Annotated in this window: 109 protein-coding genes, 1 tRNA gene and 1 pseudogene; 55 read left to right on the top strand and 56 right to left on the bottom strand. The window is 67.3% G+C overall.

Translation table 11 applies throughout. The annotated features are described in order from the left end of the window. Window positions 1-153 precede the first annotated feature (153 nt). Window positions 154-573: a GNAT family N-acetyltransferase gene (locus FFS15_RS08990; RefSeq protein WP_137844681.1), complete on the bottom strand. Its 420-nt coding sequence runs from the start codon at window positions 571-573 to the stop codon at window positions 154-156. Window positions 574-604: 31 nt separating this feature from the next. Further along, window positions 605-1096 carry a hypothetical protein gene (locus FFS15_RS08985; RefSeq protein ID WP_137844680.1) on the bottom strand — a complete coding sequence of 164 codons (492 nt, stop codon included), beginning with the start codon at window positions 1094-1096 and terminating at the stop codon, window positions 605-607. A gap of 154 nt (window positions 1097-1250) precedes the next feature. Here FFS15_RS08985 and FFS15_RS08980 point away from each other — a divergent pair, with 154 nt between their 5' ends. After that, complete coding sequence (locus tag FFS15_RS08980) at window positions 1251-3731, top strand: FAD-dependent oxidoreductase (RefSeq protein WP_137844703.1); 2481 nt, start codon at window positions 1251-1253, stop codon at window positions 3729-3731. A 35-nt stretch (window positions 3732-3766) separates the two neighbouring features. After that, window positions 3767-4675: an NUDIX hydrolase gene (locus FFS15_RS08975; RefSeq protein ID WP_137844679.1), complete on the top strand. Its 909-nt coding sequence runs from the start codon at window positions 3767-3769 to the stop codon at window positions 4673-4675. Between the two features lie 8 nt (window positions 4676-4683). On the opposite strand, the gene FFS15_RS08970 is transcribed toward FFS15_RS08975, so the two are convergent. From FFS15_RS08970 to FFS15_RS08960, 3 genes are all read right to left on the bottom strand, one after another. Then, window positions 4684-5076, bottom strand: a complete 393-nt coding sequence (locus FFS15_RS08970; RefSeq protein WP_137844678.1) for an RNA-binding S4 domain-containing protein — start codon at window positions 5074-5076, stop codon at window positions 4684-4686. Further along, window positions 5073-5765 carry a lysoplasmalogenase family protein gene (locus tag FFS15_RS08965; protein ID WP_137844677.1) on the bottom strand — a complete coding sequence of 231 codons (693 nt, stop codon included), beginning with the start codon at window positions 5763-5765 and terminating at the stop codon, window positions 5073-5075. Before FFS15_RS08965 ends, FFS15_RS08970 begins: the two co-directional genes overlap by 4 nt. A 66-nt stretch (window positions 5766-5831) precedes the next feature. Further along, a complete protein-coding gene (locus FFS15_RS08960) occupies window positions 5832-6419 on the bottom strand; it encodes a GNAT family N-acetyltransferase (RefSeq protein WP_137844676.1) in 588 nt (195 codons plus the stop codon). A 110-nt stretch (window positions 6420-6529) separates the two neighbouring features. Here FFS15_RS08960 and FFS15_RS08955 point away from each other — a divergent pair. The 3 genes from FFS15_RS08955 (at window position 6530) to FFS15_RS08945 (ending at window position 8217) form a co-directional block, all read left to right on the top strand. Then, a tRNA-Pro gene (locus FFS15_RS08955) sits at window positions 6530-6603 on the top strand. A 182-nt stretch (window positions 6604-6785) separates the two neighbouring features. Then, window positions 6786-7025, top strand: a complete 240-nt coding sequence (locus tag FFS15_RS08950; RefSeq protein WP_137844675.1) for a helix-turn-helix domain-containing protein — start codon at window positions 6786-6788, stop codon at window positions 7023-7025. A gap of 4 nt (window positions 7026-7029) precedes the next feature. Beyond that, window positions 7030-8217, top strand: coding sequence for a site-specific integrase (locus FFS15_RS08945; RefSeq protein ID WP_137844674.1), 1188 nt, complete (start codon window positions 7030-7032; stop codon window positions 8215-8217). Window positions 8218-8232: 15 nt separating this feature from the next. On the opposite strand, the gene FFS15_RS08940 is transcribed toward FFS15_RS08945, so the two are convergent. Beyond that, entirely contained in the window at window positions 8233-8514 is a 282-nt protein-coding gene (locus FFS15_RS08940; protein WP_137844673.1) for a hypothetical protein, read from the bottom strand. A 95-nt stretch (window positions 8515-8609) separates the two neighbouring features. Here FFS15_RS08940 and FFS15_RS08935 point away from each other — a divergent pair, with 95 nt between their 5' ends. Continuing rightward, window positions 8610-8885 (top strand): hypothetical protein, encoded by a 276-nt coding sequence (locus FFS15_RS08935; RefSeq protein ID WP_137844672.1) that lies wholly within the window; start codon window positions 8610-8612, stop codon window positions 8883-8885. Continuing rightward, window positions 8878-9846: a hypothetical protein gene (locus FFS15_RS08930; protein WP_137844671.1), complete on the top strand. Its 969-nt coding sequence runs from the start codon at window positions 8878-8880 to the stop codon at window positions 9844-9846. The genes FFS15_RS08935 and FFS15_RS08930 overlap by 8 nt, the downstream gene beginning before the upstream one ends. 198 nt (window positions 9847-10044) lie before the next feature. Here the strand turns inward: FFS15_RS08930 and FFS15_RS08925 are convergent, their stop codons facing one another. Further along, window positions 10045-10356, bottom strand: coding sequence for a thioredoxin family protein (locus FFS15_RS08925; protein ID WP_137844670.1), 312 nt, complete (start codon window positions 10354-10356; stop codon window positions 10045-10047). Between the two features lie 62 nt (window positions 10357-10418). Further along, window positions 10419-11402, bottom strand: a complete 984-nt coding sequence (locus FFS15_RS08920; protein WP_137844669.1) for a bile acid:sodium symporter — start codon at window positions 11400-11402, stop codon at window positions 10419-10421. Window positions 11403-11461: 59 nt separating this feature from the next. On the opposite strand from FFS15_RS08920, the gene FFS15_RS08915 reads away from it, so the two are divergent. Both FFS15_RS08915 and FFS15_RS08910 read left to right on the top strand, forming a co-directional pair. Further along, complete coding sequence (locus FFS15_RS08915; protein ID WP_137844668.1) at window positions 11462-11809, top strand: hypothetical protein; 348 nt, start codon at window positions 11462-11464, stop codon at window positions 11807-11809. Further along, window positions 11806-12126, top strand: a complete 321-nt coding sequence (locus FFS15_RS08910) for a hypothetical protein (protein ID WP_137844667.1) — start codon at window positions 11806-11808, stop codon at window positions 12124-12126. The genes FFS15_RS08915 and FFS15_RS08910 overlap by 4 nt, the downstream gene beginning before the upstream one ends. On the opposite strand, the gene FFS15_RS08905 is transcribed toward FFS15_RS08910, so the two are convergent. The 21 genes from FFS15_RS08905 to FFS15_RS08805 all read right to left on the bottom strand — a co-directional run bounded on the left by FFS15_RS08905 (window position 12115) and on the right by FFS15_RS08805 (window position 37599). Continuing rightward, complete coding sequence (locus FFS15_RS08905; RefSeq protein WP_171013137.1) at window positions 12115-12540, bottom strand: MerR family transcriptional regulator; 426 nt, start codon at window positions 12538-12540, stop codon at window positions 12115-12117. The genes FFS15_RS08910 and FFS15_RS08905 overlap by 12 nt on opposite strands. Window positions 12541-13235: 695 nt before the next feature. After that, window positions 13236-14147: an ArsR family transcriptional regulator gene (locus FFS15_RS08900; protein WP_137844665.1), complete on the bottom strand. Its 912-nt coding sequence runs from the start codon at window positions 14145-14147 to the stop codon at window positions 13236-13238. A gap of 340 nt (window positions 14148-14487) precedes the next feature. Further along, the gene (locus FFS15_RS08895) at window positions 14488-19641 is read right to left on the bottom strand and encodes a hypothetical protein (protein ID WP_137844664.1); all 5154 of its coding nucleotides are present in this window, start codon (window positions 19639-19641) and stop codon (window positions 14488-14490) included. A 107-nt stretch (window positions 19642-19748) separates the two neighbouring features. Then, entirely contained in the window at window positions 19749-21527 is a 1779-nt protein-coding gene (locus tag FFS15_RS08890; protein ID WP_137844663.1) for a DUF4209 domain-containing protein, read from the bottom strand. A gap of 298 nt (window positions 21528-21825) precedes the next feature. Beyond that, window positions 21826-22401 (bottom strand): hypothetical protein, encoded by a 576-nt coding sequence (locus tag FFS15_RS08885; RefSeq protein WP_212743131.1) that lies wholly within the window; start codon window positions 22399-22401, stop codon window positions 21826-21828. Between the two features lie 7 nt (window positions 22402-22408). Further along, window positions 22409-22837, bottom strand: coding sequence for a single-stranded DNA-binding protein (locus FFS15_RS08880; RefSeq protein WP_137844662.1), 429 nt, complete (start codon window positions 22835-22837; stop codon window positions 22409-22411). A gap of 54 nt (window positions 22838-22891) precedes the next feature. Further along, window positions 22892-24664 (bottom strand): type IV secretory system conjugative DNA transfer family protein, encoded by a 1773-nt coding sequence (locus tag FFS15_RS08875; protein ID WP_137844661.1) that lies wholly within the window; start codon window positions 24662-24664, stop codon window positions 22892-22894. Next, a complete protein-coding gene (locus FFS15_RS08870; protein ID WP_137844660.1) occupies window positions 24661-25179 on the bottom strand; it encodes a hypothetical protein in 519 nt (172 codons plus the stop codon). The genes FFS15_RS08875 and FFS15_RS08870 overlap by 4 nt, the downstream gene beginning before the upstream one ends. A 68-nt stretch (window positions 25180-25247) precedes the next feature. Continuing rightward, window positions 25248-26741, bottom strand: coding sequence for an ATP-binding protein (locus tag FFS15_RS08865; RefSeq protein ID WP_137844659.1), 1494 nt, complete (start codon window positions 26739-26741; stop codon window positions 25248-25250). Continuing rightward, window positions 26738-27112, bottom strand: coding sequence for a hypothetical protein (locus FFS15_RS08860; protein ID WP_137844658.1), 375 nt, complete (start codon window positions 27110-27112; stop codon window positions 26738-26740). Before FFS15_RS08860 ends, FFS15_RS08865 begins: the two co-directional genes overlap by 4 nt. 164 nt (window positions 27113-27276) lie before the next feature. Next, window positions 27277-28740 (bottom strand): SCO6880 family protein, encoded by a 1464-nt coding sequence (locus FFS15_RS08855; RefSeq protein WP_137844657.1) that lies wholly within the window; start codon window positions 28738-28740, stop codon window positions 27277-27279. Continuing rightward, window positions 28737-30086, bottom strand: a complete 1350-nt coding sequence (locus FFS15_RS08850) for a conjugal transfer protein TrbL (RefSeq protein ID WP_137844656.1) — start codon at window positions 30084-30086, stop codon at window positions 28737-28739. Before FFS15_RS08850 ends, FFS15_RS08855 begins: the two co-directional genes overlap by 4 nt. Before the next feature lie 33 nt (window positions 30087-30119). Next, window positions 30120-30389 carry a DUF6112 family protein gene (locus FFS15_RS08845; protein ID WP_028495551.1) on the bottom strand — a complete coding sequence of 90 codons (270 nt, stop codon included), beginning with the start codon at window positions 30387-30389 and terminating at the stop codon, window positions 30120-30122. Window positions 30390-30487: 98 nt separating this feature from the next. Beyond that, window positions 30488-30754, bottom strand: coding sequence for a DUF6112 family protein (locus FFS15_RS08840; protein WP_137844702.1), 267 nt, complete (start codon window positions 30752-30754; stop codon window positions 30488-30490). Between the two features lie 10 nt (window positions 30755-30764). Continuing rightward, window positions 30765-31949, bottom strand: a complete 1185-nt coding sequence (locus tag FFS15_RS08835; protein WP_249353887.1) for a M23 family metallopeptidase — start codon at window positions 31947-31949, stop codon at window positions 30765-30767. Next, a complete protein-coding gene (locus tag FFS15_RS08830; protein WP_171013136.1) occupies window positions 31946-32626 on the bottom strand; it encodes a hypothetical protein in 681 nt (226 codons plus the stop codon). Before FFS15_RS08830 ends, FFS15_RS08835 begins: the two co-directional genes overlap by 4 nt. Next, the gene (locus tag FFS15_RS08825) at window positions 32626-33630 is read right to left on the bottom strand and encodes a ParB N-terminal domain-containing protein (RefSeq protein ID WP_137844655.1); all 1005 of its coding nucleotides are present in this window, start codon (window positions 33628-33630) and stop codon (window positions 32626-32628) included. The genes FFS15_RS08830 and FFS15_RS08825 overlap by 1 nt, the downstream gene beginning before the upstream one ends. Window positions 33631-33632: 2 nt before the next feature. Then, window positions 33633-34532: a hypothetical protein gene (locus FFS15_RS08820; RefSeq protein ID WP_137844654.1), complete on the bottom strand. Its 900-nt coding sequence runs from the start codon at window positions 34530-34532 to the stop codon at window positions 33633-33635. Window positions 34533-34955: 423 nt separating this feature from the next. Continuing rightward, entirely contained in the window at window positions 34956-35570 is a 615-nt protein-coding gene (locus FFS15_RS08815; protein ID WP_249353886.1) for a DUF2637 domain-containing protein, read from the bottom strand. Between the two features lie 38 nt (window positions 35571-35608). Continuing rightward, window positions 35609-36499: a bifunctional DNA primase/polymerase gene (locus FFS15_RS18865; protein WP_137844652.1), complete on the bottom strand. Its 891-nt coding sequence runs from the start codon at window positions 36497-36499 to the stop codon at window positions 35609-35611. Then, window positions 36499-37599: an ArdC-like ssDNA-binding domain-containing protein gene (locus FFS15_RS08805; protein WP_137844651.1), complete on the bottom strand. Its 1101-nt coding sequence runs from the start codon at window positions 37597-37599 to the stop codon at window positions 36499-36501. Before FFS15_RS08805 ends, FFS15_RS18865 begins: the two co-directional genes overlap by 1 nt. Before the next feature lie 296 nt (window positions 37600-37895). On the opposite strand from FFS15_RS08805, the gene FFS15_RS08800 reads away from it, so the two are divergent. From FFS15_RS08800 to FFS15_RS08785, 4 genes are all read left to right on the top strand, one after another. Then, on the top strand, window positions 37896-38414 hold the full coding sequence (locus FFS15_RS08800) for a hypothetical protein (RefSeq protein WP_349290458.1): 519 nt from the start codon (window positions 37896-37898) through the stop codon (window positions 38412-38414). 64 nt (window positions 38415-38478) lie between these two features. After that, window positions 38479-38943 carry an ImmA/IrrE family metallo-endopeptidase gene (locus FFS15_RS08795; protein WP_137844650.1) on the top strand — a complete coding sequence of 155 codons (465 nt, stop codon included), beginning with the start codon at window positions 38479-38481 and terminating at the stop codon, window positions 38941-38943. Next, entirely contained in the window at window positions 38943-39953 is a 1011-nt protein-coding gene (locus FFS15_RS08790) for a hypothetical protein (RefSeq protein WP_249353885.1), read from the top strand. Before FFS15_RS08795 ends, FFS15_RS08790 begins: the two co-directional genes overlap by 1 nt. Further along, on the top strand, window positions 39950-41110 hold the full coding sequence (locus FFS15_RS08785; protein WP_137844648.1) for an alpha/beta fold hydrolase: 1161 nt from the start codon (window positions 39950-39952) through the stop codon (window positions 41108-41110). Before FFS15_RS08790 ends, FFS15_RS08785 begins: the two co-directional genes overlap by 4 nt. A gap of 501 nt (window positions 41111-41611) precedes the next feature. Here FFS15_RS08785 and FFS15_RS08780 read toward each other — a convergent pair. From FFS15_RS08780 to FFS15_RS08770, 3 genes are read right to left on the bottom strand one after another with little or no spacing between them, the layout of a single operon-like run. After that, window positions 41612-43528, bottom strand: a complete 1917-nt coding sequence (locus tag FFS15_RS08780; RefSeq protein WP_137844647.1) for a cation-translocating P-type ATPase — start codon at window positions 43526-43528, stop codon at window positions 41612-41614. Then, window positions 43525-43884: a metalloregulator ArsR/SmtB family transcription factor gene (locus tag FFS15_RS08775; protein WP_137844646.1), complete on the bottom strand. Its 360-nt coding sequence runs from the start codon at window positions 43882-43884 to the stop codon at window positions 43525-43527. Before FFS15_RS08775 ends, FFS15_RS08780 begins: the two co-directional genes overlap by 4 nt. 53 nt (window positions 43885-43937) lie before the next feature. After that, complete coding sequence (locus tag FFS15_RS08770; RefSeq protein ID WP_137844645.1) at window positions 43938-44270, bottom strand: metalloregulator ArsR/SmtB family transcription factor; 333 nt, start codon at window positions 44268-44270, stop codon at window positions 43938-43940. 78 nt (window positions 44271-44348) lie between these two features. Between FFS15_RS08770 and FFS15_RS08765 the strand changes: the two genes are divergently transcribed. The 5 genes from FFS15_RS08765 (at window position 44349) to FFS15_RS08745 (ending at window position 49796) form a co-directional block, all read left to right on the top strand. Continuing rightward, a complete protein-coding gene (locus FFS15_RS08765) occupies window positions 44349-46382 on the top strand; it encodes a heavy metal translocating P-type ATPase (RefSeq protein ID WP_171013135.1) in 2034 nt (677 codons plus the stop codon). A gap of 330 nt (window positions 46383-46712) precedes the next feature. Continuing rightward, the gene (locus tag FFS15_RS08760; RefSeq protein ID WP_137844644.1) at window positions 46713-47279 is read left to right on the top strand and encodes a hypothetical protein; all 567 of its coding nucleotides are present in this window, start codon (window positions 46713-46715) and stop codon (window positions 47277-47279) included. Window positions 47280-47407: 128 nt separating this feature from the next. Next, window positions 47408-47962 (top strand): copper resistance CopC family protein, encoded by a 555-nt coding sequence (locus FFS15_RS08755; protein WP_137844643.1) that lies wholly within the window; start codon window positions 47408-47410, stop codon window positions 47960-47962. A gap of 83 nt (window positions 47963-48045) precedes the next feature. After that, on the top strand, window positions 48046-48576 hold the full coding sequence (locus tag FFS15_RS08750) for a copper chaperone PCu(A)C (RefSeq protein WP_137844642.1): 531 nt from the start codon (window positions 48046-48048) through the stop codon (window positions 48574-48576). Beyond that, the gene (locus FFS15_RS08745) at window positions 48576-49796 is read left to right on the top strand and encodes a Dyp-type peroxidase (RefSeq protein WP_137844641.1); all 1221 of its coding nucleotides are present in this window, start codon (window positions 48576-48578) and stop codon (window positions 49794-49796) included. The genes FFS15_RS08750 and FFS15_RS08745 overlap by 1 nt, the downstream gene beginning before the upstream one ends. Here FFS15_RS08745 and lnt read toward each other — a convergent pair. The 10 genes from lnt to FFS15_RS08695 form a co-directional block, all read right to left on the bottom strand. Further along, on the bottom strand, window positions 49702-51474 hold the full coding sequence (lnt, locus tag FFS15_RS08740; protein ID WP_137844640.1) for an apolipoprotein N-acyltransferase: 1773 nt from the start codon (window positions 51472-51474) through the stop codon (window positions 49702-49704). The two genes, FFS15_RS08745 and lnt, sit on opposite strands and share 95 nt — an antisense overlap. An 87-nt stretch (window positions 51475-51561) precedes the next feature. After that, window positions 51562-52500: a cytochrome c oxidase assembly protein gene (locus tag FFS15_RS08735; RefSeq protein WP_137844639.1), complete on the bottom strand. Its 939-nt coding sequence runs from the start codon at window positions 52498-52500 to the stop codon at window positions 51562-51564. After that, complete coding sequence (locus tag FFS15_RS08730; RefSeq protein WP_137844638.1) at window positions 52497-54194, bottom strand: cytochrome c biogenesis protein ResB; 1698 nt, start codon at window positions 54192-54194, stop codon at window positions 52497-52499. The genes FFS15_RS08735 and FFS15_RS08730 overlap by 4 nt, the downstream gene beginning before the upstream one ends. After that, complete coding sequence (locus tag FFS15_RS08725; RefSeq protein WP_137844637.1) at window positions 54175-54927, bottom strand: cytochrome c biogenesis CcdA family protein; 753 nt, start codon at window positions 54925-54927, stop codon at window positions 54175-54177. The genes FFS15_RS08730 and FFS15_RS08725 overlap by 20 nt, the downstream gene beginning before the upstream one ends. Beyond that, window positions 54924-55535 (bottom strand): TlpA disulfide reductase family protein, encoded by a 612-nt coding sequence (locus FFS15_RS08720; RefSeq protein ID WP_137844636.1) that lies wholly within the window; start codon window positions 55533-55535, stop codon window positions 54924-54926. Before FFS15_RS08720 ends, FFS15_RS08725 begins: the two co-directional genes overlap by 4 nt. Continuing rightward, complete coding sequence (locus FFS15_RS08715; RefSeq protein ID WP_137844635.1) at window positions 55532-55867, bottom strand: DUF6804 family protein; 336 nt, start codon at window positions 55865-55867, stop codon at window positions 55532-55534. The genes FFS15_RS08720 and FFS15_RS08715 overlap by 4 nt, the downstream gene beginning before the upstream one ends. Next, the gene (locus tag FFS15_RS08710; protein WP_249353879.1) at window positions 55864-56346 is read right to left on the bottom strand and encodes a signal peptidase II; all 483 of its coding nucleotides are present in this window, start codon (window positions 56344-56346) and stop codon (window positions 55864-55866) included. Before FFS15_RS08710 ends, FFS15_RS08715 begins: the two co-directional genes overlap by 4 nt. Window positions 56347-56392: 46 nt before the next feature. Further along, window positions 56393-57070, bottom strand: a complete 678-nt coding sequence (locus FFS15_RS08705) for a copper resistance CopC family protein (RefSeq protein WP_171013134.1) — start codon at window positions 57068-57070, stop codon at window positions 56393-56395. 49 nt (window positions 57071-57119) lie between these two features. Continuing rightward, on the bottom strand, window positions 57120-58112 hold the full coding sequence (locus FFS15_RS08700; RefSeq protein WP_249353877.1) for an NAD(P)-binding domain-containing protein: 993 nt from the start codon (window positions 58110-58112) through the stop codon (window positions 57120-57122). 26 nt (window positions 58113-58138) lie between these two features. Next, window positions 58139-58798: a thioredoxin domain-containing protein gene (locus FFS15_RS08695; protein WP_137844632.1), complete on the bottom strand. Its 660-nt coding sequence runs from the start codon at window positions 58796-58798 to the stop codon at window positions 58139-58141. 325 nt (window positions 58799-59123) lie between these two features. Between FFS15_RS08695 and FFS15_RS08690 the strand changes: the two genes are divergently transcribed. From FFS15_RS08690 to FFS15_RS08650, 9 genes are all read left to right on the top strand, one after another. Next, window positions 59124-59345 carry a hypothetical protein gene (locus FFS15_RS08690; RefSeq protein WP_137844631.1) on the top strand — a complete coding sequence of 74 codons (222 nt, stop codon included), beginning with the start codon at window positions 59124-59126 and terminating at the stop codon, window positions 59343-59345. A 196-nt stretch (window positions 59346-59541) separates the two neighbouring features. Beyond that, window positions 59542-63027 (top strand): MobF family relaxase, encoded by a 3486-nt coding sequence (gene mobF / locus FFS15_RS08685; protein WP_249353875.1) that lies wholly within the window; start codon window positions 59542-59544, stop codon window positions 63025-63027. 81 nt (window positions 63028-63108) lie between these two features. Next, window positions 63109-63483 carry a sulfate permease gene (locus FFS15_RS08680; protein WP_212743130.1) on the top strand — a complete coding sequence of 125 codons (375 nt, stop codon included), beginning with the start codon at window positions 63109-63111 and terminating at the stop codon, window positions 63481-63483. Between the two features lie 105 nt (window positions 63484-63588). Continuing rightward, window positions 63589-64335: a hypothetical protein gene (locus FFS15_RS08675; protein ID WP_137844630.1), complete on the top strand. Its 747-nt coding sequence runs from the start codon at window positions 63589-63591 to the stop codon at window positions 64333-64335. Window positions 64336-64359: 24 nt separating this feature from the next. Beyond that, the gene (locus FFS15_RS08670) at window positions 64360-65250 is read left to right on the top strand and encodes an HIRAN domain-containing protein (protein WP_137844629.1); all 891 of its coding nucleotides are present in this window, start codon (window positions 64360-64362) and stop codon (window positions 65248-65250) included. Between the two features lie 371 nt (window positions 65251-65621). Then, the gene (locus tag FFS15_RS08665) at window positions 65622-66269 is read left to right on the top strand and encodes a DNA methyltransferase (protein WP_137844628.1); all 648 of its coding nucleotides are present in this window, start codon (window positions 65622-65624) and stop codon (window positions 66267-66269) included. Next, window positions 66262-69594, top strand: a complete 3333-nt coding sequence (locus FFS15_RS08660) for a DEAD/DEAH box helicase family protein (protein WP_137844627.1) — start codon at window positions 66262-66264, stop codon at window positions 69592-69594. The genes FFS15_RS08665 and FFS15_RS08660 overlap by 8 nt, the downstream gene beginning before the upstream one ends. A 1-nt stretch (window position 69595) precedes the next feature. Then, on the top strand, window positions 69596-70630 hold the full coding sequence (locus FFS15_RS08655) for an Eco57I restriction-modification methylase domain-containing protein (RefSeq protein WP_137844626.1): 1035 nt from the start codon (window positions 69596-69598) through the stop codon (window positions 70628-70630). 321 nt (window positions 70631-70951) lie between these two features. Then, window positions 70952-71695: a site-specific integrase gene (locus FFS15_RS08650; RefSeq protein ID WP_171013133.1), complete on the top strand. Its 744-nt coding sequence runs from the start codon at window positions 70952-70954 to the stop codon at window positions 71693-71695. A 424-nt stretch (window positions 71696-72119) separates the two neighbouring features. Here FFS15_RS08650 and FFS15_RS08645 read toward each other — a convergent pair whose 3' ends face one another. Continuing rightward, on the bottom strand, window positions 72120-74663 hold the full coding sequence (locus tag FFS15_RS08645; protein WP_137844624.1) for an MMPL family transporter: 2544 nt from the start codon (window positions 74661-74663) through the stop codon (window positions 72120-72122). A gap of 73 nt (window positions 74664-74736) precedes the next feature. Between FFS15_RS08645 and FFS15_RS08640 the strand changes: the two genes are divergently transcribed. Then, window positions 74737-75309: a TetR/AcrR family transcriptional regulator gene (locus FFS15_RS08640; protein WP_137844623.1), complete on the top strand. Its 573-nt coding sequence runs from the start codon at window positions 74737-74739 to the stop codon at window positions 75307-75309. 22 nt (window positions 75310-75331) lie between these two features. Here the strand turns inward: FFS15_RS08640 and FFS15_RS08635 are convergent, their stop codons facing one another. Beyond that, window positions 75332-75766 carry an Lrp/AsnC family transcriptional regulator gene (locus FFS15_RS08635; RefSeq protein WP_137844622.1) on the bottom strand — a complete coding sequence of 145 codons (435 nt, stop codon included), beginning with the start codon at window positions 75764-75766 and terminating at the stop codon, window positions 75332-75334. Between the two features lie 152 nt (window positions 75767-75918). On the opposite strand from FFS15_RS08635, the gene FFS15_RS08630 reads away from it, so the two are divergent. Then, window positions 75919-77094, top strand: a complete 1176-nt coding sequence (locus FFS15_RS08630; RefSeq protein WP_137844621.1) for an aminotransferase class I/II-fold pyridoxal phosphate-dependent enzyme — start codon at window positions 75919-75921, stop codon at window positions 77092-77094. Beyond that, window positions 77091-77801: a transporter substrate-binding domain-containing protein gene (locus FFS15_RS08625; RefSeq protein WP_137844620.1), complete on the top strand. Its 711-nt coding sequence runs from the start codon at window positions 77091-77093 to the stop codon at window positions 77799-77801. Before FFS15_RS08630 ends, FFS15_RS08625 begins: the two co-directional genes overlap by 4 nt. On the opposite strand, the gene FFS15_RS08620 is transcribed toward FFS15_RS08625, so the two are convergent. Then, complete coding sequence (locus tag FFS15_RS08620; protein ID WP_137844619.1) at window positions 77798-78481, bottom strand: hypothetical protein; 684 nt, start codon at window positions 78479-78481, stop codon at window positions 77798-77800. The two genes, FFS15_RS08625 and FFS15_RS08620, sit on opposite strands and share 4 nt — an antisense overlap. A 217-nt stretch (window positions 78482-78698) precedes the next feature. Here FFS15_RS08620 and FFS15_RS08615 point away from each other — a divergent pair, with 217 nt between their 5' ends. The 10 genes from FFS15_RS08615 to FFS15_RS08570 all read left to right on the top strand — a co-directional run bounded on the left by FFS15_RS08615 (window position 78699) and on the right by FFS15_RS08570 (window position 88134). Continuing rightward, window positions 78699-79715, top strand: a complete 1017-nt coding sequence (locus tag FFS15_RS08615; RefSeq protein WP_212743129.1) for an oxygenase MpaB family protein — start codon at window positions 78699-78701, stop codon at window positions 79713-79715. Then, window positions 79715-80011, top strand: coding sequence for a hypothetical protein (locus FFS15_RS08610; RefSeq protein WP_137844617.1), 297 nt, complete (start codon window positions 79715-79717; stop codon window positions 80009-80011). Before FFS15_RS08615 ends, FFS15_RS08610 begins: the two co-directional genes overlap by 1 nt. A 24-nt stretch (window positions 80012-80035) precedes the next feature. After that, window positions 80036-81442: an aldehyde dehydrogenase family protein gene (locus FFS15_RS08605; RefSeq protein ID WP_137844616.1), complete on the top strand. Its 1407-nt coding sequence runs from the start codon at window positions 80036-80038 to the stop codon at window positions 81440-81442. Continuing rightward, window positions 81439-82527 carry an NAD(P)-dependent alcohol dehydrogenase gene (locus tag FFS15_RS08600; protein WP_137844615.1) on the top strand — a complete coding sequence of 363 codons (1089 nt, stop codon included), beginning with the start codon at window positions 81439-81441 and terminating at the stop codon, window positions 82525-82527. The genes FFS15_RS08605 and FFS15_RS08600 overlap by 4 nt, the downstream gene beginning before the upstream one ends. A gap of 44 nt (window positions 82528-82571) precedes the next feature. After that, window positions 82572-83354, top strand: coding sequence for an SDR family oxidoreductase (locus tag FFS15_RS08595; RefSeq protein WP_137844614.1), 783 nt, complete (start codon window positions 82572-82574; stop codon window positions 83352-83354). Window positions 83355-83860: 506 nt separating this feature from the next. Then, on the top strand, window positions 83861-84772 hold the full coding sequence (locus tag FFS15_RS08590) for an ATP-binding cassette domain-containing protein (protein ID WP_137844613.1): 912 nt from the start codon (window positions 83861-83863) through the stop codon (window positions 84770-84772). Then, window positions 84769-85575: an ABC transporter permease subunit gene (locus FFS15_RS08585; protein WP_137844612.1), complete on the top strand. Its 807-nt coding sequence runs from the start codon at window positions 84769-84771 to the stop codon at window positions 85573-85575. Before FFS15_RS08590 ends, FFS15_RS08585 begins: the two co-directional genes overlap by 4 nt. Before the next feature lie 17 nt (window positions 85576-85592). Continuing rightward, entirely contained in the window at window positions 85593-86879 is a 1287-nt protein-coding gene (locus FFS15_RS08580; protein WP_137844611.1) for a histidine kinase, read from the top strand. Next, a complete protein-coding gene (locus FFS15_RS08575) occupies window positions 86876-87565 on the top strand; it encodes a response regulator transcription factor (protein WP_212743128.1) in 690 nt (229 codons plus the stop codon). The genes FFS15_RS08580 and FFS15_RS08575 overlap by 4 nt, the downstream gene beginning before the upstream one ends. Window positions 87566-87684: 119 nt before the next feature. Beyond that, window positions 87685-88134 carry a DUF805 domain-containing protein gene (locus FFS15_RS08570; protein WP_137844609.1) on the top strand — a complete coding sequence of 150 codons (450 nt, stop codon included), beginning with the start codon at window positions 87685-87687 and terminating at the stop codon, window positions 88132-88134. Between the two features lie 37 nt (window positions 88135-88171). On the opposite strand, the gene FFS15_RS08565 is transcribed toward FFS15_RS08570, so the two are convergent. Further along, entirely contained in the window at window positions 88172-88918 is a 747-nt protein-coding gene (locus FFS15_RS08565; RefSeq protein WP_137844608.1) for a hypothetical protein, read from the bottom strand. A gap of 216 nt (window positions 88919-89134) precedes the next feature. Between FFS15_RS08565 and FFS15_RS08560 the strand changes: the two genes are divergently transcribed. Further along, window positions 89135-90004 (top strand): hypothetical protein, encoded by an 870-nt coding sequence (locus tag FFS15_RS08560; protein WP_137844607.1) that lies wholly within the window; start codon window positions 89135-89137, stop codon window positions 90002-90004. 19 nt (window positions 90005-90023) lie between these two features. Here the strand turns inward: FFS15_RS08560 and FFS15_RS08555 are convergent, their stop codons facing one another. Then, a complete protein-coding gene (locus FFS15_RS08555; RefSeq protein ID WP_137844606.1) occupies window positions 90024-90512 on the bottom strand; it encodes a MarR family transcriptional regulator in 489 nt (162 codons plus the stop codon). 98 nt (window positions 90513-90610) lie between these two features. Between FFS15_RS08555 and FFS15_RS08550 the strand changes: the two genes are divergently transcribed. Then, entirely contained in the window at window positions 90611-91600 is a 990-nt protein-coding gene (locus FFS15_RS08550) for an NADP-dependent oxidoreductase (RefSeq protein WP_137844605.1), read from the top strand. A 16-nt stretch (window positions 91601-91616) separates the two neighbouring features. Here the strand turns inward: FFS15_RS08550 and FFS15_RS08545 are convergent, their stop codons facing one another. Next, window positions 91617-92507: an Lrp/AsnC family transcriptional regulator gene (locus tag FFS15_RS08545; protein WP_137844695.1), complete on the bottom strand. Its 891-nt coding sequence runs from the start codon at window positions 92505-92507 to the stop codon at window positions 91617-91619. 215 nt (window positions 92508-92722) lie between these two features. Between FFS15_RS08545 and FFS15_RS08540 the strand changes: the two genes are divergently transcribed. From FFS15_RS08540 to FFS15_RS08510, 7 genes are all read left to right on the top strand, one after another. Next, window positions 92723-94045 (top strand): MFS transporter, encoded by a 1323-nt coding sequence (locus tag FFS15_RS08540; RefSeq protein WP_137844604.1) that lies wholly within the window; start codon window positions 92723-92725, stop codon window positions 94043-94045. Continuing rightward, window positions 94042-95712: an amidohydrolase gene (locus tag FFS15_RS08535; RefSeq protein ID WP_137844603.1), complete on the top strand. Its 1671-nt coding sequence runs from the start codon at window positions 94042-94044 to the stop codon at window positions 95710-95712. The genes FFS15_RS08540 and FFS15_RS08535 overlap by 4 nt, the downstream gene beginning before the upstream one ends. 26 nt (window positions 95713-95738) lie before the next feature. Continuing rightward, window positions 95739-97427 (top strand): thiamine pyrophosphate-dependent enzyme, encoded by a 1689-nt coding sequence (locus tag FFS15_RS08530; protein ID WP_137844602.1) that lies wholly within the window; start codon window positions 95739-95741, stop codon window positions 97425-97427. Beyond that, entirely contained in the window at window positions 97424-98383 is a 960-nt protein-coding gene (gene speB / locus FFS15_RS08525; RefSeq protein WP_137844601.1) for an agmatinase, read from the top strand. The genes FFS15_RS08530 and speB overlap by 4 nt, the downstream gene beginning before the upstream one ends. 45 nt (window positions 98384-98428) lie before the next feature. Further along, window positions 98429-99388, top strand: coding sequence for a L,D-transpeptidase (locus FFS15_RS08520; RefSeq protein ID WP_137844600.1), 960 nt, complete (start codon window positions 98429-98431; stop codon window positions 99386-99388). Further along, the gene (locus FFS15_RS08515; RefSeq protein ID WP_249353871.1) at window positions 99385-99831 is read left to right on the top strand and encodes a DUF2809 domain-containing protein; all 447 of its coding nucleotides are present in this window, start codon (window positions 99385-99387) and stop codon (window positions 99829-99831) included. The genes FFS15_RS08520 and FFS15_RS08515 overlap by 4 nt, the downstream gene beginning before the upstream one ends. A 129-nt stretch (window positions 99832-99960) precedes the next feature. Further along, on the top strand, window positions 99961-100953 hold the full coding sequence (locus FFS15_RS08510) for an aldo/keto reductase (protein ID WP_137844599.1): 993 nt from the start codon (window positions 99961-99963) through the stop codon (window positions 100951-100953). A 133-nt stretch (window positions 100954-101086) separates the two neighbouring features. Here FFS15_RS08510 and FFS15_RS08505 read toward each other — a convergent pair whose 3' ends face one another. From FFS15_RS08505 to FFS15_RS08485, 5 genes are all read right to left on the bottom strand, one after another. Further along, window positions 101087-101536 (bottom strand): DUF1294 domain-containing protein, encoded by a 450-nt coding sequence (locus FFS15_RS08505; RefSeq protein ID WP_137844598.1) that lies wholly within the window; start codon window positions 101534-101536, stop codon window positions 101087-101089. Between the two features lie 250 nt (window positions 101537-101786). Further along, entirely contained in the window at window positions 101787-103670 is a 1884-nt protein-coding gene (locus FFS15_RS08500) for an adenylyl cyclase (protein WP_137844597.1), read from the bottom strand. A gap of 214 nt (window positions 103671-103884) precedes the next feature. Next, window positions 103885-104289 (bottom strand): hypothetical protein, encoded by a 405-nt coding sequence (locus FFS15_RS08495; protein WP_137844596.1) that lies wholly within the window; start codon window positions 104287-104289, stop codon window positions 103885-103887. A 113-nt stretch (window positions 104290-104402) separates the two neighbouring features. Then, the gene (locus tag FFS15_RS08490; RefSeq protein WP_137844595.1) at window positions 104403-104999 is read right to left on the bottom strand and encodes a GNAT family N-acetyltransferase; all 597 of its coding nucleotides are present in this window, start codon (window positions 104997-104999) and stop codon (window positions 104403-104405) included. Between the two features lie 286 nt (window positions 105000-105285). Beyond that, window positions 105286-106218, bottom strand: a complete 933-nt coding sequence (locus FFS15_RS08485) for an NADP-dependent oxidoreductase (protein WP_137844594.1) — start codon at window positions 106216-106218, stop codon at window positions 105286-105288. A gap of 333 nt (window positions 106219-106551) precedes the next feature. Between FFS15_RS08485 and FFS15_RS08480 the strand changes: the two genes are divergently transcribed. Together FFS15_RS08480 and FFS15_RS08475 are read left to right on the top strand one after the other, a co-directional pair. Beyond that, the gene (locus tag FFS15_RS08480) at window positions 106552-108225 is read left to right on the top strand and encodes a PxKF domain-containing protein (protein WP_137844593.1); all 1674 of its coding nucleotides are present in this window, start codon (window positions 106552-106554) and stop codon (window positions 108223-108225) included. A 24-nt stretch (window positions 108226-108249) separates the two neighbouring features. Further along, window positions 108250-108807, top strand: coding sequence for a dihydrofolate reductase family protein (locus tag FFS15_RS08475; RefSeq protein WP_137844592.1), 558 nt, complete (start codon window positions 108250-108252; stop codon window positions 108805-108807). A 129-nt stretch (window positions 108808-108936) separates the two neighbouring features. Here FFS15_RS08475 and FFS15_RS08470 read toward each other — a convergent pair whose 3' ends face one another. Next, entirely contained in the window at window positions 108937-110460 is a 1524-nt protein-coding gene (locus tag FFS15_RS08470) for an HNH endonuclease signature motif containing protein (RefSeq protein WP_137844591.1), read from the bottom strand. Between the two features lie 87 nt (window positions 110461-110547). On the opposite strand from FFS15_RS08470, the gene FFS15_RS08465 reads away from it, so the two are divergent. From FFS15_RS08465 to FFS15_RS08455, 3 genes are read left to right on the top strand one after another with little or no spacing between them, the layout of a single operon-like run. Continuing rightward, entirely contained in the window at window positions 110548-110955 is a 408-nt protein-coding gene (locus FFS15_RS08465) for an SRPBCC domain-containing protein (protein WP_137844590.1), read from the top strand. Next, window positions 110952-111377, top strand: coding sequence for a hypothetical protein (locus tag FFS15_RS08460; protein ID WP_137844589.1), 426 nt, complete (start codon window positions 110952-110954; stop codon window positions 111375-111377). Before FFS15_RS08465 ends, FFS15_RS08460 begins: the two co-directional genes overlap by 4 nt. Beyond that, a complete protein-coding gene (locus tag FFS15_RS08455; protein WP_137844588.1) occupies window positions 111374-111673 on the top strand; it encodes a DUF1905 domain-containing protein in 300 nt (99 codons plus the stop codon). Before FFS15_RS08460 ends, FFS15_RS08455 begins: the two co-directional genes overlap by 4 nt. A 91-nt stretch (window positions 111674-111764) precedes the next feature. On the opposite strand, the gene FFS15_RS08450 is transcribed toward FFS15_RS08455, so the two are convergent. Both FFS15_RS08450 and FFS15_RS18615 read right to left on the bottom strand, forming a co-directional pair. Then, a complete protein-coding gene (locus FFS15_RS08450; protein WP_137844587.1) occupies window positions 111765-112640 on the bottom strand; it encodes an LLM class flavin-dependent oxidoreductase in 876 nt (291 codons plus the stop codon). 134 nt (window positions 112641-112774) lie between these two features. Further along, a complete protein-coding gene (locus FFS15_RS18615) occupies window positions 112775-114091 on the bottom strand; it encodes a hypothetical protein (protein ID WP_171013132.1) in 1317 nt (438 codons plus the stop codon). Between the two features lie 311 nt (window positions 114092-114402). Between FFS15_RS18615 and FFS15_RS08440 the strand changes: the two are divergent. Continuing rightward, window positions 114403-114635, top strand: a pseudogene (locus FFS15_RS08440) (DUF2510 domain-containing protein); the annotation flags it as partial.

Here is a 114635-nt window from a genome sequence, read left to right as displayed (position 1 = left end):
ACGACGTAGATTGCTGCCCGATGGCGTTCGGAGTGCCGTCTGCGTCATCTCGGGGGTGGGATGCCGGGCGACGACGGGCCGAGACGACGCAGAGTGTCGGCTAAGCGGCGGCCACGCCGCAATCTGCGTCGTCTCGGCCGCTGACCGAGCCCCTCACCGCTTCGCGGGTGCGGCGCGCCGCACCATCGCCGTCTGGTCGGGCTCTTCGAACCCGAACTCGGCGTACAGGGTGTGCGCGTCGCGCGTGAAGAGCGTCCAGCGGAAGTCGTGCCCCGGACCCTCGTCGATCATGCGCGCGAGCAGGCGCCGCCCGAGGCCCGCGCCCTGGTGCGGCTCGGCGATGTAGACGTCGGCGAGGTAGGCGAAGCCGATCCCGTCGCTGACGGCGCGGGCGAAGCCGATCTGCGCGCCGGTGTCGGCGCGGTACACGCCCACCACGCGCCAGGCGCCCGCGATCTGCGCCTCGATCTCGTCGCGGCCGCGCCAGCGGCCCCAGTAGGCGTTGGCCGAAAGCCACTCCCACACCACGTCGCGCTGGATCCGCGCGGGGTCGTCGTCGATGTCGTAGTCCATCGACCCATTGTGGCGTCACGGTGACGCGTGGTCAGGGAGCCGCTTCCGGGTCGGTGGCCCGCCCGCGCTCGCCCCACAGGTCGAGCATGATGCGCTCGTTGAGCGGGCTGGCGGAGACGCCGCCGGGGTCATCGAGTGCGTCCCACAGTTCCTGCGCGGGGATTCCCTCAGGCAGGCCGCCGTAGTAGTCGCGGAAGGCGTATGCGCTGCGGGTGAGATCCGGGTCGTCGAGCTTTCGCAGCCAGCGTTGCTCGGCCCGGTCTCCGATCAGCCACCACGTCGCGACGCCGCCGATCAGCCCGAGGGTGATCGGCGCGATCCAGGCGAGCGGATACCGCAGCGGGTCGAGCCCGAGCGAGTTCACCCACGGCGCACCGATGAGGTAAGTCAGCGTCGTCAGAAGAGTGCCGACCACGATCCCGGCGGTGACCGCCAATATCTCGGTGCGGCGCTTCGCGGCACGCGCACGCTCGACGTCGGCCTCGCGCCCGGGCCGCACCAGCCGGAATCCTTCGACGAACATCGCGCCTCCGTTCTGGTTCGACGATAGTCAAGCCGCGTGCATGAGCTCGACCGGCGACCCGTTCGCGGGACCTTCGGCCCTGTCGTCGACGGCCGCCAGTCGTAGCCTCGTGTGGTCAGACCACATCGCGCTGGTCTGCGGAGGAGGAAACCTCATGAAGATCGTGATCGTCGGCGGAGTCGCCGGAGGCGCATCGGTCGCGGCGCGGGCCCGTCGGCTCGACGAGTCCGCAGACATCGTCGTGCTCGAGCGGGGGGATTACGTGTCGTTCGCGAACTGCGGACTCCCGTACCACATCGGCGGCGTGATCTCCGATCGCAGCCGTCTACTGCTGCAGACGCCCGAGAGCCTGCGCGATGCGCTCGACCTCGACGTGCGAACCGGCAGCGACGTGATCGGGCTGGATCCCGCCGCGCAGACCGTCACCGTGCGCGAAGGGGCGACGGGGCGCGAGTACACCGAGTCGTACGACGCGCTGGCGCTGTGCACGGGCGCGGAGCCCGTGCACCTCTCGCTTCCCGGCGCAGACCTGCCGGGCATCCACGTGCTCCGCAACATCGAAGACATGGATGCGATCAAGCAGCGCCTCGACAGTGCCTTCGCGGCGGCGGGGGCCGCCGGTCGCGCGCCCCGGGCGGTCGTGATCGGCGCCGGGTACATCGGCCTCGAGATGGCAGAGAACTTCCGTCACCGCGGTGCGGAGGTCGCCGTCGTCGAGATCGCCGATCAGATCCTGCCGCCGCTCGACAAGGAGGTGTCGATTCCGGTCGAGCAGCACGTGCGTGGCCGGGGCGTGGAGCTGCACCTGGGAACGGCGGCGGCAGCCTTCGCCGCGGTGCCGGCAGGCGGCATCCGCGTGGAACTCAACAACGGGACGGTGCTGGATGCCGACCTTGTGATCATGTCGGCCGGCGTGCGGCCGAACGCCGCGCTCGCGACCGGGGCGGGACTGGCGATCGGCCCTCGCGGCGGCGTGGTCGTCGACACGCATATGCGCACGTCCGACGCGCACATCTGGGCCGCCGGCGATGCCGTCGAGACAGCGCACACGGTGCTTCCCGGCACCTGGGTCACACCGCTCGCCGGACCCGCGAACAGGCAGGCGCGCGTCGCCGCCGAGAACATGTGCGGCAGAGACACGGAGTACCGCTCGACCCAGGGAACGTCGGTCGTGAAGGTGTTCGAGATGACCGCCGGCGCGACCGGCGCCACCGAGCGGCAACTCGAACGCGCCGGCCTCGACTTCCGGACGGTGCACGTCCATCCGTCGGGCCACGCCGGGTACTACCCCGGAACGGCGATGATGCACATCAAGCTGCTCTTCACACCCGACGACGGCCGAATTCTCGGCGCGCAGATCGCGGGCTTCGACGGCGTCGACAAGCGGCTGGATGTCTTCGCCACCGCGATCCGTCTCGGCGCCACCGTGCGTGATCTTGAGGAACTCGAACTCGCCTACGCGCCGCCGTTCGGCTCGGCGAAGGACCCGGTCAACATGGCGGGGTTCGTCGCCTCGAACGTGCTGCAGGGCGACCTCGTGCTCTGGTACGCGAAAGACTTCCCCGAGGCGGTCGCCGGAGCCCGCATCATCGACGTGCGCACGCCGGAGGAGTATGCGATCTGGCACCTTCCCGGCGCCGAGAACGTCCCGCTCGCGACGATGCGCGTGGCGCAGGTGTCGTGGGATCGTGCGGTCCCGATCCGCCTGTACTGCGCGGTCGGGTTCCGCAGCTACCTGGCGTACCGGCTGCTGATCCAGAACGGCTTCGAGGATGTCGCGACGCTCTCGGGCGGATCCACGACGTTCCGCTTCTGGCACGATCTCGAGCCGGTGTCGACGGCATCGAAGCCGGCCGAGATCGCCTACGCCGAGTCGGTCGACCTCGTGAAGGACGTGCATGGCACGGGAACGGTCGTCGATCTCGACTGCACCGGCCTCGCGTGCCCCGGTCCGATCATGAGGCTCGCGCAGACGATGGACGAGGTCGCGGTCGGCGACGACGTCGTGGTGCACGTCTCGGACCCCGGGTTCGCCTCCGACGGTCCGGCGTGGGCTGCCACGAAAGGCCACGAACTGCTGTCGATGCAGCCCGAGGGTCCGGGCTACGTCGCCGCCTTCCGCAAGCGCGATGCGGCAGCATCCGCCTCGAAAGCCGTCGCGACGCTCGACCAGGTGTCGTTCGTGGTGTTCTCCGGTGACATGGACAAAGTGCTGGCCGCGTTCATCATCGCCAACGGCGCCCTCGCGATGGGCCAGAAGGTCGCGATGTTCTTCACGTTCTGGGGCCTGAACGCACTGCGACGCGAGGATCCGCCTCGGCGTGAGCGCAAGGCTCTCGAGCGCATGTTCGGCCTGATGATGCCGTCCGGCCCCGACCATCTGCCGCTGTCGCAGATGAACATGGCAGGCATGGGGCCGGCCATGATCAAGCATGTGATGCACCAGCACTCGGTGCACACGGTTCCTGAGCTCATCGACGCCGCATTGCAGGGCGGCGCGCGGATCATCGGCTGCACGATGACGATGGATCTGCTCGGCATCGCCGAGAGCGACCTGCGCGACGGCATCGAGCTGGGTGGGGTCGCCACCTTCCTCGGCGAGGCGCACAAGTCCGGAACGACCCTGTTCATCTGAGCGAGCGGGCACCCGCCGTGTGTCAGGCTGGCGGGGTGAGCATCGAGCCTCCGACACCCGGCGAGCCGCGGCGTCCGCACGGACCCCGCGACCCGGGCGACGCGTGGGTGATCGCGCCGACGGGGGAGCGGTACTGGGGGCGATTCGGGGCGGCGGGGCTGCTCGCGCTCGATCCCGAGCGCGGTGTGCTGCTGCAGCATCGCGTGTCGTGGAGCCACTTCGGCGACACCTGGGCGCTCCCGGGCGGCGCGCGGAACGAGGGCGAGTCGGCGTGCGACGGCGCCCTGCGCGAGGCTGCGGAAGAGGCGGGCGTGCCGGTCGCTGCGATCCGGCCGCGGGTGATGAGCGTCCTCGACCTCGGCTACTGGTCGTATGCGACGCTCGTCGGAGACGTCGTCGTGCCGTTCGAACCGACGATCAGCGACCCCGAGAGCCGCGAACTCGCGTGGGTGCCGGTCGACCAGGTGGCGCAGCATCCGCTCCATCCGGGGTTCGCGTCCTCGTGGGATGGCCTGCGTGATCTGCTGGCGGTGCGGCCGGCGATCGTCGTCGATGTCGCGAACGTCGTCGGGTCGGTGCCCGACGGGTGGTGGCGCGACCGGGCGGGCGCTGCCGATCGGCTGATCGCGCGGCTGGACCGGCTTGTCGGTGCGGGCGTGGCGGCCGAGGCGCTCGACCTGCCCGCGCAAACGTGGTTCCCCGAGATCGTGGCCGTCGTCGAGGGTCAGGCACGCGCTGCGGGCGACGGCGCGACCGTCGAGGTTGTTCGCGCCGAGGCATCGGGCGACGACGAGATCGTGGCGGTGACGGCACGGCTGGTCGCCGCCGGCCGCACGACCACCGTTGTGACGAGCGATCGCGCGCTGGGGGATCGGGTGACGGATGCCGGTGCCGGCGTGCGCGGCACGCGCTGGCTGCTGGACCTGCTCGACCTTCTGCCCTGAAGCCCCGGCTACTCGTCGTCGTCGGAGTTCGCCGAGCGGCCGCGCAGCTTGTCGATGTCGCGGCGCTCGCGTTTTGTCGGGCGCCCCGCGCCGCGGTCGCGCATCGGGACGAAGGCGGTGAGCTCGCGGGGCGGGGGCGGCGGCGTCTGATCGTCGACGGCTGCGGCGGCGAGGGTCGCCCCCACGCGCTTGGTGATCGTCTGCTTGACGACGAGGATGCGGTCGAATCCGGCGATCCGTACGCGCAGCTCGTCGCCCGGTCGCACGGGCTGCGCGGCCTTCGCCTTCTCGCCGTTGACCCGCACATGCCCCGCGCGGCATGCGGTCGTCGCAGCCGACCGAGTCTTGTAGACGCGGACCGCCCACAGCCACGCATCGACGCGCGCTGCGCCCTCGCTCACGGCTGGGCTCCCGCCTCCGCGGTGCTCTCCGTCGTGGGGAGCCGGTGCGCTGCGACGATGACGCCGTAGGCGATGAGGCCCTGCCCGAGGCAGTACGTGAGCATGACGAGCGGACTCGTCCAGTCGGGCATCGCGTCGGGCATGAAGAGCCGGAAGGCCAGGATCGTGTCGGAGGCGAGGAAGAATGCGCCGCCCCACGCGATGAGGGGATGACAGCGGGATGCCGCCACCGCGGTGCCGCCGAGCACGAGGCCGTACAACGCCACGGCGATGAGCAGCCCGCCCAGGTGCGGTGCGAGCACGGCCAGCAGCACGACGTACCACAGGGCGTAGACGATCGCCCATGGGGGCACGCGGCGCACCGGCAGGATCCGCCAGAACAGCCAGATGTACAGAAGGTGCGCGAGGCCGAAGAAGAGCAGCATCATCGGCACGGTGGGAAGGTTCGCGAAGAACGACCCGGCGGCATCCCCGAGCCACGACAGCGCGATCGCGCCGAGCAGCAGCGCCCAGATCGGCCATGTCGTCACCCAGCGCAGGTCGCGCCGGCCCCACAGCACGGCGACGGCGAGGAGTGGCATCAGCAGCAGCTTGGTGAGGCCTGCGCGTTCGGGAGCGAGCGCCAGCGCGCCGACGTGGACGAGCGAGACGATGACGTAGGGGACGAATCCGAGCCAGAGCCGGTGCATGGTCCTCCTCGTCGAGCGCGCGGTAGACAACATCGTCGCACGTCCGGGTGTGCCGCCCGTACCGTGTCAGGGCGCGAGGTCGAGCGCGACGATCGCGAGGTCGGGGCGCGGGCGCGCCACCTCGCGGAATCCCGCCGCCTCGAAGGTCGACACCACGCCGTGGAACAGCTCGCTCGACGACTTCGTGCGGCCGCTCGCCGGGTCCTTCGGATACCCCTCGACGACACGCGCGCCGTTCATGCGGGCGTAGTCCACGGCCGCGTCGAGCAGAAGGGCGTTGAGGCCGGCGCCCCGGTGTTCGTTGCGAACGACGAAGCAGCTGACCGCCCACACCGCCTCGTCGTCCCACGGCTCTTCCGAATGCGCGACGAAGCTCTTCGTGCGGCCGAGGCGGACCTGCCGCGTGCGCGGGCCGACCCGCACCCACCCGGCCGGCTCACCGTCGACATACGCGATGAGCGCGGGCGGGGGGCCGGTCTCGATCTCGGTGCGGAGCAGCTCCGCTCTGTCGTCGCTCGTGGTGCGCTGCCACTCGGCGTTCGTGATGGTCCACCACTGGCACTGGCAGCTGCGGCCGTCCCCGCCGCCGGTGAGTGCGTGCTCGGCATCCGCAAGCCGGTCGCCCGTCGCGGGCTCGATCGTGATCTCAGCCATGCGGGCACGCTACGCCGTGTCGCCGACACGCGCGACGGTGCGACACGCGTTCGCGCGGGCTCCGGTGACCGGGTAGGATGGGGGAGTTGTCCGCGCGAAAACACGGGCATCGGGATGTGGCGCAGCTTGGTAGCGCACTTGACTGGGGGTCAAGGGGTCGCAGGTTCAAATCCTGTCATCCCGACTGGAAAGTCCCGGGAACCTGAGGGTTCCCGGGACTTCTTAGTTGGTGAGATGTGACCACGTCACCGAAAACCTACCGAATTGACCTCGCCGCGAACGTCGTGCGCCGATTGTCCTCGATCGTTGCGGCTCCGCTGCGGTTGCCCCCGGATGGCCGGGCGGCGCGCTGCGTACCTCTTGGATATGGATACCGAGAACAGCCTGTCGCTCGAGCAGTTTGGGCTCGAGAAGCTCTTCAACATCAACGAGCTCGCGGACTATCTCCGTGTTCCGGTGTCGACCATCTACGAGTGGCGGACGAAGGGGCGTGCGCCTCGTGCGCACCACTACGGCAAGCACCTTACCTTTGCCGCTTCCGATGTGAAGGCTTGGGTCGACGCGCAGAAGGAACCCGAGCCGCTGCCACCGACGCAACGGCGGTGATCCGATGAGCCGGGAGCGTCTCGCGGTCGGCACTTTCGGCGAGATTGGATTTCTGCCTGCGCCAGGCGGTCGGGTCATCGCTCGTGCGCGCTTTCGGGATTGGGATGGAAGGACGCGTCAGGTTCAGGCCACGGCGGCTTCCGAGGCTCTGGCCGAGCGCGCTCTGAAAGTGAAGTTCTCGACTCGCAGCCTCTTCCAGCCCGCGACATCGTCACTCACTCCCGACAGCCTGTTCTCACATCTCGTGGACTACTGGCTTGAAGACCTGGATCAGGAGGGCCGTCTCTCCACGACGACACGGCAGCTGTACGAGCGCAACATGCGAACCCTCGTCATGCCGGCTATCGGCAATCTGACGCTACGGGAGATCGGCGTTGCGCGCTGCGATCAACTCCTCAAGCAGTTGAACAAGCGGAGCTACAGCCGAGCAAAGCATGCTCGCGTCGTGCTTCGCTTGGCGTTCGGCCTCGCCGTCCGTCACGAGGTCCTGCCGCGCAATCCGGTGGACCATGTCGCTCGACTGAATCGGCAGACCACTACGCCCGACGCACTGACCCCGGTCGAAGTAATGGCGATCCGCACGGCGATCGCCGTGTGGGAGAGCGGTCGCGCGATCTCAGGACCGAAGCCGGATGGACAGCTCAGTGGAATCATCGAGGTCATGCTCGGCACCTCCGCCAGAATCGGCGAGGTGCTCGCAATTCGACGTCGCGACGTTGACATCACGAGCGCGGTGCCGTCCATTCGCATCACGGGCACGATCGTCAGCAATAGAGGGGAGCCGACCCAGCGGCAGGATCACCCGAAGACCGCGAAGTCGCGTCGCACCATCGCGATTCCGACGTTCACGGCCGAGGCCGTCCGCCTGCGTCTGGCTAGTCTCAACGATGCGTCGCTGGACGCGCTGCTCTTCTGCAGCCGGGAGAGCAACCCGTTGACCACGAACAATGTGAGGCGCCAGCTTCGACGAGTCATGGAGATCGCCGGGATCACGGGAGTCACGCCGCACGCATTCCGCCGCACGGTCGCGACAGCGATCAACGAACAGGCGGGCGTAGAGCTTGCTGCAGAGCTGTTGGGCCACACGGATCCCAAGATCACCGTCCAGCACTACATTCGGCGAAACGAGATGGTGAACCCCTCCACGGCCGAGATGCTCGACCGCGCGTTCGCCAAGGATCAGCCGACGTGAGAAGGCGGCCTGTGGTCACTGCGCTTGCTCCGCGGCGCCCCAACTCGCGATCGGCCCGCCGCTCGGGCCGTGGTTCCGCAGAAACTCGTTGTGGACCCGCTCGCACGCGAGGCGCAGGGTCGATGACCAGCCGATGACCTCGTCCCGGAAGCTGGCTCGGTAGCGCACGTCAGTGGCGCTCACTCGAAGGAGCTCGATGACACCGTACACGCGGTCGAACCCGTCGACCATGTTCCACGTGCCAGTGGGACCTTCCTGCGCTGCGAGCAGCGGGTGCCATCGACGCGGTTCGGCCATTGGGCATCCTCCTCCGGCCGCACACGCATGAGAGTAGTCCGACCAACAGACATCGCCGCGCGAGCTGTTGGGCGCGTGACGCGCACCTTCCTGCCATGAGCGATCGTGAGCGCGCTGACGCCGTCCTGGAGCACGTGGCTGTGCTCGCGTTCCTGTATTACCCCGGCATCGAGGCGGACGATCCGAGCTACAGCCTCGCCGACGACATCGACTGGTGTCTCGCGCGGCTCGGTGACGTGTCCGACACCGAGCGGGAACGGATCGGTGCGCTCTTCGCGCGAGCGATCACCGACCCGACCGCGACGCGCGAGGAGCTGTTCACAGCTCTGGTTGAGCTCGACGGCCTTCTCGCAGTAGACCACCATGAGTGACGCGCAGCCGAGCGATGAGGAGCGGGCAGCGCGCCTGGCCGCACAGCGGAAGGCTTGGAACGACGCGCACCCAACGTACTACGCGGAATACCGTGAGAGGAATCGCGAGGACATCCGCCGGAAGAACCGCGAGCGGGAGCGGGTTCGTGCTCAACGCGAGCGGGAGGAGAAGGCGCGCCGCAAGAAGGGGATCGATCGCGCAAGAGCGTGGGCAGCGGAGCACCCGGAGGAGCGTCACCAAGCCCGCGAGCGCTACAAGCAGAAGCACCCGGAGACTTACAAGCAGGCGCAGCGCGACTACTACCACCGCAATCGCGACGCGATCGCTGAGCGCCGGCGTGCCCGTGAGGCTGCTGACCCCGAGAAGGCGAACGAGGCGCGACGTCGCGCGGTCGACCGTGCCCGGGCTGCCGGCCGCGACCCGGCGTGGTCGCCCACTCCTGACCAACGCGCGACGTATCGTGAGCGGGAGAACGAAGCAAGGCGCATGCAGCGTCGCCGTGCTCGTGCCGGGTTACCCGAGCGACGGCGTCACCGGGTTCACGCGCCGGAACGACGTCACAACGATGCCGCGGCGGACGCCTTCTTCGCGCAGAAGCGGACCGGTGCGGACATCGCCCGAATCAGAGATCAGGACGATCCGACCCCTCCGGATCTGGTGCACGCGTGGCAGGAGCGTTCGGAGAACCGACGTGTCGCGCGCGAGATCCTAGCGATCGCCGATGAGTACTTCGCCGATCATGAGGTTGAGCTGCGGGCGAGGGTCGCCGAGGTATCCCGCGCGCGGTTCCGGGGCGGGATGCTGCCCCTCGACGTCTACACGGAGCCACGCCGTCACGCTCTCGAGTTCGCAAGTCGGGGCTATCTCCGCGCCAACGCGGCCTCCCCGACATCCTCGCTGCCGATCTTTCGCTGGCTCACGACCGATTACGCCGAACGGCGACCCGACATCACGCTTTGATCGATCCCTCAGTGGTCGAGGCCCTCGGGAGTGTTGACGGCGCTCCCGACTTCTGCGCTTTGTTCGGGCTTGTCTCGGCGAGGGCGGAAGGCAATCCATAGACCGCAGCGGCGACAGACGTGTGCGGCTCCGCCGTTGAGAGCGTGTACTTTTCGTCGCGGCAGAACTCTGCCGCAACACCCGCAGGACACAGCGAGGTCAGTGTCCATGGCTGGCCAGCGCATCAATAAGCTGTTCCGTCGTCGGCATCCCGGCCAGCCCGTTGGGAGTTGCGTAGACGCGGCACGCTAGGTCGGACGTTCGTTGGTTCGACGGGTAGAGGTCCTCGCCGTCGACAAGTATCGTCGGTGACCCCCCGAAGTTGACGCCTTGGGCATCCTCCGTGGTTCGTACGACCGTATACGTGACCTCGACGTCTCCGAGTCCCACGGTCGCCAACGCGTGCGCGAGGCGGATGCCCGCTTCGCGCCAACTGGGGCAGTCGTCGATGTGGAGAAGCTCGATCTTCATGCTTCCATCATCCTCCTCGCCTCGCGGACGCCCTCCGTGCGGCTGCGTCAGGCGGAACTTCCTCATCGGGTTGCGCGTTCTCGTGGCCGGTTTGGGGCGAGCTTCGGTACGAGCCGAACGAAGATGATCATGCCGACGAGTTCGATGAGGGTCTGTGTCACGACGGCGAGCGGCGCGATCGCGAGTTCGGCCGGCAGGGCGAGGGCGAGGGGAAGAACGACGAGCGAGTTGCGGGTGGCGCCGCTGAACATGACGGCGCGGGTTTCGGGCACGTCGAGCCGCGCCACGCGGCCGGCGGCGAGCCCGAGGAGAGGCATGATGACGAGGAATGCGACGTAGAGCGGAACGACGCGGAGCAGGGTGAGTGCTTGTTCGCCGACGGCTGCGATCTGTGATCCGATCACGACGGCGAGGGTGAGCATCATCAGCGGCACCATCGCGCCCGCCATCACCTGTTCGATGGTGCGGCCGGCGCGGTGGCGGCGGGCGACGGTTTGGACGAGGGTGGCCGCGATGAGGGGGATGACGATGATGATGACGAACGCTTCGACGAACGGTTCGATCTCGATGTGCGCGACGGTGTCGCCGTCGGCGAACAGCCACAGGTAGGCCGGGAGGAGGACGATCTGCAGCAGCATCAGCAGCGGGGTCGCCGCGAGCAGGCGGGCTTTCGCGCCTCCGGCGAGGCCGGTGAAGACGATCACGTAGTCCACGCACGGGGTCAGCAGAACAAGAATCACACCGATGAGCAGTCCGCGATCATCAGCCACGAATCGCGAGAGCCCCCAGACCACAAGCGGGACGAGGACGAAGTTCACCGCCAGCACGGTTCCGAGGAAGCGCAGGTCGCGGAAGGATCGACCCACCTCGATCAGCGGCACGCCGAGGAACGTCGCGAACAGCAGCACCGCGAGCACCGGGTTCGTCGCGGCGCTCAGCACGGGGGCTGCGGAGGGAGCTAGGACGCCGAACACGCCGCCGATGACGATCGCCGCTACGTAGAGCGCTACCTGGTGCCGGTCCCACGAGACCACGACCCGCTGCATCTCATCAGCCTAGAAGAGGGCTTGACCTTCAAGTCGCTCGAAGCCATAACGTCGGTGCCATGACCGAACCTGAATGGGCCCCCACGGCCTGCACCCTCCCTACCGTCGAGCGTCCCCTCCGCGAGCAGGAGTTCAACACCCTGTTCGCGAGGAGTCTCCGCCGGGTGCACCAGGTGAACCCCACCTGCGCCGACCTGATCCTCGACCCGGCGAGCGAGACCGATGCCCGCGACCTCGCCGCGCGTGAGACATCATGCTGCTCGTACTTCGGGTTTAAGTTCGAGTCCGCCTCCGACTCCCTCACGATGCGCATCACCGTGCCCGAGCAACACGCCACCGTGCTGGAGGCTCTCGTCGCCACCGCGACCCGCGATGCCGGGTTGAGTGCAACCGTGGGCGCCGCATGACCCGCCACACGAAGCCACGCACCTCAACCTTCGCCGTCGTTGGCGCAGGGGTACTGGCCTGCGCGGCATGCTGTGCCGGGCCGCTACTGGCGATCGCCGGCAGCGTCGGCGCGGCATCCCTTCTCGGTGCGTACTGGATACCCGGCCTCCTGGTCGTCGCCGTGCTCGCGGGAATCGTCGTGACGATCCTCCTGGTCCGTCGACACCGCGCGAAAGCGTGCCGCCTTCCGGCGACCCCCGGCGCTGTCGACATCCAGCCAGCACGGACTCGCGATGAGCAGGCCTCGCTCAGCGGCGCTGACGCGTCAGCACGGTAGCGCCCCCGACGGGTGAACTGCCTCGCCGCCGGTGATCGCGGTACACGCGCACGCATCCGAGCAGGCCCCGCCGACCGCTGGTCGGGACAGGCGATCCTGCGCCCGCTGCAACTCGTCCGCGAGCCGCATGAGCTCGGCGATCTGCGCTCGAGTATCAGCCAACCGCGCCGCCACGACCGCCCGCATGTCGCGCTGCACATGCTCGCACAAGTCAGATTCGCGCGCGGCGACCAGCTGACGAACATCTGCGAGACCGAGGTTCAACCGCTTCGCGCCCGCGATGAACGCCAACCGCTCCACCTCGTCCTCGCCGTAGATGCGATACCCGTTCGAACCACGCTCAGCAGGCTCGATCAATCCCGCCGACTCGTAGTACCGGATCGTGCTCGCCGGAAGCCCCGTCCGCTCAGCCACCTCAGAGATCCGCAATCCGCCCATGTGGCAACCGTAAACCTTGAAGCCGCTCGAAGCTCAACGAAGGAGCGCGACCACCACTGCGCAACGCGCGAACCGGATCCCTAATCGGGCACTGCCCGCAGACCGGACCGTCGCGTGCGAATTGATCCCTCAGCGGACATTCTCGGTTCCGAGTGCCCATCGGGTTCCACTTCACGCGCCCGCTGCTGGGTTCGAGTCGGCCGATCAGAGCTAGCCTCGCCGCAACGTGCTCAGGCCGAGCGTTCGGGCGCTCATAGCGCTTGTCCTGACGCTAGTCACGCTCGCCGTCCCCCAGACGTTGCCCGCGGGCACCGACGTTTGTGTTGTCGTCGCGACGATCATCGTTCGGCTCGCCCGCGCCTCGGTGGATGCGTACGCCATGTGGTCGTCGCTACGAAGGCGGCCTACACGAGCTCCGTATCGGCCCGCCAGCACGGATCGCGCGCGCGATCTGATCGGTGTGACTCACGGCGACCATCGGATCTGGCTAACGCCCCTACCTTGTAAGCATTAGGCGACCGAACAGGTCGAAAAGCTCGTCCGCTCCGGTTGCTACGCCGATGCCTCCGAGGAGAATCCCGGCGAGGGCGAAGACGCTCAGGAGTCGCAGTGTCGGGCCCCATCCTGACTGGACCGCGGTGCCCACTGTGGCCCACATGCCTGGGCGTGTCTCATTCTTGCGTTTCGGGCTTTTCATCGCTCCTCACCTCCTTCTTCTTCTTCTTCTTCGGTCTCTTGGGCGCGGAACCCTTCCGGCGCTGCTGGGCCTCGCTCTGTAGCTTCTGGCGGTACTTCATGGAGAACGGGTCGTTGAGTACGTGCAACGACGTTTGGCGGCGACCCTCCGCGGCGTCGTGGTCGGTGACGTATCGCGTGCGACTGTCGAGCAGCCCTTCCTTGCGCAGTTCGGTGAGTCCTTCCTCCGCGGTCGTCCGGGAGATCCCGTAGTACTTCTGCGCGCGGTCCACCGCGAGCTCACCCCATGGGCGTCCGTTGGATTCCTTAAGGAGGATGAGGAGCACCGCCAGTGCGGGCCAGCTCAGTGTGGCGTGCAGTTCTCGTGTCCAGAACTCATGGGGGAGGACGAAGTACAGGTTTTCAGATGACCCTTCGGGGCGCGTGTACGGCTCACCGTCTCCCGTTTCGCGCAGGGGAGTCACCTTGCGCAGACGGTAGTCGGGCGTGCGCGTGACGAGCCTGCAACTCTCCAGCACGCTCCACGCATGCGACAGCGACTGCGGGGTCCATGTCAGCGCGCCCGGCTTGGTTGACGACAGAAAGCGAATCCATGTGTCAGCGGGGAGCGATTCGCCGCTCCGGCTCAGCCAGGTCCAGTTCGTGAGTACAGCGAGATACAGCACTGCAGCTCGGTGATTGCGCGCGAATGCCGGGAGCATCGCGGGGCGGCTCCCCGAACGCGTAGTGGACGGCGGCTCCTGAACGAACGCGTGACGGATCTTCGTGTATCCGCTCCGGCTGCGATGGAGGTACTCTGCGCGAGTAGAAGCTGCGTCAGAGGGTGCGGCATCGTCGGGAAACAAGTCCGTTTCCGTCACGGGGTTCTTCGATTTCGGCTGAGGCATGCTCACAATGTAGCCCCCCTCCTCGACCGAACACCGCTGTGGAATGGCTGCCAGTTCGCTCTACGCGGCACAAACTGAGACGCTGCGACGGTTATGAGACAGCGATGAGATAGAGCTACCGGATTGCTTGGCCCGATTCGCCCTTCCGGGCCTGCCGGCGTTCGCCAGCATCCGGGTTCGCAAACGTTGTCGCAACGAAGCCGCTCACATGCAACCGGCGCTCATGCGCGGGCGCCTCAGGGCCGAGATGAGACCCGCAGTGGTGCTGACTGCCGAAGATAAATCCATACAGGGCGGCCATTAGAGTGCCGAACCAGCTCGGCCGCCAGAACTGAGCCCCTCAGTGCGCGGCAGTCCCGCGAGGTTGCCTCATCAGAATGGCTGCCGCCGCGCGCGCGGAACGTTCGGCTCCCGTGAACGGGTCGTGGACCACCACACCAGAGTTGGTGACGGTCAGCATCTCGCGAGCCATCGCCGTCGTGCTCTCATCGAGTAGTCCGGCCCGGTCGAGCACCGTCGCGAGCAGATAGCACCGCTGTGTATCGATCGCCGGGCTGGGGATTTGCCCGCCGTCGGTCGCCCACCCCCAGATTGAGGTGCTTGTATCTGCGGAGGCAGGGTCCTGGATCGCGGCTCGAAGCGCTGCTACCGCGTCCAGGTCATAGCGCAGACGACGCAGCAGCGGGCCGGTCAACACGGGGAACAGCTCGGCGGCGTCCCGGAGCATGATCTGGTGGTGTGCTCGTTCGACTATCACAGGCAGAGCACCGGCCGGTGAGGATCGGATAGAGATGGCGAGTGAGTCAATCCATTCGCGACGCTCGCGCGGACCTTCCTGGCGAAACCATGCCTCCAGCTCGGCGAACATGGTGGTGCTGCGTTCGTCGGTCGGGAACAGCTCGCAGAACACCGCCCGCAGCCTCGGGTTGGTGTCGAAGCCGGACTGCTGGGCCAGCGCGACCCGCAGTGTGTCCGCGGGTATCTGCCACGACTCCGGATCGACAAGAAGGTCGTAGACCTCGTCCGTCTGTCGTAGACCCGAGGATGAGCTCCTGCTCGTGAGGCAGGCGGTGAAGAGCTCGAGATCGCGGCGTCCGCGACGATGCGACCAGAGCAGATATTCCGGGGTGACGCGGAACTGCTGGTTCGCGTCTGCCTCCGCACGGATGAGGTCACTGACAGCGGGGTGTGGCGAGGTGCTGCTGCTCAGTTCGCCGAGCACGTTGATTCGGGCGTTCTCGCTGACGTTCCTGGCGTTGGATGCGGACAGCAAGGCGAACAGGTCGTCGCCGAAGTGGCCGGCCACTTCGTCCCAGTTGGTGTTGAGCAGGTCAACCAGTTCCCGGTCGACGCCTCCGAACAGGTGTCGCAGGTGCACGCCCGGCCGAGTGGGCTCCCCGATCGTCTCCACAAGCCCGTCGTGAAGCTCAAGGTCGCCGAGCAGAAGCATCCCGACCCACCCGTTCTGGCGGCGGTCTTCCAAGTCCGGACCGTACCCGCAGAGTTCGCGCTGGACCTCGGTGCGCAACCAGCCGATGGCTTCCTCCGCCTGTGCGTGGTCGGCATTCGGTGAGATCCGGTACCGCCCGACCCGTTGGATCAGTCCGGTTAGCGCGGTGCGCTGCACCCACGCGTCCGGGTCGTCACGCCAGTCGCCGAGAAGGTCACGTAGCACGGTGGGAGTCAGATCGGATCGGGTCAGTGCATCTACGAGAGACTCTCGCAACTGGGGTGGCAGGTAGGCGAGCTGATCGAGAACGGCGTCCATCATCATGTTGGCGGTGGCGTCACCACGGGCGCCGTATGCTCGCACGATGGCCGGTGGTGCCGGGTCGGCTACTCCGCTGCTGACGTGGCGGGGGCGTTGCAGCGCCTGCAACGCGAACGCGATCACTGCTTCGTGCGCGGGCCATGCGGCGATGATCGCGTCGACGTGCCAGGTGAGATGTCCCGTCCCGACGGCGGTGCAGCACCGCGCGAGCTCGTCTGGATCGTATTGCTTCACAATCGCGGCGTATTCAGGATTCTCCAGGGTGCTCGCGAATTGCGCCCACGCATTAGCGACCGCCATTGCAATCACGACCCGTGGCTCGCCGTCGCCCTCGTCGGCCGAGGATCGTAGCAGCTCGACGAGGACCCGGAAGCCTTCCGTAGCGCCGAGCGCCTCCAGTGCGAGCGGCGCAAGCGGCGCGGCCGACTCGAGAGTACCGTGCAGGCGCTTGTCAAAGATCGCGTGCACCTCGGGACGCGCACCGAACCGGCCCAGCAGCGCTTCACCCGCTCGGACGGGCCGCCACGAATCCAAAGCCGGCACGAGCAGGTCGAGCGCCTCGTCGTCGGGCAGTGAATCGGCGAGGGCGATCACCCCGCCGTTGAACGGAGGCTTCGGTACTTCCTCCCGGATCGTTGCGATCGCGCTGCGCGCGAAAGCAGGGTCTGCGCGCCACGACTCAGGAATGAGCCCAAGGTTATGCAATACGAGCCCGTGACGATCAGGGTGCTCCAGCTCGTCGGCTACCCAATTCTTGATCGCGTCCTCCGCGCTGAACGTGGTGCACGCGAGCAGCCAAGCCATCGATCTGTCGCCCCCATTGATGCCGTTGCCGGACAGGGTTTCCAGGACGAAATGTGCGACTTGTGGCTGCTCTGACACCGCATGTTGCACGAACGGGATGGCAAGGTCTGTCCAATGCTCCCGCGGCCGCATTCCTTCATGCCTCAGGAATCCGCCGAACCATTGCTTCTCGGCAGCGGAGACGTGGTCGAACTGCCCGCCGGCGGCTTCACGCAGCAGGTGCAACGCGCACACCCGCAGCTCCGGCGTGATTTGTGCTCTCGCCCACTCCAGGAGGGCGGGCAGCTGCGGCCAGTCCGGCCACCCTGTTCCCAGGCACAGTAGTGCGAACGCCTGGTCGATGGCGTTCGCACCGTCACGGACGCGCCCTTCCACGCGGGCGGCGATAGTCGCGTCGCCGGCGTACCGGATGGCGATGGCGTGCGCGGCATTCAGCTGCACCGTCTCGTCCTCGTGCCGGAGCCCCCACAGGAGAACAGACAGGACCCCCATCTCGGCGACCGCGCCGTCGCGAAGCATCCACAATGGTGAGGTTGGCTCAGGGTGCGAAGCGTTGAGCCATCGTTTGAACTCTCTCAGCAGCACGGGCCGCAGCGAGGCGTGTTTCGTCATCGACACCAGCGACGCGATGAGGGTGGTCCGATGGGCGGTGTCGACGTGCTCGTTGACGCGGTCGATGATCTCCGTCACCCACTGCGACTGCGTCTGGGTGGTGATTGCTATGTCGGCGGCGATGGCCTCGGCGATCAGTTCGTACTGGTCGATCGGGTTCACGTCGGGGTGTTCGGTGAGCCGGGTAAGCAGGGAGGCGTTGACGTGCGCGTTGACCTGCGTGGCGAGACTCGCGAGGAGAACATCGCGCCAGGTGGGATCGCCGGCTCGGCTGGTGAGCACGCGCTCCTGTTCCTCGGGCGCGAGGGTGGCCAGGTGTTCACCGGCAAGCTGATCGAGCAGCACCCGATGCAAGAAGCCGACCATGCCGGCGCCCTGTGGGACGAGTAGCCCGTATTCGTCTTCCGCTTGCGAGAGCACTGCGGCCGCGACACGCGCCGCGTCGGCGGCCGGGTATGCCAGACCGTCGTCGCGGCGAAGCTCGTCGCGGAACCGTCGTTCCATTTCCTGCCGGGGCCTGATCGCCGAGCCGCCGTCGATCCGGGCCCGGTAGGCGACGCCCTGGAGCACCGTAAGCATGTCGGCGGTGGAGAACTCGGACCCCGCGGCAGAGGAGGCGCGGCGCCGCATTTGTGGGTGCTTGTCCACGAGAAGTTGGACGAGCGCGGAGAACAGGCGGAAACGTTGCGGGGGCAGCGATTCACCGCGCCACGACTTCGTCAGCAGTCCGAGGAACAACGGGGTTCCTAGAAGCGGACCCAACGCGGGGATCTCGTTCAGTTCGGTCAGGAACGACTCCGCGTGCGGGTTGGGTGGTCCGTCGACGCCGATCGTGTCCGAGTCGGAGAGCACCTGGGCGACGAGGTCGATCTGCTGAGCGCGGGTCAGTGGTGCCAGGATCGCCTTCGCCCACGGTTCGACCCAGTTCAGCCGGTCCATCGCGTATGGGCGTGCCGTGAGGATCGCGCCGATGCGCCGTTGTGTCACGAACGACTCGATCAGCCCGAGCGCATACTCGGCGGACGCGGGATCACTCCATTCGTCGATGCCGTCGACGAGCAGTATCGCCCGTTCGTCGTCGACGGCCGGTTGCATGAGATCCCACGCCGCAGAGCCGCCCTGTTGGGTGACCCAGGCGTGAAGGGCGGAGACGACCGAGTTCGTCGTGGAGCCGTCGAGGTGACGGCACAGAAACCCGAACGGCAGCCACAGGGGCAGGTCACCACCGTGCGCCCGCTGCAGCGCCGCGGACTGCGGCTCGGGGGCGAGGATGTCTGAGGCGGTGAACATCAAGAAACTGGACTTTCCTGACCCGGGCGCGCCGATGAGCAGCCGCAGACGCGCGGACTCCGTCCACTCGTCGACGGGCGTGCGCGTCCGATCGGCTTCGGCCGGTCGGATCGGGTCCCGGCGTGGTGGTCGACGTCGGCGGCGCATCATCCGAGGAGTCCCGACGTACTCCTCGAGGGGCTGGCTCGACACCGGCGACTTCGACTGCGCCGACTGCTCCGACTGCTCCGGCTCCTCTGTCCTTCCTAGTGCGGGGGTGTCCTCGGGTACCGTGTGCGTGTCGAGGATGAGATACGACAGACCCTGGCTGTGGGTGTCGGTGACCGTCGAGGAGGCGCCTTGCGCCCGGAAGGCGGCGTGGTAGAGACCTCCCAGCGCGGACCGGGCAGCGTGTGCCTGTTCGGGCGTGATCCTTCGCGCGGTCAGCTCCGCGGCGCGCTCTTCTCCGCAGAACGCGCTCACCCACGCCCGGCCGAAGAAGTCATCCACAAGTCGCGGGTGATCGCGGAGCATCTCGGAGATCTCCTCCGCTCCCCATGGTTCGAACCGGATGTCCTTTTCGGCGAGGGTGTCGTAGGCGGCGCGGACGGCGGCATCCAGGTTGGTGTCGCGCAGTGATGAGCTCGTGGCGTAGTAGAACCGGGAGCACCTGGTCGCCCACTCTCCGCCGAGGAAATCGTCGACGGCGGAGCTTATCGAGCCGGGCGTGAGGCTCTTCACGCGACGCGATTGCAGGGCGACGAAGCTTCTGTCCGCCGGGGGTGTTGTGGCCAGTGATGGTGTCGTTCGCGCGTACACGTCGATGCCCGCCTGCGCTTGCCCTGGCAGCCCATAAAGGGTGGCGTGTTCGATGTGCGCCTCGGTCTCCAGCAACCGGGTGAACAGCCGCTCTGCGTTCTCTGGAGTCAACTCGCCCACGGGAAGCAGCACGGGCTTCGTCTGCACCGGCGGGTTGGACCACGGACCGTCCGGCACGCACCACAGCGTCGCCAGTAGGTCGGGTTGCATCTTGGTCACGCTGCCATTGTGTCGTTCGCGACGGACACCGTGGCTGCTGGCACGCGGCCTGCCGCCACGTGCTGCGACCGATCGAGTCGCCGCCAAAGCAGCGACGCGCCGGACGCCTACTTCTCGTCGCTGTCCGACTCGTCGAGGTCCGGCCCGTCGGATGCGGGCTGCGCCGCTGAGGTCATCCGGTTCCAGAACGGCACCATCACTAGCCGCAACGTCGACCACCAGGCGTAGACGGCGACGATGGACCGGCGGATGGAGTCGTCGACGAGCCCGTGCGCGATGTTGTGTCGCAGGTTGGAACCGAACCGGCCCGCGTAGAGGCTCTGCAGTTCATACAGGATGTGCCCGCCGAACACGTCGCCCGCCTCGGGCTTATCGAGGAGGGCGGGAAGACTGATCTCGTCTTCCGTGCCGTCGCCGTCCAGGTGAGTCGTCGGCACCCCGGCCGCGTTGAGGTGGTGTCGCATGAGTGCTTCGATGCGGGGTGTCAGCACGTGTACGGAAACCCCGAAGTCGTAGTTCCAGCCCGCCCAGAGACCGGATGCGAACAAGTTCTCGTGGCCGGGCGGGACGACCGCGGAGGCGTGCGTGATCTGGAGGAACATCTCCCGCGAGAGGGTGTGTTCGGCACGCAGGGCCCGCAGGGCGGGAAGGATCAGCCCGATCGTGACGATGTGGCGGTGGAGTTGGGCGTCGTGGCCCATCTGCCGGTCCACGGCGTCGTCGGCGTCAGACTTGTCCGCCACTCGGCCGTCTCCGGTCAGGCTCGTCTCCGGGATGATCGCGGTGATCGTGCCCTCCAGGATCTTCTCCGCCGCGGTCCGGTCCTCAGGCTCGGATGCCCAGGGCACAAGCCTGGTGAACCGGAGCAGACCTTCGAGCACGGAATGACCGCTCACTGCGGTGCGGGCTTGCTCGGACATCCCCTGGACGGTGAAGGAAGGCGAATCGATCGCGACCATCTCTTCGATTGCGGCTTCGTTCAGATCGCGCATTCGCGTGCGCAGCTGACCGATTCGCGTCGCAACATCCAGACGATCACGGTGCTTACGCGGGATCGAGCGGAGTACCTGAATCGCGCTCTCAAGAAACGATGCCGCGACGAAGGCGCTCGCCTGCGGCCCTTGGAGCCGTGAGTCTGCCTCCGCGACCCAGAGCTGCGCGACTTGCGAGGTCAAGTCGTGCCGGTCGCCCTCGTCCTCGGTCCAGGGCAGGAGCTCGCCGATCAGGTTGCGTTCGAGGCCATACTCCTTGGCCACAGCGGCGGCCGCTCTCGCGGCGGCCAGGACCGCGACCACCGGGTCGCGGTCGTCCGGCTCGGCGCCGACCGTCCTGAGTAGCTCGCACAGGGACAACAGTTCACCTGGGTCGACGGCGTCGGCGTCGATGGCATCGCGAATGTATGTGTGGATCCGGGTTTGCCGCTCGCCGGCATCGGAACCCTTGAAGCGGAGCGCGAGGCTGATCGCACGGTGCAGGAGCTCTTCGGACTCGTACCAGTCCGCGCGCGCGGCGATCTCGAGGTACGCATCGATCGCGGCGTGCACCTGCTCGATGCGTTCCCTGCCGGTGACCAGCTCCCAGAGGACGTCCGCCACCCGGGCGCGAAGGGCGGGGTTGCTGGTGCGAACCGCCCGCAGGATTGCGACGTCCTCGTCCGTCAGCAGGTTCGGGGTGAACGAGGTGGAACCGTCGCGGAACTCGATCAGGGGCGCGAAGCGGGCGCCGTCGCCACCGTCGCGCACCAGCATCATGGAGCTCAGACCCGCGAGCAGCGCAAGTTCCCTGTCGTCGACACCGGCCGCGGAGCGGAACTTGCTGAACAAGTCGTCATAGTCGATGACGTCTCCCGCCAGCGCGTCGATTCCGGACGGGGATTCGTCTGCCATGCCTCCAAGATACGGCGATCACCTGGCCTCGCGGCCGGCAGAGACGACTTGCAGACAGGCGGTGACGCTCAGGGACGATGTCGGTCCGGGTGGTTAGTAGGTATCGGCGAACATCTCTCCCACGTGGCGTGCGCACAGGGTCGATCAGAGGGCGAACCCGATGATGAGTTGGACCAGGCGCGCGATGTTTACAAAGCCTCGGTCAGCGATTCCAACTTCGATTGCATGACCAGCACGCCGACATGCGCGGTGATCCTCGGTCGAACGGGCAGCGCTCGCAAACCTCACCTGAGCGGGTTCATGGGTGTACATTCGAGTCGCCGGCTGCCGCCATGAACGCGTCCTCGACGGCCCGCCTGCGCGCGACGTCTTCGACGACGAACCTGCGGAAGTCAGCTGAACGATCCTCGATGGGGATCTCGTCGACCGACGGCGCCGGCTCCTCCCCGGGCCAAGCCGTCTGCCGTGTAGCTCTGTCGCGGTCGAGGCGCGAGCCGCAAGCGGCGACCCAGTCGTGCAGGCGTTCGCGGGCCTCGGCGAAGTCCTGATGCCAGCCGAGGGGAGCGGAGCCATGCTGCTCCTCGTCGTAGGCACAGAGCCAGTGCAGGTGTAGGGCGGAGAGCTCCCAGACCAGTTCGGAGTGTCGGTGCCACAGCGGCGGGATGATCGACGGTCCGAGACCGTAGGTGCGTCGTAGCCAGTTCACCCATCTGTCGAGCTCGACCCACTCGAATGCCGCTCGATCCGAGGTGAGCACGTTCCAGTTCACGGGGTGGGGCACGCTCGGCAGCCCATCGGACTCACCTTCGGGGGCGTCCGGCGCCGGGGGCTCGAACTCGTAGCCGGGGAAGTGCAGGGGCTCGTCGGCAGTCATCGCTCGCTCAGAGGGCCACGGGCCTGGCGGCGGGCTTTGCCGTCGATGGGGCGGATGCCGCGACCGGCGGAAGCGCGTTCCGCCGGCGTTGCAGGGTGTAGTTCGTGCGCGCGGAGTCGTGGCCGAGGCGCTTCGCGACGAACTCCTCGGTCTCGACCTTCTCCCCGTCGCGTTCCCGCGTCGACGTGTGCGTGTATCCTTCGGCGATGAAGACGTCGCCCTTGTTGAACATCGCGTAGGCCCGCTCCGCGTTGCGCCGGAACATCACGAGGTCGTGGTAGGTAGTCTCGGTCTGGCTGAAGGTTCCGTCTTCGTTGCGTTCGAAGTGCTCCTGCCCGATGCGCACCCAGAAGCGTGCCTCGCCTTTCGCGTTGAATGCGAGCTGAGGCTGCGACGCGATGAACCCGGAGAGAGATTGCTGGGTGTGGATAGTCATCGAATGCTCCTACCAAAGGGCCGCAGGTCGGCCATCACCTGGTAGGTGCGTCGCCTATCCCCGCCGCAATTGCTCTTCGACGCGAGCCCGCTCCGCGCGAAGCTCTGAGGCGTCGGGGCGCGCAGTCCACTCGCGCATTCGGGTGACGATTGGTGGCGCCGACCTCAGCAGCAGGAGCGCCGTGCCATAGGGCAACGTGCGAATCACGTCGGGCGGCATGATCGGAACCCGGCGCGTTGATCGCTGGTTGGAGCGCATGCCGCGTTCGCCGATCGTGATCGAGTCGGTAGCCTCGTCGCGGTCGCCGATGAGGGTGGCGATGTCTTGGAGGTCTCGAGATCCCGAGGCACCGCCGAGCACGATCTTGGCGATGCTCGCGTCCCAGATCGCCGTGGCTGCGTTATCGCCCCACCGCTGACGGGCCTGTGCGAGAGACTGAAGAACGGGCATCGTGGTGATGCCAGTGCCCCCGCCTTCCGCCATCAAGACAGGCAGCGACGGCAGAGGGGCAAGATTGCCGATCTCATCCAGCGCCAGGAGCAGCGGCGGATCGAGCCGCGCGCCTGGGGATCGCGCCGCCACCCGCCGCGCTGTCTCCACTAGGTCTTCGACCAGCGCGGCGACGAGCGAGGAGGACGCGCCGGCGCCGGCGCCCGTCGCGAGAAGGTAGAGGGTGCCGTTGCGTCGGAGAAAGGTCTCCGGATCGAACTGCTCGTCCTCGCTCGGGCTGACTGCATCGAGAACACGTGGGTCGGCCAACGCTGCCAACGCTAGGGAGACGCCCTGCCAGATCGAGTCGCGCGTGCGTGGGTCGGCGTCGATCATCGCCTCAAGCGACTCGGCCCATCCCGTCGCGGCGGCAGGGTTGGATGTGAGGATCGCGATTGCATCTTTCGCCGCGGCCGGGTCGAGCGTCCAGCGAAAGAGCTCACCAGGCGAGCGGCCATCGAGCGCTGCGGCGTGCAGCAGCGACTGAAGGGCTGTACGGGTTTTGCCCTCCCAGAATCCGCCGTTCTCCACCCCAACGCTCGACAGGCCTGTACCCGCGGCGAGTCCCGCGGCGCGAATCATCGCCGTGAGCGGGAGTTCGCAACCGCGTACCGGAGACCAACGCAAGCCCGCCGGCACTCCCGGGGCAAGCTGTTGCGGATCGAACACGGCGACCGGCCCGCGTCTCATCCGCGAGCGAATTGTGGTTGTCAGGTTGTCCGGCCTGGTCGAGGTTGTGACGACCGCGCCCGGCGCGTCGAGGATCGCGTTGATGACGATGTGAGCGCCCTTGCCCGACCGGGGAGGACCGATCACGAGGATCGAGTCCTCGACCGAGGTCCACACTTTCGTTCCCCGTGCCACGCCCACGAGATATCCGACGTCTTCGGATCGCGGCTTCGCGACGGACGCGCGAAGGTGGGCAGCGCGCTTCAGCAACGCGTGATCGGAGGCTGCCCGGCGCACGTCGGCCGACGTCGCGATCCCCGCGATCCGATTTGGGTCGGACCCGGCGTAACGCGTGTGATCCCGGATGACGCGCCACACCCACCATCCCGCAACGGCGAGCAAGACCACGAGTACCGTCACGACCGACCAGTACGCCACGGCGTTGAGCCCAGAGGATCCGAGTGCCGCCCCTGGATTCGTGGGGGAGCCGAAGACACCGAACCCGGATGCAACACCACCGGTCGGCTGCTCCGCTCCCGATAGCAAGGCAGCGAGATCGCCGCCCACACGCAGGATGCCGGCGATCGCAATCGCCCCGCCAAGAGCGAGCAACGCGAGGTTGGTCAGCCCGTCGTGACCGGCGACATCGACACCTCGGGTGCCGGTCACGTGACGACTCCGAACACGCACGTGCCAGAGATTCTCCCCACGAGGACAATCTCGCCATCGGCGGTCACGCGGCAGAGCCCCGGTTCCAGCAACGCTCGAGCGGACCCGTCCGGAGAAGCCTTGATGTGCCGCACGATGATCGCTACGGCAACATCTTCGCCCGGGAGGAATCCTTCTTCGCCGCACACAACGTGTGGCGGCGCAACCAGAGGCGTGGCATCGATGGGTGCTGCCGGAGCGAACGGTGACTCCGCCGGGGTCCTCGACTCTCGGCCGGGGCTCTGCGGCGGCGCGCTCGGGCTGAGCGAGCCCTGCAGTGGGCGGGTGATGAGATCGGTGAAGACCGTACCGTCTGCCTCGTGGACGACGACCCGCACCGGCGACCCGTGAGCGAGCAGGACCGTGTCGATGATCTCCGCAAAGGACGCGCGGACCCAGGGTGCCCCGAAACGAGGCGGTTCGAACGGCGTCCCATCGACGGCGACAGTCATGGTGCCGTCCGTCGAGATCGTCATGGTGATCACGGGAAGGACCGCCGGCACACGGATCGCGTCGGTGGATCGTCGTAATGCGTGCGCTGTCGTCATCTCACGCCCTCCGTCATCCGGCTCGTCGTGTCGAAAGCTGCGAGCTCCGCGGGGTGCAGTTGGTGCTGGACCACGAAGCTGCGGTCTTTGATCCTCCAGAGGCCTTGGCCTGTGGCCAAGCCGGGCAACAGACTCTGCTCGGTGCTGGTGAGGCCCAACGCAGTCGCAGTCGCTCCGAGTTGGTCCGCTTCCTGCCGGTAGATGATCCGCGTCTCCGCATTGGCGAGGAGCGATGAGGCGATCGCGCGCATCGCGGATCCCTGGTCGCCGACGTTGTCGAGGTCGGAGAGCTTGTGGAAGACGAGCAGGTTCGCGATTCCGTAGTGGCGGGCGAGCCGCCACTGAGCATCCATCCGTCGCAGGAGGGCGGGATGCGACATGAGCCGCCAGGCTTCGTCGTAGATGACCCAACGCTGCCCACCGTGAGGGTCGAGGAGGGCAGACTCCATCCAGGCGGAGGAGCACGTCATGAGGACAGAGACGAGCGTCGCATTCTCGGCAACGCGCGACAGATCGAGCGAGATCATCGGCAGAGTCGGATCGAAGGTGACGGTGCTGGGACCGTCGAATAGACCAGCGAGATCTCCTGCGACGAGCCGACGGAGTGCGTGCCCGACGACCCTGCCGTCCTCGACGAGGCGTCGGTCGGCTTGCTGAGATGCGTCCGGGGAGAGGATGCGTTCTACGACCATCGGCAGGATCGGGGTCTCGCATGAGCGGACAGTGTCCGCGAGAGCGAGGTCGATCGCGGTGTGCTCCAGCGGGCTGAGTGGTCGTTCGAGCACGGTTTCGGTCAGGGCGCCGATGAGGTCGCGGCGACGAGAGGCGACCTGACCGGCCCAGCTCTCGTCGGAAACGCCGGATGGGCGATGCCCTTCGTCGAGCGGATTGAGCCGGTTCGCCATGCCGTGCCCGAGCACGATTGCCTGCCCACCGACCGCTTCGGCGACGGCGGTGTGTTCGCCCTTCGGGTCGCCGGGTACGTAGACGCGGCGGCCGAAGGGGATCGAGCGTGTGTAGAGGCTCTTCACGAGCGATGACTTACCGGAGCCCACTATGCCTGCCAGGACGATGTTCGGCGCGGTGATCATCCCGCGTGAGTAGAGCACCCACGGGTCGTAAACGAACGACGCGCCGGAGTAGAGGTCCTGGCCAACGAAGACGCCTTGGGACCCGAGTCCGCCTTCGGCCAGGAACGGGTACGCCCCGGCGAGCGTCGCACTGGTGTCCTGGTGGCGCGGTATCCCCAGGCGGCCGGGGGTTCGGAGCGCCGTGGGGCGCGACTCGCCGGAAGCGGGCAGGTAGGCCGTCGCGCGTAGATCCGCGCGCTGTGCTTCGGCCTCGGCACGGCCGGATGCGGTGGTGGCAGCGTGAGTAGCGGCACTGAGACGCTGGGATGCCTTTCGTCGGGCACGACGCTCCTTCCTGGGTTCGCCTGCCGGGTCAACGAGCGTTGTGGTGTGTATGCGCTCACCCCCTTGCGCGTTCACAGCGACATCCCGTTCCGGCGGTGAACTTTCGCACCAGAGCCCTGGAAGGCGAAGTGGCCAGGGCGCTGAAACGAGTCGTTCGGATTGAAGCGGGGCGCGAGCGATTCCGAGACCGGCGGCGCGGCGGCGGAGGGGGAGCCCCATGCGATTCGGCCCGAGTGCTGAGATGCCCGATCCAGGGCCATGCCGGCCCGAGCGACAAGGGTCGACGCACGGCGCAGCGCGAGGGCGGCTGCGTGGGCTTCCTCCACCCCGGCCCAGTGATCGCCGTCATCAGTGCGGGCGATCGCGTCCGAGCTGGTGTGCGCGAACGCGAGCTGATCGAGCACCTGTTCGAGCGATCTCAGCCCGCCCAGCAGATCCCCGACCACCTCGTACGTCTGTGCCGGGTTATCGAACGTGCGCGTAGCGTGCGCGAGAGCGCGCAATGCGTGACACGCTTCCTCGCCATCGACGACAGGATCCTGGAATGTAGGCATTGCGTGTCCCCCTGCAACAGAAGTCGTCAGTCAGGTGCGCGAGGTGTCCCCGCGCGTCATACGGTTCGGCACAGGGGCAGCGCGGCGACGGCGAACGCTTGCGCCTGCTGACCCACGAGCCTCCGTGTTTCGCAGGCAGCTTGCACGGCGGCCTGCTCGATCGCCGCGACTGCGGCATCCAGCTCGTCGACGCTCGGCGCCGACACTGCGACGAGCCCGGTGAAGCGCAGCACGCCGTGACCAGCCGTAAGGTCTGACTCTTGCTGCACGACGTCGTTGTATTCGGCGGTGCGCGCGGCATCCTCGATCTGCCCGACCTTCGCCCGCTGCGCGGCATCCGAGAGAAGCCCCACCTTCTTTCTCCTGATGTCCCGCGCAGCGAGGTCGGCACGGACCGGCGTGCACGTCAGAGTGAATGTGCGTTGGATGCCCGAGGTCAGCAGCAAGGGGGAGAGGAAGCCGGGGTACACCTGTGACCGCGGCCACTCCGAGATCCAGAGAACCGCGTGGTGGGCCGAGTCGGTACGTAGCCGGTCCCAGGTTTCGGAGACTGCGATGGGGCCGGCCGTTGCGAGAGATCGGCCAATGTCCCCGTGTCGCTCGAGCGCGGGAGCGGCTGCGGGATCGTATGCGGAGCGCAGCACGACTGCGACCTCGCCTGGGCTCAGCCAGCCTGTAGGCGTCAGATCGGCTGCCCGCAGCGCTGCCGCGAACGTCGTCATCTCCTGACGCAGGACGCTCGCTGCCCCCTTCATGCCACCCCCGGCGGCGCGGATCTGGCGGGCGGCCGCGCGTAGGTCGAGCGCGAGGGCGATTGTCGTCTCATGCCGTTCGCCGGCAGGGCCGGCGCGCTCAATGAGCTCCTTGTAGGTGACCGCCGGCCAAGAGTCATCATCGACACCATGCCGGGCCCACCATTCGGCGAGCCCGCTTCCGGAGCTGGGCACTGTGCGCTCGGAGATCTGCACGCGCGCGATGCGGCCCGACCGGCAGACCGTCGCGAGCACTCGCCCCCAGCCGGCCACCCGACGCTCCTGTTCGCCGCTGTCGAGAAGAACGAAAGCCGGATGCGTGATGCCGGCGATCGCCGTCAGGGTCTGAGCGTGAGGGTCTTGGATCATGGCGGCGCCTGTCTCGGGGTCGACCCACTCTCGGAGCGCGGCGGCGTCGCCGGGGAGTGCGAGCGTGCCCGCGGGGCGCGGCTTGACCAAGTCCGCACGGAATCGCAGCTGGCCGCCGACGCTTCGCCGCACCCAGCGCGTTGAGATCGGCACCCATTCGATGAGCTTCCGACCACCCACGGGGACGAAGGCAAGAGCGATGCTCGTCACCCAGATCGGTGAGGTGAGGCCGAAGAGGATGCCGCCGCCCAGGTACACGGCGCTGGTGAACGCGATCAGTCCGATGGCGAGCGTCACGAGCTGCGCCAGGGAGAGGCCGAGCATCACGCCTCGCTTGGACAGACGGGAGAACTGAACCGGGCGGAGTTGGTTCGCGCGCGGGGTGTTGCTCGCTGTCATGCCGTCGTCCTTTCGCGCGGAGTGGGGATCGGTCGCGGGGGCGGGTTCGGTGTGCGCGGCTGTGGAATCGGTTGCACGACAGCCGGGGAGGTCGTCGATGACGGTGGTATGTCCGTCGGATTGGCGCCCTCGGAATGTCCCATGGCTGCTGATCCGGTGGAGTTGCCGAGCTTGGGTCCGGCGGAGGCGGCCTTGCCAGCCACCTGACCGCCGACGATGACTGCGGCGGCCGGGCCGGCGGCCGCCGCAGCTCCTGAAGTTCCTGCGCCTGACGCTGCTGCCCCAGACGCTCCCGCGCCGGCACCCGTTCCGGCCGCGCTGCCGGCGGCGCTCGTCGCCACCGGGGCCGCCGACCCGCTCGAGGTGCCACCCCCGTCGAGGATCGACTTCGCAGACTTCGCCGTCGCTGGGCTAACCGGCACCGGGACGGGCCGATTCAGCGCTCCCTTCGCCTCCTGTTCGGTCGACATCGCGTGGTACATATCGACGCCGACGAACGAGATGAACTTGTAGGTCATGTACGGCGCGAAGGCTGCGACGAGCATGAGCACGACTCCCGCCACGGGATCGCTGATCGAGGCGAGATCAAGGTCAATCGGCGCCGCGGTCTGGTTGATCGCGACGAGGAAGAGGACGACAAGCACGAGCTTGGAGAACACGAGGGCCACCACGAACGCCACCCATTTGCCGAACCAGCCGCGGGTCGCATCCCAGGAGAATCCGGCCAGTGCGATCGGCGCGAACACGATCGCCACCAGGAGCAGGGCTTTGCGGATGAGGAGCGAGAACCACACAATTGCGGTGGCTGCGATCGCGAGTCCTGCGAGGAAGATCGTCATGATCGCGCCGACGCCGGGGCTCGCGATGTTGATCGCGACCAGCCCGGCGGCCATCAGGGCGATTCTGTCGCCCATTCCCTCCATCGTGTTTCCTGTTGCCTGGACGATCCCGACGGCCAGCTGATCCGTGATCTCCAGCAGCGTCGCCGTCAGGGCGATTGCGACGAACGAGCCGAGCACCGACTTGCCAAGGCCCACGGCAGCCCGTGAGAGCGCAGTCGGATCGCGATGCGCCAATCCGGTGATCAGTTGCAGGCAGAAGAACACGAGCATCACGAACAGCGCTACGCCGAAAAGCAGGTTGTACACCTGGGTGTACTGGTCACCGGTGACGTCGACGAGTGTGGTCGTGTCGAACACCGCCCAGACGGCTTCGAAGAACCACGCGGCGGCTGCGGCGAGCGTGTGGGCGAGCCAATCGAAGGGCGCGGCAACGAGAGATGTGACACCCGACCCGACGGTCTGGCATACCTCGGCGATCGCCGGAATATCGCAGACCCCGCCCACTCGCGTCGTTCCTCTCAATCGGCCGCGTCTCGCTCAGACGGACTGGCCGACACCCCAGAAGAAGTTCACGAGCGTGACCGACGCTCCGCAGATGAGTGCCGCGCCGCACGCCACCAGAACGCCGAGCTTGCCCCGTGAGGCGAGATGGGGGTTCGATGAGTTGGCTCCATACCCCCACGCGACAGCGGCGATGATGAGGGCGAGCACGGCGAGAATGAGCCCGACTGTCATCACTGCGCCGACGATGACGCGGAGTTGCTCGATGCCGGGAAGTCCCGACCCGTTGGGAACGATGTCGATCACGGTCGTGCTCCTTGTCTGCGCAGAAACGAACCTGCGTACAAGGTGCGTGCCGCGTCCCCGAGATCCGTCGACCCGCGCAGTCTGTGCACGCACTCTGGCTAGAGCTGTTGGCCGACCCCAATGAGGAAGTTCATCCAGGCGACCGCCGCGCCGGCAAGTGCCGCTGCGCCGACGGCAACAACGAGGCCGGTACGGGCTCTCATGGCCGACTGGTAGTTTCCGCTCGTAGACGCGATCGCCCATGTGGCGGCGCAGATGAGGATCGCAAGTACCGCGAAGATCAGGACGTACATGAGGAGGGCGCCGACGATCGCGCGGAGGTCACCCGCTCCTCCAACTGCTCCGAAGTCCGGGAAGATGTCCATTTCGGTCACCTCATGCGCCTGACGCGCACGCTGTCCTGCCAGCGGTAGCGGCGTCTAATCCTTCCGCCCCGTGCTCGGCGAGCCACGGGTCTGCGTCGATAGCCGGTTCGAACGCACCGCCGGGTCGGATCTCGAAGTGCAGGTGCGGTCCCGTGGACTTGCCGGATGACCCGACGTCACCGATGTGTGCGCCGGCGGTGACGCGCTCGCCGACCGTCACGTGGACACCCGTTGGCCACATGTGCGCGTAGGCCGACGCCACCCGCTCTCCGTTGACCGTGTGCTCGATGACGATCAGCTGTCCGTAGCCCCCGTACGGACCTGCCCAGCTGACGATCCCGTCCGCGATCGAGAAGATCGGTGTGACGTCTGCCGCAGAGAAGTCGGTTCCTGCATGGAACGCAGGTCGACCCGTCATGGGGTCGGTTCGCCCGCCATAGCCGCTGGCCCGCACCCACGTGTCGCTCGGGAGGGGAAAGACGATGCGGGCCGTCTCGGGGACTGAATCGAGAGGTGCGCCGCCTCCGTTCGCCGACGCGATCGGCCGGGTCAGCGCGACGAGGATGGCTTCCGCGACGGGCTGATAGTCCTGGTAGCGGTCGGGGTAGGCCGAGCGCTCGACTGCTTGCGCGGCCGAGCCGGGATCGGCTGCCTGCCAGCCAGGGATGTCGAGGAGCCCCGCGGGGGAGGGAAAGTTGGGTCCTTCTGCTCCGCCGAAGAATGCGCGCACCTGGTAGTCCGGATCCATGAGCTCATCCACGGTGCCCCAGCCGGCCGTCGGGCGCATCTGAAACAGGCCGAGTGAGTCGTGATCGCTCCCGATGCCGTCGTTGGGCATGCCCAGCGATGCGGGATAGGCGGCGTTCGCGAGCATGCGCAGGGTCGACTCGGTGAGTGCGGCCATCAGCCCGATCAGCACCCCCTGCCGCCCGACACCCTCAATACCGCTGCCGACCGTGATGATCGTCGCGGCACGGGTGAGTTGTGTGTGCCCGAGGGTTACCGGTACCCCGTCGCTCCGTGTCGCCGTCAGGTTCTCCGGCACCTCGGTGACGACGAGCTGGCCGGATGCCTGGCAGGCAGCGAGCGCGGCGGGGGAGAGGACGAGGGGGAGCGCGATCAAGCCGGCGAACGGCAGGGTGATCAGGGCGACGGCGAGGGCGATGACGAGCTTCTTCATGCGGACGTCCGTCACCGGAGCGGATTGTCGACCTCGGAGAGCCGGAGCAGGCGGCATTCGTCGAAACTCGGCTCGCAGGCGATGAAGAGTGTGAACGCGATCGGTCGAGACGTCTCCTGCGCCTGGGTCCCTACGATGCCCGCGCGGTGGCGTGTACCCGTGATTGTGTACGCGATGGTTCCGGGAAGGATTTGGCCAGGTGTCGCTTGATCGATCGCGTCGTTCCAGGATGCCGGCACGAACGCTTCATCGATGGTGAGCCACTGGCGCGTGCCGTAGGTGCGCAGCGTCATCCAGGCTTCCGCGGTCGGCAGGTAGATGCGCACATCGGAGGCAAGCCCGGCGGTCTCGGCTCCGGAGGGATCCCCGGCGTCGACGATGACCTGTGCGTAGTCGACCGGATCGAAGTCGGTCGCGGTGTCCCAATTGATGAGCGCATGCGCTGCGTCGCGCGCGAAGGACTCGGCATCAGGTGTCGAGCGGATCGGGGGAAGCTCTGCTCTCGAGGCTCTCGGTTCGGGATCAACGGGCGGGGTAGCCGGCGCTGCTGGATCGACAGCAGTCGTCGGCGTGCTTGGCGTCGGCGCTAGGACTAGGCCGTACAGCCCGACGCCGACGAGTGCGGCCAACACAGCGAAACCGATCGTGAGGAAAAGGACGAGGCGCCGCCGGGGTCGCAGCGTGGCGACCATTACGCAATCTCCCGCTTCAGTTGCACCCTCGCACTGCGGAGCGTCGAGAAGAACTCCACGGTCGACGCGAGAGTCGACTCGAACTGCTCGAGTTGCTCATCAGTCAATTCGGAGGCCACAGCTGCGACATCGAAGTGTGTCCACCAGAGGTCGAGGTCCTCCCACACACGCACGAACGCCCGGACGGGAAAGACATGCGTCGCGACGGCGCGCGACCGGGGCGTCCGCCGATTTCGCTTGGCCTCCTTGACTCTCGCAAGGGCCGCGCTCGCCAACTGCTCGAGTTCGTCGGGCGGCTCGAAGTCTTCGGGCGCTTCGAAGTCCTCGAACTGCTGTGCCGGCTCCGGCTCGAGAAGTTGCCGGATTCGCGCGTGCGACGCGGCGACACTTCCGCCCTCGTCGATGAGTCGCAGCTCTTCGCTCGCCTTCTCTTTCAGGGCTGGGTCGGCGCCAGGGTCAGTGACAAAGCGCTGAAGTTCGGCGATGCGCTCCAGCGTCGTGTACGACGCCTTGCCGGTGACCATCTGGGCTGCCTGCGTGCGACTCTTGCCCGACTTGAACTGCGGTGGTGCCACGGTGGCACCACCGTCACTTCCATTCCGCGACTCGGGACGGCCGAAGCGGGTCGCGGCCTGACGGCGAGTCGCGTCGTCGGCGATGTGATCCTTCAGTTCGGTGTAGAGGGCGGCCGCCTCTGTCGGCGTGAGCGGCTTGTGGAGGAGGTTCTCAGCCTGCTCCGCCAACAGCTCGGCGAGCCGATCCGAGATGCCAGACCGCACCCACACTTTGATCGTCTTCTCGCCCAGCCGCTTCAACGCTTCGAGCCGACGAGCGCCACACACCAAGACGCCTTCCGGGGTCACGGTGACCGGCTGCAGCAGGCCGTCACGGGTGATCGAGTCGGCGAGCTCGTCGATGTCCCCGTATTCGGTGCGGTGTCGCTTCCCGACGATGATCGATTCGATCGATCGTTCGAGCTCGATGTGGCCGGTGTTGGTTCCCACGGTCACCGCCTCGACCGCTCGGCGGGTGCGGCGAGACTGACCGCGAGGACGAGGTCGTCATCCGTCAGGAGAGAACGCAGCGGCTCGCCGATCAGCAGGCGAAGCAGGATGCCGCGGCCAGCTGTCGTCCGCGCGACCTCCGGTTCCGGGTTACCAAGGACCGCGCGGAGCAATCCATTCCACGACGCGGACGACAGGTCGAGGAGGGTTCTTCCGTGAACGTCGCGCCGGAGCGATTCCCAGGCCGTCGCACGCGAAGGGACCTCGCTGAGCCGTGCGCAGATGTACTCCATCGCGGTGCGCGCGGGCGTGCGCGGCCAGCCGAGCAGGGTCATGAAGGCGATCGCATTCTCGACTGCATCACCTATCCCGGCGCCGTCAGATGAGTGGCCGTCATCCGGCTCGTCCCCGATCGACTGCACGCGAAGTGCCGGATGATAGTCGCTCAGAGGGTTCTCCCGGTCGCTGAATCGCTCGGGGTCGTGGAACGACGAGAACTCAGGACGGCGCGCCTGGTAGACGGAGCACAGCAGTCCATTCGCGCGTTCCTCAGCGATCAGCGTCACCTGCACCGCCCGCGTGACTACCGCCCAGGGATCGTCGGCATTGCGCACGGACGACGAGCGCATCGCATCGAATGCCGCTGCGGCAGCATCCCATGGATCGAGCCCATGCTTGCGAGCGAGCTTGGCGTATCGCCGAACGACGTGCCCCATGAGCGCTGCCGCTTCGGCGTCGCGGCGCCAGGCACCGTGATCTTGCGCGGCCAGACGTTCGAGCAGCTCGCGCAGACCCTCCGAGCTCTCAAACGCAGCGGACTTGTTCGCCGACTCGGACGAGTCGTGAGTCCGCGTCGAGCGCGCCGACTCTGCACCAGTTGACGGGAGACCCTGGTTCGACATGGCAACCTCGCTAGCGGCCGATTCCACTGCGGCGGACCGATCCGTGAACAGCGCGACCGTTCCCAAACGCCTCGACCGGCGGGAGGCGAAGCGCCCGTTCACGGATAGCTCGGCGAGTTGCTGCGACTCCCTGCGTCGGGATGGCGCGCGCTCGCCGCGCGAGTGAGGACTCGAGGTCGATTCCCTGCCCCGCGACGCGCCCCGTAACGGCGGGAACGAGTTCCGTAGGCCGCATCCAGACGACCTCGCTTCGAACCTGCTCGGCGCCGGAGAGGGAGAGGGGCTGCCTCGCGAGTGAAGGATCGCCGTGCCGCGCCAGTTCGGAGACCTCATCGGGGGACGGGTTGCCAGAAAGTTCCCGTTCCCGCTCCGACGTGCCCGGGCGTAGTGGCAGACGAGACTGATCGACTCGCTCGTAATCGTTCATGACGTAGCTCCCTTCTGTACCTCAGGTGTGCCGATCGCCCCCGCGAGCCATCGGCCGACCGTCGAGGGATGAACTCCCGTGGCGCTTGCGATCTCCTTGTTCGACATCCCGCGCTGACGCATCAGCGCCGCAACGTCTCTACGGGCACCCTTCTCGGGAACATCGGACAGCGGGCGAAGTCGAACGACTTCTGTGGATAGGTCCGGTGTCGCCTCGGTTGTGGAGGAGACGTGAAACCGGAATCGCTGGGTGAGAACGACCGTCAGGTGTGTGATCGCGAGAAGCACCAGCGGAGGTACTGCGGCAACCGACGCTGCAAGCACGGGAAGAACATCCGCATCGGCCGCGACGACGGCATGGATCGAGTTTGCGGCGACCGATACCGCCGCACCGATCACGAGCAGCATCCACGGATACCACGCACCCCGCTGTCCGGCGAGCGCGACGACGGCAACGGTTCCCACGACGATGATTCCGTCCACAATGAGCGGCCACGCCCACGCCTGCGTCGCCGCGATGCCGGACCGGCGGGCGAGATCCGCGAGAGCGGTGAACGACAACCAGAACGCACCGACAGCGATGAACACCGTGCCGACGACCGCGGTCCACACGGCAATCCGTCCGGACCGCGGATCCGTAGCACCGGGGATCACGAGATCACCTGCCCGTTGAGCGAGCGGGATGCTGGGCTGCCGCCACCAATGCGAAAGGGTGGCGTCGGCCCCACCAGCGTTCGGTACGCAGATCGAATGGTCGTCAGGATCTCGGCCCGCTGCAGCCCCGCGTGCTCCGCCGCCGGTCCGAGCACATTGCGCGCACTCTGATCTGTGATCCCGTTCTCCGCGAGCCGGCATGCAGCCCAGTACAAGGCGCGGTTCCGTTCGCCCTCACCCCGTGCGGCCATCCAGGCCGCGATACGCTCCGTATCGACATCGTTGCGGGCCTCCGCGAGCGTCGACGCGGCGGGCGTTGGCCGCGGGTCGATGAACTGTCGAAGCGTAAATGCGTCAATCGACACGGCGTCCCCGCGTCCAGCACCGATCAGCTCGTACGTAGACCGGTTGCCTTCGAACAGCACCAGCGACGGCGGCACGATGACGTAGCCGCCCTCGCCCCGGAAGTCGATGCCGGCGCTGGCGGCCTGCCACGATGCCTGAACGCGATCAGGGTCTGCGGGGTAGTAGGCGTGCATCCCGCCGGATGCCGTCCTCACCAGCGCCTGCCAGCGATCCACGAGACCTTCCCGGCGAGCGAGCTCGAATGCAGCGAATCCGCGCACCCGCCCGTGCACATCGATGTCCACGACCTCGACGGCCGAAGCTCGCCCGGTCGGCATGCCGATGTTCGCTTCCGGCCATCGAGACCACCATCGAGCGATCTGGCTGCCGTCGGAGGTCGCGTCGCGGAACCCGTGCTCTGTGAGCGGCCGCTTCTCTGTCGGCTTGCAGGGGAAGATCGGGACTCCTGCCGCAGCGAATCGAGCGGCGCCTTCCCGCGGCGAGAGGCCGATCACTCCGGCGAACAGGGCGACCGTGTCCATCACAGATCCCGGGCCGAGATCGCGGATTCGGGGGACGAGTGCCGAACCCTCACGCGGCCGACATCATCGAACCGTTCCACCGGACCAGCAAGGCCTGACCGAAGCGCACCGTGACCCGCTTCCCTCGTCAGACCGGGCGGATCGCCCGAGCCGACTTGCACCGTCGGCAGCTCCGTGAGGATCGTGACCGCTGTCGTCCGTACGCGCTCTCCAGTCGCTTGCACCACTTCCACCGGCGTCTTTCCATCGACGGAAGTTGCCCAGGTCGCCACATACGGGATGGTGTAACCCGATGTATCGAGGCCGTGGGCCGCTCCGATCATCAAGGCAACGGACTCCGCCTCGACCTCCCCGATTCCGCGATGGAGTGCGGCATCCGCGTTGTCAGGGCCGTGCAGCATCACGTGCGCCAACTCGTGCGCCAAGGTCTTCGTCCGAGCCGCGGGGTCTATGTCGCCGCGAATGGCAACACTCCGAGTGATGTAGTCAGTGATGCCGTTGGCTCCGCCGAGATCGCGATCGTTCGGAACAATGCGCAGCGTGTACCCGTGTCCGCGTACCAAGGACGCCAGACCCTCCCAGAGGCCCTGTGGCGCCTCGCCCGCGAGCAACTGCGGAGCGGGCACGTGGGGAATCGGTACACCGCTCGTCTGCGACGCATCCCACACGTATGCGGGCCGCACGCCGATCATTCGCGTGCGCACTTCGTCATTGCGTCTCGGGATCTCGCGAGGCGCAAGACGACGCCATGACTCAGCGACCTGCGGGGTGGACGAGGCGAACCTCGCGTGGATAGGCGCAAAGATCTTGTAACCCGTCTGGCCGCGTTCGACCGACCTTCCGAGCGCCTGCCACTGCCGGAACCCCGCGACGTACGTCGGCGTTGGCTCAGCAACCCTGCCCTGCTCAAACGCGGCGACGTGCTGCATCCAGATCAGCAGGGTGTTGTTGAACGAACGAGAGCGGAACCGAGCGGCGAACTCCAGAGCCCGCCCCCAGTCCTCTCCCGTCACGAGCGCTGCCACAGCATCCGCCAGCTGAGCGTGAAGCCGTTCGAGCTTCGCCTCAGTGGAGCCCACGGTGAGGGGTTGGTGAGTCATGGCGTGGCACCTCCTTCTGATTGGCCGCATAGCGGCTTCTTGGGGGAGGTACGCGTCATCTCTCCGGAGCCGACGGGCAAGGGCGCGAACGACCGACCGAGACGGTCCTGCATCGTTCGCTCTCTAGCGGGCGCGCTCATGAAATTCGAGCGCACCAACGCGCCGGCTGAGTGGGTGGGGTGCCGGCAATCCCGGTGATCGGTGCTGGGCGGTAACCTCCTCGTTGAGCATGCTCAAAGCTGGCTTGACATCGGTTCTAGCATCGGCATTGAGCATGCGCAACGGTTGATTTGAGCATGACCAACGGGTACATTGAGGATTCTCAACGCCTGTCGATGGGCGCTCACAAACGACAAGCCTTGCCTCACCCGAGGGGAAGGGTGGTCTACGAAATGACAGAAGACGAGAGCAAAGTGGCCGCGGAAGACCTCGCGAAACGCCTCAGGCTGCTCCTCGACGTCGCGATCACTGAGTCGGGTTCCGAACCGACCTACACCCAGATTGCGGCCTTCCTCGCAGACCGTGGCGTAAACCTGTCGAGATCCCGATGGACCTATATGGTCAACGGCCACCGCTACGTGCAAGATCCCGCGCTGTTTGAAGGGCTGGCTGCGTTCTTCGATGTGGACGCCGCCTTCCTGCTCGGGGAAGACGGGGCGGCAACCCCGGACAAGGTCACCGCGCAGCTGGACCTTGTGCGGGCGATGCGAGCCGCGAAGGTCAAGTCCTACGCCGCGCGCACGCTGGGGGACATCTCCCCAAAGGCTCTTCAGGCGATCAGCAGATTCCTGGATGAGGAAATGACACATACCTGAGCAGTGCCCTTGCCGGTCCCTTGTGGCCCCCACCGGCACATGCTCCCCAGAAGGGAGTGACACCGTGAATATCGAGCAGACCGTGTCGACGGCCGTCGCAGACCTTGCGCTGGGTAGCACCTTCACCTTTGACGACCTCGTCGGGGCCATCCAAAATCGTCGGCAGCGCACGCTCCGAATCGTGGAACTTGCGGATCTCGGCGACCACGACGGCATCTGCGCAGTGTGGCTCATCACCGAGCGCGAAGACCTCGTCCTTCACGCTCACAGCGACTCCGTCCTGCACCGTCAGCAGTTCGTCCTGCACGAGTTCGCCCACATGATCCTCGGGCACGGAGAAGACGACGAATGCTCGACCGAAGACTTCCTGCTTCCCGACATCCCCACCCGGACTCGGCGTCGACTGCTCACTCGACAGAATCTGGACACTCACACCGAGATCGCGGCGGAAGCGTTGGCTGATCATCTCGCTGCAGCGATTCGAGGCTCGGTGTACGGCGAATCGCGCTACCTCGAGATCTTCGGGTGATGCAGACCTTCGTGGCAGTGCTGATGGGGCTGCTCGTCGCCAGCCTGCTCATCTTGCGCCGCGGACGAGCCGAGCGGAGCATCACGTACGCGGCGATCACGATCGCTGTCGCGATGACGATCAATGTTGATGCGGTCTACCGGTCCATCGATGCACTGCTCGGTGGCTCGAATGTCGCCACACTCATCGGGGACTGCGCGCTCATGGTCGGGATCTTCTTTCTCGGCCGAGGGATCATGAAGGCAGGGGAGTATCAGCCCGGACCTGTTCGCGTTGTGCTCGGCCCCACTGCCCTCCTTGTTGCGCTGGGTGGCGTCGTAGTCGCCTTCCTTCTCATCGACCGTGGCGCTACGACGACCAACTTCATGATCGATCTCGGAGCGCAACCTGCGGCAGCGGCGTACTCGATGATCCAGTTCAGCTACTACGGGATCGTGGTTGGCACCATGGCAGTCCTCGCGAGTCGTCAGTATCGGTGGAGCGTTGGTCTACAGCGTTTGCCTGCCGGTTGTCTCGTCGTCGGCTCGATCCTCGGAGTGGCTCTCTGTGTCGTCGTCCTCATCATGGACATCGCACACGTTGCCGGGCGTGTAGACCTGATGGCTGATGTGTCTGTCGCGTATGGACCGCTTTACATACTGACCTTCTTCTTCCTCTGCGTCGGACTCGCTGGGCAGCCGACAGTGCGCTATCTGAGCGCACGCCGGAGGGCGGCGCGAACACACACGCTCATCAAAGACCTGGCGCCCGCATGGCGAGCGGCGACGATCGTTCGCCCGGGATTGAGTCAGACGGATGCCGCGTCCGTGCGAACCGATGGCGTCGAGGCGCAGCTGCACCGACAGGTCGTAGAGATCCGCGATGCGATGATCGACCCGCGCGTGTCGTTTTCTCTCAACGCAGATGACCGTCTCGTCCTTGAACGTGCGGAGCAGCATCTCCTTGGAAGCGACGGAGCTCGACTTCACGCGCCGGCCACACGGCCCAACTCTCAACGAGGGGCGGCATGAGAGCCCCGATCGCGCTGGCAGGTGTGATGGCGGCCGCAGCGTCCCTATCGTTGGGCCTCGGTTTGGTGATCGCGCGGCGCCTGACCGCCCCTCCGAGCCCGCGCCGATTCGACCTGCCCATCCGTGCCGTCGAACAGGATGGCGACCAGCAAGCAATCGTGCTCGATCGAACGCATCAAACTGAGTCCCCAGGTGAGTTCACTCTTCTGTTTCCCGGTGGCCAGTGGGTGCAGCTGTCCGCCGAGGTACTTGATCGCGGGCCTGGGCGCCTCGCACGTTCAGTGACAGCAACCGCACCCGGCTTCACACCGTCGGCCGACGAGCGCGTCTCCTGGAGCGGCATCTACCTCATGACGCCCGCAGATGCGGGGCTCAGCAGCCGGGACGTTGCCATCTCCACTTCGTCGGGGCGGGCGCCGGCATGGCGCATCGATGGCAGCGGCGCGCAGTCGACAAGCTGGGTAATCCACATTCATGGGCTCGGCAGCCCGCGAGCCGGAACGCTGCGAGGTGTGCAAGTCACTACCGAGCTGGGCTACACGTCGCTCGTCGTCAGCTATAGGAATGACGGCGAGGGCCCGCGGCGCGGAAGTGGTCGGTCAACCCTCGGCGCCACTGAAGTCGACGACGTGGATGCTGCGATCCAGTACGCCATCGATCAGGGCGCGCGTCGGGTCGTTCTCTTCGGCTGGTCGATGGGAGCGCAGGTCGCGCTCCAACTCGCGGCACGCCCGCGTTACGCGCGCCTGATCGATGGGCTCGTGCTTGAGTCGCCCGTTCTCGACTGGGTCGCGACGATCAAGGCGAACTGCGCTCGCGTCGGCCTGCCTGCCGCGGCGGGGCTCCTCGCCCTCCCGTGGCTCACATCGCCTTTGCTTGCACGCGCAGTCGGCTTGCCTGGTGTCATCCCTCTCGGAGATCTCGACTGGGTCGCACGCGCGGAGGAGCTGGCAGCCCCTACTCTGATCTTCCACGGAGCGGATGACGACTCCGCGCCGCCCGCCGTCTCTCGCAATTTCGCCGCGCTGCGTCCAGATCTGGTTCAGCTCGAAGTCTTCCAGGCGGGACACACGATGACGTGGAACTCCGACCGAGAGCGCTGGCGATCCACTGTCGCCGCCTGGCTCTCCAAAGGGGATGCGATGCTGGATCGGTAGATGCGGGCACCGGCCGCGGTGCGCATGTCGGGTATCGCGGGGACGGTGACCGCACCTTGAAAGTGATCGGCACTGGGGCCACCGGCTTGGCCGTGCTCGGGGAGGCCGCCGCGAGTGTGGTTTGGATGCTGGCGCGGCGCGTCGTGGGTGTCGAACCGCGACGGAAGACGCTGGTTGGGCCCGTTTGTATCATCGGACGAACACCACTTCAGGCGCCCTGTGCTCTAGTCGACCGCACCGATCGGCGCCGAACCATCAACGCGCAATGGACCGGTTCTGTCCTGGCGGGCCCGGAGATCGACGCAGACTGGGCAGACGTCACTGTTCCACTCCGTGGCGGCGCCTCGGCACACGCCTGGCTCGTCCGAGGCTCTGTGCCCGATGGGCTGTGGGTGCTCCATCTGCAAGGCATACGCACCTCGCGGCTCGTGACGCGACGCTTCGTTCGCAAGTTCGGCGCCGGACGTATGGTCTCGAGGTGGGTACGGGGGCGCGCGGTGGCTAGCGCTTTTGGACTCGGCTGGGATTCCGGGTACGCGCTGCCCTGAGGCCGTTGAGGATCACGATGACCTCCGCGATCTCGTGGACCAGCACGACCGCTGCAAGTCCGAGGATTCCGAGGAGCGCCAGAGGCAGCAGCACGACGATGATCAGCAGGGAAAGGATGATGTTCTGGTTGATGATTCTTCGCCCACGACGGGCGTGGTCGAAAGCGCGGGGGATGAGGCGCAAGTCGTGGCCGGTGAACGCGATGTCGGCAGACTCGATTGCGGCGTCCGAGCCAGTGGCGCCCATCGCGATTCCGATGTCTGCGGCGGCCAGGGCTGGGGCGTCGTTGATGCCGTCTCCGATCATGGCCGTAGGCGCGGTCTGAGAAAGCTTGCCAATCGCGTCGGCCTTTTCCTCAGGTCGTAGCTCAGCTCGGACATCGGTGATCCCGGCTTGCTCGGCAAGAGTATTTGCGGTGCGGGCGTTGTCTCCGGTGAGCATCGTGACGCCGATGCCTTGATCGGTGAGAGTTCGGACTACCTCGGGGACCTCCTGGCGCAATTCGTCGCGGACGCCGATCGCGCCGACCGGCGTGCCCTCACGGTGCACGATCACGACCGTCATGCCCTGCTCTTCCATGCTCGTGACTCGATCCCCGAGAGCGCCGGCCGCGAGCCACCGAGGGCTGCCGACCGTGACCTGGGCGCCGTCGATGACACCTTGGATGCCGTGACCGGCCAGTTCCCTCACGTCAGCCGCGGTGCGGGAGTCGGGTACGGCTGCGAGGATCGCCGCCGCGAGCGGGTGAGTGCTGTGTCTTTCGAGAGCGGCTGCCCATTCGAGCACATCCGTCTCCGAGACTCCATCGATGGTGAGGGCTCCAGCGACGGTGGGCTCGTTGCGTGTCAGGGTGCCCGTCTTGTCGACGGCGATGTGACGGATGCCGCCGAAGCGCTCGAAGATCGCCCCGGACTTGATGACGACGCCGAACTTGCTGGCTGCGCCTATCGCCGCGACGACCGTGATCGGGACCGAGATCGCCAGCGCGCATGGGGACGCGGCAACCAGGACCACAAGGGCCCGAGTGATCCAGAGCTCCGGATCTCCGAACAGCGACCCGACCAGCGCGACGAGCGCGGCGAGAATCAGCACCCCCGGCACGAGCGGCCGCGCTATGCGGTCGGCGAGGCGCGCGCGATCGCCCTTCTCGGCCTGAGCCTGCTCGACCAACTCAACGATCGTGGTGAGCGAGTTGTCGGTTCCCGCCGCGGTGGCCTCGACCTCCAAGGCGCCCGCAGTGTTGATCGCACCCGCGGAGACCGCATCGCCGGGCTCAACCTCGACCGGGATCGACTCCCCGGTGATTGCGGATGTGTTCAGACTGCTTCGTCCGGAGCGTACGACTCCATCGGTCGCGATTCGCTCACCCGGACGGACCAGCATTACCTGACCAGGCTGCAGGTCTTTCGCGGCGATTTGTGTGGACGTGCCCGAGGTGACGACGGTCGCAGTCTCAGGAACCAGCTTCAACAGGGCGCGCAGACCACCGCGCGCGCGGTCCATCGCCTTATCCTCGAGCGCTTCGGCGATGGAGTACAGAAACGCAAGCGCGGCTGCCTCCTCAACGTAGCCAAGGATGACGGCGCCGATCGCACTGATCGTCATCAATAGGCTGATGCCGAGCTTCCCCTTGAACAGCTTCCGGATAGCGCTCGGGGTGAACGTCGATGCGCCGAGCAGCAGACCGATCCAGAACAGCACCAGCGCAGGAAGCTCCGCGCCGGACCACTCGCAGATCAGCCCGGCCAGGAATGCGATTCCGGAAAAGACCGGGACGAGAATTTCGCGATCCCGCCACCACGGCCCGTCGTGTTCGTCAGCATCGACGAGGTCGACCTCCTCAACCTCTGAACCAGTCTCCGCGCTCACGCCGTCTCTCCCGGCTCACAGCACCCGTCGACCGAGCAGGCAGGGTCGATGCACGGCGCGTTCTCGTCGACGGCGAGGGTGACATCGACCAACGTCTTCAGCGCGAGAGCCAGATGCGGGTCCGCGATCTCATATCGCGTCTGCCGGCCCTCGGGCTTTGCTACGACGATCCCGCAGTCCCGCAGGCAGGTCAGATGGTTCGAAACGTTCGACCGGGTCAGCTCCAGCTGTCGAGAGAGCACGGCCGGATAGCTCGGAGCCGCCAGTAGGCTCATCAAAATCCGTGACCGGGTCGGATCAGCCATTGCTCGACCCAGCCGGTTCATTACATCGAGACGAGAAGCGATAGTCAGCATTTGATGACTATACAGCTCACGCTGACTTATGCGCCCGCTGGCGCAACCTCGATTCACCCGCCGCGCGGGACGTGCTCAAGGTGGCCAATCGCCTCGTCCAGCAGATCGGTGACGTGGTCGTCGAACAACGTGTAGTGGACGTGTCGGCCGTCGCGACTGCCGGTCACCAGGCTGAGATGCCGAAGCAGACGCAGATGGTTCGACACGGTGGTCTGACCGAGATGCAGTTGCTCGCTGAGCTCGGTCACCGTGTTCGGTCGAGAGCGAAGAACGCTCAGGATGCGCAGGCGAACCGGCGACGCCAGCGCCTGCATGATCTCTGCAAGCCGTTCGGCATCCGCTATGGAGAGTGGGCCGAGGCTCTGAGGTGGCGTCTGACCGATCATGCTCACCATTGTCTCCGCTGATCACGATTCTCATTCACATCTTCAATATATCATGATGTTGTGATGTATTATCGAGATATGACCGCTTCTTCGACCGTCACTGCTCCCACCACGACTACGCAGGATCACGCGCACGGGTCTGCCCGTTGGGAGCTCTGGTTCGCCATCGCCGCCGGCGTGACCTACGCCGCTGGAATGATCGCGGAGTTCGCGCTCGGGTTGCCGATGGTCGGATGGCCTCTGGTGTTCTTCCTTGCCACCTACTTCTTCGGCGGCTTCTTCACGGTCCGCACGGCGATCTCGTCGACACTGCGTGGGAAGTTCGAGGTCGACTTCCTCATGCTGGTCGCCGCGGCGGGTGCAGCCCTGATCGGCCGATGGGCGGAAGGCGCGGTGCTGCTGTTCTTGTTCAGCCTCGGTCACGCGCTTGAGGAGTATGCGCTCAGCCGGGCCAGCAAGTCCATCGAGTCACTCGCTGAGCTCGCACCGCGCAGCGCCCTCGTTCGCCGCGACGGCGAGGAGCCTATAGAGGTTCCGGTGGAAGAGATCGTCGTGGGCGATGTGGTGGTCGTACGCCCGAACTCCCGCATCCCATCAGACGGCTTCGTCGCGACCGGCGAATCCGCCGTCGACCAGTCCGCCGTGACGGGCGAGTCGATCCCCGTCGAGAAGGAACCCGTCCCGGACCGGGAGCGTGCGCTGCGCACCGCCGACACGCTCCCGGCCGCAAACAGAGTCTTCGCGGGCACCGTGAACGGCTCGGGGGTCTTGGAGATCGTGGTCACCGCGACCGCAGCGGACTCGACCCTGAGCAAAGTGGTCGAGCTCGTCCGCACCGCAGACCAGGCTGCGTCGCCCACTCAGCAGTTCATCGACCGCTTCCAGCGCTGGTATGTCCCCGCCGTGATCCTCGGCGTCGCCGTGACGCTGCTGGTGGCGATGCTCGCCTTCGCGCAAACCTTCGCCGACGCGTTCTACCTCGCGATGACCGTCCTGGTGGCGGCGAGCCCCTGCGCTCTCGCGATCGCGACACCGGCGGCCGTACTGGCGGGAGTGGCACGTGCAGCCAGAGCCGGCGTCCTCGTCAAGGGCGGCGCACCGCTCGAGACGCTGGGGAAGGTCAAGGCGATTGCCTTCGACAAGACAGGCACGCTGACCTGGGGCATGCCACAAGTCACGACGGTGATCCCGGCCGAAGGCACATCCGAGGCTGAGCTGATTGTCACACTCATCGCCGTCGAGGCTCTCAGCGACCACCCCCTCGCCGCCGCAATCGTTCGCGATCTGACACCACGCGTGACGGAGAGTGATCCGGTCGAGGCAACGGACCTCGCGTCTGTGACCGGCCGTGGCATCCGCGCAACGATCGACGGTAACTCCGTCGAAGTCGGCAACCTTCGCATGTTCGACGAGCAGCAACTCACCCTGCCTCCTTCTCTTGCTGACGCGTACACGCGAGTGCGGGACTCGGGCCAGACCCTGGTGATCGTGCGTCGCGGCGACCGGTTCCTCGGCATCGTGGGCGTGATGGATGCCTCCCGTGCGGAATCCGCGCAGGTGTTGAGCGCCCTCCGCGACGCGAACATCGGTCAGCTCGTCATGATCTCCGGGGACAATCAGCGCGTCGCCGACGCCGTCGGCCGAGAGGTCGGCGTCGACACCGCGATCGGCGACCTGCTGCCCGAAGACAAGGTCACCCAGATCACTCGCCTCGCCGAGACGCACCGCCCCATCGCGATGGTCGGCGATGGCGTCAACGACGCCCCGGCGATGGCACGTGCCGACGTCGGCATCGCCATGGGCGCGGCCGGGTCGACGGTTGCCTTGGAGACCTGCGATATCGCTCTGATGAGCGATGACCTCGGGCGGGTGCCCTTCGCGGTGCGGCTCAGCCGCGCCACCAGCCGCATCATCCGGCAGAACCTCATCGCGAGCCTCGCAGTGGTCGCGTTCCTCATCGTCGCGACCTTTGTCGGATTGAACATCGGGGCCGTTGTGCTCATCCACGAAGGCTCCACGCTGATCGTGGTCGGGAACGCTCTCCGTCTGCTCAACTTCGAGAGAGGCAAGGAGCACCACGGAATCGACCACGAGGACAAACCCGCTCATTGACCGTCCCGTGCCACTGGCAGCGCCCGTCGGACCCGCCGGCGCGGACCAAGACAGAGATCGCTGGCGAGTCAAGGCTTCTGAGCAGCGATCGCCAACCGACTGACGCTCAACAGGACGCGCATCGAACCCGGGAATCGATTCCTGACGACTGCCAACGGGACCCGCACGGTGGCTGCTGTGCGAGCACAAAGTGACTGATCGCCCACGCTCGGCGCGGGTCGGAACCGTGGACGGGTCGACGTTGCCGCTTGAGGAGGATGAACGTGTCAGACTGGATTCATGCGTCAGTCCAGGGCACCCCGCGTTGCGCGCGGTACCGTGGCGGCGTCTGTGGCAACTTTTGCGGCATTGATGTCTCATGTCTCCGCCGGCGGGGCGATCCCGGGCTGGTTGGGCGTCGCAGTTCCCTGGATTTTGTCCGTGATGGTCTGTACCGTCTTGGCTGGCCGTAAGCTTTCGGCGTTGAGGCTCACCATTGCGGTCGTAGCGAGCCAATGGCTCTTCCACACGCTGTTCGTGCTGGGCGCGGTCCCGACAGGTGCCCCAGCCTCGATGCCGGGAACGCACTCTCACGCTCTGGTGATGTGGGACCCGGTCTCGGATGCCGCTGCCACGATGGTGAATGCCGATACGACCATGTGGTTCATGCATGGTATCGCTGCGGTGGTCACGGTGGCCGCGCTGTATCGGGGCGAGCGGGCGGCGCTGCGGGTGCGTGCGTTGACAGCCGAGTGGATGGCGTGGGCGCGTCAACAGTTCGTGCGTGCGATACCTGTCCCGTTCCTCTCCCCGTTCACCCGTGTCCTGACTGACACGTCCCCTGGGTGGCATGTTGCTCGTGCGCCGCAGGTGGCGTTGCGTCACCGCCGCGGGCCACCGTTGGCTTTCGTGCTCTGAACTCTGTGCCGTCGCCGCATTCTTGGCGTGATCGACGGGTTCCGTTCGGCACCCCCGCCGTGGGGTGGGAAGCCAATAGCGGGTGGGCAGCGCCGTGATCGATGTTGCCCACCGATGGGTGGTCTTCAATGTTTCGTACCCGCGTCTTTGCTGCTGGGGTTGTTGTCGCGTCCGCGGTGGTCTTGGCGTCCGCGGTTCCCGCGACCGCTCATGACGATTTGAGCAGCAGCAGTCCGGCTGTCGGCGAGGTTATGACGACGGCACCGGAGGCGGTGTCGTTGGTGTTCTCGGAGGAGGTGCTCCCTTTGGGTGCCGCAGTGATCGTGGTCGACCAGACGGGTCGCGACTGGGTGGCCGCGGAGGTGATGCTCGACGCGGCGACCGTGACGGCGGAGCTGGCTTCGGGGATGCCGGACGCGGGATATGAGCTCCGCTGGCGGGTGGTGTCCTCGGACGGGCACCCGATCAGCGGCGTTGTCCCGTTCACGATCGGCGACGGCGAACCCTTGACCCGCACCCCAGCGCCTGGTGCTGGCGAGGCGGACCCGACGAACGCCATGGATTTGCAGTCTCAGAGCACGCAAGAGAACCAGGGGGCACTCCGGGTTCTCATGATCGGCCTGGCGGGCGCGGGCATCGCGGTCGCCGTCTTCCTGCTCATTTTCTTCCTTCGCCGCCCGTAGTCCGTCGCGTCGCGGCCCGGCGACACCGACACCACGGACGTTGAGCCGTGACTGCCCGGAACCACATCTGAAAGGTACCTTCCATGATCACTCGCACCAACGCCACGACCCGATTCAGCGTCCTCCTCACGGCCGCCGCGCTCGCCTTGACCGGCTGCGCATCATCCACCGCGGGGGCTGAGAGCACGGCGCCCACGGCCGGCGACGCGGTGACGATCCCCGATGCATGGGTGAAGTCCGCTGAGTCGGGCATGTCCGCTGCGTTCGGGGAACTGACCAACGACTCGGCTATGGACATCACCGTCGTTGCAGCCACGTCGGAAGCCTCGCCGATGATCGAGTTGCACGAGACCGTGGAAGACGATTCCGGCGAAATGGTGATGCGTCAGAAGGACGGCGGGTTCGTCATCCCCGCCGGTGGCACCTTCGACCTCGAGCCCGGCGGCAACCACATCATGCTGATGGATCTCGCCGACCCGATCCAGGCTGGCGGGGAGGTCACGTTCACGCTGACGTTCTCGGATGACTCCACGTACGAATTCACCGCCCCGGTGAAGGACTACGCCGGCGCGGACGAGAACTACGACGACGGCGACATGGACATGGACGAGTAATGACCGCGCCCGATCAGGGCGCACGTCGATCCGGACCGTCCCGGCGACAGTTCCTCCTTGGAGGAGCGGTCGCCGGCGTCGGCGCCGCCGCCGCAATCGGTGTCGACTTCGCTCTCAACCAACAAGCCACCGCCGCCTCTGCATCCATCCAGCTCAACGGCGCGGAAGCGGTCCCGTTCTACGGCGTCCACCAGGCCGGAATCGACACCGACGCGCAAGCGCACGCCACATTCGTTGCACTCGACCTCCGCGACGCCAGCGACCGGGATGCACTGCGGCGGATGATGAGAGTCCTCACCGACGACGCTGCCCGCCTCACCCAGGGCAACCCTGCCCTGGCCGACTCCGAACCAGAACTGGCGCTCTCTCCAGCCCGCTTGACCGTCACATTCGGCTTCGGTCCGAGGTTCGTTGCGCGCGCGAACGGAGCCGCGCCAGCGTGGTTGGGTCCGTTGCCAGCGTTCTCCATCGACCGTCTCCGACCGGAATTCAGCGATGGGGATCTGCTCATCCAGATCGCCGCGGATGACCCTCTCACTGTCGCGCACACCACGCGGATGCTCCTCAAGGACACCCGCAGCTTCGCGACCGTGCGGTGGACCCAGCACGGGTTCCGCCGCGCCTACGGGTCCGTCGCACCCGGAACGACAATGCGGAACCTGTTCGGCCAAGTCGACGGCACCACAAACCCGAAGCCCGGCAGCAACGACTTCGACACGGTCGTCTGGGCGACCACCGGCTGGCTCGCCGGCGGCACCAGCGCCGTCATCCGGCGAACCCGCATGGATCTCGACGAATGGGACAGGCTGGATCGAAGTGGACGAGAACAATCCGTCGGACGCACCCTCGGAAGTGGGGCACCGCTAACGGGCGCAGATGAGCACGACGAACCCGACTTCACCGCGACCACCGCCATCGGGTTCCCCGTCATACCCGAGTTCTCGCACGTGCGTCGCGCCCGATCAGAGAACACCGCTGAGAGGATCTTCCGCCGCGCCTACAACTACGACAGCATGCCGTCGGGGGAGCACATCTCAGACTCCGGACTGATCTTCGTGTCCTACCAAGCCGACGTCGCCGCCCAGTTCACCCCGATCCAGACGCGCCTGGCCGACCTCGACCTGCTCAACGAGTGGACTGTCCCGATCGGCTCCGCAGTCTTCGCCATCCCACCTGGCTGCGATCCCGGCGGGTTCGTCGGCGACACACTGCTCCGCTGAGGCCCGGGAAGTCGAGATCAGGATCCAGATGATACCCACGGCATATTCGACATCCCGTTGTAGCCTCTCCTGCCCGGACGTGCCGTGCAAGGGTTCCAGCCTCACCCTCGCTCGCCGCTCCGGGACTCCGCGATGTCGCGTTCATTTCGGACCTCCGCCGATGAGCTTGTCCACGGATGCCGCCAGTCCGTCGGCGAAGGAGTCCGAGCGCTGCGAGAGCGACAAGGGCTGAAATCGGCACGAGACCGGCGAGCAACGGCCCGAGAAACGTTGCAGGGGTGAGCCCGGTGCGTAATGGGACGCTGCTGATGGCAGCATCCGCGATGTCCACGCCGACGCTGGCGATGGTCGTACCATCGGGCGAGATCACCTGACTGGTCCCCACGGTGGAGACGTTGACCACGGCGCGGCCAGTCTCAATGGCGCGCATTCGGGCGATCGCGAGTTGCTGCAGATTCTCGTCGGTGCCGCGGAAGTCGGCATTGTTGGTCTGGAACACGTAGAGCTGGGCCCCCTGGCGGGCGCCATCCCAAATCACCGCGTCGTAGATCACGTCAAAGCAGATCGCCAGTCCCACTCTGACCTGGCCGACCGTCACCAGCGGCGGATTCGTGCCGGGCCTGTACTCGCGCTGGATGAGCCCGATGAGGTCCGGTGCAATGAGCTCGTAGAACCACCGGTCCGGCACGTACTCACCGAACGGAACTGGATTGACCTTGTCGTGCCGCTGGCGGTCAGCCGGATCGGCAGTCCAAAGCAGGGAGGTGTTGAAGACGTCATCGCCACGAGCTGTGGCGGCGTTCATCAGAAGCGGCGCGTCTGCTGCCTGCACCAGTCGGTCGAGGGCGGACGCGGTGCTGTCGTCGCTGAGGGGGTCGGAATCGACGCTCCCTTCCGGCCACACGAGCAGATCCATCGGCTCACCCAGCAGTGGTCGCGTGGCGGTGGTTTGGGCGACGAACACGTCTCCCTGCTCACGCTCGTCGAAGTATGCCGCGGGCCCGTTGCCCTGAACCCATCCGACCCGGAGCGTGCCGGCAGCGGAGGTCGGAAACTGCGGCGTGACAAGCAGGATGATCGCGAGGATTGCCGCGGGCAGGATGCCGCGCGGAAGTGAGGGACCTCCCGAGCGGGCCCATTGCAGGAGTGCGGCGCACATCGCGACGATGAGGAACGTCAGCCCCGTCACGCCCGTCCATGACGCGACCTCGCGGAATGGCCCCTCGACCTGCGTCAAGCCGATCCGCGCCCACGGGAACCCGGTGTAGGGCCACGAACCCATTACGACCTCGCGGGTAGACCAGAGTCCGGCCACCAGGATCGGCACCGCGATCAGCTGCGCGCCCCGAGGCGCCTGGTGGTGCGCCGTCCACCTGTATGCCAGAGAGATCAGAACCGCTCCGGCGCCGAAGAGCACTGCCTGCACCCCTGCAAGAGCGACCCATGGCACGGGCCCGAGAAACCGCCCCACCCACACGAGGTGGGCGAAGTAGAACACGGCGCCGAAGACGGTGCCGACCAGCAGCGCACCACCCATGCTTCGACCGATCAGGGTGACTAGTGCCACCGTGACGCTCACCATTGCCAGTGGCCAGAACCCGACCTCCGGAGACGCGAGATCCAGCGCATACCCCGCAGTCGCAGACGCCGGCAACGCCGCCCACAGCGGGAGGCCCATCCCGGGGTTCTGGGTCACGCGCGACGCGTTGCTGGGCAGCACGTCGGTGGGCGGCGCGGGCGAAGTGGACGGGAGGGGGTGCATCCGTCAGTTGTCCTTCCGGCGCAAAGTCTCGAGGTAGGCGTTGTATGCGTCGAGTTCGGGGGTTCCGTGGGTGTCGGCGTAGCGGTCGGCGGCGGTGTCTCGGGCTGTGTCGTCCCGGAACCAGCGGTGCATGACGAACAGCAGCATCAGCAATGTCGGTGCTTCCCCGTAGGACCATGCGAGCCCACCGGCCAGTTGCTGGTCCTCGAGCGGGTCGATTCCGAGCGCCTGTGTCGGCGCGACGAAGTAGTCGACGAGCAGAGTGGCCGCCATCATCAGGAACACACCGAAGAAGGCGTGCAGGGCGGCTTCGGCGAACACGTCGAGAGCGCGGCCGCCGTGACTGAGGCGGACGGGCAGCGGATCCGACGACAGCACGGGAATGGTGAACAGGATCCCCGCGACGAGGAACCAGATCTCGAGCCCGAGATGCCCGGCGGGTACGGCCAGGATGCGATCGGCGAAGCCGGCGAGGTAGAGCCCGTAGAACGCGAACAGGTACAGCGGCAGCGCGACCCACGGGCTCAGCACCCACCTGGCGATGCGGCTACGCAGTCCGGCGTGCGCGGACCGCAGCACGAGCCGGCCGAAGCCCCGGTGAGGGGTCGCGCGCAGTAGCAGGGTGCCTGGGGAGCCGAGCACCAGCAGAGGCGGGATCGCCATCATGAGCGTGAGTTGCTGGAACATGAACACAGAGAGCAGCGCATACCCGTATGCCTCGACGCCGAGGCCGGTGACAGCGGCGAGGACGAGGCATCCCAGCAAGAAGCTGATTGTGCGCCACACCGACCACCGTCTTCCCGACATCCACAATCGCGCTGCACCGGCCAGGTACACGGCGGCCAAGAATGCTGCGACAAGTGGAAGCAGCGGGAAGGGCACCGCCGCAGGCGCGAGGAGCCCGAGCAGGGTTGGTGGTGCGTCCGGAATCCAGTCGTTCATGAAGTCTGGTCCGTGGCCGCGCCCGGGGGGCTGATGGCGCGGATGTGGCGCTCTGTGATGTCGGCGACCGCGCGCGCCAGGGCCGGATCCTCACCGCGGGCCAGGCCCGCATACTCAACGTGCACCCGGTCGGGGGTGATGCTTGCCTTGATCCAGATCCGCCGGCGGGGCACGAGCAGTCCGGCGAACAGTCCGAGGGTGGCGAGGGCCGCGAAGATGAGCACCCAGATGGCGGAGGGGTCGTTCTGAATCTGCAGCGATGCGAACCTCTTCACCGGCTCACCGACGAGCTCGGTGTCGTCCTCCCACGTGATCGTCCCCCATCCGTTGGGCAGGTCTGCGATGCCGCCCGGGGCGAGCTCGATCGACTCCAGGTCGCTGTCGCCTCCGGTGTGCTGGGTGAGCCCGTCGACCTCGAGCGTGTACACCGACCGGGGCGTTCCGTCGTCGATGCCGAGGTCGCCGCTGAACACGTTGAGAGTGAGCACCGGGTTGACGACATCCGGGTAGATCGACGTGAACGCCCCCGACGGGAGAACCCCTTGCGTGGGGTAGAAGAACCCGACCAGGCCGAGCTGCTCGGGAAGCCCATCGGGAATCTTGATGATCCCCAGAGAAGTCATGAAGGAGTCTTGCGGCAGGAACGGCTGCGACTCGCTGTACACGACCTCGCCGTCCGGGTTGCGGATTGTGAGGGTGGGCGCATACCCGTTGCCGAGTAAGTAGATGCGGTCGCCGTCAACGGTGAGCGGGGAGTTAACGATGACGCTTTCATCGCGGTCCTCCTCGCCGGGCCGGCGGATCGTGACGTCGGCGGAGAAGTCTCCGGCCTGACCCGCACCGGGCGCGCCGGGCAGCTGGTAGGTGACGCTGAAGTCCTCGAGTGTCAGCGAGTACGGGGCGAGGCTGGTGCCGTCGACGAACCGGCCGGGATTGAAAGAGGAGTAGTCGCTGAGCGCATTGACGAACGTGGTGCCCTCGACCACGACCCGCTGCCCGGTATAGGCGAACCCGCCACCGACGCCGACCGCGACAAGCACGCCGATGAGCGCGACGTGGAAGACCAGGTTTCCGGTCTCGCGCAGGTAGCCGCGTTCAGCAGACACCGAGTCCCACCCGCGTCCGTCGTACCGGTGCACCCGGTAACCCGCACGGCGCAGTTGGCTCTGTGCGAGCTCGATCGCCGCAGCTGCCGGATCGAAATGCGCCGCGTCTGCCGGCAGCGTGATCTCCCGATACTCAGAGAGCCGCGAGAGCCGTGCCGGGGTTCGAGGTGGCTGCGACCGGAGGGCTTTGAAGTGGTGCCTTGCGCGAGGAATCACGCAGCCGATCAGCGAGGCGAACAGGAGCAGATAGATCGCCGAGAACCAGGGTGACCGATACACGTCGAACAGGCCGATGGCGTCGGCAATCGGGAACACATCGGGGTTGGTCCGCTCCCACTGGATGACACCGTTCGGGTCAGCCCCGCGCTGCGGGAACAACGAGCCGGGCACGGCGGCGATGGCAAGCAAGAGCAGCAGCACCAGGGCGGTACGCATACTGGTCAGTTGCCGCCACGCCCAGCGCAGCCATCCCCTCAGCCCCAGAGTCGGCGATGCGATCTCGCCCGCGGAGGGGCTCTCCGCGTGGTCACCGGGCCGTAGCGGGTCGACCCCCTCGGTCGTCTGGTGCTCAGAGTGGTAGCGGGACATTGATCACCACCTGCTGCAGCGCGGACATCAACACCGTCCACCACCCCGACACCATCAGCAGACCGAGAAGGATGAGCATCGATCCGCCGATGACGTTCAGGGCACGGACGTGGCGGCGCAGGAACGATACAGATCGGGATGCCCACCCCCAACCGGCGGCGAGGATCAGAAACGGGATGCCGAGGCCGAGCGAATAGGCCAGGCCGAGAAGGGCCGCACGGGCAGGATCACCGAGGTTCCACGACATCGAGATGATCGCCGCCAGAGTGGGGCCGATGCAGGGGGTCCAGCCAACGCCGAGGGCGAATCCGAGCAGCGGTGCACCGATCAATCCCGCGCGGCCGCGGGTGCGCGGGCGAAGCGTGCGTTGCGCGATACCGAACATGCCGATGAACACGAGCCCCAGCACGATGATGACGACCCCGAACACGCGGGTGAGCAGGTTCGCGTACTGCAGCAGCAGGAAGCCGAAGGCGCCGCCCAATACGGTGACCGAAACGAAGACGACGGTGAATCCGGCGATGAACAGGCTCACCCCGAGCAACAGTCGGGTGCGCTCGGCCGAGAGGGACTTCCTGTCCGCTTTCGTCGAAGGACTCACCGTGGTGGTGCTGCCGAGGTAGCCGAGATACCCGGGCACCAGCGGGAGCACGCAGGGCGACACGAAGGAAGCCAGGCCCGCCAGCACCGCGATCGGGACTGCCACCCACAGTGCGCCGTCTACGATCGTCACCCCCGAACTCCTCGTTCACCCTCGGACAGCGCGTCGCCGACGAGCGTGGAGAGGATCGACCCCGCCGATAGCTGCCCGATGATGCGGGCTGCGACCCGACCATCCCGGTCGATGACCAGCGTGGTCGGGGTGGCCTGGATCGGGGTGACCTGAGCGAAAGCGAGCTTGACTCTGCCGTCGTTCACATCGATGACGCTGGGGTACGTGACGTTGTTGTCGCGTGCGAACGACAGTGCAGTCGGAGCCTGGTCGTAGGTGTTCACTCCCAGGAAGGCGACGCCGGCGTCCTGGTACTCCTGCCAGACCTGCTCGAGCAGTGGCGCCTCGGCGATACACGGCCCGCACGCGGCATACCAGAAGTTCACCACCAGCACCCCGCCGCGATAGTCGTCGCTAGACACGGGCTCGCCGGTGTCGGTGACACCCTCGAACACGACCGGTTCGCCCCGCTCCGCGGCGGGGATCTCGACGACCCGGAAGTCGCCGGCGATGTAGCCTTTCTCGTTCCCGTCTTGGTACTGCTGCGCGAGCGACTCGTTCGCCGCGCACCCTGAAAGCGTCACGGCCAGCAGCATCACGGCGACGGCGGCCGTTGCCTGGCGGGTCATCGCCGGCGCACCTTGATCATTGCGCCGGCGATCAGGAACACCACGGCCGCGACCGGCTGTGCAGCGGTCCAGACCGGTCCAGTGAACGGGAACGGAAGCACTGGGTTCCACAGCACCGCGATTGCGGCGAAGACCGGCATCCACCACCATTGCCCTGCCTGAACCGCGAACCACCCGACGATCATCGCGAGGATCGATGTGAGAAACAGCACGACCAGAAACCCTTCGCCGCCCATCAGCGCCGGCGCAATGAACAGCGTCGCCGCCGCAATCAGGGCGGGGGCTAGTGCGTTCCGCTGGTAGGTGGAGGGCGCCCGCTCCTTGCCCGTCACGGCTTGGTCACCCCGGTCTCCGTGTTCGGGCGCAGGTCCGCATCGGGCGTTGGCGGAGTGCCTGTGCGTCGACCTGTCGAGAGGGTGATGAGCAGGACAATCACGCCGGCGCCGAGGGCGACGTCGGCCAGATTCCCGATGAACCAGTTCCCGTAGGCGAGGAAGTCGGTAACGTGACCGACGCCGAATCCAGGCGGTGCGAACAGTCGGTCGATCAGATTCCCGATCGCACCGCCGAGAATCAGTCCGATCCCCACCGCCCACCACCCATTGCGAGCACGCGCGGCTGCCATCGCCAACACCACCACGGCAACCACGCCGAACACGGTAAGCAGACCGGTGAACCCGGCGCCGAGAGAGAGAATCGTTCCCGGATTGAAAGCGAGCTGCAGCCCGAGCAGGTCGCCCAGCAGCGGGATGCGCTCGTCCTGGCTCAACCCGCCCAGCGCAACCGCCTTCGTGGCCTGGTCGAGCAGCACGACCACTCCTGCAGCGACGCAGGTGACCGCAAGGCGTCTCACCCGTTCAGGACTCATCTGCGAGCACCTCAGTCTCTGTCGACGGTGGGGACGTCGCTGCTGCTCGGTCGCGGCGTCGCCGCTGCCTGCCGAGAGTCATCACGACGATGAGCGCGCCGCCCACGACGACAACACCGCTGAGGAGTGCGAGCCCGGGCAGTAACGCACCGCCCCCAGATGGTTCGCCGTGTCCGGTGCCGTCAGTGTCAGCCGCGGTCGCCGAGGGTGTCTGCATTGCTGCGGTGTCAACGGGGGTCGGGGTGTTTGTGATGATCGTGAGAGTTTCTACGGTGTACGTGTACTCGTCGCTGATTGGGTGGCCGTCGCTGGACACGACCCGCCACCGTACGGTGAACATTCCCGGTCCCTGATCCGGGGCGAGGGTCTGGCTGACGGTGGTCCCGTCGACCAGCGGCGAACCTGCGGCGACGTTCTCGCCGTGCGGGGCGATTACCTCGATGACCACCGCGCTGCTCTCCGTGATGATTTCGTCGCTGAAGGTCAGCGTGATCGCATCTGGGGCGACGCCGACTGTGGAGCCGGCTTCGGGGTATGAGGCGACGATTTCATCGTGCGCGGCCGCAGAGGTCGATGTGACCAGAGCGCCCGCGCCACTTAGCAGCAGCGCCCCGAGGGTGGCGAGGAGGGAGACGCGGCTGATGGTGCGCAACTGCGCCGTCCGCATGGAGCCTCTTGCCGGGTGAGTGTGAACTCTTCGCATTGGTGCCCTTCCTTTAGGGACGATTGACGATTTGATGGGCAATGGTGGTCGCGTCGCGCCATACCCCGAAAATGGTGTCGGCGCCGCGGACGCTGTACTGGGGCATGCCCGCAACGAACAAGCCGGGGAGGCCGGTTGCAGTGCGGCGCGACTGCGTGGATCGTGCCTCGTCGGGGAGCCAGTTATCGCCAGGTGCGTATCCGGTGGCGAGAATCACCGAGCCCGGCGTCGACGACGTGCTATCGGCGAATGTCACCGCCGCGCCGTGCGCGCCGATCACTGCCGGCCGAATCGTGACGCCGATGCGACGCAACTGCTCATACCCTTCTCCGAATACGGGCTCTGGTAGCCGTCGACGCGATAGTGCGGACACGGTCTCACCGCCAGCAGCCGGGTAGCTCTTGCCGGGTCGGCGCCGACGAGGCGTTCTCGTGGCCAGTGTCACCCTGTGTGACGCGTTCAGCTCGCGCGCCAGCTGGACGCCGCTGTTACCGCCACCGACAATCAGGACATCCCCGGACAGGATCTGCCGAGGATAGAGGTACTCGCTGCTGTGCAGCACGACGCCGGGTACCGTCAGCGCTGGTGCCCACTCCGGTAGGTGGGGAAGCGCGGCGGCGCCGGTGGCGCACACCACGTTGCGGGTCTGTACCTCCCCTGTCGTGGTGGACAGATGCAAGGTGGAGCCGTTCCCGCGGTGCTCGACGCCGGTGGCACGGACCCCCCACATCGTCTCCACTCCGAGTCCGGCCTCGACGTAGGTGAGGTAGTCGACGATTTCGTCGACACGGGGATGCCTGCGCTGATCACCCGGGAGGCGACGGGGGGGCAGCGCGCTGTGCCTGGCATCGCTGAGCAGCTCCATCGAGTGCCACCGCGTCGCCCAGCTGCGCTGCCCTTCGGGGGCGGCGTCGATCACGACGAAGTCCTGCTGCGGCTGCAACCCCCTAGAGCTCAATGCGGCGGCGACAGCCAGTCCGGACTGCCCGGCGCCGACGATGATCACCCGCCGATGCGACAATCCTGTCCGCATCACTGTTCAGCGCCCACCGCTGCCTGAATGGCGTCCTCGAGGTCGGTCCACTGCTGCAGCTCGAGTTTTTCCCCGTCAACGAAGAACGTGGGGGTGCTGGAGACCCCTAGCGCGCGACCCTCGTTGAAGTCGAGCTCCACCCGCTCCAGAGTGGCCGGGTCCGCAACTGCGACGTCGTAGGCGGCCATGTCCAGTCCGAGTTCCTGGGCGAAGCCTCGGAACAGCTCGGCGCGCGATTCCCCTGCCTCACCCCATTGCGGCTGCGACTCGAAGAGTCGGTGATACATCTCCTCGAACCGACCCTGGCCGGCGGCTGCTTCCGCGGCGATCGCCGCGTTCTTCGAGTTGACATGCCCGGGGAGCGGGAAGTACCGCACGACATAGGTGATCTCGCCGCCGAACCGATCGCGCAGATCTTCGACGACCGGGTAGAAGGCGCCACACGCCTCGCACTCGAAGTCGAGGAACTCCACCACGGTGACGGCGCCCTCACCGCCGTCATCGAGGACGTGGGAGCTTGGACGCATCACGGCGGGGGCGTCGCTGCCGTCCGTGGAAGGGGTGGAACTCTTGTCTACGAGGGCATAGACAATCGTGGCCATAATCAGTGCAATGGCGACGGCGACGGCGATCAGAGTCGCCTTCACAGGGGTTTTCATTCGGGTACTCCAAAAGGGTGGCAGACAGCAAAGGGATCGATCCCGGGGGCAACCCGGGGTGAGGCGCCGTCTATAGACGGCGTGCTGAATGTCAGGTTCGGGAGAGACCCAATTGCATCAACGACAGAGAGGTAGCGCGGGGACGCGCGAATGGAAGAACAATGAGTGACAGCGGAGGCGGTCGCAACGTGCTGTCGGGGAGCGTGCGCCGCCCCCAAAGTCTCCTTACGATAACCGCGAAGACAAGCCCGCAGAGGACGCCGAGTATGCATAGCGCGGCCCCAGCCAGGGCGCTGGTTCCCGGCGATCCGGCTACGACCGCCACATGTTCCGCTTTCGCGCTCGGGGCCTGATTGCCTACCGCGTCAACATGCGGGTCCATGAGCACGGTTACAGCCAGCGGGACCGATGCCGACCCGTCCGGCTCCGCGTGGCCAGCGGCCGCGACGCCAAGGAGAAGCAGCACCGCCAGGCCGACACTGGTAATGAGCCTCATTATCAGCAGTCGCTCGCCGAGCATCCTGGATCGCTGGGCGAAGGCGGATGACGACATCGCTTGTAGCTTACCCTTGCGGGCTGAGTTCATCCGCGAGCAGCGGAGGACCGCTCCAGCCTTGAGTGCTCGCCACACTTGAGCGTCCACACGTCTTGCAGATCGAGGGCCGCGCCCGGTGGCGCGGGCACGGCGGCGCACCTCTCTGGCAAGGAGAGGCGGTGCCGGGGTGTCGGTGTCGATGCGAGTGATGAGCGCCGGGGATGGCTACAAGTATCTCCTCCGCACAGTTGCCGCGGCTGATGGCGAACGGTCGCTTTCCACCCCGCTGACCCGCTACTACGCCGAGGCGGGCACGCCACCTGGGCGCTGGCTCGGGAGCGGACTGCCGGCCCTCGCCGACGGTCGGATCGATGCGGAATCGCGGGTCGCCGAAGCCCAACTCGAGCTGCTGCTGGGGATGGGGCGAGACCCCGGAACCGGTGCTCCTCTCGGGCGGGCGTATCCCGAGTATGCGGCCGCCGAATCCGGGCCGGATGGCGTGACCTCACCCGGGTCGACAACCTCGCAGCAGACCCGCCGCCGCGCGGTGGCCGGCTACGACTTCACCTTCTCGCTGCCGAAGTCGGCATCCGTCCTCTGGGCGATCGCTGATGCCGCGACCCAAGCGACGATCGCCGACGCGCATCACAAGGCGATCGACGACGTGCTCGCCTTCATGGAGCGGGAACTCGCCGCGACACGCGCCGGTGAAGCGGGCCGCGACGGCGCCGTCGCCCAGGTGGAAGTCACAGGACTCATAGCCGCAGCCTTCGACCATTTCGACTCGCGCGCGGGCGATCCGCAGTTGCACACGCACGTCGTGGTAAGCAACAAGGTGCGCACGGTGTTCGACGGTAAGTGGCGCTCACTCGACGGACGACCTCTTCACGCGGCAACCGTGGCGGTCTCCGAGTTGCACAACGCCATGTTCGCCGACCACCTGACGCGTGCACTCGGCGTCGGGTGGGAGCGGCGCGAGCGCGAAGCAGATCGCAACCCCGTCTGGGCGATCGCAGCCGTTCCCGAGGAGCTCGTAGACGAGTTCTCGTCGCGCTCGCGTCACATCGACATTGAGAAGGATCGGCTCATCGACGAGTACATCGCCACGCACGGTCGCGCACCGTCGAAGGTCACCGTCATCCGGCTACGCCAGCAGGCGACGCTGTCGACTCGCCCCGAGAAGCAACTCCGATCGCTCGCGGAACTCACGCACGAGTGGCGCTTCCGCGCGAGTCGACTGCTCGGTCGCGACGCGACAACATGGGCTCGAGCCGTGATCCGAGATGCGGATGCCCCGACGCCGTTGCGCGCGGAAGACGTGTCGCACAGCATCCTGAACCAACTCGCGGCGCGCGTGGTCGACGCCGCAAGCGAGCGCCGGAGCACTTGGACCCGCTGGAACCTGTACGCCGAAGCCACGCGGCAGACGATGGGATGGCGCTTCGTCTCAACCGAAGACCGTGAGGCGATCGTGGGCATGATCACGGATGCCGCGGAGCAACGCTCCGTTCGGCTCACGCCGCCCGAGCTTGCACTCTCGCCCGCCGAGTTCCGACGTGCGGATGGCACGAGCGTCTTCCGTCTGAGGAAATCCGAGCGCTACTCGTCGCTCACTCTCCTGGATGCGGAGGAGCGACTGCTCGCCGCGTCGCAATCGACCGACGGCCCGGTGGTCGGCGCTGCAACCCTCGAGCACGCCGAACGAGCGCGCCGCAATCACGGGATCGTCCTCGGAGAGGATCAGCGCAACGCCCTGCATTCGATCGCAACCTCATCGCGCAAGCTCGATGTCTTGATCGGCCCGGCTGGTGCCGGCAAGACGACGGCGATGCATGCTCTTCGACTCGCGTGGGAGCACGAGCACGGGCGAGGCTCGGTCATCGGGCTCGCGCCTTCCGCTGCCGCCGCTCGCGAACTTGCCGACGACCTCGGTATCGCCACTGAGAACACGGCCAAGTGGTTGCACGACAACAGCCAAGGGCACGCGGCGATGCGCGCCGGTCAGCTCGTCATCATCGACGAAGCATCCCTCGCGGGCACGCTGACGCTTGATCGCATCTGCAGTGTCGCGATGCGCGCGGGTGTGAAGGTCCTTCTGGTGGGGGACTGGGCGCAATTGCAGTCGGTCGATGCAGGAGGCGCGTTCCGGATGCTGGTCGAAGCACGTTCCGATGCTCCCGAGCTCGCAGACGTCCATCGCTTCCGGCACGCGTGGGAGAAGGACGCATCCCTCGACCTCCGCAACGGGCGACCGCAGGCCCTGGAGGAGTACGGCGCGCACGACAGGATCATTGGCGGCGATGCCGATGCAATGTTCGATGCTGCCTACATTGCGTGGCTACGGGACATGGGCTCCGGCATGTCGTCAGTGCTCGTCGCCGACACGGGGGAAGCGGTCGGTGCACTCAACCGACGTGCGCGCGCCGAGCTGATCCTTTCAGGCGTCGTGGATGCCAGCGCCGAAGCGCCGCTGCACGATGAGGCGGCAGCATCCGTCGGTGACGTCGTCATCACCCGGAAGAATGACCGCCGACTGCGATCGGGGAGCAACTGGGTGCGCAATGGATCTCGGTGGCAGGTCGTCGCGATTCGTCGCGATGGCTCGATACGGGTGCGAAACATCGACCGCGTCGGGGCTCGACCGCTCTGGCTGCCTGCCCAGTATGTGGCTGAGAATGTCGACCTCGGTTACGCGGTGACCGCCTACCGGGCGCAGGGGATCACGACCGACACCGCGCACGCAGTCATCGAGTCTGGAACGACCCGCGAGAACCTGTACGTCGCGATGACGCGGGGGAGAGGCTCCAACACTGCCTACGTGGTCACCTCTCGTCCCGACGACAATCATTCCGTGCGTCATCCCGGCAATCGTCCGGATGCGTCGGCCCGCGACGTCCTCGTGGGCGTGCTCGGCCATGTGGGAGCCGAACTGTCGGCACATGAGACGCTCGTCGCCGAGCAGGAGAGTTGGGGGTCGATCGCGCAACTCGCTGCCGAGTACGAAACGATCGCCTCGTCGGCGCAGCGGACACGGTGGACGAACCTCATCCACGCATGTGGACTACCAGCCGCATTGGCCGAGGCCGCGATCGCTTCCGACGCGTTCGGTGCACTGACTGCTGGTCTTCGACGCGCCGAAGCGCTCGGGCACAACGTCGACGCGTTGATCCCACGAATCGCTGCCGCGCGGGGATTCGAGGATGCTCAGGATGCCGCGGCCGTGCTCCACGAACGGCTCGAGCGAGTCCTGGCTCAGTCGTCGAGTGGCAGCTCGCAGGGGAGAGGACGCCGGTTGATCGCCGGTCTCATACCTGCGGCGATGGGAGAGATGGATGCCGACATGCGGCGCGCCCTCGACGAACGGGCTCATCTCATCGAGGAGCGCGCCTCGGTGCTGGTCGTGAACGCATTGGCTTCGCGAGCGAACTGGATTGCGTCGCTCGGGCGCATTCCCGTCGACCCGGTGCGGGCGGGTTCCTGGCGTCACCAGGCGAGCATCGTCGCGGCTTACCGTGACCGGCACGGCGTTTTCGATGATGACGCGCTCGGCGCTCCCGCTACATCTCCAAACCAGCGAATGGATGCTGCGGCCGCAGCAGTCGCGCGGGATCGCGCAATCTGGCTCTCGCGGACGGATGTTCCTGCACAGCCTCCGCGGCCACCGGCGCGCACGCTCGCCGTCCACAGCCTGTAGTTGGTGGTCCTGTCCATCCCGAAGTGGCGGGCGTAGCCTATGCGCAACCGAAGCCCCACGCCTGAAGGAGAGGCCTGGTCGATGTTCCAACTTCTGATCGCCTTCGTGAGTCGCATCTACGCGTTCTTCCAGCGGACCATGCCGACGAACATGATCATCCGCGCTACGCACACTCGCCGTGGGCTGAAGTGGGGTTTGCCCGCGATGCTCCTCGCGATTGTCTACGTCGTGATCGCAGCCGCGTTGGCGCAGTGGGTCATCGGCGGCGGCCCGGGATGGATCAACCTGCTCGTGCTGGTGTGCTTGTGGAACGCACTCAAGTTCGTGGTCAACGGGCCGATTACGCTCGTGCGGTTGGCTCGGGTGCGACCAACGGAACGGTCGACCGGGGCGGGCGGGACCGCTGAGCGGCGAGTGGACCCAGGGGTGGACGCCGTGACGACCGGACCGCGCTGAGCCTACATCGCGTCAGGGTGAACGCTACCTCCGCCCCGGCCGCCCACGTGGGTCGTGCGGCGACGGGTTCAGGTCAGTGTCCGGGGTTCGTGGCACGATCCCCTCATGTCAGAACTCGCCTACATGACGCTCAGCGATTGGGGACAGCAAGGTACCGCGATGGAAGCGCAGAGCGCTCGCATTCGGGAGTGGCTCGGCGCGGCGCCTTACCTGTTCGCCGTGGCGAGCATGAAGGATTACCAGGACCGGCACAACAGTCTGGATCGCACCGTCATCGACCATATTGTCCCCGAGGCACCCGATCGGACGGTGGTCTCGATCCAGCAGCTCCGCGAGCTCATCCGAGACGACACGGAGATCACTCACCCGATCACGGTGCTGCGCCCGTTCGACGAGTCCGACTGTGACCTGATTGCTGAGCTGGTGGGCGCTGGCCGGCTTCAGAAGGTGTTAGTGATCGTGCACCACGCGAGCTACCCGATCCGCGTCTGGCTCGATGGAATGGGTGCGGTGAATCTGCACACCGGCGCCTCGATCCCGGCGCCCGACCCAGTGCTGCTCGAGGCTGCAAAGCTAATCCAGAACGAGGATTACAACGGCCTGTCTTCCGGCCACGGGAAGGATGCCATCGTGGCGCTCGTCCGCGCGTTCGCAGCGAAGGGCTACCCGGTCGAGCCTGAGCCGTGGGTGCAGGCATACTTCGCCCTAGGTGGCTCCTTCCGGCATGCCGCATCCATCTCGAAGCTCGTGGCGGAGATGAAGCGAGGTGTCCGTCATCGGGTCAAGCCCCGGTACCGCGATGAGATCTTCACGATCCTGAGCGAGCGCGTGGCGGCGGCCGTCTCGTCCTGACGGCTGCTCTGGGAGTATCGGGGGATGGGAATACTCAAGCGACTCTTCGGCAAGGGCGACGAGGACCGGGCCAGTTCAAGTAGCGCCGTGGTTCCCGCACCAGAGCTGGCGCGGGCATTGCACGGGCCGCGAGTTGAGATCACCTCCTCGGTCGGCGGTGAGCAGGATCTCGTCAAGCTGACCGGGACGACCACGTTCGCGAGAGAGGCCGTCACGCGTCTCGCAGAGCGACACGGGATCGACGTGGGCGGATACCTCGAGCTGACGGGAACGCTGCAGCGCGAGCCGGACAATCCGGCGGATTCAATGGCCGTCGCGGTGCACGTCGAGGGGGAGAAGATCGGCTACCTCCCCGGGTATCTCGCCAGACAGGTCGACCTCTCCGCGGACGGCGCTCGCACTGCTCAGGTGCAGATCTTCACAGAGATGCTTCCGAAGGGTTTGCGCACTGAGGCGTGGGCATGGCTGGCTGAGGGCGAGCCAGAGTGGCCGTGGTCGGAGTTCAATCGCCCGCCGCTGTCGCCGCCAGCGAAGGTTGCGGAGCACCAGGCCGGTATCGACAGGATGGTGGCCGATGCGCTCGCGGGAGGGGGTTCACGGGCGCAGTCCTTCGCGGGAGGCATGGTCAACGGTGTGCACTACCTGCAGCTCGTCGAGCCCATCAAGCAGCTCAAGCGCGAGGGCCGGATTGAGGACGCGCTGGTGTTGTGCACCGCGGCGATCCAGGGTGCCGAAGCCGCGCGTGAAGGCCGGGAGCCCGCACCGTGGTACACCGAACAGGCCGCGATCATCTACCGAAAGCTCGGACGGCGTGACGATGAGATCGCGGTGCTACGTCGATGGCTGGCTGTATGCCCGCCGGAACGTCGGGAAGGAAGTCGCGTCAAAGAGCGCCTGGACAAGCTCGTCTCCTGAAGATCGCCATGGGCGGAGCACACAGGCGCGATCCCCCGATGCGGTCGGAGTGCAGCCGATCGAACTTGGATCGAATGCCCGCCATGCCTGTGGACGTCTTCTAGACCCGCTACTTGCGGCTATTGGTTATCACGTCGGTCCTTGCGAGTGGGGCTGGCGGTCGCGTCATCCATGATGGACACAGAGTCCCGTCGCCGTGGCAGGCGCTCCCCGGGGATGTTCGCGCAGAACCCTCAATCACGTTTCGCTTGATCGTCCGACGTGTCACGCGTGCCGCTCAATGACACGCCGTGTCAGTGACGCACGGCATGATGGTTCTATCCGGCCATTGAAGGGAAAGCGCCCGTGATGCACACCAACGGAGGCGCTTAGTGACGGCCTTGGTGATCGAGGAGCGCATTGTGAAGTCTCGGGACCGGGTGAGAGCGTACGGCGAGGTGTTCACGCCGCGCCACATGGTCGACCAGATGCTCGATCTCGTCAGCAAAGACCTTGAGGACGGGCCGGACTTCGTCGATAAGACGTTCCTCGAACCGGCCGCTGGTGACGGGAACTTCCTCGTCGCGATCCTGCACCGCAAGCTCCGGGCCATCGAGGAGCGCCTCGCGCCCGAGGTGTGGGCAGACGAGTCCCTTTTCGCGCTGGCGTCGATCTACGGAATCGAACTGCTTAAGGACAACCACGAAGATGCCCGGGCGGCCATGGTCGCCGAGTTCGTCGGCTTTCACGCGAGGCATGACGTACCGCATGGCCCCGACACCGACCTGATGCGCGCTGCATCATTCCTCGTCGACACGAACATCGTCCGCGGCAACACTCTGACCGGCCGCGACTGGCGTGGCGCTGATATTCATTTCTCCTGGTGGACTCGCCTCCCCAACACTGCTGGCATGGTGCGGCGCGAACCGTTCTCGCTAGCTTCCTTGCGGGAAAGCAATGCCTTTGACTTCACCGTCTACGACACGTACGCGGTGTGCCGAATCGACCGCGTCCATGAAGAAGTGAGAGCCGGTGCCTAGCCCGAACATCAGCACCTTCCGCGAAGTTGTGCCCTACATCTATTCCTGGACAACCCCCGATATCCCGAAGTACGACGGGTGGGAAAAGATTGGTTACACCGAGCAGGAGTCCGCGGAGAAGCGGATATCGCAGCAGGCCAGTCAGCTCAACATCACGAAGGTCAAGCGGTGGGCGTATCGCGCGGCGTTTATTACCGAGGGCGGTGGGACGTTCCGCGACTCCGACTTTCACGCGTTCCTCAAGCAACAGGGCATCGAACGCGAGATCGATTCCGCGAATACTCCGAGCCGCACGGAGTGGCACAGGTTCTCGGGCGCACCGAAGCCGAGTCAGCAGTACTTCCTCGAGTTCGCCTCGAAGTCCTTCACTACACCGGCCGGCGAGTCCCAGGATGACTACGAACTGCGCCCTGAGCAGCAGCAGGCTGTCGCGCAGGCGCTGTCCGCGTTCGGCCCGCAAGGTGCTGGTGAGGTCCTGTGGAACGCGAAGCCGCGATTCGGCAAGACGCTAACGACGTACGACCTGGTGCGGAAGATGGATGCCAGGCGCGTCCTGATCGTCACCAATAGACCGGCCATCGCCAATTCTTGGTTTGACGACTATCAGCGGTTCATCGGCCATCAGACCAACTACCAGTTCGTGTCCGACTCGCCGTCGCTCGCCCACCGCGGCCCAATGACCCGCGAGCAGTGGAGGGCATACTCCCTGGCGCACGTGGACGAGGATCCTCGCATCATTGAGTTCGTGTCGCTCCAAGATCTCAAGGGATCCAAGTACTTCGGCGGCTCCATCGACAAGCTCAAGGAAGTCGCCGACATCCACTGGGACTTGCTCGTCATCGACGAAGCGCACGAGGGCGTCGACACGACGAAGACCGATGTTGCGTTCACCCAGATCACGCGCCGCCACGCGCTGCACCTGTCGGGCACGCCGTTCAAGGCGTTGGCGTCAGGACGCTTCGGCGACGACCAGATCTTCAACTGGACGTACGAGGACGAGCAGGAAGCCAAGGAGTCGTGGGCCGACGACTCGGTAGACAACCCGTACGCCCAGCTCCCGACCCTGAACCTGCTGACCTACCAGCTCTCGCGGATGGTGGTCGACCGGCTTGCTGAGGGCGTCGCTCTAGACGAAGAATCGGGGAACGTCGACTACACCTTCGATCTGGCGGAGTTCTTCGCCACCAAAGAGAACGGCTTCTTCGTCTACGAGGCTGACGTGGCTCGGTTCTTGGATGCACTGGCAACACAGGAGAAGTACCCGTTCTCCACACCGGAGCTACGTGACGAGATCAGGCACTCGTTCTGGCTGCTCAACCGGGTTGCGTCCGCCAAAGCGCTGGAGCGGTTGCTCAAGAAGCACCCCATTTTCAGCGCGTACACGGTCATCCTGGCCGCCGGCGACGGTCGACCGCACGTCGGCGAGAACGATGGGCTCGACGAGGATGCCGACGACTCGGTGACGGTCGGGAAGTCGCTCGACAAAGTCCGCGCGGCCATCGCAAAGGCCGAGGCTGAGGGCGGCAAAACGATCACACTGTCCGTGGGTCAGCTCACGACCGGTGTCACCGTGCCGGAGTGGACCGCCGTCATTATGCTGTCCAATCTGTCCTCGCCAGCTCTCTACATGCAGGCGGCCTTCCGCTCGCAGAACCCATGCACATTCATGCGCGGCGACACAGTGTTCCAGAAGAAGAACGCCTACATCTTCGACTTCGCGCCCGAGCGCACGTTGACGATCTTCGACGCGTTCGCGAACAACCTCGCCCCGCACCCGCCCGTGGATGCCGGCGAGCGCAGAGAGAACATCCGTCGTCTGCTGAACTTCTTCCCCATCCTGGGCGAAGACACCGAAGGCCGGATGATCGAACTCGACGCCGCGCAGGTCCTCACGTTCCCACAGATGTTCAAAGCTCGTGAGGTCGTCCGGCGGGGATTCTTGTCGAACCTGCTGTTCGCGAACGTATCTGGCATCTTCCGGGCCATTGAACACTTTCAGGACATCCTCAACCAGCTCCCCGTCGCCAAGGAGAAGAAGGCCAAGAAGGGCGATGCCGTCGAGGTCCCGATCCCGCCGCCCACCACCGATGCCGATGGAAACGTGCAGGTCGACGTCGGCACCGTCATCAACCCGAAGATCGCCGAGCTTGGCAAGCCGATTTACTCGGACGACGACGTGCCGCAGTTCGATCCGGCCACGACGAAGGCGGCTGCGGCGGCCAAGCTGATCGCCGAAGTCATCACCGAGAAGGCGCGCGAGACGCGGGTCAATGTCGCGGCCGAGTACGGGATGACTGCGAAGCAGGTCGAGAACGACGAGAAGACCACCGAGGCGCAGGTGAAAGCCAAGGTGGAGCGCGCCTACGTCGACCACCAGATCACGTTGAACCACATCGAAGCTGAAAGCAGGGACGCCGCAACCGAGGCCGAATCTCTGGCCGTCAATGCGAAGAAGGCTGAGGCGAAGGCCGAGCTCGACGCGCAGGTGCTCGCCATCTTCCACAGCACGCTCGACAGTGTCACCGAGACCGTTGTCATGCGTGAGGAGACGAAGAAGGCACAGTCGCAGGCGGACAAGACGATGGATGCCGCCCGCGACCACCTGCGCGGGTTCGCGCGCACCATCCCGATGTTCCTCATGGCCTACGGCGACCGCCAGACCACGCTCGCCAACTTCGACGACTACACCCCGGACAACGTCTTCCACGAGATCACCGGGATCACCGAAGACGACTTCCGTAAGCTCCGCGACGGCCGCGAAGTGACTGACCAAACCACTGGAGAGATCACTCGCGTCCCGGGCCTGTTCGACGAGGCAGTCTTCAACCAGTCGATTCAGGAGTTCCTGAACAAGAAGGTCGAACTCTCCGACTACTTCGACCCGGCGCTGACTGAGGACATATTCGCGTACATCCCTCAGCAGAAGACTTCGCTGGTGTTCACCCCGAAGCCGGTCGTGCAGATGATGTGTGACACGCTGGAAGAGGCGAATCCGGGCATCTTCACTGACCCGGCCAGGACGTTCGCCGACCTGTTCTCCACCGCGGGACTGTTCTGCATGGAGATCGTCCGCCGGCTCGACAAAGGCCTGGCCGACGCCATCCCTGACCAGGACGAGCGGCTACGCCACATCCTCACCCGCCAGGTCTTCGAGATGAGCCACCACGAAATCCTGCACGACATCACCCTGGAGGCTGTCAGCGGCGGTGTGGCCGAGCGCCGGGACTGGTTGGAAACCAGTGGGCACTTCCGAGTTGGGGACCTTGCCCGCATGGCCCCCGAGGAACGCGAGCGGATAGTCGACGAGATGCTGGGAGACAACTGACATGACCAAGAAGTTCGATGTTGTGATCGGCAACCCTCCCTATCAGGAGGAGGCCCAGGGCGAAGGTACCCGCGACACCCCGATCTACCACCAGTTCATGGATGCTGCATACGAGGTCGGGACAAAGGTGGTGCTCATCACGCCAGCTCGCTTCCTCTTCAACGCTGGCTTCACGCCCAAGGCGTGGAACGAGAAGATGCTCGCAGACCCGCATCTTTCGGTCCCGGTCTACGTCCGCGACAGCTCGGAGCTGTTCCCGGGCACGAAGATCCGTGCCGGCATTGCAGTCACTTACCGCGATGCCGACCGCGAGGGCGAAGCGATCGACACTTTCACGCCGTTCCCGGAGCTCAACTCGATCCTGCACAAGGTTCGCGAGTCGGGGACGGCGTTCATCGAGTCTCTGGGCATCACGAGTTCGCGCTCCTACCGATACGCCGACAAGTTGTACGAGGATTACCCAGAGGCGCTCGAACTGCGCCCCGAGGGCAACGCCGCGTTGGTCAACACCAATGCGTTCGAGATATTCTCGTTCCTCTTCCACGAGACCCAGCCGGCCGACGGCAACGATTACGTTCAGATCCTTGGCGTGATCAAGAACAAGCGCTTCCGTCGCTGGATTCGCAGCGACTACCTGTCTGGTCCGGAGAGTTTCGACAAGTACAAGGTTGCACTTCCCGCGGCGAACGAGAACAACAAGCTCGGTTGGATGGCGGCACCTGAGATCGTTGAGCCCCGTGTCGCCGTCACGCAAACCTTCCTGACGATCGGAGCGTTTGCGACTGAGCCCGAAGCGCGAGCCTGCTACTCGTACGTCAAAACGAAGTTCGCCCGCGCCATGCTCTACGTCTTGAAGGTGACCCAGCACAACCCGCGCAGCACATGGAAATTCGTCCCCGCCCAAGACTTCACGTCCGCATCCGACATCGACTGGTCGAAGTCGATCCCGGAGATCGACGCGCAGCTCTACGCAAAGTTCGATCTCGACGCCGCCGAGATCGCGTTCATCGAGGACAACGTCACACCGCTGGAGTGAGTGGCGACGCCGGCAGGGACACACCGGCAGGCCATCACTTTCCCACCTTTCTGACGATCACGTCAGCCTGGTGAGATGACTGCATGGCCGACGCCGGAAGACGGCGCATCACGATCACTTCCGGTCGGGTTCTCGATAAAGGACGTTGCGCGGATCGACACCGCACTCGAGGCGCATCACGCGCCCTCGACCCTCGACAGCTACGGCTCAGCGTGGCGAGGGTTCGAGCGCTGGTGCCACGAGCGCGGATTCACGCCGCTGCCGGCTGCACCCGAGGTCGTCTGCGCCTACATCACCCGTCAAGCCGAACGCGGTCTGACAATGGGCATGGTCACCAGCACCCTCGCCGCCATCGCCCACTGGCACACCTCTGCCGGCATGAGCAATCCCACCGACTGCGAACTGGTCCGACGCGTCCGCCGCGGCCTGCGCCGAATCCTGGGGGTCGCACCCCGCCGCCGCGCCCGCCCGCTGCTGGTCGAAGACCTCCGCCACATCTTGGCTGCCGTCGATCGAACCACCGCGGCCGGAAAGCGTGACGCCGCGCTCATCCTGCTCGGTTTCGCCTCAGCTCTGCGCCGATCGGAACTCGCTGCGCTGGACCTCGCGGACATCACCTCCAAACCGGGTGGACTGCTGATCACCGTACGCAGGTCCAAAGGCGACCCCCACGCAGCCGGCCAGACAGTCGCCGTCGCCGAGGGCCGATGGGCTGACTCTGACCCCCTGGCAGCGATGGACGCCTGGCTACACATCCGCCCCCGCGCGGCAGGGCGCGTGTTCACCCGTGTGCACGCGAATGGCACCGTCTCGGGCCATCCGATCACCGCCGCCAGCGTGGCGCGCATCGTCAAGACTCGCGCGCACGCGGTGGGATTCTCCGCAGACCGGATCACCGCCCACTCGCTGCGCGCCGGTCACGCCACGTCCGCCGCGATGGCGGGTGTGTCGCTGGACCGAATCGCCGCGCAGACGCGTCATCGCGACCTGACGACGCTCGTGAACTACTACATCCGGCCCATCGAGTCGATGACGACGACATCGAGCCGGCACCTGGGCCTGTGATCCGTGCCGCACGCCTTCGAAGTCGCTCGTGCGAGCCCGGTTCCACATCCGGGCGTCGCGTGCACGCAACGGCGTCCGGCACGCTCGATCAAGCAGGTCTGTGCGGTCTTGGATGCGGGCGAGCACGTCGCCGAGTGTGGGAACCTGTCCGCACACGAGGACGCTGACACGTGCGTATGCGGCCACCACGCCAGCGTGGTCGGGCGGGAAGGCCGCGGACGACGCGTACCCGGCCTCCGGTCGCTCGATCGAGGCAAACCCGGCCTCCCGGCTGTGCGCATGCACGTCGGCTGAGGGCTCCGCGACGGAGGCCGCAGTCCGGGTGAGATGCAGGGTACGCGTGCGTCGTTTAGCGCTTGATGCCCGTGACAGACGAGCCCGGTCACAGATGTCACCGAGTGTGAAGGTCTCCGCGTGGAATCGCTCAAAGACCGCCAGATCCTTGATGGCTACCGGGAGCCGGCGCATCCGCTGCTGGTGCATCGGCGTGGTGGCGACGCTCGAGCGCCGCGCCCTCGACGTCCGCGTTGGGCATGATCTTGTCGAGCCAGCGGGGGATCCACCAGGCGGACTTCCCGAGCAAGTGCATGAGCGCGGGCATCAGCAGCATCCGTACAACGAATGCGTCGATCAGGATGCCGAAGGCCAGGCCGAAACCGAGTGAACGAATGATGGTCGATTCGGAGAAGATGAAGCCGCCGAATACGGCAACCATGATGAGCCCCGCGGCGATGACCACGGATCGGCCGGCGCGGAAGCCCTGGGCGACGGCGAGGCGCGCGGGCGATCCGTGCACGTAGGCCTCTCGCATGCCTGAGGCGAGGAAGAGCTGGTAGTCCATGGCGAGCCCGAACAGGATGCCGACGAGGATGACCGGCAGGAAGCTGAGGATCGGCCCGGTGCTGTGGATGCCGAGGATTTCGGCGCCCCAGCCCCACTGGAACACCGCGACCAGCGCGCCGTAGGTGGCGAACAGCGACAGGATGAATCCGCCGGTGGCGATGATCGGCACGAGGATCGATCGGAACACCAGGATCATGATGAGAAGCGAGAGTCCGACGACGACGGTCAGGTACAGCGGCAGCACGTCGGCGAGGTTCTCCGAGATGTCGATGTTGATCGCGGCCTGACCGGCGACCCCGAGCTCGATGTCTCCGTTGATGGGCGGCAGTTCGCGCAGGTCGCGGACGAGCGCGTCGGTGCTGGCGCTGTTCGGACCTTCGGCGGGCACGACCTGGAAGGCGGCGAGCTCGCCATCATCCGATACGGCGATCGGGGCAACGGCGACGACGTCGTCCAGCTCGGACAAGGCCCGTGCGACGTCGACCTGTGCCTGCAGCAAAGCGTCGTCGTCGAGGCCCGCGGGCAGGTTCGCCACGACGAGAAGCGGGCCGTTCTGGCCGGCGCCGAAGGCCTCCTCCGTGGTCGTGAACGCCGTATACGTCGTGGATCCGGCGGGCTCGGAGCCGCCGTCGGGCAGGCCGAGGCGCATTGACAGGGCGGGGATGGCAACGATGAGCAGCGCGATCGTTGCGGTGATCACGGTGAGCACAGCCCGCAGCGTCGACATCGGACGCGCCTTCGTGTCCTCGTGGTGCTCCTCACCGATGCGGGCTCGCGCCTTGCGGTTCAGCACTCGCAGGCCGATGAGTCCGAGGAGGGCGGGGGTGAGCGTCACCGCGATCAGTACGGCGATGAGCACAGCGATCGCGCCCGCGGTGCCCATCAGGCCGAGGAACGGGATGCCGGTCACGTTGAGTGCGAACAGCGCGACGATGACCGTGGCGCCGGCGAAGACGACGGCGTTGCCGGCGGTGCCGTTGGCCAGTCCGATCGACTCCCGCAGTTCGGCGCCCTGGATCAGCTGCTTGCGGTGCCTGTTGATGATGAACAGCGAGTAGTCGATTCCGACCGCGAGGCCGAGCATCACGCCCAGCACGGGTGTCACCGAGGCCATCTGCACGACGCCGGAGAAGGCGAGCGTGCCGACAGCGGCGACAGCGACGCCGAAGATCGCGGTGACGAGGGGGAGCGCCGCAGCGATGACGGTTCCGAGCATGACCATCAGCACGATGCCCGCGATGATGACGCCGATGATCTCGCCGACGCCGATGATCTGGGGGACGCCTTGGGCGATCTCGGTGGAGAACGATACGTCGACGCCGTCGATCGGCTCGGACTCGAAGTGCTCGACGACGGACTCCTTGGCCTCGGCGGAGAGCTCGAGGCGCGGTTCGGTGAAGGCGACGTTCACCAGCGCAGTCGATCCGTCTTCCGAGACCACGAGGATGCCGGCCGACAGATCGAGCAACTCCGCACCCAGCTCGAGCTTCTCGCTCTGCGTCACGAGCTCCGCGCGGCCCTCGTCGATCGTCGCCTGCTGGGCGTCGAGCTCCGCGCGACCGGCATCGAGCTGCGCCTGCTGCGCGTCGAGCGTGGCAAGCTGCTCAGCCGGTGCACCGGCGGCCTCGAGCTGCTCTCGTGCGCCGTCCAACTGCGCCTGAGCCTGATCAAGCTGCGACAGGCCGGCGTCGAGCTGTGCCTGACCGGCATCGAGCTGCGCCGTTGCGTCCGCGATCTCGGCGCGCCCGTCCTCGATCTGGGCCTGCTGGTCGGCGCGCTGCGTGTCGGCCTCGAAGGGGTCGACGACCGCCGCGACGTCGGGAAGATCCTGAGCGCTCGCGACCATCGTGCCGATCTGCTCGCGCTGGTCGTCTGTGAAGGCCGAGCCGTCCTCGGTCTGGAACACCACGGTGCCTGAAGCGCCACTGAAGTCAGGAAGCTTCTCCTGGAGCTCAGCGATGACGGTCCCCGATGCCGTGCCGGGGATGTCGAAGCTCGTGGTGAGCCCCTTGAAGCCGATGGCGAATCCGACAGCGGCGACCGCGAGCACGATCACCCATGCGACCACGACGGTCCACGCGCGCCGTGCGGTCAGCTTGCCGAGGCGGTACAGCAGTTCAGCCATCAGAGATCCTTCCGGAGAGTCGGATACATGATACGCAACGGTTCGTCTCGCAAATGCCGATTATGCTGTGAGGATGCCGGAGCGTCGTCGTGGAGCCGTGCGGAGCGAGGCCGCCCGCACGTCGATCCTCACTGCAACCGCGCGGCTGTTCGCCGAGCGGGGCTACGACCACCTTTCCATCGAGTCGATCGCGGCGGCGGCCGGAGTCGGCAAGCAGACCATCTACCGGTGGTGGCCGTCGAAGGGTCACCTGGTCGCGGAGTGCCTCCTCGAAGGGATGCTGCTGCCTGAGCGGCTGGTCCCACCCGACACCGGAGACCTCCGTGCAGATCTCATCGCGTGGCTGGAGGAGATCTTCCGCGTGCTCGCGAGCCCGAACGGCGACGGTCTGATGCGATCGCTCATCGCCGCAGCGGCCGAAAACGATGAGGTGGGCAAGCGCCTCGGCGCGAGCCTCGGAGCATTGTCGCTCCTGTCGCGGTTCGACGCCCAGGACGACGCATCAGGGCGACCCGTGCCGGCAGCGCGTGAGGTCGTCGAGTCCCTTGTCGGTGCTGTCGTGATGCGCGCGCTCAGCCGCACCCCGATCGAGCCCGGTGACGCCGAACGGCTCGTGAATGCCATGCTCGGACCCGATCCGACCTGACGGCTCTCCGCCGCGCGGCGATCTACGGCTCGAGAGTCTTCATGACGACGAAGCTCGTGACCGCGCCGAGCTCGGGGAGACCTGCGAGGGCCTCAGCATGAAATCGCTCGTAGGCAGCGAGGTCCTTGACGTCGACCTGGAGAAGGTAGTCGAACGATCCTGTCACGTGATGGCAGGCGGTGACCGCGGGGAGTCGAGTGACTCCGCTCTCCCACGCGGCTACCGCGTCACGGGCATGACGAGACAGGCGCACGCCGACGATGACCCGCAGCCCCCGATCCATGGCCGACGGTCGGATGACCGCGCGATACCCGGTGATGATGCCATCGTCCTCGAGCCGACGCACCCGACGAAGGCACGGTGAGGGCGACAGTCCGACGGCTTCGGCGAGGTCTGCGTTGCTGATGCGCCCATCCCGTTCGAGGACGGCGAGAATGGCGCGATCGATGTCATCCATTCGGCAAGGATATTGCGTCCCATGCGCAACTGTCAGCATGATCTGCCGCGTTCTTAGGGCGCAATCATCGTGCTATGTCGTGGGCCCACGATCAGTGACGCTGTAGAGGCGCCAGAATCGTCGTGTCGAAGAGTTCTGTCGAGGAGAGTGGAATGACAGGCGCCAGCACCCGCACGATTCACGCGGATCGGGACGTGAACCCCACCCAGGCCATTGCGCCGCCGATCTACCAGACGGCGAACTTCTGGGCCGACGACCTCGCAGCTTTCGCCGCGAGCGCCGTCGAAACGCGAGGCACCTCCTTCTACACCCGCTACGGCAATCCGAACCATGCGCAGGTGGCGGCTGTTGTCGCGGAGCTGGAGGGGACCGAAGCGGCCATGGTGACGGCATCCGGAATGGCTGCGCTCACTACTGCCGTGCTGGGGCTGATCTCATCCGGAGACCACGTCGTGGGTCAGGTGTCGACATACGGCGGCACGGCATCGGTGCTTCAGAATCTTCTACCCCGGCTCGGCGTGTCCACGACGATGGTTGACCAGACCGACACCGCGGCATTCGCCCGAGCGATCACGACGAACACGAAGCTCGTTCTGCTCGAGACACCGAGCAATCCGCTGCTGCAGGTCACCGACCTGGCGGCCGTCGCTGAGATCGCGCACGCGAACGGTGCCCTCGTCCTCGCCGACAACACCCTTGCCACGCCGATCACCCAGAGGCCCGCGGAGTTCGGCGCCGACGTGGTCTGGCACAGTGCGACCAAGTACCTCAACGGACACTCGGATGTGTCCGCCGGCGCCCTCGCAGGCTCCGCTGAACTGCTTGATCGTATCTGGGATGTCGGCCTGCTGACTGGGGCGGTGCTCGGCCCGATCGACGCATGGCTGCTCCTCCGCGGGCTCAGGACGCTTCCGATCAGGGTGGAGCGCCACAACGCGAACGGGATGGCGCTCGCTGAAGCACTCGAGAATCCTCCCGCGGTCGCCGCGGTGCACTACCCAGGGCTGGCAAGTCATCCGCAGCACGCGCTCGCGACCACGCAGATGAGTTCCTTCGGTGGCGTGCTCGCGATCGAGCTGGTCGGAGGCGGAGAGGCCGCCGGCGCTTTCCTCGGCAGGCTTACTATCTCGCGGATCGCTGCAAGCCTCGGCGGGGTCGGGACGCTCGCGGTCCATCCCGCCTCGATGTGGCGGGGGATGCTCTCCGATGAGCAGATCGTGGAGGCGGGAGTGCCGTTGGGGCTCGTCCGCATCGCTGCGGGCTTGGAGGACACCGCTGATCTGCTCGACGATGTGATTGCTGCAGCCGACGCGATGGACGCAAGATGAAGCTCCGGGTCGCGTACGTCGAGGAGCCTCCCTTCTGCTCGACCGCGGAGGACGGATCCGCGACGGGTGCTGACATCGAGCTGGCGGACCTGGTGCTGAGGGCAATCGGCGCGACATCGGTCGAGTTCGTCCCGACCACCTTCGGAGAGCTGCTCGCCGGCGTGGATGTGGGGAGGTGGGAGCTCAACGTGCCGATCTTCGTGACGCCCGAACGAGCCGAGGTCGTTGCGTTCAGCCGCCCCGTGTGGGCACTCGTCGACGGTCTCGTGGTGAAGGCCGGCAACCCGAAGGGACTCACGAGCTACAGCGCTGTGGTTGAGCGCGAGGACGCGTTACTCGGGGTCATCCCTGGGCAAATCCAGATGGAAGCGGCGCGGAATGCTGGTGTTCCCGATGCGCGCCTGATCACGTTCGCTGACCAGCCGAGCGCGGTCGCAGCGCTCCTCTCTGGTGGAATCGACGCCTTTTCAGCCACCGCGCTCGGAAACAGAGCGATCGCGGTCACCCATCCCGGGCTCGAAGGTGTCGCTCTGGACAGCGGCGGGGGCCGGGCACCGGTCGGCGCGTTCTCGGTCCGCAGAAGCGATCACCGGCTCCTGCGCGCAGTGGACGATGAGCTTCATGGCTACATCGGATCCGACGATCATCGTCGCCGGATGGCGAAGTACGGAATCGGCGTGTCAGAGATCGACGGCGTGGCTGGCTAGCGGTCGAGGAAGGTGACTCCGGCGCCGTTGAGGAAGACGTCGATGCTCAGGTCGAGCTGTCGTTCGGTGTAGGTGTTCACGCGTGAGTCGGCAATTCTCGAGAGGTTGACGAAGTCGGCCCGAGAACGGCCCTCCAGCGCGCGCCGCAGCAGCTGAAGTCGTGATGACTCCTGGTTCGGCGATATGGAGACGATGTCGCGCGCGAAGGCCATGCAGATGTTGGTGAGGAGAGCGAGGCATCGCACGGCGGACTCGTCGTCGAAGCCCGCCTCGATCATCTTCTCGATCACTGCTTCAGTGGCTTCCAGCGCGACGGTTGCCAGCGACTCCTCGACACGGAGGTGCTCCACGAGCACGCCCGTCGAGATGACGCTGTCGGTGAACCCGCGTGCGAAGGTGCGGCAGGCATCCTGCCACGTGCCCTGTGCGGCGACCTGCACCGCTGAGAAGGTGTCCGAGAATGCGTCGAGGGCCATGAGCCCCAGGAGTGTGTCTCGGTCGCTGACGTGATGGTTGAGGGTCTTGCGGTCCACTCCGAGTTCGTCGGCGACCGCTTTCATCGTGAGGGTGTCGGGATCAAAGCCCCGCGCGGCTTCTACGATGCGGGCGCGGTCGATCCCGGCGCGCTCACCGCGCGTCCTTCGCGATGCCGGTACCGCTTTCGCCGCCGAAGCGGTCACGATCGATCACCGTCCATGATTTGACACTACTCGCTCTGGCATTTAAATTCCCCATGGGGGATTATTCCCCATGGCGAATTCAATCCGATCAACAGGGAAGTTGACGATGGCGACGGCGACGAAGACGAAGACGAAGACGAACGGCGAGAACCCGAACGTGCTGAGCAAGGCAGAGCTCCTCGGCACGGAGCGCAGGTGGCAGCGCTTCGGCGCACCTGTGGCCGCGGGTGACTCTCTGAATGAGGACGGGACGCCGGACTACGGCGTGTTCGGACCCGGCAGTGCGGTGTGGGACGTGCTGCTGCACCCCGCAGTGATCGTGTTCCACAACTGCATCCAGGGGTTCGCGCAGACCAAGTACAAGCCGATCGACGCGGCGATTCGCGACCTCGACCCGATCGCCCGCAAGGGCCGCGACGGCACCCTCACCTTCTTCGGCGCGTTCGAGCGGCTCCAGCGCAACGCCGGCATGCACGCGCCCATGTGGCTCGGGGACACCACCACCGCCAAGCTCATGGCCAAGCACCTGCACAACATTCACCGCAAGGTGAAGAGCGACATCATCGACAGCGGCGAACCGGAACTGGGCGGCTATTCCGCCAGCGACCCGCGCGACGCGATGTGGGCATCGCTGACCGAGATGCACCCGATGCTGCGCGTCTACGAAGGCTTCGCCTTCCGTGACGGCAAGGCCCCGCATCGGTTGCCGGCGGCGACGCGTGATCAGTTCATGGCGGAGTCGGCAGCGTACGTGCGCCTGCACAATGTGGATGCCGAGGAGGTGCCCACTTCGATGGCCGAGCTCGCCGCGCTCTACGACAAGTACAGCCCGCTGTTCCAGCACACCGACACCATGAAGTACTACCCGCCGACCGGCGAGGTGATGACCGACACGATGGCGGCGTCGATGAAGAAGAACTTCACCTTCTCGCAGTTGCGGGCGATCGGTCCGCTGATGAGCCAGGCCGTGCTCTTCAACACTCCGCTGACGGGCGTGCTGTCGGGCAAGTTCCGCCGGTCGATGGGAATCAAGCAGGGCTCCTTCAAGGACCGCTGGTCGATTGTGTCAGCCAAGCTCGTGCTGCCCGTGGTGTGGGTAATGCAGCAGCCGCCCATCGAGCGCTACTTCATGCGCCTGATGTGGGGACCGGACGGCGTGCGGCTCATCGAGTCGGCCCGGGTCCTGCACAAGAAGGTCAAGGCCGAACGCGCCGCCGCAGGGGTGGTCGCCTGATGTCCGCCACCGTGGGCACCTGGAATGTCGAGATGAAGAGCCCGTTCGGCAACCAGGCCTTCGATCTCACCTTTGCTGAAGACCCCGCCACCGGAACCATGTCCGGTCCGCAAGGCCAGATGCAGGTCGACAACCTCGTCTTCGACGACGACGACACCGTCACCTTCACCGTCGATGTCGCCAAGCCGATGAAGCTCCACATCGTCTGGCAGCTGACCGCCGAGGGTGACTCCCTCAGCGGGTCTGCCAAGGCCGGGGCGTTCCCCGCACAGAAAGTGACCGGCACGCGCGCGTAGCGCGGCCGAGGAGGAAACGCCCACATGTCTCTCACCACCACGACACCGGCAACCGCTGCCGGCACACCCGCCGACGAGGCGGGCATCGCCCGGGCGGGGTTCAGGTCTGGGATCACGAAGCCCCTCGCCTGGCGGCGTGAGCAGCTCGCTGCGATCGATCGGATGCTGGCGGAGAACGTTCCCGCCATCGAAAAGGCACTGCACGCTGACCTCGGCAAGCCGGCCATCGAGACCTACCTCGCTGAGATCAGCTCCGTACGTACAGAGACGAAGGAGCTGCTGCGCAACCTTCAGCGGTGGACGCGTCCCCGCAGGGTGAAGGTGCCGTTGGCGATGCAGCCAGCGTCGGCCCGCGTCATCCGTGAACCCCTCGGCACGGTGCTGGTCATCTCGCCGTGGAACTACCCGATCCACCTGCTGCTGATGCCGGTGGCCGCCGCGATCGCGGCCGGGAACGCGGTCGTGATGAAGCCGAGCGAACTCGCGCCCGCGACATCCGACCTGATGGCACAGCTCGTCCCGAGGTACCTCGACCCGCGTGCGGTTCGCATCGTCGCCGGCGGTGTCGACGAGACGACCGAGCTGTTGGCGGAGCGCTGGGACCACATCTTCTACACCGGAAACGGCGCCGTCGGCCGGATCGTGATGGCCGCCGCAGCCAAGCACCTCACCCCGGTCACGCTCGAGCTGGGTGGCAAGTCGCCGGTGTGGGTCGACCGTTCTGCGGATGTCGCTGCTGCGGCGCACTGGCTGGTGTGGGGGAAGTTCCTCAATGCGGGCCAGACCTGCGTGGCACCGGACTATGTCATGACCACCGCCGACGTCCTTCCCGACCTGGTTGCGGGACTGCGGCGGGAGATCACCGCGATGTACGGCGAGGATCCGCGCACGTCACCGGACTTCGGCCGCGTCGTCAACACCCGCCACCTCGACAGACTGGTCGCGCTGCTGCCCGCGGGTGGCGCCGAGATCGGCGGACAGTCGGAGCGTGAGGAGCGGTATCTGGCTCCCACCGTGCTCACCAAGGTGGCGCTTACCGACCCCGTGATGGGACAGGAGATCTTCGGACCGATCCTGCCCATCATCACCGTCAGCGGCGTCGACGAGGCGATCGGCATCATCAACGACGGCGACAAGCCCCTAGCCATGTACCTCTTCAGTAAGGCGACCAGCGTGCAGGACGAATTCCTGGCCCGCACGTCGTCGGGGTCGGTGGGCATCAACGCACCGATGCTGCAGCTGGGTGTCTCGTCCCTTCCGTTCGGGGGAGTCGGCGAGAGCGGCATGGGTTCGTACCACGGCGAGCATGGCGTGCGGACCTTCAGCCACGAGCGCGCGGTGCTGTCCAAGTCCCGCGGCGGAGCGCTGATGGCTCTGGCCCAGCCCCCCTTCACGGCCAAGAAGGTACGGCTCCTGCGAGGAAAGTCATGACCACCACGACTGCAGCCGTCCTCCGTGAGCCCGACGGCCCATTCCTGCTCGAGGCCGTCACCCTTCCCGATCTCGGCCCGCGCGATGTGCTCGTGCGACTGGTCGGGGTCGGGTTCTGCCACACCGACGTCACGCCACGCGATCTCGCCGCCTACGTGCTCCCGGCGATCCTGGGCCACGAAGGCTCCGGCATCGTCACCCAGGTCGGCGCCGGTGTGGACTCCGTCCGCGTCGGCGACTCGGTCGTGCTCAGCTTCGCGTCGTGCGGGCGCTGCGCTCACTGCCTCGGCGGCCAGCCGGCGTACTGCGACGAGTTCATGGCGCTCAACCTTGCCGGTCGGGACCTGCAGGACGGCACGGAGGTCATCGATTCCGCGGGTGAGCCCGTGGGAGGCCGCTGGTTCGGGCAGTCCTCCTTCGCGCAGTACGCGATCGCGAAGGAACGCAGTGTCGTCGTCGTGGACCCCAAGCTGCCGCTGGAGCTGATGGGTCCCCTCGGCTGCGGAATCATGACCGGCGCCGGTGCCGTGCTGAACGAGATGAAGCTCGCGCCCGGCCAGTCGGTCGTGGTGTTCGGCGCCGGCGCGGTGGGGCTCTCCGCCGTGATGGCCGCGAAGCTTGCCGGAGCGACAGACATCGTCGCCGTCGACCTTCATCAGTCCCGGCTCGACCTGGCGGTCGAACTCGGTGCCACCCGCACCGTTCTGGCCAGCGCGCGCAATCTCGACGACAAGGTCCGCGGCGACAGCGACGGCCTCGACTTCGCGCTGGACACCACGGCACGCGAGTCGATCATGTCCCTGGCGATTGACGTCGTCCGAACGGGAGGCAAGATCGTGCTCGTCGGCGCGGGCAGCGACAGCGTGACAGTCTTCCCCACGCAGCTCGTCGGCAAACACCTCACCTACGTCTTCGAAGGCAGCTCCGACCCGCAGGTGTTCATCCCCACCCTGATCGAGCACTGGCGCGACGGACGATTCCCGTTCGACCGTCTCGTCACGACTTACCCGTTCGAAGACATCAACACGGCCGAAGCCGACTCACGGTCCGGCCAGGCGATCAAGCCCGTGCTGCTGTTCCGGTAAGTCGACCGAGACGGCTGCGCACCAAACCCACCTATGGAGATGACATGACCAGAACGTCCGTCGTGACCGGTGCCGCATCCGGCATCGGGCTCGCCACCAAACTACTTCTCGAGAGCCGCGGCGAGCGCGTGATCGGCGTCGACCTCCGCGACGCAGACATCCAGGTCGACCTCACCTCAGCCGACGACCGCGCCCGCATGGTCGAAGAGGTGCGGAATGCCTCAGGAGGATCGATCGATGCGATCATCGCCGTCGCCGGGCTGGCGCTCCCCATCCCGGCAACCGCGAGCGTCAACTACTTCGGCATGGTCGCGACGCTGGAGGGGCTGCGCCCTCTCCTGGCCGGGTCCGACTCACCGAGAGCCGTCGGGGTGGCATCGTTCGCCAGCATCGGCCCCGTCGATGACCAGCTCACCGCGGACTTCACCTCCGGAGACGAGGCGGCGGCGCTGGCGCGCGCGACCGAACTCGCCGCCGACCCGACGGGCACCGGGATGCTGATCTACCCGTCCACTAAGAAGGCGTTCGCCCAATGGGTGCGTCGATCCTCGATCACTTCGGAGTGGGCCGGCGCCGGCATCCCCCTCAATGCGATCGCCCCCGGCGTCATCAGCACCCCGATGATGAGGGATGCACTCGCCAGCGAGCAAGGTCGCAAGATGGTGGCCGCGGCCGTACCGATGCCACTCAACGGGTTCGCCGACGCAGCGGTGCCCGCTCGTCTCCTGGCCTGGCTCGCGGGAGTCGAGAACACGCACATCTGTGGACAGGTGATCTTCGTCGACGGCGGCGGCGACGCCACGGTCCGCGGCGACTCCACCTGGTGATCGAGCCTCCACCAGCTGAGAGCGAAGGCGCTTCACACCGACAGTTTCATCAGGCTGCGTGAGGCGCGGAGGTCATCACTTTCCCACCTCAATCACCCAGGGACGACCGCGGCTAACCCGATACAATCGGAGCATTCGAACCGTCCGGTTCCCTGTAAACACAAGGGAACACGCGGGTTCTCAAGACATCCGGTGGGATTCGGAAATCGCCCGAATCCTCCAAGGGGTCGCAGGTTCAAATCCTGTCATCCCGACTGGAAAGTCCCGGGAACCTGAGGGTTCCCGGGACTTCGTCGTTTGTGAGACGTAGACGCGGCGCTCGCCGTGTGATTCTCGGCATCCCATCGCCGAGACGACGCAGAAGCCAAGCAGAACGCCGACAGGCAGCACTCTGCGTCGTCTCGCGGCCTCCAGTGTCGGCCGATGTACCGGAGTACCACTTCGCCAGGGCAATGTCCTCCCACAGGGGGACGCGCTCCGGCATACCGCGCTCGTAGCGTGGGGGCATGATCGTTGCAGAACAACTCACCAAGCGCTTCGGCGACAAGACCGCGGTCTCGCAGGTCTCGTTCACCGTGCAGCCGGGAAAGGTCACGGGATTCCTCGGGCCGAATGGCGCCGGCAAGTCCACGACGATGCGCATGATCGTCGGCCTCGACCGACCGACATCGGGCACCGTCACCGTGAACGGCAAGCCGTACACCCAGTTGCGGGCGCCGCTCACCGAAGTCGGGGTGCTCCTCGACGCCAAGGCGGTTCACACCGGGCGCTCCGCCCGCAATCACCTGCGGGCGATGGCGGCAACCCACGGGCTGGGGCGCGCGCGGGTCGACGAGGTCATCGAGCTGACGGGCCTCGGCCCGGTGGCAGGCAAGCGTGCGGGCAAGTTCTCGCTCGGCATGGGTCAGCGACTGGGCATCGCCGCGGCGCTGCTGGGCGACCCGCACACGGTGGTCCTCGACGAACCGGTCAACGGCCTCGATCCCGAGGGGGTGCGGTGGGTGCGGCAGTTCGTGCGGCATCTCGCGTCCGAAGGGCGCACCGTGCTGCTCTCCAGCCACCTCATGAGCGAGATGGCGCTGACCGCCGACCACGTCATCGTGCTGGGTCGCGGGCAGGTGCTCGCCGACGCCGAGCTGTCCGAGCTCGTCGGAGCGTGGACGAGCAACACCGTCCGGGTGCGCTCGCCGCGTCTCAGCGAGCTCGCCGCAGCCGTCGCCGGGCCTGACATCACCGTGACGACGACCGAGCCCGGGCTCGCCGAGATCAGCGGCGTGACCGCGGCGTCCATCGGCGACCTCGCGGCCTCGCTCGGCATCCCGGTGCACGAACTCATCTCTCGCACCGGCTCGCTGGAAGACGCGTACCTCGCGCTCACTGGCGAATCGGTCGAGTACAAGTCCAAGGAGATCTCATGACCGCCCTCGCCACCGAGCCCGCGCTGCACACCCAGGCAGCATCGTCACACCATCGCCTGAGCTTCGCGCGGGTGCTGCACAGCGAGTGGATCAAGGTCATCACGCTGCGCTCGACCTGGTGGTCGCTCGCGGTGGCCGCCGCGCTCTCGGTCGGCATCTCGGCCATGATCGCGGCAGCGTCGCAGAGCTTCGGGGGCGAGTTCCCCGCGGTGAGCGCGATCCTCTCACCCTCCCAGTTCACGATGCTCGTCGCCGGCATCCTCGGAGCGATCGTCATCACGGGTGAATACTCGACGGGCATGATCCGCTCGACGCTCACGGCAGAGCCGCACCGCGGCACCGTCGTCGTGGCGAAGGCTGTGGTGGTGTCGGCGCTGATGGCGGTCACGACCGTCGTGAGCTACGCGATCGCGATCGCGGTCACGGCGCCCATCCTGTCGACCGGCATCGACTGGTCGGAGCCCTCGCAGTCGGTCGTGCCCCTCGCGTACGGGGTGCTGTCGATGGTCTCGTTCACCCTGCTGGGCCTCGGGTTCGGATTCATCGTCCGCAACGGCGCCGGCGCGATCGCGGCCACCGTGGGCGTGCTGTTCGTGCTGCCGATCGTCTTCAGCCTGTTCGCGATGGCGGGCGAGGACTGGATCTGGATCGTCGAGATGTCGCAGTACCTGCCGATGAACGCCGCGTCGTACCTGTCGACACCCGGCGCGGAGGACGTGCTTCCGTCGCTCTTCGCACTCCTCGGCTGGGCGATCGTCCCGCTCGTCCTCGGATGGGGCGTCCTGCGTACACGCGATGCGTGACGCGTAGAGTCGACCGGATGCCGCAAGCAGCCAGTGATCCCGTCGTCGGTGCCGCTCCCGGTGCCGACGACGGGTTGCTGCTGCCACGGCCTCCCGGAGTGCTGCGACGGTTCTGGTCGCGGCATCCGCGCATCACCGACGCGCTGGTCGCCGGCGCCGCGCTCCTCCTCTCGCTGCCGGTCGCGACGTTCCGCTCCGGATTCCCGACCCAGCCGAGCGCGACCGAGACCTGGTTCGCGGTCGGGGTCGTGATCGTCGCGTGCGCAGCGCTCCTCTTCCGTCGCCGCCACCCCCTCGTGGTCTTCGCCGTCTGCCTCGTCCCCGCGCTCGTCCTCCCGCCGAGCCTCGTGCCGGCGACGCAGATCCTGCCCGCCTTCGCGCTGTACGCGGTCGCCGCGTACCGCTCGAACCGCGCGGCGTGGACGTGCTTCGGCATCGCTGCCGCCGCGCTCGCCGCGGCTACCGTCGTCGCCGCCATCAGGGCGCCGGCTGAGCTCGGCCTCCTGGCGACATCCCTCATATCGGGGCTGGCTGCGATGCTCATCGGCGCGCTCATCGGCACGAACGTGGGCAACCGCCGCCGCTATCTCGAGGCACTCATCGACCGTTCGCGGCAGCTGCTCGTCGAGCGCGACCAGCAGGCGCAGCTGGCTGCGGCCGGCGAGCGCACGCGCATCGCGCGCGAGATGCACGACATCGTGTCGCACAACCTCACCGTCGTCGTCGCGCTCGCCGAGGGAGCGACGGCGACCGCCGATGCGGAGCGCGCGCGGGCGGCCACACAGCAGATCGCCGACACGGCTCGCGGCGCCCTCACCGAGATGCGCTCGATGCTCGGCGTGCTGCGGGATCCCGATGCCCAGCCCGGAGCCCTGCTCGTGCCTCTCGAGTCGATGAGCGTCGCGGACGCCGTCGAGGCGGCCCAGCGCGCCGGATTCCCCGTCGTGCTCCACAGCGAGGGCGGCTTCGACGATCTGCCTGCCGACGTCCGGTTGGCGATGCTCCGCATCGTTCAGGAGTCGCTGACCAACGCGATGCGTCACGCGCCGGCGGCCTCGTCCATTGAGGTTCGCCTCAGCGTGGGCGCAGGCACCGTCGATGTGTCGGTCGTCAACGACGGCGTGCCCGCGTCGACCCCGCCCGCCGAGGTCGGCATCCGCGGCGGTTACGGGATCCCGGGCCTGCGTGAGCGCGTCGCGCACGTCGGGGGCACCCTGACTGCAGGACCGGGCGACGGCGGCCGATGGGTCGTCCGGGCGAGCCTTCCCCTGCGCGATGCACCGACCGAGGAGCAGAAACCGTGACCGATCGCATCCGCGTCCTGCTGGTCGACGATCAGGAGCTCATCCGGCTCGGGTTCCGTCTGGTGCTCGAGGCGGAGTCCGACATCGAGGTCGTCGGCGAAGCCGCCGACGGTGACGAGGCCGTGCGCGCCGTCGCGGCCCTCGCTCCCGACGTGGTGCTCATGGACATCCGGATGCCGCGTGCCGACGGCATCGCCGCGACCCGCGCGATCGTGCGGGCGCATGCCGCGACCCGCGTGCTCGTGCTCACGACGTTCGACCTCGACGAGTACGCGTTCGGAGCGCTGGATGCCGGTGCGAGCGGCTTCCTGCTCAAGGACGCGCAGCGCACCGAGCTGACGGCCGCGATCCGGTCGGTGCATCGCGGAGACGCGGTGCTGGCGCCCGCCGTGACGCGTCGGGTGATCGAGCGCGCCACCCGCGGCGGCGGGACGGCGAACCCCCTCCCGCCCGACGGAGCGAACGACCCGCTCGGCGACCTCACCGAGCGCGAACGCGACGTCTTCCTGGCGATAGCGGAGGGCATGACCAACACCGAGATCGCCCAGAGCCTCTACCTCAGCGAGTCGACGGTCAAGACGCACGTCGGCCGGGTTCTCGCCAAGCTGGGCGCGCGCGACCGTGTTCAGGCCGTCATCATGGCGCACCGCCACGGGTTGGTCGACCCCCGCCCCGGGCGCTCGTGAGCATTGCCGGCCGAGTACCGGGAGTGCGGATGCTGATGTCCGTTCCACGGTGAGGCAACGAGCCGGGTCGACCGCGCCTCGTCGTCGGCAGTGGGGGCGGTGGGGCTAAAGTGTGCCGCATGGGCACAACGACCTCGCCGACGCTGGCCGAACCGCTCTACGGCGCGTCCTTCACGCAGGCCATCGGTCGATTCTTCCGCAAATACGGCACCTTCTCTGGCCGGGCCAGCCGCTCCGAGTACTGGTGGTGGCAACTCGCGACCACATTGGTATACATCGCCCTTGCGGTCCTGGCCCTGGTGATCGGCTTCGCGACAGGGGAGCTGAACGCGGACGGGGACGTGTTCTACCTGAGCGCGGCCTTCAGCATCGGGATTGCGCTCATCGCCGTCTGGGCGCTGGTGACACTTGTCCCGCAAGTCGCGGTCGCCGTGCGCCGCCTCCACGACGCCAACCTCTCAGGCTGGCTCGTACTGCTGCGCCTTGTGCCCTCAGTGGGCGATATCATCCTCCTCGTACTCACCGTCCAGCCGTCAAACCCTGATGGCGCGCGATACGACGAGCGGTAGTCACTTTTCATCAGGGGCTGATCCCGCGCAGACGCCGCTACGGGGCCTCGTTCCCGGCTGCCGACAACTCCGAGTGCTCCGCCTCAGTGTCGACGCGTCGGGGAATGAGCAGCCAGACCACGACCGCTGGGACAAGCGGCGCGACCGACGCATAGACGATGTCGGCACCGCCGAGGACGATCGCCTGGTACGCCAGGATCGCTGCTGCGCTGAGGACATACGACGCCACCCCCACCACGTTCCGTCGCGCGGGAGAGAGGCCGCCGGCCGCGATGAAGGCGAGTATGAAGTTGATGACGAACGGTCCCACGAACAGTCCTTGGGTCTTCATGCTCAAGGACTGTTCTGCGTCGATCGTGGCGCCGGCCAGGATGGCGAAGGCCACCGATATCACGGCGTAGCCCACGAACGCCAGCGATGCGGAGACCAGCGCCCGCACGAGACGTTCGAAGACCGGCGGAAGAACCGCGAGCAGACCTTGCGGGTGCCGTTCGTAGAACGCGACGAGCACGCTGAAGGTGAGTGTCTGCACGAGTACCTCCGGCATCCCGATCGCGTGATACCAGAGAGGCAGCTGCGTGTAGACGATGCCTTCGATCGAGGACGGTGCTGCAGCCGACGTTGCCAGGATTCCGATGCCGACCAGAAGCAGCCAGAGCCACAGCCAGCCCAGTCGCCCCGCGAGGACGCCCCGGAAGGGCAGCAGGACGACGGCGATGATGATCCCGCGCAGGACCTGGACGACGGGGCCGATGAACAGCGATACCGATCCGAACTCGACCATGTAGTCGCGGATGATCGGCTGGGCGAACAGCGACGCGACCCCGGCCCGCGGGGCTGGCAGAGGCGAAGGTCCTAGGCGGGATCGCGCTCGGGCCCAGGCGGCGAGAGCAGATACCCGGTGAGTACCGCCCTGACGAATGCTGAGTGCGATCCACGGTGAGTCGGACGGGCTGACGAAGAAGCTGCTGGCCGCCGCAATCCGCAGGGAGCGAACAACATGACCACTATCGACACGGATGCCGAGATCGCCTTCGACGTCGAGTCGCCACTCCAGGGGCTCCGCAGTCGGCTCGAAGGGCTCCGGCCTGTGCAGCAACGTCCGGATCCGCGATCCACGCAGCTGGTCACCCCGGGATCGGCGTTCGCCGACATCACGACCGGCCTGGGTGTGTGGCTGCGCACGTGGCGCACCACGTGCCTGCCGCCGTTCATCGAGGGCACCGCCGTGGATCCGCCGAAGCCCGGCTGGCTGGGCGCGAACCCGCTCCCTCGCGGGGGATTCTCGTACAGCGGCGAATTCGATGCGACAGCGGCCGCGCACCCGTTGCTCGCGTACTCGCGCTGGCGCAGCCAGAAGAAGCTCCCCGCCGCCCCGATGGATGCCTGGCTGCTGTACCGCTTTCAGGTACACGGTGCGTTCGGCGCCGACTTCGCCGGCGCCAGTGCCGTCGTCTCGCACACGGTGAACGCGGCGGTTGCGCCCGACAGCACGAAGATGCCGCCGTTCTTCGCCCCCGAGTGGGAGCGCACACGCGAGGCCGGCGTGCGTGACTCGGGCTCGGCACTGAGCGGGGCGGCACGGCTCGCGGCGAGCGGGACGGCGGTGATCGAGGGGTCGGTCAGAGTCGCGAAGGGAGACATCCCCGAGATCGCGGTGCTGCTGTCGACCGACATCCTCCTCCACGACGCCTGGATCGACTTCACGCACGTCACCGGCGGCCACTCGCGCATCTCGGGCGTGGAGTTCGGCGGTGACGGCTGCCTCGAGTACCGCTACGTCAGCACGGCGCTTATCAGCGAGCTCGCAGAGGCAAGGGTCACCCAGCCGTTCCCCGCCCTGCCGCCGCGGCCGGTGCCGCAGCCCTGACGCGCCTCGCGACCGACCCTCACGGCCTGCGCGCGGACCGAGGGGGTCGGGCCCTCCCATGCCGGGCGACGATCGTGAGCAGGCGCGTGAGTTCTGCGCGATCGGCGTCGTCGAGCGCGTCGACCAGCACATCGCGCACCACCTCGATGTGGCCCGGGATGACGCGCTCGAGCAGCGCCGCGCCCGCGGGCGACAGCGTCACCTCGACACTGCGTTCATCTGCGGTCGACGGCGTTCGCACGACGAGCCCCGCCTTCTCGAGCTGTCCGACCTGGTAGGTCAGCCCGCTCCTGCTGTGCACGAGGCGGTCGGCGAGCTCGGTCATGCTGCGGGGCGTCGAGGGGTCTTCTCCGAGTGCCGCGAGGATCTGGAACTGCACGAAGCTCAGCCCGCCGCTGTCGCGGAGCTGGCCGTGTACGCCGTGCTGCACCAGCGCCGCGGCTTCGAGGAGCGCGAAGTACACGCCGAGATCCGCAGGCGGAGGCGAGGGGAGCGGCGCATCGGGCATGCCGAGATCCTACGGGAGATGTGCTGCGAATTCGGAATAGTTCATGAACACCCCTCGTTACTGACCAATGAACCATTTCGAATTCGAAGGAGACTCTCATGACCCTGACCGACCCCACGACCACGCAAACCACCACCCGCGCCTACCTGCTCACCCACTACGGCCCCGACGGACTGACCCCCGGTTCGGCGCCGGCGCACGCCCCCGGACCGGGCGAGGTGTCGGTCCGCCTCGAGGCCATCGCGATCAACCCTCTCGACGCGAAGATCCGCAGCGGACTGCTCGCACAGATGCTCCCGCTGCCGCTCCCCGTCGTGATCGGCTCGGACGCGGCCGGCACCGTCCTGGCGGTCGGCGCGGGCGTCACCGGATTCTCGGCCGGCGACCGGGTCGCGGGCTTCTTCGACAGCGGCGCGTTCGCCGAGACGGCGGTGAGCCGGGCCACACGGCTCACGCGCATCCCCGGTGGGCTGTCCACGGCGCAGGCTGCCGCGCTGCCGACTGCCGCCGAGACCGCGACCCGCATCCTGGGGATGCTCGAGCCCGCGCCCGCATCGACCGTCGTCGTCAACGGTGCCGCCGGCTCCGTCGGGAGCTTGCTCACGCAGCTGCTCGTCCGCGACGGCCACACGGTGATCGGCACCGCTCGCCCCGAGAACCATGACTACCTCCGTTCGCTGGGAGCGACGCCGATCGCCTACGGTCCCGACATGGTCGATGACCTGCGCCGTCTTGCGCCCGAGGGCATCGATGCCGCGTTCGACACTGCCGGGAACGGATTCATCGCGCGCGTCGTCGGCATCGTCGATGCACCCCGCATCGTGACGATCATCGACTTCGCCGCGGGTGCCGCGGGCGCGATCGTCGCGGCCGGCGACCCCACGGCATTGACGATCACGGATGCCGTCCGCGACGTCTTCGACCGCGCGGCGAGCGGCGACCTGCGTGTCGAGATCGGCGCCGCCTATCGATTCGACGACCTCCCCGATGCGGTCGCGCTCAGCGAGGGCGGCCATGCGCGCGGCAAGATCATCGTCGTCGGCGCCGGGGTGGATCCCGCACAGATCGGCATCGACGCGACGGCTTGACCGAGGCTGCGCGCGCTCACCCCGCCGGTCGCAGGGTGCGCGCGTAGTCCTCCTTCAGCACCGCCAGGTGGAACCACGACTCGGTGCGGGCGACACCGGGGAGCGACCGGATGCGCTCGAGGCTCGAGTACAGCGCACCGGCAGACGGCTCGACCAGCGTCGTGACGGCGTCGAAGCGGCCGAGCGTGCGGGCCGCGAAGTCCACGCCCCGCCACGTCCGAAGGGCATCGACCACGGCGTCGTCGTCGCCGGTGAGATTCAGCCCCACGCCCATCGACAGCTGCCGGTGGGCGAGGCCGCGCGCCTCGACGGCGCTGATCTTGATGACGCCCGCGTCGATCAGTCGCTGCACGCGCGTCGTGACGGCGGAGGGGGAGAGCCTGACCGCTTCGCCGAGCGCGCGGAAGCTCGCCCGGCCGTCGCGCTGCAGCAGCTCGATGAGCGTGGTGTCGATGGCGTCGATGGTGATGTCGCCGTGGTACTCCGAGACGAAGAAGCCCTTCACGACATCCGTGTAGATGAGGGTGCTGATCTCGGTCACCCGCGGCAGCGCGCGGATGTGTGCGAGCAGGTCGTGCAGCGCCGGCATCGATCCGAGCCGCACCTCGGTGACGAGATCGTGCGCGCCGCCGACGGCGGAGACGAGTACGGTCTCGCTGAGGCCGCGTAGCTGCTGCGCGACGAGCTCGGACGCGCCGAGCGTGCGGATCGAGACATGCGCGAGCACATGCTGCCCGAGGAACACCGGGTCGACGGCGGCGATCACGCGCACCGTGCCGTCCGCGATCATCGCGTGCAGGCGCGCCGACACGGCGGCCCGGGACTGGCCGATGCTCACGGCGAGATGCTGGATGCTCGCTCGTCCGTTCACCTGCAGCTCGCGGATCAGTTCGGCGTCGAAATCCATGGTCACGGCCAATCGGTCGAAGTTCCGGGGATCGACGAGCACTCCCCGCGAAACACCAGTCTAAAGCGAAAAGGAGTCGTCAACGCGAACAATTCAAAAGGCAAAGCGATCAGAAACCCAGCGAAGATGCGCAACGACTGGAGTTCTGCGCTTGCCCTGCTCGCGGGAGCGTCCTAGCATCCTCACAATCCGACCTCATCCGCGAAGGAGCGGCAATGACCTCCACCACCACCAAGGCACGGCGCGCAGGCTTCGCCGCATTCGTGGGCACCACCATCGAGTGGTACGACTTCTACATCTACGCGACCGCCGCGGCGCTCGTGTTCGGACCCCTCTTCTTCCCGAACGAGGACCCGCTCGTCGAAACCGCGGCGGCGTTCGCCACGTTCGCGGTCGCGTTCCTCGTCCGCCCCCTCGGCGGCATCATCTTCGGCCACATCGGCGACAAGCTCGGCCGGCGCGTCTCGCTGGTGATCACGCTGCTGCTGATGGGTGTGGCGACGGTCCTCGTCGGGTGCCTCCCGACCTACGACCAGATCGGCCTCCTCGCGCCGGTCCTCCTGATCCTGCTGCGGGCGCTCCAGGGCCTCGCGGTCGGCGGCGAATGGGGCGGTGCGGTGCTCATGAGCGTCGAGCACGCCCCGGTCGGCAAGAAGACCTTCTACGGCGGGTTCACGCAGCTCGGCAACCCGGCGGGTGCCCTGCTGGCCTCGGGCGTCTTCGCGATCATGTCGCGCGCCGGTGACGACTTCATCATGAACGGCGGCTGGCGCATCCCCTTCATCGGGTCGATCGTGCTGATCGGCGTCGGACTCTGGGTACGCTACCGCGTCGAGGAGTCGCCGGTCTTCGCCTCGAAGATCGAGGGCCGCAAGCAGTCCATGCCCCTCGCGTTCGCCCTTCGCGTGAACTGGTTCCCCATCCTCCTCGGCATCGGCGTGCTGCCGATCTCGACCGGCGGGTACTACCTCGCGACGTCGTTCGCCACCGCGTACGCCACCGGTGAGCCCATCGGCATGAGTGCGCAGCTGATCCTCGACGCCATGACGATCGCCTCCTTCATCGAGTTCCTCGTGACCCTTCCCGTCGCGTGGCTCGGCGACAAGTGGGGCCGCAAGAACGTCATGTACATCGGTCTTCTGACCTCGGTGCTCACCTTCGTGCCGTTCATGCTGCTGCTGCCCGGCAAGGTCGAACCGCTCATCTTCCTGTTCGCAGCCCTTGTCCGCATCGCGATGAGCGCGACCTACGCGCCGATCGCGGCGCTGCTGTCGCAGATGTTCCGGCCGCAGGCCCGCTACACCTCCATCGCACTGTCGTACGGTGTGGGTGCGGCGATCTGGGCGGGCTTCTCGCCCTGGTTCGCGACCCAGCTCATCGCGTGGACGGGCAGTGTCTGGTCGGTGCTGGCGATGTTCACCGGCATGGCGATCCTCGCGGCCGTCTGCACGAAGTTCGCGCCGCAGCACTCCGACGAGGCGCCTGTGACGGAGTCGTTCACGGCGCGCACCGACACCACGACGATGCGCGTGTCATGAGGAAGCTCGCTGCATTCGACCGCCCTCGGCAGCAGACGCCGCGCATCGTCACCGCGCGCGCGATCCGCACCGTCGACGCCGGCGACGCCACGGCCACCGCGATGCTCACCGACGACGGGCGGCTGCTCGCGATCGGCACGCTCGAGGACTGCCGGGATGCCGCGGCGAGCGCCCGGCTCGACCCCGAGTTCGTCGACCTCGGCGAAGCGGTGATCGTGCCCGGCTTCGTCGACGCCCACGCCCACCCGCTCATGTACGGGCAGCTGATGACGTGGGTCGACTGCGGGCCCGACAAGGCGCGCAGCATCCCCGAGATCGTCGCGCTGCTGACGGATGCCGCGGCGGACCTTCCCGCCGGGCGCCCGGTGCGGGGCTACGGGTACGAGCATCGGAACCTCGCCGAGCAGCGGCATCCGACCCGATTCGAACTCGACGAGGTCGCCCGCGATCGTGAGGTGTACCTCATGAACGCGTCGGGCCACGGCGGTGTGGTGAACTCGTACACGTTCGAGCTCCACGGCGTCGACCGAGAGACGCCCGACCCCGAGGGCGGCGAATACTTCCGGGATGCCGATGGCGACCTCACCGGCGAGATCTCGGATGCCGCGTGCAACATGCTCACCGGCGTGCGCGGTGTCAAGATCGGCCACCACGGCCCGAACTTCCACCTCGCCGACGAACCGGAGGAGCACCTTCGCCAGCTCGACGCGGCGACGCAGCGCTTCCTCGCCGGGGGAGTGACCGCGATCGGCGATGCCCAGGTGTCGCGTCGTGAGTTCGACATGTACCTGCGCCTCGCCGAGGCGGGCCGGCTCGACCTGCGGGTCTCGATGTACCTGCTGTCGCACCTGCTCGACGATGCACTCGAGATGGGGCTCGTCGGCCAGTTCGGCAACGCCCACCTCAGCTTCGCCGGCATCAAGCTCTACGCCGACGGCACCCTCGGCGGGTGGACGGCGTACTTCCCCGACGGCTACGTCGGAGACCCGTGCCGCACCGGCCAGCTGTACCACGAGCCCGCCGAGTACGCCGAGCTCATCCGCAAGGCGCACGCCGCAGGGCTGCAGACGGCGACCCACGCCCAGTCTCCGACCGCGATCGAGATGGTCGTCTCGGCGATCGAGGCGGCGCTGACGGAGCGCCCCGACGACGACGCACGGCACCGCATCGAGCACTGCGGACTGCCGACGGCCGATCAGATCCGCCGCATGGCGGCGTCCGGCATCCGGCCGGTGAACCAGCCCCAGCACTACTTCAACTGGGGCGAGGGCGTCGAGCAGGCGATCGGCACGCCGGGCGAGCGCTTCAACCCGCTCGGCGAGTTCGAGGCGGCAGGTGTGCCGTTCACGATCTCGTCCGACGCACCCGTCGCCGAGCCGATCCCGCTCGAGGCGATCCAGACCGCGGTCACGCGGGTGACGCGGCGCGGTCACAAGCTCGGCCCCGACGACCTGCGCGTGTCGGCGCAGGCGGCGCTGCGCGCGCACACGATCGAAGGCGCCGTCTCGATCGGCCGGGAAGACGACCTGGGATCGCTCGAGGTCGGCAAGTACGCCGACTTCGCCGTGCTGACGGACGACCCGCTCACGACCCCGGCCGAGACGATCTCGCAGATCGCCGTGCTCGAGACGTGGGTGGGCGGCGAGCGCCGCTACCGCGCGTCGTGACTGCGCATCGCAACCAAGGAGACACCATGAGCAACCAGATCACAACGGCGGCGGCTCCGGGGGGCGCCGCCGCCGTTGCGGAACAGTACGCCGACACCACCGGGCGGGCTGTGCTCGAGACGATCCGCTCGTACGGGGTCACCGCGGTGTTCGGCATCCCCGGCACGCACAATCTCGAGCTGTACCGACCGCTCGCTGACCTCGGCATGCGTGCGGTGACCAATCGTCACGAGCAGGGCTCCGGCTACGGCGCCGACGGCTGGGCGCAGCAGACGGGGCTCCCGGGCGTCGTGATCACCACGTCGGGCCCAGGGCTCCAGAACGCGATGAGTGCGATCGGCACGGCGTTCTGCGAGTCGCGCCCGCTCATCGTGCTCTCGCCCGGCGTCCCGCGCGGCGACGAGTTCCGCGATGTGGGCACGCTCCACGAGACGAAGGATGCCTCAGCCATGGTCGCCGCGATCGCCGAGTGGTCGCGGCGTGTCGAGACGGCGGCCGAAGCGGTCGACGCCGTGCACGCGGCATTCGCGCTGTTCCGCATCGGCCGTCCGCGCCCGGTGCACATCGAGATTCCGCTCGACCTGCTCGAATCGCCGGCCGGTGTGCCGCACGCGGCGCGCGTGGCACGCCCGGAGCCGGCGCCCGATCGGGGCGATGCCGCCTCGCTGCGTGCGGCGGCTGCACTGCTGGCGACCGCGCAGCGACCGGTCATCATCGCCGGCGGCGGCGCGACCCGCGCTGCGCGCGAGGTGACCGCGCTCGCCGAGCGCCTGGGCGCGCCGGTGCTGACGACCCTCAACGGCAAGGGAACGGTCGACGAGCACCACCCGCTCTCGCTCGGGTCGAACCTGCGGCTCGCCGCCGCGCGTGACGCGGCGGAGGATGCCGATGTGCTCGTCGTGCTGGGCTCGAAGCTCGGCGAAGCGGAGCTCTGGGCCCCCGCGCTCGCTGCGCGCGGGGCGGTGGTGCGCGTCGACATCTCGGCCGCGCAGCTGCACAAGAACCTCGAGGTGACCGTCGGGATCGTCGGCGACTGCGCGGCAGTCGCCGCCGACCTGCTCGCGCTGATCCCCGCCGCACCGCGCACGCCGCAGCCACTGCCCGACCTCGACCCGCTGCGCGCGGCGATCGCCGCCGAGACCGAAGCCACCGCGCCCGACACCGTCGCCCTCGCGCAGCTGATCGCCGACGCTCTGCCGAGCGACGCGATCGTCGCCGGCGACTCGTCGCAGATCGTGTACCTGGGGCTCGCCAACATCCTCCGCCAGTCCACCCCGCATGCGATGCTCTACACCCCGACGTACGCGACGCTCGGGTACGGCCTGCCCGCAGCCATCGGCGCACGGGTCGCACAGACCGACCGGCCCGTCGTGGCGGTCGTGGGCGACGGGGCGCTGATGTTCTGCGTCAACGAGATCATCACCGCCGTCGAGCAGCGCCTCGACCTCACGATCGTCTGCGTCGACAACGGCGGGTACGCCGAGATCCGCCAGAACGAGGTGGATCGCGGCATCCGTCCCGTCGGTGTGGATCTCGTCCAACCCGACTGGGTGGCGCTCGCGAACGCGTTCGGCGCCACCGGGCGGCGCGCCGAGCGGCCCGACGAGATCGCATCCGCCCTGCGCGTGGCCGTCGCCGCGGGCGGCGTGCAGCTCGTGCACATTCCCCAGGGGCCTGCCCCGACCACTTCCGACCAGCTGAGAGGCACGTCATGACCGAACCGATCGGCCCCGTCGACGCATCCGTCACGCCCCGCTACGCCGGCATCGCGACCTTCGCGCGGCTGCCGCGCATCGAAGACGTTCCGGATGCCGACATCGCGGTGGTCGGCATCCCCTTCGACGCGGGTGTGAGCTACCGCCCGGGCGCGCGCTTCGGCCCGTCGCATGTGCGCGAATCGTCGCGCCTCCTGCGACCGTACAACCCCGCGCAGGATGTGTCGCCGTTCGCCGAGGCGCAGGTGGTCGACGCCGGCGACGTCGCGGCCAACCCGTTCGACATCGAAGACGCCGTGGCCGCCATCGAGGTGGCTGCGACCGACCTCGGCTCACGCGTCGACCGGATCGTGACGGTCGGCGGCGACCACACGATCGCGCTCCCGCTGCTGCGGGCGGTCGTCAAGAAGCACGGGCCCGTCGCGGTGCTCCACTTCGATGCGCACCTCGACACGTGGGACACCTACTTCGGCGCCCCCGTCACGCACGGCACGCCGTTCCGTCGCGCGAGCGAGGAGGGTCTCATCGACCTCACCGCCAGCTGCCACGTCGGCACGCGCGGGCCGTTGTATTCGAAGCAGGATCTCGTCGACGACGAGCGTCTCGGCTTCTCCATCGTCTCGAGCGTCGACATCGAAGAGCGCGGCATCGAGGCGGCGATCGCGCGCGTGCGGCGCCGCATCGGCGACCGGCCGCTGTACATCTCGATCGACATCGACGTGCTCGATCCGGCGCACGCTCCCGGCACCGGTACGCCCGAGGCGGGCGGCATGACGAGCCGCGAGCTGCTGCGCATGCTGCGCGCGCTGAGCGAGCACCACGTCGTCGGAGCAGATGTGGTCGAGGTCTCTCCGGCCTACGACCATGCCCAGGTCACCGGCATCGCCGCGAGCCACGTCGTCTACGAGCTCGTCACCCTCATGGCGGCCCAGATCGGCGCTGCCCGCGGTCGATGACGCGCTCAGGTTGCGGCATCCGTCGTCGCGACTCACGATGGACCCATGGGGGATGCCGAGCCGCACGTCGCCGAGGCGCCTGAACCCGCGCCCGACGCCCGCCGCCGCGCCCGCCGCGCGTGGGTGATCGGGGGCGCGATCGCGCTCGCGGTGGCGCTCGGGGTGACCACGGCGTGGATGCTGCGCCCGGCCGAGCCCGCGGCATCCGCTCCGGCTCCGACGGCGAGCGTCACCTCGACCCCGACACCGTCGCCGACTCCCACGCCCACCCCGACGCCGACGCCCACCGGGTTCGCGGCGAACACGGCGTCGTACGACGTGACGACGCTGCCGCAGGTGAACGTGTTCGCCGTGATTCCGACGCTGCCCGTCGACGACGACGCGTTCGCGCCGGCGACCGCCGAGCGGGCGCTTGCGCTCGGGATCGGCGCTCCGGTGTGGGCGGATCCTGCGGGCGAGCCGGTGGCGTATCTGCCGCGCGAGTTCCCGTACGACGGCACGACGGTGCCCGTGATCGAGAAGCAGGAGCACTGGGTCAAGGTGCTGCTCGTCGGCCGGCAGGCGGTGCCGTCACAGGGCAACCCGGCTCAGGTCGCCGGGTGGGTGCGGGTGCAGGACGTGGAGCTGGCGGCATCCGACATCGAAGTCGTCGTGAGCATCGCCGGACGCACCGTCGACATCGTCCGCGCCGGGGTCGCCGAGCGCATCGCGACCGACTTCGCGTGGGGGACCGACCAGACCCCGACGCCGATGGGGCGCTCGTACATCATGACGACCCGCGTCGTCGAGGAGTACTGGTACACCCGCGGGCACCCGATCGTGTACCTGTCGGTGCAGTCGCCGACCCTCGACGGGTTCGGGGGAGCAGACGTCGCCGTGACGGCGTTCCACTACCACGACGATCGTTCCGGCCCGATCTCGAACGGGTGCATCCGGCTCGATCCCGACGCGATCGCGAAGCTCGCCGAGCTGCCCTACGGGACGCCCGTGGTGATCAATCCGTGACGGGTGGGGCAGGGGCGGCGACCGGTCGCCGCGCTCGCCGCATCGGCGCAGCGGTCGTGCTCGCGATCGTCATCGCGGCCGGGCTCTTCGTCGCGGCGGTGCTGCCCGACACCGCCGCGACCGACATCGCCGGCGATGCGCTCTATGCGGTCGCGGCGTACATCGGGCTCGTGATGCTCGCGCCGCGGGCGCGCTCGCTCGTGATCGGCGCGATCGCGCTGGGGTGGTGCGTCGCGGTCGAGCTCTTCCAGCTGACGGGCGTGCCGCTGGCGCTCGGGGCGGCCTTCCCGCCCGCGATGCTCGTGCTCGGAACCGTCTTCGACGCCCGCGACCTCGTCGTCTACGCGGTGGCGGTGGTGGCGGTGTGCGCGATCGACTTCGCGGTGCGCGGCGCTCTGGGTCGTCGGCGCGCTCGCGCTGCCGAAACCGGTAGTCGCGGCTGAACTCCTCGACCGCGAGTGGCGGTTTCGGCAGCGCGAGCGCAAGCGACACCGGCCCGCACCACACGACCGCGTGGGATGCTGGATGGCGGCCCCCGCGACCGCGCGGTGCCGCGCCTCGGAAGGAACATCATGCAGCAGCGTCCCCTCGGCCGTACCGAGCGATCCGTGTCGGCGATCGGCCTCGGAACCTGGCAGCTCGGCGCCGACTGGGGCAACGTCAGCGAAGAGGATGCCACAGCAGTGCTGGCGGCATCCGCTGATCGTGGTGTCACCCTCTTCGACACCGCCGATGTCTACGGCGACGGTCGCAGCGAGTCGATCATCGGGCGCTTCCTGGCGGGGCGTCCGGACCACGGGATCACGGTCGCGACGAAGATGGGGCGCCGCATGGCGCAGGAGCCCGAGAACTACACGTCGGAGAACTTCCGCGCGTGGACCGATCGCTCGCGCGCGAACCTCGGTGTCGACACGCTCGACCTGGTGCAGCTGCACTGCCCGCCCACCGCGGTGATCGAGGCGGATGCGACCTATGACGCCCTCGACGCGCTGGTTTCCGACGGCACGATCGCCGCGTACGGCGTCTCGGTCGAGACGTGCGCGCAGGCGCTCGCCGCGATCGCGCGCCCGAACGTGACGAATGTGCAGATCATCTTCAATCCGTTCCGGCTGAAGCCGCTCGACGAGGTGCTGCCGGCGGCGGCCGCAGCGGGGGTCGCGATCTTCGCGCGCGTTCCGCTGGCGTCGGGCATGCTGTCGGGCAAGTACACCGCGACGACGACGTTCGCCGCCAACGACCACCGCAGCTACAACCGCCACGGCGAGGCGTTCGATCGCGGCGAGACGTTCTCGGGTGTCGACTTCTCGGTGGGACTGGATGCCGCGACCGAGCTCGCCGCCGCCCTCCCGTCGGGCGTCACGCTGCCCGCGGCGACGCTCGCGTGGATCGCATCACAGGTGGGGGTCACGACGGTGATCCCGGGTGCGCGCAACGTGACCCAGGCGGAATCGAATGCGGATGCCGCGGCCCTCCTCGACGATGGGTTCGACGTGACCGCGTTCGACGCCGTCGTGCGGGATGTCTACGACCGCCACCTGCGGGCGGCGATCCACCCCGAGTGGTGATGGGTCGAGCCGGGGGCCCGCCCTTCGTCTCGCTTCGCTCGCTCAGGGACCACCCTTCGTCTCGCTTCGCTCGCTCAGGGACCGCAACCCCTCGGGTCGCTGAGCGAGGAGCGCAGCGACGAGACGAAGCGCGTCAGCCTCGGAAGAGCTGACCCAGATCGTCGAACCACGCGGGCTCGAGGTCCCATCCGCGAACCGTCGCGAGGGCGATGAACGCTCCGAGCAGGAGCACGTTCAGCACGACCGTTCGCCAGAATGCGCGGCGGAACGAGCGCTTGCGCGTCTTGTGCCGGAACAGCTGCTGGGCGACCAGCGCTCCCGGCCAGCCGCACACGAGTCCGAGCGTGAGGAGCGTCTGCTCCGACACGCGCTGTCCGCCGCGGCGCGCGGCCGCCTTGTCGATGCCGTAGGTCGCGAAGGCGATGACGCTCATCGCGACGTAGAGGGCCGGCATCCACCACGGGAGTCCGAGGATCAGGATCGCCAGTGCGAACCCTCCGACGAAGACGATCAGCACCGTCCAGCTGAGCGCCGCGGGGAGCGGGCGCGAAAGGTCTCGGGTCGAGGCGGTGGAGACAGACACGCGCTCGATCCTAGGACGCCCTTCGTCTCGGTCGCTTCGCGGCCTCGCTCAGGGACCGCCCTTCGTCTCGGGCGCTTCGCGGCCTCGCTCAGGGACCGCCCTTCGTCTCGGGCGCTTCGCGGCCTCGCTCAGGGACCGAGACCCGCGGGTCGCTGAGCGAGCGAAGCGAGACGAAGCGCGCCCGCACACGCAGAAGCCCCGGCCCGACGGGAGCGTCGGGCCGGGGCATCCGGTCATTCAGAGACAGCCGTTACAGCGCGGGGAAGTCCACGATGTAGGCGGGCGCCCCGGTGTTGGTGTTGTCGACCTGACCGCCCACGCCGTTGACGACGTGCTTGATCGTGCCGGCCGACAGGTTCACCGTCATGATGTGGTGAAGCTGAACCCCCGGGGTCTCGGGCACCGAGAAGCCGTTCTCGGTGATGATCGTCGGGTTGTTCTGGTTGAAGACGTACACGCCCGCTCCGTCGAGACGGTGCGTGGTGACGTCGTCCGCGACGACGTAGCCCGGGTAGCCGAGCGTGCCGTCGGGCTGCGTCCAGTCCGCCTGCGTCGGCGGGTCGTACGGCAGCTCGTTCTGGTACAGGATCACGCGGCCGTTCTCGCCGTTCCAGAGGGTGTTGTACTGCTGGAAGTGCTCGACGAACAGGCCCGTCGCGGTGACGTTGTCACCGTTGACGATCACGCCGTTGGTGCCGGTGTTGGTCGCCCAGCGCTCGTTGTCGCCGTTCACGCCGTCGGTCGGGTCGAAGCCCTCGATGCCGTGGTCGCCGCGCCACACCCACGTGTGGTCGATGAGCACGTTGTCGGCGTTGATCTCGAGCGCGGTCGTCGACTTTCCGATGTGGGGGCCGCCCACGCGGAAGTACACGTCGCTCAGCGTGATCGGGTTCTCGGCGCCGAGGGGCTTGCCGCCCTTGTCCTTGCCGACGCGCAGCAGCACGGGCGAGAGCTCGGTGCCGGCGTCGATGGTGACGCCCGCGACGACGATGCCTTCGGCATCCTTCACCTCGAGCGGCACCGCGCCGCCCACGGCCGTGAGCGTCGCGTGGCCGAGGCCGAGCACGACGGTGTTCGCGCGCTTGATCTCGATCGTGCGATCGATGTCGTACACGCCGGGCGTGAAGATCAGGTGCTGACCGCGAGCGAGGGCGTTGTTGATGTCCTTCACCGAGTCGCCGGGCTTGGCGATGTAGAACTCGGTGATCGGGATGCTGCGCCCCTCGGTCTCGCCGTCTGCCCACGTCACGCCGCTCGAGTCTTGCTGAACGGCGGGAACGCGCACGTTGTAGCGGCCCTCGTCGTCGACGTAGAGGTACGGCTTCTCACGGCTGATCGGCGTCTCGGCGATCGTCGTGTACGGCTCGCCCGGGAAGTTGGCCTCGGAAGGAGCGCCCACGACGCCCGAGAACACCTGGTTCCAGACGCCGTTCGACCAGCCGGCGACCTCGCTGTTGCGAGTGAGCCACTGCTGCTGCGAACCGCTCACCACGAACGGCAGTCGCGAGTCGGCGATGAAGCCGCCGCTGGCGAAGTGGGGTCCGGCGGTGCAGTAGTCCATGAGCGACACGTTCGCGCCCGAGATGTCGAGGCGGCGCATCGAGACGGCCTGCGAGACGGCCCAGAAGTTGGCGCTCATGCGGCAGCCGTCCTGGCCCTCCTTGTCGATGTCGATCGAGAGGTTCGAGATGGTGCGCCAGAAGTTGACGAGCGCGATGCAGTTGCTGTCGGTGAGGCAGCGGTTGTAGACCTCGATCGAGCCGTGGATGTTCACGTCTTCGGGCGAGGCGCCGAGGCCCGAGATGTCGGTGTAGTAGCCGACGTTGACCTGCAGCGGGTCGGCGGCCGAACCGTACTCGCCGGGCAGGAAGAAGACGGCCTCGCGGACCGTGCTCATCTCGGCGTCGACCTGCTCGGCGTGGAGCGCATCGAGGTCGGCCTCGATCTCCGCCGCCGAGTCTTCGGGGCCGTAGATGGTGACGTTCGGCCCGAAGTCGGGGTTGAACGGATCGACGGCGCGCGGCGGTGCCGCGACGGCCGGGGTGGCCAGGAGTGCTCCTGCGATGAGGGCGGCGCCGGTGACGACGGCAGCGATGCTGCGTCGTCGGCTGCGGTGGGGGACGGGGCTGATCATGCGGTCTTCCTTCGTCGTTGAGGGGATCGCGCGGCGGGGACTGCCGCTCACTTACTTACGTGACAGTAACCAATCTTTGGGAGCGGTTTCAAGGGGCAATGTGGGAGAGATTTGCGGGCAAGCGCTCGCCCGGGCGTGTTCCCGCGCACACGACGAAGGGGGCGCCGCGGTCCCGAATCCGCGGCGCCCCCTCCCTATGGGGTTCTTGCTGTCGTCAGCTCTTGTCGAAGTCCTTGCCGTGGACCGTGAGCGCGTAGATGACGAGAACGTCGAGGGCGATCATGATGAGCGACCACCAGGGCTGCACACCGAGGAGAGCCACCTGGCTGATGGCGTTCAGCGACACGAGGATGATCGCGACGATGCGCGCCCACGTCGCTCCGCGGAGCACGAAGATGCCGGTCAGCACGACCGCGAGGCCGATGATCAGGTGCCACCAGCCCCAGCCGGCGACGTCGAGGACCATGATCACGCCGTCGGTCGCGACGAAGTAGGTGCTGGTGGGTGCGAGGATCGCGGTGAGTCCCATGATCGCGTTGAACGCGCCCGAGACGATCAGAAGGATGCCGCCGAAGACGGTCCACCCTGCCCAACCGGATTTCTGCGAGGTGTCGGACATTATTTTCGCTCCCCTTTCGGAACGCTCACGTGTTACGTCGGGGTGTGACCCCGTGATCATGATCGTGGGGCCTGGGCTGGTGGCGGGCGTCACCCGCGGCGGGTGAACCTGGGTCAGGTGAAGTCGATCCGCATCACCACGCGCCGCTTCGTCGGGTGCGACACCTCGGTGAACCCGGCGGCGAGGAACGGGCCCAGTGCGCCGACGCTCATCTCGTCCCAGATGACTTCTTTGCCTCCGGTGACCAGCGGGTAGCCCTCGACGGCGCGGGCGCCGCGGTCGCGGGCGTGGTCGACGGCGGCTGCCACGAGCGGGTACATGTACCCCCGTCCGCGGAATCCCCTCCGCACGACGAAGCACGCGATCGCCCACACGGTGTCGTCGTCCTTGTCTTCGTCGCGCTCCTTCCACGGCACGGGCGACCCGCGGAGGCGCCCGTAGACGCTGCGCCGATCCACCGCGCACCACGCGACCGGTTCGTCGGCGTCGTAGGCGACGATCCCGATGGTCTCGGTCGCGCGCGGGTCGCCGCAGTGCACCTCGGACTCGAGGATCGCGGACCGTTCGGCGACGGGCAGGTGCCACCAGTCGCGGTCGCCGAGGCGCTGCCGCTGGCACTGGCAGTGCCCGGCGGTGCCCGTGAGGATCGCCTGCAGGTCGTCCCACGCGGCTTCGTTGGCCGGCACGATTCGCAGGCTCCTGTCGCTCATACCCGCACCCTACTGACCCCCACGGACTCGGGCCCTTCGTCTCGGTCGCTGGCGCTCCCTCGCTCAGGGACCGACTGTCCGGGTCGCTGAGCGAGCGAAGCGAGACAGAGCGCACCGGGCCTCGTCTCGCGGGTCGCTGAGCGAGCGAAGCGAGACGAAGCGCGCCGGTCCTCGTCTCGCGGGTCGCTGAGCGAGCGAAGCGAGACGAAGCGCACCGGGCCTCGTCTCGCGGGTCGCTGAGCGAGCGAAGCGAGACGAAGCGCGCCCGGCGCCTCCGTAGCCCACCTCACCCGATCCGCACCACGATGTTCCCGATCGTCTCGCGCCCGTAGGCGGCGAACGCGTCGCCGATCTCGTCGAACTCCACCTCGCGGTCGATGATGACGCGCAGGCGCCCGTCGTCGACCATGCCGGTGAGCAGGCGCAGGCCGTCGCCGCTCGGGAACCCGGCGATCGGCGCCGGGGTGAGGCGTTCCGGGTCGGGGAACATCTCGGGCGCGTACAGCAGCGTCGACACGAACATCCCGCCGTCGCGCACGAGCGGCGCGAGCGACGCCGCGTCGCCGATGAGGTGCACGACGGCATCCACTCCGTCGGGCGCGATCGCGCGCACCTCGGCGTCGAGATCGGCGTAGTCGACGGTGTGCGCGGCGCCGAGCTCCGCCATCAAGCTGCGTCCCTCCTCGGTGCGCCCCGTCGCGATCACCTCGGCCCCCATCGCGGCGGCGAGCTGGGTGAAGATCGTGCCGACCCCGCCGGTCGCCCCGACGACGAGGATCTTCTGGCCTGCGACATCGCCGAGCGACGCGAGGATGATGAGTGCAGTCGACCCCGTGTGGCCGAGGCCGGCGGCAGCGGCATCCGTCATCCCTTCCGGGGTGCGCACGACGCTCGATTCCGCGACGGCCGTGGTGTACTCGGCGAAGGCTCCGTCGTGAAGGTGCGGCTTCGACACGACGCCCAGCACGCGGTCGCCGATGACGAGGGTGTCGACGTCGGGTCCGATGCCGTCGACGATGCCGGCGAACTCGCGACCGAGCACGACGGGGTAGCGGTGTTCGAAGAATCCGGCCATGTATCCGGCGGCGACGGCGAGGTCGAACCCGTTGACCGATGCGGCGACGACGCGCACGCGCACTTCTCCGCGGTCGGGTTCCGGAACCTCGAGGTCGTGGGTGGCGGGCTGCTCACCGGCGGATTGCACTGCATATGCCCTCATGGCGGGCCTGCTCTCTGCGCCACCGTTCCCCACAGGGGGCGAGGAAGCCTGCGGGGGCGCGTCAGCCACAGCGTCCACCCGCGAGCGGTGCGGCGCAAGACCCTGCGCTGCGGGAAACGGACGACGGATGCTGCGCCTTCGCGCGCGGCGACCTTGACACTCTCCGTCGGCGGGGTGAAGGCTGACACCGGCGGCCTCTGGGGGGCTGCTTCAGAGCGGAGAGCGCAGGGGCTTCGTTCGGTCGCGTGAACAGCGCGCGCCAACCGGATACGGTGCGTCGACCGCAGGAATCGAGACTGGGGAATCGATATGCGCAGATCACGTGCCACTGCTGTGGCTTCACTCACGGCGATGCTGGCGGTGACCGCGCTCGCCGCGGCGCCGGCGTTCGCTGACGAGCCGCCGCCGCCGGACTGGACCACCATTCCCGGTTCGACGGCCACGGTTGGTGGCTTGACCGTCAGTTGGCAGTCTGCGTCGTCGGTCTTCGCGCCGTGGGAGGGGGTTGAGATGCTCGATGAGATGCTCGTGGTCAAGCCCGAGGTGATCAACAGCACCGCCGCCACCGTCTATGTCGGCTACGGCACCGACTTCACGACGCAGGGGTCGATCGATCCGTTGTGGCTGCCGAGCGGGTGGGGCGCGTTCTCAGACGTCGCCGACGGCATCACCGACCTCTTCTGGGACGAGCTCGCACCGGGAGAGTCGCTCGAGACGGCCGGTGGCTGGTCGAATGGCATGCCGACGTGGTCGGGGCACACGATCACGCTTTTCAACCTGAGTGAGCAGCCGATCGACGGCGCGACACCGACGGCATCCCCGATCCTGTCGTTCACGACGCCCGGTCGCTTCGTGCCGTTCGATCTCAGCAGCGGCGACCTCGGTCAGGTCTCGCAGACGGTGGGTGAGCGGCTCACGGTGGTGAGCGGCGAGGGCGGCCCCGACCTGTTCAGCGGGTTGGCGGGCACCGTGACGGCGAGCGGTTTGCCGGCCGGTGAGCAGCTCGAACTGTGGATTGCTCCGAATCTGAATTACGCGTACTTCCAGATCCTCGGGGGTGCGCTGCCGGTGTCGGCGCAGAAGGTCGGGACCAAGACGGTGGCGGGCGACGGCACGCTCACCGCGAACTTCGCGCTGCCGCTCGGCCTTGAGACCGATGTCTCGTACCAGATGGTGGCCGGTGTGCGGGGTGAGCGGTACTGGCCCGCGGGCACGTGGGACGACTTCGTGATTCGCGAGGCGCCGAACCTCACCGAGGCGGTGACCCCCGAGCTGCCGGTGGGTTCGGGGCCGCAGCAGGTCGATCTCACCGACGATGCGCCCGGTGCGGTGCCGGTGCTGGTCGACCTTCCTGAGGGCACGACGGCGGGTACGACGTCGGCGGTGTCGAGTGCGACGGGGCCGATCCCGGCGGGGTTCCGGATCACCACCGACCCGCCCGTCTACGTGCATATCAACTCGACCGCGACGCTGGGTGGCGAGGCCGAGGTGTGCCTCGGGTACGACCCGTTGGGCGAAACTCCGTCGCTCTTCCACTACGAGTCGGCCACCGACACGTGGGACGACATCACGGAACGCTACTTCGTCGACGTGGATGCCGAACCCGACCGCGCCTATGTGTGCGGGTTGACGTCGACGTTCTCGCCGTTCATCGCGGCGATCCCCACGTTCGATTTCGACGGCTTCTTCTCGCCCGTGTCGATGGATGCCGCGAACATCGCGAAGCCGGGCCAGGCGATTCCGGTGAAGTTCTCTCTCGGCGGGGATCAGGGGCTCGACGTGGTCGAGTCGGCCCGGTTCGTGATCGAGGGGACCGATTCGACGCCCGAGGGTGAGCTGATCCCGACGACGACGGCCGGAGGCAGCGGGCTGAACTACCACGCGGGCAGCGACACCTACACGTACGTTTGGAAGACGAGCAAGTCGTGGTCGCTGAAGACCGGCCAGTTCCTGCTCGAGATGTCGGACGGCACGACGCACGAATTCGATGTGACCTTCAAGAAATGAGGGTCGCCCGGAAGGGACAACGGGATGAGACTGCTTCGATACTCGATCAATGTCACGCTCGACGGATGCTGCCATCACGAGGCAGGTCTCCCGCCCGACGAGGAATCGATGGCCTACTGGACCGCCGAGATGGCACGGGCCGATCTGCTGTTCGGACGGGTCACCTACGAGATGATGCAGTCGGCGTGGCGGAAGCCGGTTACGGGCGTCTGGCCCGACTGGATGGGCGCGGGGGACGTTCCGTTCGCCGAGGCCATCGACCAGGCGAAGAAGCACGTCGTCTCGAGCACGCTCACCGAGGTGGATTGGAATGCCGAACTGGTGCGCGGAGGCGTGGGTGAAGCGGTTCGGCAGCTGAAAGAGCAGCCGGGAGAGGGGCTCTGGGTGGGCGGTGTGACGCTCCCCGTGGCGCTCGCGGATCTGGGCCTGATCGACGAGTACGAGTTCGTGGTGCACCCGGTTGTTGCCGGGCACGGGCCGACGCTGCTATCCGGTCTGCGCGAGCGCATCGAGCTCGAGCTGGTGGATCGGCACGAGTTCCGGTCGGGCGCGGTGGTCCAGCGGTACAAACCTGTTCCCTGAGCGAGGGAGCGAAGCGACTGAGACGAAGGGTGTCCGGGTCGGTGCGCTTCGTCTCGCTTCGCTCGCTCAGCGACCGGGCTTGCGGGTCCCTGAGCGAGGGAGCGAAGCGACTGAGACGAAGGGCGCCCCTCAGGTGACGAGTTCGACGTCGGTCTTCGTCACGCCGACCCGCCAGCCGGCTCGGTCGGGTGGCGGTGGTGGATCCCACGCCCACGCCCACGCGGCCTTCGATTTCAGAGTCACGGGTGGTCTGTCGCCCGGTGGGTGCAGGATGAACGCAGCCTGACCGTCGCGAGTGATCCGCCAGCCCTGGTTGTGGAGCAGAAGGTGATGGAATCTGCACAGCAGAACGCCCTCGTCGATGTCGGTGCGTCCGAGGTGCTCGTGCCAGTGGTTGCAGTGGTGGGCTTCGCAGTACGAGGCGGGCACGCAGCATCCGGGCCATGTGCATCCGCCGTCTCGCGCGGCGAGCGCGATGCGTTGGCGGGCGGTGAACAGGCGCTGCTCACGGCCGACGTCGAGGGGGTTGCCGCAGGCGTCGACGGTGACCTCTCGCGTGCCGTTGGCGCAGATGTTGCGGTCGATCACGCCGCCCGGCAGGGCGTCGCCGCGATCTTCGGTGTGCCCGATGGCCAGCATCCGCCCGAGCGCGTCGCGCACGCCGACCGCATCCTTCACGACGATCATGCGCACGCCCGGCTGACGGGCGCCGAACACGTCTTCCGCCGAGGCGAGCGCGCCCGCGCGCAGCAGGTCCATCAGCAGGTCGTACTCGAGCTGTTCGTTGGTGCGCGGGTCGCGCTGAAGGTCATCGGCGGCGGCCTGCTCGCCGGCGCCGACGAACCGCGGGCCCCCGCGACGCGGTCGCAGCGCCGAATCCTTGATCGCGCGAAGCCACGCCGCGCCCTCTTGCTCGAACACGAAGCGACCGCGAGGAACGCCGTCGGCATCGAGGTACATCTGAAACGATCGCCCCTCGAACTGCTGGGCGAACCGCTTCTCGGCACCGGTGGGGTCGAGCTGGTCGCGCACGATGCGCGCGAGGCGGCGCAGCTCTTCGACGGGCAGGGTCGCGGCTTCGGCCAGCAACTGTTCGGCAGCGATCGTCCACGCTTCACGCGCCTCGTCGCTCGCACTCTCGGCCCCATCATCCACCGGGGGCTCGCCGAGCCCGCGCCGGATCGCGTCGTGCTGCTCCGCGCTGATCTCACGGCGCAGCACCGCTCGCCCGAGCGGCTCGTGCCACGGCACCGCCACCGCCTCGACCACCGAAGCCCCCTCGAGCATCTCGGGCCCGGACACCGAACACCCACCCTCGAGCAGCGCCTCGCCCACCTGGATCGCACGCTTCGCCTCGGCCGCACTGCCGCCGGTGACCGCCTGGATCAGCGCCGCGGGGGAGCGGTGTCCGCGCGAGGTCGCCATGCCGGTCTGCCCGCGATCGCGTGTCGACCGCCGCGCCACGACGCCCGCCGATGCCAGCGCGAGCACGTCGTTGCACCGCCGGATCGCCGCAGCCCCTTCCATCACCTGCGCGACCACTTCGTCACTCAGCCCGTCGAGCGCCAGCGGCAGTTCAGCCACATCGACATCCAGCTCGGACACCTCCGCAAGACTCTCCACGAGAGCCCGCAGATCCGAAAGGAATGTCATATCTAGAGTATGCCGAGTGCCTCCGACATTGGATCAAAACGACGAGCGACCCGAGACGATGTCCCCGGCATCCGCTACCGTTTCCCCATGTTCGAGCTGACCGAGGGCGCGCTGGTGGCGGCATCCGTCGATGTGGTGTGGGCCGATTTCACCGACGCGACGCGCCTCGCCGAATGGTTCTGGCCGCCCCGCCTCGAGGCCGAGACCGCCGTCGACGCCCGCCCCCTCGGCGCGTGGCGCGTGCACTCGGCGATCGCGGGCATCACCGTCGAGGCCCGCATCCTCGCGATCGACTCCCCGCACTCACTCCGCCTCGAGTGGCGATGGGCGGGCGAGGACCACGCGACCGACGCCGAGATCGCGCTCGAAGAGGCGGCGGATGCCACCCGCGTGATCGTGCGGCACTCCGGCTTCGTCACTGCTGCCGAGCGCGAGAACCACGTCGAGGGCTGGTCGGACTGCCTGCAGCGCCTGGTGGATCGGTACGCGGCGTGACGGCGTTCCGGGGTCTCGCGCCGCAGTCGCCGGTGCTGCTCACGGTCACGATCGTGGTCTGGCTGCTCGCCCTGCTCGGCGCACTGGCGCTGCTGTGGGTGGGTGTCTTCGACGTCGGCGCGCCGGTTGATCCCGGCACCGCGTGGTCGCTTGAGATCAACAGCGGCTTGGTGCTGGCGGGCGTGCTCGCGAACATCGCCGTGGCATTCGCGGGATGGATGCTGTTCGCCTCACCCATCTGGGCAGCCCTCGTCGCCGCGCCCAGCGTCGGCATCGCGGTGCTGGTGCTGTGGGACGGCGAATCGTTCCTGCCGCAGCTGGCGGTCGGTCCGCTGTGCGTCGCCTCGCTCGGCGCCGCGGTGGTGCTGGTCGTTCTGCATCTCGTCGCCCGCGCCCGCGCAAGCGAGGCGGTGCCGGCATGAACATCGAGTTCGAGGCGGAGGTCTTCCGCTGGGACGCCCGCGACGACGCGTCGTGGTACTTCACGTCGGTGCCGCCCGAGCTGAGCGAAGACATCCGCGAGATTCCGCGCCCGTATCGCGGGTTCGGCTCGGTGCGGGTGCGTGCGCGCATCGGCGGCAGCGAGTGGGCGACGTCGATCTTCCCCGACAAGGCGAGCGGCTCGTACGTTCTCCCGTTGAAGAAGGCGGTTCGGGATGCCGAGGCCCTCGTCGACGGCGGGCCCGTGTTCGTGCACCTCGACATCCTCGACGCCTGACCTGTGTCCCGGTCGGTCCCCACCCGGCGATCGAGTGTCGCCGCGAAGCGCCGACGTATCGAGATCCCCGCCCGCACCCAGCTCCCCGACGTCAGCGCAACCGCGCGAGGGCCTGTTCGTGGACCGTGGGATCCGAGCCCAGTCCCGCAGACGAGGGCGGCGCGTAGACGACCATCTCGTCGAAGCCCAGGGCTTCCGCGCGTGCCGCGGCATCAAGGAACGCGCCCACACTGCTGGTGGGACGCACGCGACCGAAGCCGAGCAGCACGGATCGGCGCACGGTCGCCGGGTCGCGGCCGGCCTTCGCGCACTGCGCGTTGAACGCCGCGGCCTGCGCGCCGAGGAGGTTCCAGAACTCGTCGTCGTCGAGCTGCGTCGAGGCGGGGCCGCCATACGTGTTCCAGGTGTCTGCGACCTCTACGGCCAGCGCGAGAGCGCGCGGTCCGTGGGCGGCGATAAGCAGCTCGGCCGGTACGACACCCTCCGGGGCCGGCGTGGACTGAAGTCCGGAGAACGACATCGTCGTGCCCTGCCACTCGGTCGCACCCCCTGTGGTCGCTAGGTAACCGTGCACGACGTCAGCGAACCGGTCCGCCATCTGCCCGAGCGGGATCGGTGCACCGGCGTCCGCTCGCTCGCAGTCCGGCGCGCCGAGGCCGATTCCGAGCACGAGGCGGCCGCCCGAGATGTCTTGCACCGTCATCGCGACACGGGCGAGCGCGACCGGGCGACGGAACACCGCCGACGCGACAAGCGTGCCCAGCCGAATACGATGCGTGCACCCTGCGGCCGCTGTCAGCGTTGTGAACGCTTCGCCCAGCCACAGGTCCTCGGCGGTCCGGTGCGTGAGGTGATCGTAGGTGTATGCGACGTCGTAGCCGACGTCTTCCGCCCACCGATACCACGCTGACTGCTCCCGCCACGGTCCCATCGGCGGGATGACGACGCTGATCCGCGAGAGTGCCATGGTGGAAGACTGCCACGCCGGCGCGTGCCGGACGAGGGGATCGGCCCGGAGGTCGTCCGCAGTCCGGTCCCCGCCCAAACGGTGAGTGAGCCCCCGGCGGCACTCGCAGCGGTCGCAGACGCCGGCCCGCGACCTCAGGTGTTGGTGGCGGCTGGGTCGTTGGCGGCTGGGTCGTTGGCGGCTGGGTCGTTGGCGGCTGGGTCGTTGGCGGCTGGGTCGTTGGCGGCTGGGTCGTTGGCGGCTGGGTCGTTGGCAGCTGGGTCGTTGGCGGTCGGCGCGGTGCCGGACGCCCCACTACCGGACGATCCGGCGCCTTCGTCCACCAGCGCGGTCACCTTGGCCATCAGTGCATCGAGCAGACGAGCCGTCCAGCCGAATGCTGCGGCAATCGCAAGGGTGGCGATAGGGAAGTACGGAGTCATACCGTCGAAGCTTGGAACCGGCACGACCTTCGCAAGATCGTCGCTGAGCACACCGAATTCTTCGAGTGCCTTGATGAGCACGAGACCGACGACGCTTGACACGGCGCCCACCAGGGGTGTGAGCAGCAGCGCCATCCAGCGTGGGCCACCATCAACCTTCGCCGGATCGCCCTGCGGAGTCAGCGTGCGCACACGCGCGATGAGCGCGCCGACGGCGCCGAAAATCATCGGAAGAGCCCATCCCACGATGCCGAACGTCGCGACGGCCGCCAGCAGGAGGAGTGCCAGCACGAGCAATTGGTTCTGCACCTTCACCAACAGGATGTAGGTCCCTGCGCTCTTGTTCGTTACCACCACCGCTACATCCAGGGCTGCGGAGCGGATGGCCCTACGGGTCGCCGCCGAGACTGGTTTCGCGAGTACCGTCCGTTGTTCCTTCAGGTCGTCAATGTCCTTTGCGCTTCTATAAGCCCGCACGCGCACCGCGTCGAGTGCGGTGTCGTCGGCATCCCGCACTTCCGCCAGCCGTGCAATGCGCGCACCTTGCCTCTCTCGAACGAGGAACCCATCACTCCAGAGGGGGACGCGGGGGATGTCGGGTGGCAGATCCGTCAGTCGGCCGCTGACTCCGACGAGAGTAGCGGTCGGCACCAGTATCCAAGCGTTCCTGACATACATGATGAGCATCACATAGAGCGAAACGGCACCCGCAGTGAGCACGACTTGCGTAGATATCGCCTCGTCCGCGAAGACGGCGGCTCCTGCCGCGAGCCCCGCGAGCGCGATGCCGAGAAAAATCGCGAGCCCCATCGCCACAAGCGCAAACACCTCGGCCGGGTCGATAAGCATCCAGATACTGACGGCGAGGAACGCCAGCGCAAATACCGTGAGCACGAGCGAGGTCAAGCTCAACTGACTCGGCAACTGGTCCGCCGTGATGGACTGCGATAGGGGACGGAGTCCCGTCAGGATGACGAGAACCAACTCGACGCCAGCGATCAGCACCCAAACCCATTGCGGCTTCATCACGTCTTCCCCTTGACGTTGGACACGCCATCACGAGGACCCCCAGGTCCTGTCCGTGCCGGAGTCAGTCGGCCGATAGGCCGCCGCGCTCTGGGCATGATTCTGTCGGAGCTTCCGTCGCCGGGCAATGGGTGCTTGCGCACCGCCCCCACCCGGTGATCGAGTGACGCCGCGAAGCGCCGACGTATCGAGATCCGCCCCGCCGGTCGCTGAGCGAGCGAAGCGAGACGAAGCGCACCCGTCCAGCCGCCGATTCTCATCCGCCTCTCATCCCGCGATAAAGTGGCGCACTGCCGCAAGTCTCGTCTGGGGAGATGATGACCGACACTTCGCCGCCTCCGGGCTGGTACGCCGAATCCCGGCGCTCCGCCCGTCATCGCTGGTGGAACGGATCCGACTGGACCGACCACTACCGCGAGATCGACGCCGCGACGACGGCACCAGCACCCGAGCCCGACCCTGAGCCCGAGCCCGCGGCACCGCTCACCCGCGCCCAGCGCCGCGCGGCCGAGACGGCGGCCCTGGCGACGGTCACGACCCCCGAGCC

Origin of the sequence: Microbacterium sp. 2FI (genome assembly GCF_005502885.1) — a bacterium.
Taxonomy (GTDB): domain Bacteria; phylum Actinomycetota; class Actinomycetes; order Actinomycetales; family Microbacteriaceae; genus Microbacterium.
This window is presented reverse-complemented; position numbering and strand designations above follow the sequence as displayed.

Coding starts and splice junctions, on each gene's coding strand:
- FFS15_RS08990 (WP_137844681.1), bottom strand. CDS start 573: ATGGACTACGACATCGACGACGACCCCGCGCGGATCCAGCGCGACGTG.
- FFS15_RS08985 (WP_137844680.1), bottom strand. CDS start 1,096: ATGTTCGTCGAAGGATTCCGGCTGGTGCGGCCCGGGCGCGAGGCCGAC.
- FFS15_RS08980 (WP_137844703.1), top strand. CDS start 1,251: ATGAAGATCGTGATCGTCGGCGGAGTCGCCGGAGGCGCATCGGTCGCG.
- FFS15_RS08965 (WP_137844677.1), bottom strand. CDS start 5,765: ATGCACCGGCTCTGGCTCGGATTCGTCCCCTACGTCATCGTCTCGCTC.
- FFS15_RS08960 (WP_137844676.1), bottom strand. CDS start 6,419: ATGGCTGAGATCACGATCGAGCCCGCGACGGGCGACCGGCTTGCGGAT.
- FFS15_RS08950 (WP_137844675.1), top strand. CDS start 6,786: ATGGATACCGAGAACAGCCTGTCGCTCGAGCAGTTTGGGCTCGAGAAG.
- FFS15_RS08945 (WP_137844674.1), top strand. CDS start 7,030: ATGAGCCGGGAGCGTCTCGCGGTCGGCACTTTCGGCGAGATTGGATTT.
- FFS15_RS08940 (WP_137844673.1), bottom strand. CDS start 8,514: ATGGCCGAACCGCGTCGATGGCACCCGCTGCTCGCAGCGCAGGAAGGT.
- FFS15_RS08935 (WP_137844672.1), top strand. CDS start 8,610: ATGAGCGATCGTGAGCGCGCTGACGCCGTCCTGGAGCACGTGGCTGTG.
- FFS15_RS08930 (WP_137844671.1), top strand. CDS start 8,878: ATGAGTGACGCGCAGCCGAGCGATGAGGAGCGGGCAGCGCGCCTGGCC.
- FFS15_RS08925 (WP_137844670.1), bottom strand. CDS start 10,356: ATGAAGATCGAGCTTCTCCACATCGACGACTGCCCCAGTTGGCGCGAA.
- FFS15_RS08920 (WP_137844669.1), bottom strand. CDS start 11,402: ATGCAGCGGGTCGTGGTCTCGTGGGACCGGCACCAGGTAGCGCTCTAC.
- FFS15_RS08915 (WP_137844668.1), top strand. CDS start 11,462: ATGACCGAACCTGAATGGGCCCCCACGGCCTGCACCCTCCCTACCGTC.
- FFS15_RS08910 (WP_137844667.1), top strand. CDS start 11,806: ATGACCCGCCACACGAAGCCACGCACCTCAACCTTCGCCGTCGTTGGC.
- FFS15_RS08900 (WP_137844665.1), bottom strand. CDS start 14,147: ATGCCTCAGCCGAAATCGAAGAACCCCGTGACGGAAACGGACTTGTTT.
- FFS15_RS08890 (WP_137844663.1), bottom strand. CDS start 21,527: ATGGCAGACGAATCCCCGTCCGGAATCGACGCGCTGGCGGGAGACGTC.
- FFS15_RS08885 (WP_212743131.1), bottom strand. CDS start 22,401: ATGACTGCCGACGAGCCCCTGCACTTCCCCGGCTACGAGTTCGAGCCC.
- FFS15_RS08880 (WP_137844662.1), bottom strand. CDS start 22,837: ATGACTATCCACACCCAGCAATCTCTCTCCGGGTTCATCGCGTCGCAG.
- FFS15_RS08870 (WP_137844660.1), bottom strand. CDS start 25,179: ATGACGATCTCGACGGACGGCACCATGACTGTCGCCGTCGATGGGACG.
- FFS15_RS08855 (WP_137844657.1), bottom strand. CDS start 28,740: ATGACAGCGAGCAACACCCCGCGCGCGAACCAACTCCGCCCGGTTCAG.
- FFS15_RS08840 (WP_137844702.1), bottom strand. CDS start 30,754: ATGGACATCTTCCCGGACTTCGGAGCAGTTGGAGGAGCGGGTGACCTC.
- FFS15_RS08830 (WP_171013136.1), bottom strand. CDS start 32,626: ATGGTCGCCACGCTGCGACCCCGGCGGCGCCTCGTCCTTTTCCTCACG.
- FFS15_RS08820 (WP_137844654.1), bottom strand. CDS start 34,532: ATGTCGAACCAGGGTCTCCCGTCAACTGGTGCAGAGTCGGCGCGCTCG.
- FFS15_RS18865 (WP_137844652.1), bottom strand. CDS start 36,499: ATGGACACGGTCGCCCTGTTCGCCGGAGTGATCGGCCTCTCGCCGCGG.
- FFS15_RS08805 (WP_137844651.1), bottom strand. CDS start 37,599: ATGACTCACCAACCCCTCACCGTGGGCTCCACTGAGGCGAAGCTCGAA.
- FFS15_RS08800 (WP_349290458.1), top strand. CDS start 37,896: ATGACCAACGGGTACATTGAGGATTCTCAACGCCTGTCGATGGGCGCT.
- FFS15_RS08790 (WP_249353885.1), top strand. CDS start 38,943: ATGCAGACCTTCGTGGCAGTGCTGATGGGGCTGCTCGTCGCCAGCCTG.
- FFS15_RS08785 (WP_137844648.1), top strand. CDS start 39,950: ATGAGAGCCCCGATCGCGCTGGCAGGTGTGATGGCGGCCGCAGCGTCC.
- FFS15_RS08775 (WP_137844646.1), bottom strand. CDS start 43,884: ATGCTGACTATCGCTTCTCGTCTCGATGTAATGAACCGGCTGGGTCGA.
- FFS15_RS08770 (WP_137844645.1), bottom strand. CDS start 44,270: ATGATCGGTCAGACGCCACCTCAGAGCCTCGGCCCACTCTCCATAGCG.
- FFS15_RS08765 (WP_171013135.1), top strand. CDS start 44,349: ATGACCGCTTCTTCGACCGTCACTGCTCCCACCACGACTACGCAGGAT.
- FFS15_RS08755 (WP_137844643.1), top strand. CDS start 47,408: ATGTTTCGTACCCGCGTCTTTGCTGCTGGGGTTGTTGTCGCGTCCGCG.
- FFS15_RS08750 (WP_137844642.1), top strand. CDS start 48,046: ATGATCACTCGCACCAACGCCACGACCCGATTCAGCGTCCTCCTCACG.
- FFS15_RS08745 (WP_137844641.1), top strand. CDS start 48,576: ATGACCGCGCCCGATCAGGGCGCACGTCGATCCGGACCGTCCCGGCGA.
- lnt (WP_137844640.1), bottom strand. CDS start 51,474: ATGGGCCTCCCGCTGTGGGCGGCGTTGCCGGCGTCTGCGACTGCGGGG.
- FFS15_RS08735 (WP_137844639.1), bottom strand. CDS start 52,500: ATGAACGACTGGATTCCGGACGCACCACCAACCCTGCTCGGGCTCCTC.
- FFS15_RS08730 (WP_137844638.1), bottom strand. CDS start 54,194: ATGTCCCGCTACCACTCTGAGCACCAGACGACCGAGGGGGTCGACCCG.
- FFS15_RS08720 (WP_137844636.1), bottom strand. CDS start 55,535: ATGACCCGCCAGGCAACGGCCGCCGTCGCCGTGATGCTGCTGGCCGTG.
- FFS15_RS08705 (WP_171013134.1), bottom strand. CDS start 57,070: ATGCGGACGGCGCAGTTGCGCACCATCAGCCGCGTCTCCCTCCTCGCC.
- FFS15_RS08695 (WP_137844632.1), bottom strand. CDS start 58,798: ATGAAAACCCCTGTGAAGGCGACTCTGATCGCCGTCGCCGTCGCCATT.
- FFS15_RS08690 (WP_137844631.1), top strand. CDS start 59,124: ATGTTCCGCTTTCGCGCTCGGGGCCTGATTGCCTACCGCGTCAACATG.
- mobF (WP_249353875.1), top strand. CDS start 59,542: ATGAGCGCCGGGGATGGCTACAAGTATCTCCTCCGCACAGTTGCCGCG.
- FFS15_RS08680 (WP_212743130.1), top strand. CDS start 63,109: ATGTTCCAACTTCTGATCGCCTTCGTGAGTCGCATCTACGCGTTCTTC.
- FFS15_RS08675 (WP_137844630.1), top strand. CDS start 63,589: ATGTCAGAACTCGCCTACATGACGCTCAGCGATTGGGGACAGCAAGGT.
- FFS15_RS08670 (WP_137844629.1), top strand. CDS start 64,360: ATGGGAATACTCAAGCGACTCTTCGGCAAGGGCGACGAGGACCGGGCC.
- FFS15_RS08655 (WP_137844626.1), top strand. CDS start 69,596: ATGACCAAGAAGTTCGATGTTGTGATCGGCAACCCTCCCTATCAGGAG.
- FFS15_RS08650 (WP_171013133.1), top strand. CDS start 70,952: ATGGGCATGGTCACCAGCACCCTCGCCGCCATCGCCCACTGGCACACC.
- FFS15_RS08645 (WP_137844624.1), bottom strand. CDS start 74,663: ATGGCTGAACTGCTGTACCGCCTCGGCAAGCTGACCGCACGGCGCGCG.
- FFS15_RS08640 (WP_137844623.1), top strand. CDS start 74,737: ATGCCGGAGCGTCGTCGTGGAGCCGTGCGGAGCGAGGCCGCCCGCACG.
- FFS15_RS08635 (WP_137844622.1), bottom strand. CDS start 75,766: ATGGATGACATCGATCGCGCCATTCTCGCCGTCCTCGAACGGGATGGG.
- FFS15_RS08630 (WP_137844621.1), top strand. CDS start 75,919: ATGACAGGCGCCAGCACCCGCACGATTCACGCGGATCGGGACGTGAAC.
- FFS15_RS08625 (WP_137844620.1), top strand. CDS start 77,091: ATGAAGCTCCGGGTCGCGTACGTCGAGGAGCCTCCCTTCTGCTCGACC.
- FFS15_RS08610 (WP_137844617.1), top strand. CDS start 79,715: ATGTCCGCCACCGTGGGCACCTGGAATGTCGAGATGAAGAGCCCGTTC.
- FFS15_RS08605 (WP_137844616.1), top strand. CDS start 80,036: ATGTCTCTCACCACCACGACACCGGCAACCGCTGCCGGCACACCCGCC.
- FFS15_RS08600 (WP_137844615.1), top strand. CDS start 81,439: ATGACCACCACGACTGCAGCCGTCCTCCGTGAGCCCGACGGCCCATTC.
- FFS15_RS08595 (WP_137844614.1), top strand. CDS start 82,572: ATGACCAGAACGTCCGTCGTGACCGGTGCCGCATCCGGCATCGGGCTC.
- FFS15_RS08590 (WP_137844613.1), top strand. CDS start 83,861: ATGATCGTTGCAGAACAACTCACCAAGCGCTTCGGCGACAAGACCGCG.
- FFS15_RS08585 (WP_137844612.1), top strand. CDS start 84,769: ATGACCGCCCTCGCCACCGAGCCCGCGCTGCACACCCAGGCAGCATCG.
- FFS15_RS08580 (WP_137844611.1), top strand. CDS start 85,593: ATGCCGCAAGCAGCCAGTGATCCCGTCGTCGGTGCCGCTCCCGGTGCC.
- FFS15_RS08570 (WP_137844609.1), top strand. CDS start 87,685: ATGGGCACAACGACCTCGCCGACGCTGGCCGAACCGCTCTACGGCGCG.
- FFS15_RS08565 (WP_137844608.1), bottom strand. CDS start 88,918: ATGGTCGAGTTCGGATCGGTATCGCTGTTCATCGGCCCCGTCGTCCAG.
- FFS15_RS08560 (WP_137844607.1), top strand. CDS start 89,135: ATGACCACTATCGACACGGATGCCGAGATCGCCTTCGACGTCGAGTCG.
- FFS15_RS08555 (WP_137844606.1), bottom strand. CDS start 90,512: ATGCCCGATGCGCCGCTCCCCTCGCCTCCGCCTGCGGATCTCGGCGTG.
- FFS15_RS08550 (WP_137844605.1), top strand. CDS start 90,611: ATGACCCTGACCGACCCCACGACCACGCAAACCACCACCCGCGCCTAC.
- FFS15_RS08545 (WP_137844695.1), bottom strand. CDS start 92,507: ATGGATTTCGACGCCGAACTGATCCGCGAGCTGCAGGTGAACGGACGA.
- FFS15_RS08540 (WP_137844604.1), top strand. CDS start 92,723: ATGACCTCCACCACCACCAAGGCACGGCGCGCAGGCTTCGCCGCATTC.
- FFS15_RS08535 (WP_137844603.1), top strand. CDS start 94,042: ATGAGGAAGCTCGCTGCATTCGACCGCCCTCGGCAGCAGACGCCGCGC.
- FFS15_RS08530 (WP_137844602.1), top strand. CDS start 95,739: ATGAGCAACCAGATCACAACGGCGGCGGCTCCGGGGGGCGCCGCCGCC.
- speB (WP_137844601.1), top strand. CDS start 97,424: ATGACCGAACCGATCGGCCCCGTCGACGCATCCGTCACGCCCCGCTAC.
- FFS15_RS08520 (WP_137844600.1), top strand. CDS start 98,429: ATGGGGGATGCCGAGCCGCACGTCGCCGAGGCGCCTGAACCCGCGCCC.
- FFS15_RS08510 (WP_137844599.1), top strand. CDS start 99,961: ATGCAGCAGCGTCCCCTCGGCCGTACCGAGCGATCCGTGTCGGCGATC.
- FFS15_RS08500 (WP_137844597.1), bottom strand. CDS start 103,670: ATGATCAGCCCCGTCCCCCACCGCAGCCGACGACGCAGCATCGCTGCC.
- FFS15_RS08495 (WP_137844596.1), bottom strand. CDS start 104,289: ATGTCCGACACCTCGCAGAAATCCGGTTGGGCAGGGTGGACCGTCTTC.
- FFS15_RS08490 (WP_137844595.1), bottom strand. CDS start 104,999: ATGAGCGACAGGAGCCTGCGAATCGTGCCGGCCAACGAAGCCGCGTGG.
- FFS15_RS08485 (WP_137844594.1), bottom strand. CDS start 106,218: ATGAGGGCATATGCAGTGCAATCCGCCGGTGAGCAGCCCGCCACCCAC.
- FFS15_RS08475 (WP_137844592.1), top strand. CDS start 108,250: ATGAGACTGCTTCGATACTCGATCAATGTCACGCTCGACGGATGCTGC.
- FFS15_RS08470 (WP_137844591.1), bottom strand. CDS start 110,460: ATGACATTCCTTTCGGATCTGCGGGCTCTCGTGGAGAGTCTTGCGGAG.
- FFS15_RS08465 (WP_137844590.1), top strand. CDS start 110,548: ATGTTCGAGCTGACCGAGGGCGCGCTGGTGGCGGCATCCGTCGATGTG.
- FFS15_RS08455 (WP_137844588.1), top strand. CDS start 111,374: ATGAACATCGAGTTCGAGGCGGAGGTCTTCCGCTGGGACGCCCGCGAC.
- FFS15_RS08450 (WP_137844587.1), bottom strand. CDS start 112,640: ATGGCACTCTCGCGGATCAGCGTCGTCATCCCGCCGATGGGACCGTGG.